The organism is Actinoplanes sp. NPDC051861, from assembly GCF_040681145.1.
Lineage (GTDB): Bacteria > Actinomycetota > Actinomycetes > Mycobacteriales > Micromonosporaceae > Actinoplanes.
This window is the reverse complement of record NZ_JBFAYE010000004.1, coordinates 1-113321: the sequence shown is the minus strand read 5'-3', so window position 1 is coordinate 113321 and position 113321 is coordinate 1. Positions and strand designations below refer to the sequence as shown.

General features: G+C 70.9%; 100 protein-coding genes (1 of these 100 running past the window's edge). 55 read left to right on the top strand and 45 right to left on the bottom strand.

Features of this window, described 5'->3' with window-relative positions:
- On the bottom strand, nt 1–471 hold the start of the coding sequence (locus AB0M02_RS14665) for an SDR family NAD(P)-dependent oxidoreductase (RefSeq protein ID WP_364226359.1). 516 nt of this gene lie to the left of the window's left edge; 471 of the gene's 987 nt are visible here — the first part of the coding sequence; its start codon is at nt 469–471; its stop codon lies off the left edge, out of view.
- Nucleotides 472–589: 118 nt separating this feature from the next.
- On the opposite strand from AB0M02_RS14665, the gene AB0M02_RS14660 reads away from it, so the two are divergent.
- From AB0M02_RS14660 to AB0M02_RS14640, 5 genes are all read left to right on the top strand, one after another.
- Nucleotides 590–2566: an MDR family MFS transporter gene (locus AB0M02_RS14660; RefSeq protein WP_364226356.1), complete on the top strand. Its 1977-nt coding sequence runs from the start codon at nt 590–592 to the stop codon at nt 2564–2566.
- Between the two features lie 30 nt (nt 2567–2596).
- Nucleotides 2597–3805: a hypothetical protein gene (locus AB0M02_RS14655; protein WP_364226353.1), complete on the top strand. Its 1209-nt coding sequence runs from the start codon at nt 2597–2599 to the stop codon at nt 3803–3805.
- A 177-nt stretch (nt 3806–3982) separates the two neighbouring features.
- Nucleotides 3983–6265 (top strand): FdhF/YdeP family oxidoreductase, encoded by a 2283-nt coding sequence (locus AB0M02_RS14650; protein ID WP_364226350.1) that lies wholly within the window; start codon nt 3983–3985, stop codon nt 6263–6265.
- Between the two features lie 75 nt (nt 6266–6340).
- Nucleotides 6341–7144: a hypothetical protein gene (locus AB0M02_RS14645; RefSeq protein WP_364226347.1), complete on the top strand. Its 804-nt coding sequence runs from the start codon at nt 6341–6343 to the stop codon at nt 7142–7144.
- Between the two features lie 42 nt (nt 7145–7186).
- Entirely contained in the window at nt 7187–8173 is a 987-nt protein-coding gene (locus AB0M02_RS14640; RefSeq protein ID WP_364226345.1) for an NAD(P)-dependent alcohol dehydrogenase, read from the top strand.
- On the opposite strand, the gene AB0M02_RS14635 is transcribed toward AB0M02_RS14640, so the two are convergent.
- Nucleotides 8148–8711: a dephospho-CoA kinase gene (locus AB0M02_RS14635; RefSeq protein WP_364226343.1), complete on the bottom strand. Its 564-nt coding sequence runs from the start codon at nt 8709–8711 to the stop codon at nt 8148–8150. The two genes, AB0M02_RS14640 and AB0M02_RS14635, sit on opposite strands and share 26 nt — an antisense overlap.
- Before the next feature lie 142 nt (nt 8712–8853).
- Here AB0M02_RS14635 and AB0M02_RS14630 point away from each other — a divergent pair, with 142 nt between their 5' ends.
- The 3 genes from AB0M02_RS14630 to AB0M02_RS14620 all read left to right on the top strand — a co-directional run bounded on the left by AB0M02_RS14630 (nt 8854) and on the right by AB0M02_RS14620 (nt 12421).
- Complete coding sequence (locus tag AB0M02_RS14630) at nt 8854–9798, top strand: glycosyltransferase family 2 protein (protein ID WP_364226341.1); 945 nt, start codon at nt 8854–8856, stop codon at nt 9796–9798.
- Between the two features lie 375 nt (nt 9799–10173).
- Complete coding sequence (locus AB0M02_RS14625; protein WP_364226339.1) at nt 10174–11511, top strand: PHB depolymerase family esterase; 1338 nt, start codon at nt 10174–10176, stop codon at nt 11509–11511.
- A 310-nt stretch (nt 11512–11821) separates the two neighbouring features.
- Complete coding sequence (locus tag AB0M02_RS14620; protein ID WP_364226337.1) at nt 11822–12421, top strand: dihydrofolate reductase family protein; 600 nt, start codon at nt 11822–11824, stop codon at nt 12419–12421.
- A gap of 17 nt (nt 12422–12438) precedes the next feature.
- Here AB0M02_RS14620 and AB0M02_RS14615 read toward each other — a convergent pair whose 3' ends face one another.
- Nucleotides 12439–12864 (bottom strand): hypothetical protein, encoded by a 426-nt coding sequence (locus tag AB0M02_RS14615; protein WP_364226335.1) that lies wholly within the window; start codon nt 12862–12864, stop codon nt 12439–12441.
- A gap of 75 nt (nt 12865–12939) precedes the next feature.
- On the opposite strand from AB0M02_RS14615, the gene AB0M02_RS14610 reads away from it, so the two are divergent.
- On the top strand, nt 12940–15174 hold the full coding sequence (locus AB0M02_RS14610; RefSeq protein ID WP_364226333.1) for a LuxR C-terminal-related transcriptional regulator: 2235 nt from the start codon (nt 12940–12942) through the stop codon (nt 15172–15174).
- A gap of 6 nt (nt 15175–15180) precedes the next feature.
- Here the strand turns inward: AB0M02_RS14610 and AB0M02_RS14605 are convergent, their stop codons facing one another.
- The 4 genes from AB0M02_RS14605 to AB0M02_RS14590 form a co-directional block, all read right to left on the bottom strand.
- Nucleotides 15181–16104: a PfkB family carbohydrate kinase gene (locus tag AB0M02_RS14605; RefSeq protein WP_364226330.1), complete on the bottom strand. Its 924-nt coding sequence runs from the start codon at nt 16102–16104 to the stop codon at nt 15181–15183.
- 85 nt (nt 16105–16189) lie between these two features.
- Nucleotides 16190–18358 (bottom strand): ATP-binding protein, encoded by a 2169-nt coding sequence (locus AB0M02_RS14600; RefSeq protein WP_364226328.1) that lies wholly within the window; start codon nt 18356–18358, stop codon nt 16190–16192.
- Between the two features lie 42 nt (nt 18359–18400).
- On the bottom strand, nt 18401–18820 hold the full coding sequence (locus AB0M02_RS14595) for a response regulator (protein WP_364226326.1): 420 nt from the start codon (nt 18818–18820) through the stop codon (nt 18401–18403).
- A gap of 140 nt (nt 18821–18960) precedes the next feature.
- On the bottom strand, nt 18961–20127 hold the full coding sequence (locus AB0M02_RS14590; RefSeq protein WP_364226324.1) for a S8 family peptidase: 1167 nt from the start codon (nt 20125–20127) through the stop codon (nt 18961–18963).
- A gap of 162 nt (nt 20128–20289) precedes the next feature.
- On the opposite strand from AB0M02_RS14590, the gene AB0M02_RS14585 reads away from it, so the two are divergent.
- Together AB0M02_RS14585 and AB0M02_RS14580 are read left to right on the top strand one after the other, a co-directional pair.
- Nucleotides 20290–22329, top strand: a complete 2040-nt coding sequence (locus AB0M02_RS14585; RefSeq protein WP_364226321.1) for an ATP-binding protein — start codon at nt 20290–20292, stop codon at nt 22327–22329.
- 38 nt (nt 22330–22367) lie between these two features.
- The gene (locus AB0M02_RS14580) at nt 22368–23585 is read left to right on the top strand and encodes a GAF domain-containing sensor histidine kinase (RefSeq protein ID WP_364226319.1); all 1218 of its coding nucleotides are present in this window, start codon (nt 22368–22370) and stop codon (nt 23583–23585) included.
- Between the two features lie 180 nt (nt 23586–23765).
- Here the strand turns inward: AB0M02_RS14580 and AB0M02_RS14575 are convergent, their stop codons facing one another.
- Genes AB0M02_RS14575 through AB0M02_RS14565 form a run of 3 tightly spaced genes read right to left on the bottom strand, consistent with a single transcriptional unit; the run spans nt 23766 to nt 26893 of the window.
- On the bottom strand, nt 23766–24371 hold the full coding sequence (locus AB0M02_RS14575) for a hypothetical protein (protein WP_364226316.1): 606 nt from the start codon (nt 24369–24371) through the stop codon (nt 23766–23768).
- Between the two features lie 9 nt (nt 24372–24380).
- Nucleotides 24381–25601 (bottom strand): GAF domain-containing sensor histidine kinase, encoded by a 1221-nt coding sequence (locus AB0M02_RS14570; protein ID WP_364226313.1) that lies wholly within the window; start codon nt 25599–25601, stop codon nt 24381–24383.
- A gap of 23 nt (nt 25602–25624) precedes the next feature.
- A complete protein-coding gene (locus AB0M02_RS14565; protein WP_364226310.1) occupies nt 25625–26893 on the bottom strand; it encodes a histidinol-phosphate transaminase in 1269 nt (422 codons plus the stop codon).
- Nucleotides 26894–27083: 190 nt separating this feature from the next.
- On the opposite strand from AB0M02_RS14565, the gene AB0M02_RS14560 reads away from it, so the two are divergent.
- From AB0M02_RS14560 to AB0M02_RS14540, 5 genes are all read left to right on the top strand, one after another.
- Complete coding sequence (locus AB0M02_RS14560; protein WP_364226308.1) at nt 27084–27545, top strand: DUF6069 family protein; 462 nt, start codon at nt 27084–27086, stop codon at nt 27543–27545.
- 10 nt (nt 27546–27555) lie between these two features.
- Entirely contained in the window at nt 27556–30237 is a 2682-nt protein-coding gene (locus AB0M02_RS14555) for a cation-transporting P-type ATPase (protein WP_364226305.1), read from the top strand.
- Nucleotides 30234–30680 (top strand): hypothetical protein, encoded by a 447-nt coding sequence (locus tag AB0M02_RS14550; protein ID WP_364226303.1) that lies wholly within the window; start codon nt 30234–30236, stop codon nt 30678–30680. The genes AB0M02_RS14555 and AB0M02_RS14550 overlap by 4 nt, the downstream gene beginning before the upstream one ends.
- On the top strand, nt 30677–31135 hold the full coding sequence (locus tag AB0M02_RS14545; protein WP_364226300.1) for an RDD family protein: 459 nt from the start codon (nt 30677–30679) through the stop codon (nt 31133–31135). The genes AB0M02_RS14550 and AB0M02_RS14545 overlap by 4 nt, the downstream gene beginning before the upstream one ends.
- Nucleotides 31136–31341: 206 nt before the next feature.
- Nucleotides 31342–32379 (top strand): YbdK family carboxylate-amine ligase, encoded by a 1038-nt coding sequence (locus AB0M02_RS14540; RefSeq protein ID WP_364226298.1) that lies wholly within the window; start codon nt 31342–31344, stop codon nt 32377–32379.
- Between the two features lie 71 nt (nt 32380–32450).
- Here AB0M02_RS14540 and AB0M02_RS14535 read toward each other — a convergent pair whose 3' ends face one another.
- From AB0M02_RS14535 to AB0M02_RS14525, 3 genes are read right to left on the bottom strand one after another with little or no spacing between them, the layout of a single operon-like run.
- Nucleotides 32451–32750, bottom strand: coding sequence for an SHOCT domain-containing protein (locus AB0M02_RS14535; RefSeq protein WP_364226295.1), 300 nt, complete (start codon nt 32748–32750; stop codon nt 32451–32453).
- A 6-nt stretch (nt 32751–32756) separates the two neighbouring features.
- Nucleotides 32757–33215, bottom strand: coding sequence for a DUF6325 family protein (locus AB0M02_RS14530; RefSeq protein ID WP_364226293.1), 459 nt, complete (start codon nt 33213–33215; stop codon nt 32757–32759).
- A 53-nt stretch (nt 33216–33268) separates the two neighbouring features.
- Complete coding sequence (locus AB0M02_RS14525; RefSeq protein WP_364226290.1) at nt 33269–33688, bottom strand: DUF6325 family protein; 420 nt, start codon at nt 33686–33688, stop codon at nt 33269–33271.
- 376 nt (nt 33689–34064) lie between these two features.
- On the opposite strand from AB0M02_RS14525, the gene AB0M02_RS14520 reads away from it, so the two are divergent.
- Complete coding sequence (locus tag AB0M02_RS14520; RefSeq protein WP_364226288.1) at nt 34065–35381, top strand: hypothetical protein; 1317 nt, start codon at nt 34065–34067, stop codon at nt 35379–35381.
- 241 nt (nt 35382–35622) lie between these two features.
- Here AB0M02_RS14520 and AB0M02_RS14515 read toward each other — a convergent pair whose 3' ends face one another.
- Genes AB0M02_RS14515 through AB0M02_RS14495 form a run of 5 tightly spaced genes read right to left on the bottom strand, consistent with a single transcriptional unit; the run spans nt 35623 to nt 39499 of the window.
- Nucleotides 35623–37074 carry a DUF2252 domain-containing protein gene (locus AB0M02_RS14515; protein ID WP_364226286.1) on the bottom strand — a complete coding sequence of 484 codons (1452 nt, stop codon included), beginning with the start codon at nt 37072–37074 and terminating at the stop codon, nt 35623–35625.
- The gene (locus AB0M02_RS14510) at nt 37071–37568 is read right to left on the bottom strand and encodes a DUF1269 domain-containing protein (protein ID WP_364226283.1); all 498 of its coding nucleotides are present in this window, start codon (nt 37566–37568) and stop codon (nt 37071–37073) included. Before AB0M02_RS14510 ends, AB0M02_RS14515 begins: the two co-directional genes overlap by 4 nt.
- Nucleotides 37565–38698 (bottom strand): AI-2E family transporter, encoded by a 1134-nt coding sequence (locus AB0M02_RS14505; protein ID WP_364226280.1) that lies wholly within the window; start codon nt 38696–38698, stop codon nt 37565–37567. Before AB0M02_RS14505 ends, AB0M02_RS14510 begins: the two co-directional genes overlap by 4 nt.
- Before the next feature lie 57 nt (nt 38699–38755).
- Nucleotides 38756–39202, bottom strand: a complete 447-nt coding sequence (locus tag AB0M02_RS14500; protein WP_364226278.1) for a hypothetical protein — start codon at nt 39200–39202, stop codon at nt 38756–38758.
- Between the two features lie 12 nt (nt 39203–39214).
- Complete coding sequence (locus AB0M02_RS14495) at nt 39215–39499, bottom strand: hypothetical protein (protein WP_364226275.1); 285 nt, start codon at nt 39497–39499, stop codon at nt 39215–39217.
- A gap of 179 nt (nt 39500–39678) precedes the next feature.
- Between AB0M02_RS14495 and AB0M02_RS14490 the strand changes: the two genes are divergently transcribed.
- From AB0M02_RS14490 to AB0M02_RS14470, 5 genes are all read left to right on the top strand, one after another.
- Nucleotides 39679–40170, top strand: coding sequence for a DUF1269 domain-containing protein (locus tag AB0M02_RS14490; protein WP_364226272.1), 492 nt, complete (start codon nt 39679–39681; stop codon nt 40168–40170).
- 66 nt (nt 40171–40236) lie between these two features.
- The gene (gene sulP, locus AB0M02_RS14485; RefSeq protein WP_364226269.1) at nt 40237–41922 is read left to right on the top strand and encodes a sulfate permease; all 1686 of its coding nucleotides are present in this window, start codon (nt 40237–40239) and stop codon (nt 41920–41922) included.
- Nucleotides 41923–41975: 53 nt separating this feature from the next.
- Complete coding sequence (locus tag AB0M02_RS14480; RefSeq protein WP_364226266.1) at nt 41976–44639, top strand: glucosidase; 2664 nt, start codon at nt 41976–41978, stop codon at nt 44637–44639.
- Nucleotides 44636–46105: an alpha-amylase gene (locus AB0M02_RS14475; RefSeq protein ID WP_364226264.1), complete on the top strand. Its 1470-nt coding sequence runs from the start codon at nt 44636–44638 to the stop codon at nt 46103–46105. Before AB0M02_RS14480 ends, AB0M02_RS14475 begins: the two co-directional genes overlap by 4 nt.
- Nucleotides 46106–46218: 113 nt before the next feature.
- Nucleotides 46219–48864, top strand: coding sequence for a LuxR C-terminal-related transcriptional regulator (locus tag AB0M02_RS14470; RefSeq protein WP_364226261.1), 2646 nt, complete (start codon nt 46219–46221; stop codon nt 48862–48864).
- 3 nt (nt 48865–48867) lie between these two features.
- Here AB0M02_RS14470 and AB0M02_RS14465 read toward each other — a convergent pair whose 3' ends face one another.
- Nucleotides 48868–49305: a hypothetical protein gene (locus AB0M02_RS14465; RefSeq protein ID WP_364226259.1), complete on the bottom strand. Its 438-nt coding sequence runs from the start codon at nt 49303–49305 to the stop codon at nt 48868–48870.
- A gap of 456 nt (nt 49306–49761) precedes the next feature.
- On the opposite strand from AB0M02_RS14465, the gene AB0M02_RS14460 reads away from it, so the two are divergent.
- A complete protein-coding gene (locus AB0M02_RS14460) occupies nt 49762–52383 on the top strand; it encodes a LuxR C-terminal-related transcriptional regulator (RefSeq protein WP_364226256.1) in 2622 nt (873 codons plus the stop codon).
- On the opposite strand, the gene AB0M02_RS14455 is transcribed toward AB0M02_RS14460, so the two are convergent.
- Nucleotides 52369–53220: a YhjD/YihY/BrkB family envelope integrity protein gene (locus AB0M02_RS14455; protein ID WP_364226254.1), complete on the bottom strand. Its 852-nt coding sequence runs from the start codon at nt 53218–53220 to the stop codon at nt 52369–52371. The genes AB0M02_RS14460 and AB0M02_RS14455 overlap by 15 nt on opposite strands.
- 85 nt (nt 53221–53305) lie before the next feature.
- On the opposite strand from AB0M02_RS14455, the gene AB0M02_RS14450 reads away from it, so the two are divergent.
- The 7 genes from AB0M02_RS14450 to AB0M02_RS14420 all read left to right on the top strand — a co-directional run bounded on the left by AB0M02_RS14450 (nt 53306) and on the right by AB0M02_RS14420 (nt 61533).
- Nucleotides 53306–55306 carry a phage holin family protein gene (locus AB0M02_RS14450; protein ID WP_364226251.1) on the top strand — a complete coding sequence of 667 codons (2001 nt, stop codon included), beginning with the start codon at nt 53306–53308 and terminating at the stop codon, nt 55304–55306.
- 64 nt (nt 55307–55370) lie between these two features.
- A complete protein-coding gene (locus AB0M02_RS14445) occupies nt 55371–56207 on the top strand; it encodes a class II glutamine amidotransferase (RefSeq protein ID WP_364226249.1) in 837 nt (278 codons plus the stop codon).
- Entirely contained in the window at nt 56207–57592 is a 1386-nt protein-coding gene (locus AB0M02_RS14440; protein WP_364226246.1) for an amino acid permease, read from the top strand. Before AB0M02_RS14445 ends, AB0M02_RS14440 begins: the two co-directional genes overlap by 1 nt.
- 17 nt (nt 57593–57609) lie before the next feature.
- Nucleotides 57610–58830, top strand: coding sequence for an arginine deiminase (locus tag AB0M02_RS14435; protein WP_364226243.1), 1221 nt, complete (start codon nt 57610–57612; stop codon nt 58828–58830).
- An 11-nt stretch (nt 58831–58841) separates the two neighbouring features.
- Complete coding sequence (argF, locus tag AB0M02_RS14430; RefSeq protein ID WP_364226240.1) at nt 58842–59843, top strand: ornithine carbamoyltransferase; 1002 nt, start codon at nt 58842–58844, stop codon at nt 59841–59843.
- Nucleotides 59840–60793 carry a carbamate kinase gene (gene arcC / locus AB0M02_RS14425; RefSeq protein ID WP_364226237.1) on the top strand — a complete coding sequence of 318 codons (954 nt, stop codon included), beginning with the start codon at nt 59840–59842 and terminating at the stop codon, nt 60791–60793. Before argF ends, arcC begins: the two co-directional genes overlap by 4 nt.
- Nucleotides 60794–60804: 11 nt before the next feature.
- Nucleotides 60805–61533, top strand: coding sequence for a metallophosphoesterase (locus AB0M02_RS14420; protein ID WP_364226234.1), 729 nt, complete (start codon nt 60805–60807; stop codon nt 61531–61533).
- On the opposite strand, the gene AB0M02_RS14415 is transcribed toward AB0M02_RS14420, so the two are convergent.
- Nucleotides 61514–62008: a hypothetical protein gene (locus tag AB0M02_RS14415; RefSeq protein ID WP_364226231.1), complete on the bottom strand. Its 495-nt coding sequence runs from the start codon at nt 62006–62008 to the stop codon at nt 61514–61516. The two genes, AB0M02_RS14420 and AB0M02_RS14415, sit on opposite strands and share 20 nt — an antisense overlap.
- A 109-nt stretch (nt 62009–62117) precedes the next feature.
- On the opposite strand from AB0M02_RS14415, the gene AB0M02_RS14410 reads away from it, so the two are divergent.
- A complete protein-coding gene (locus AB0M02_RS14410) occupies nt 62118–62666 on the top strand; it encodes a hypothetical protein (RefSeq protein WP_364226228.1) in 549 nt (182 codons plus the stop codon).
- Here the strand turns inward: AB0M02_RS14410 and AB0M02_RS14405 are convergent.
- Nucleotides 62663–63913, bottom strand: a complete 1251-nt coding sequence (locus tag AB0M02_RS14405) for an APC family permease (RefSeq protein WP_364226225.1) — start codon at nt 63911–63913, stop codon at nt 62663–62665. The two genes, AB0M02_RS14410 and AB0M02_RS14405, sit on opposite strands and share 4 nt — an antisense overlap.
- A 127-nt stretch (nt 63914–64040) precedes the next feature.
- Here AB0M02_RS14405 and AB0M02_RS14400 point away from each other — a divergent pair, with 127 nt between their 5' ends.
- Nucleotides 64041–65456 carry an MFS transporter gene (locus tag AB0M02_RS14400; RefSeq protein WP_364226222.1) on the top strand — a complete coding sequence of 472 codons (1416 nt, stop codon included), beginning with the start codon at nt 64041–64043 and terminating at the stop codon, nt 65454–65456.
- Here the strand turns inward: AB0M02_RS14400 and AB0M02_RS14395 are convergent.
- From AB0M02_RS14395 to AB0M02_RS14385, 3 genes are read right to left on the bottom strand one after another with little or no spacing between them, the layout of a single operon-like run.
- Nucleotides 65429–66364, bottom strand: coding sequence for a YihY/virulence factor BrkB family protein (locus AB0M02_RS14395; RefSeq protein ID WP_364226219.1), 936 nt, complete (start codon nt 66362–66364; stop codon nt 65429–65431). The genes AB0M02_RS14400 and AB0M02_RS14395 overlap by 28 nt on opposite strands.
- Nucleotides 66361–66774, bottom strand: a complete 414-nt coding sequence (locus AB0M02_RS14390) for a hypothetical protein (RefSeq protein WP_364226217.1) — start codon at nt 66772–66774, stop codon at nt 66361–66363. Before AB0M02_RS14390 ends, AB0M02_RS14395 begins: the two co-directional genes overlap by 4 nt.
- Nucleotides 66771–67178: a hypothetical protein gene (locus AB0M02_RS14385; RefSeq protein WP_364226214.1), complete on the bottom strand. Its 408-nt coding sequence runs from the start codon at nt 67176–67178 to the stop codon at nt 66771–66773. Before AB0M02_RS14385 ends, AB0M02_RS14390 begins: the two co-directional genes overlap by 4 nt.
- Nucleotides 67179–67289: 111 nt before the next feature.
- Here AB0M02_RS14385 and AB0M02_RS14380 point away from each other — a divergent pair, with 111 nt between their 5' ends.
- The gene (locus AB0M02_RS14380; RefSeq protein ID WP_364226212.1) at nt 67290–67820 is read left to right on the top strand and encodes a hypothetical protein; all 531 of its coding nucleotides are present in this window, start codon (nt 67290–67292) and stop codon (nt 67818–67820) included.
- On the opposite strand, the gene AB0M02_RS14375 is transcribed toward AB0M02_RS14380, so the two are convergent.
- A complete protein-coding gene (locus tag AB0M02_RS14375; protein ID WP_364226209.1) occupies nt 67780–69093 on the bottom strand; it encodes a diacylglycerol kinase family protein in 1314 nt (437 codons plus the stop codon). The two genes, AB0M02_RS14380 and AB0M02_RS14375, sit on opposite strands and share 41 nt — an antisense overlap.
- A gap of 111 nt (nt 69094–69204) precedes the next feature.
- On the opposite strand from AB0M02_RS14375, the gene AB0M02_RS14370 reads away from it, so the two are divergent.
- From AB0M02_RS14370 to AB0M02_RS14340, 7 genes are read left to right on the top strand one after another with little or no spacing between them, the layout of a single operon-like run.
- On the top strand, nt 69205–70050 hold the full coding sequence (locus AB0M02_RS14370) for a M48 family metallopeptidase (protein WP_364226206.1): 846 nt from the start codon (nt 69205–69207) through the stop codon (nt 70048–70050).
- A 56-nt stretch (nt 70051–70106) separates the two neighbouring features.
- The gene (gene ppk2 / locus AB0M02_RS14365) at nt 70107–70898 is read left to right on the top strand and encodes a polyphosphate kinase 2 (protein ID WP_364226203.1); all 792 of its coding nucleotides are present in this window, start codon (nt 70107–70109) and stop codon (nt 70896–70898) included.
- A gap of 13 nt (nt 70899–70911) precedes the next feature.
- Nucleotides 70912–71142, top strand: coding sequence for a hypothetical protein (locus tag AB0M02_RS14360; protein ID WP_364226200.1), 231 nt, complete (start codon nt 70912–70914; stop codon nt 71140–71142).
- Nucleotides 71139–71801, top strand: a complete 663-nt coding sequence (locus AB0M02_RS14355; RefSeq protein WP_364226197.1) for an ion channel — start codon at nt 71139–71141, stop codon at nt 71799–71801. Before AB0M02_RS14360 ends, AB0M02_RS14355 begins: the two co-directional genes overlap by 4 nt.
- Complete coding sequence (locus AB0M02_RS14350) at nt 71798–72259, top strand: hypothetical protein (RefSeq protein WP_364226194.1); 462 nt, start codon at nt 71798–71800, stop codon at nt 72257–72259. Before AB0M02_RS14355 ends, AB0M02_RS14350 begins: the two co-directional genes overlap by 4 nt.
- Nucleotides 72260–72272: 13 nt before the next feature.
- Nucleotides 72273–72674 (top strand): hypothetical protein, encoded by a 402-nt coding sequence (locus tag AB0M02_RS14345; protein WP_364226191.1) that lies wholly within the window; start codon nt 72273–72275, stop codon nt 72672–72674.
- Nucleotides 72675–72680: 6 nt separating this feature from the next.
- Nucleotides 72681–73211, top strand: coding sequence for a DUF308 domain-containing protein (locus tag AB0M02_RS14340; RefSeq protein WP_364226187.1), 531 nt, complete (start codon nt 72681–72683; stop codon nt 73209–73211).
- Between the two features lie 2 nt (nt 73212–73213).
- On the opposite strand, the gene ugpC is transcribed toward AB0M02_RS14340, so the two are convergent.
- The 10 genes from ugpC to AB0M02_RS14290 all read right to left on the bottom strand — a co-directional run bounded on the left by ugpC (nt 73214) and on the right by AB0M02_RS14290 (nt 83970).
- Nucleotides 73214–74398, bottom strand: coding sequence for a sn-glycerol-3-phosphate ABC transporter ATP-binding protein UgpC (gene ugpC / locus AB0M02_RS14335; RefSeq protein WP_364226184.1), 1185 nt, complete (start codon nt 74396–74398; stop codon nt 73214–73216).
- Nucleotides 74399–74417: 19 nt separating this feature from the next.
- Nucleotides 74418–75251 (bottom strand): carbohydrate ABC transporter permease, encoded by an 834-nt coding sequence (locus AB0M02_RS14330; protein WP_364226181.1) that lies wholly within the window; start codon nt 75249–75251, stop codon nt 74418–74420.
- Nucleotides 75251–76171, bottom strand: coding sequence for a sugar ABC transporter permease (locus AB0M02_RS14325; RefSeq protein ID WP_364227432.1), 921 nt, complete (start codon nt 76169–76171; stop codon nt 75251–75253). The genes AB0M02_RS14330 and AB0M02_RS14325 overlap by 1 nt, the downstream gene beginning before the upstream one ends.
- A gap of 22 nt (nt 76172–76193) precedes the next feature.
- Nucleotides 76194–77492: an extracellular solute-binding protein gene (locus AB0M02_RS14320; RefSeq protein ID WP_364226179.1), complete on the bottom strand. Its 1299-nt coding sequence runs from the start codon at nt 77490–77492 to the stop codon at nt 76194–76196.
- Nucleotides 77493–77746: 254 nt separating this feature from the next.
- Nucleotides 77747–79084, bottom strand: coding sequence for a dipeptidase (locus AB0M02_RS14315; RefSeq protein ID WP_364226176.1), 1338 nt, complete (start codon nt 79082–79084; stop codon nt 77747–77749).
- Nucleotides 79084–79494 carry a hypothetical protein gene (locus AB0M02_RS14310; protein WP_364226173.1) on the bottom strand — a complete coding sequence of 137 codons (411 nt, stop codon included), beginning with the start codon at nt 79492–79494 and terminating at the stop codon, nt 79084–79086. Before AB0M02_RS14310 ends, AB0M02_RS14315 begins: the two co-directional genes overlap by 1 nt.
- Nucleotides 79491–80930, bottom strand: coding sequence for an APC family permease (locus tag AB0M02_RS14305; RefSeq protein WP_364226170.1), 1440 nt, complete (start codon nt 80928–80930; stop codon nt 79491–79493). Before AB0M02_RS14305 ends, AB0M02_RS14310 begins: the two co-directional genes overlap by 4 nt.
- Before the next feature lie 71 nt (nt 80931–81001).
- The gene (locus AB0M02_RS14300) at nt 81002–81463 is read right to left on the bottom strand and encodes a DUF2231 domain-containing protein (RefSeq protein ID WP_364226168.1); all 462 of its coding nucleotides are present in this window, start codon (nt 81461–81463) and stop codon (nt 81002–81004) included.
- A gap of 52 nt (nt 81464–81515) precedes the next feature.
- Nucleotides 81516–82727 carry a threonine/serine exporter family protein gene (locus AB0M02_RS14295; RefSeq protein WP_364226165.1) on the bottom strand — a complete coding sequence of 404 codons (1212 nt, stop codon included), beginning with the start codon at nt 82725–82727 and terminating at the stop codon, nt 81516–81518.
- Nucleotides 82717–83970: a threonine/serine exporter family protein gene (locus AB0M02_RS14290; RefSeq protein ID WP_364226163.1), complete on the bottom strand. Its 1254-nt coding sequence runs from the start codon at nt 83968–83970 to the stop codon at nt 82717–82719. The genes AB0M02_RS14295 and AB0M02_RS14290 overlap by 11 nt, the downstream gene beginning before the upstream one ends.
- Before the next feature lie 120 nt (nt 83971–84090).
- On the opposite strand from AB0M02_RS14290, the gene AB0M02_RS14285 reads away from it, so the two are divergent.
- From AB0M02_RS14285 to AB0M02_RS14270, 4 genes are all read left to right on the top strand, one after another.
- Nucleotides 84091–85593, top strand: a complete 1503-nt coding sequence (locus AB0M02_RS14285; protein WP_364226161.1) for an MFS transporter — start codon at nt 84091–84093, stop codon at nt 85591–85593.
- On the top strand, nt 85590–86699 hold the full coding sequence (locus AB0M02_RS14280) for an aminopeptidase P family protein (RefSeq protein WP_364226159.1): 1110 nt from the start codon (nt 85590–85592) through the stop codon (nt 86697–86699). Before AB0M02_RS14285 ends, AB0M02_RS14280 begins: the two co-directional genes overlap by 4 nt.
- On the top strand, nt 86696–87661 hold the full coding sequence (locus AB0M02_RS14275) for a hypothetical protein (protein WP_364226156.1): 966 nt from the start codon (nt 86696–86698) through the stop codon (nt 87659–87661). Before AB0M02_RS14280 ends, AB0M02_RS14275 begins: the two co-directional genes overlap by 4 nt.
- Before the next feature lie 231 nt (nt 87662–87892).
- Complete coding sequence (locus AB0M02_RS14270) at nt 87893–89989, top strand: LuxR C-terminal-related transcriptional regulator (RefSeq protein ID WP_364226154.1); 2097 nt, start codon at nt 87893–87895, stop codon at nt 89987–89989.
- A gap of 6 nt (nt 89990–89995) precedes the next feature.
- Here the strand turns inward: AB0M02_RS14270 and AB0M02_RS14265 are convergent, their stop codons facing one another.
- Nucleotides 89996–91762 (bottom strand): ABC transporter ATP-binding protein, encoded by a 1767-nt coding sequence (locus AB0M02_RS14265; protein WP_364226151.1) that lies wholly within the window; start codon nt 91760–91762, stop codon nt 89996–89998.
- On the bottom strand, nt 91759–93438 hold the full coding sequence (locus AB0M02_RS14260) for an ABC transporter ATP-binding protein (protein ID WP_364226148.1): 1680 nt from the start codon (nt 93436–93438) through the stop codon (nt 91759–91761). Before AB0M02_RS14260 ends, AB0M02_RS14265 begins: the two co-directional genes overlap by 4 nt.
- Before the next feature lie 129 nt (nt 93439–93567).
- Between AB0M02_RS14260 and AB0M02_RS14255 the strand changes: the two genes are divergently transcribed.
- Entirely contained in the window at nt 93568–94176 is a 609-nt protein-coding gene (locus AB0M02_RS14255; protein WP_364226145.1) for an HAD-IA family hydrolase, read from the top strand.
- A gap of 3 nt (nt 94177–94179) precedes the next feature.
- On the opposite strand, the gene AB0M02_RS14250 is transcribed toward AB0M02_RS14255, so the two are convergent.
- Nucleotides 94180–94995, bottom strand: coding sequence for an alpha/beta fold hydrolase (locus AB0M02_RS14250; protein ID WP_364226142.1), 816 nt, complete (start codon nt 94993–94995; stop codon nt 94180–94182).
- Nucleotides 94996–95067: 72 nt separating this feature from the next.
- Between AB0M02_RS14250 and AB0M02_RS14245 the strand changes: the two genes are divergently transcribed.
- Nucleotides 95068–95529, top strand: coding sequence for a hypothetical protein (locus AB0M02_RS14245; RefSeq protein WP_364226140.1), 462 nt, complete (start codon nt 95068–95070; stop codon nt 95527–95529).
- Here the strand turns inward: AB0M02_RS14245 and AB0M02_RS14240 are convergent.
- Nucleotides 95526–97280 carry a siderophore-interacting protein gene (locus AB0M02_RS14240; RefSeq protein ID WP_364226137.1) on the bottom strand — a complete coding sequence of 585 codons (1755 nt, stop codon included), beginning with the start codon at nt 97278–97280 and terminating at the stop codon, nt 95526–95528. The two genes, AB0M02_RS14245 and AB0M02_RS14240, sit on opposite strands and share 4 nt — an antisense overlap.
- A 122-nt stretch (nt 97281–97402) precedes the next feature.
- Between AB0M02_RS14240 and AB0M02_RS14235 the strand changes: the two genes are divergently transcribed.
- Entirely contained in the window at nt 97403–98119 is a 717-nt protein-coding gene (locus AB0M02_RS14235; protein WP_364226134.1) for an AraC family transcriptional regulator, read from the top strand.
- Nucleotides 98097–98912 (top strand): siderophore-interacting protein, encoded by an 816-nt coding sequence (locus tag AB0M02_RS14230; RefSeq protein ID WP_364226131.1) that lies wholly within the window; start codon nt 98097–98099, stop codon nt 98910–98912. Before AB0M02_RS14235 ends, AB0M02_RS14230 begins: the two co-directional genes overlap by 23 nt.
- A gap of 124 nt (nt 98913–99036) precedes the next feature.
- Here the strand turns inward: AB0M02_RS14230 and AB0M02_RS14225 are convergent, their stop codons facing one another.
- Nucleotides 99037–99543 carry a GAF domain-containing protein gene (locus tag AB0M02_RS14225; RefSeq protein ID WP_364226128.1) on the bottom strand — a complete coding sequence of 169 codons (507 nt, stop codon included), beginning with the start codon at nt 99541–99543 and terminating at the stop codon, nt 99037–99039.
- A gap of 127 nt (nt 99544–99670) precedes the next feature.
- On the opposite strand from AB0M02_RS14225, the gene AB0M02_RS14220 reads away from it, so the two are divergent.
- Nucleotides 99671–100219, top strand: a complete 549-nt coding sequence (locus AB0M02_RS14220) for a GNAT family N-acetyltransferase (protein WP_364226125.1) — start codon at nt 99671–99673, stop codon at nt 100217–100219.
- Here the strand turns inward: AB0M02_RS14220 and AB0M02_RS14215 are convergent.
- Nucleotides 100147–100806, bottom strand: coding sequence for a hypothetical protein (locus tag AB0M02_RS14215; RefSeq protein ID WP_364226122.1), 660 nt, complete (start codon nt 100804–100806; stop codon nt 100147–100149). The two genes, AB0M02_RS14220 and AB0M02_RS14215, sit on opposite strands and share 73 nt — an antisense overlap.
- A 148-nt stretch (nt 100807–100954) precedes the next feature.
- On the opposite strand from AB0M02_RS14215, the gene AB0M02_RS14210 reads away from it, so the two are divergent.
- Genes AB0M02_RS14210 through AB0M02_RS14200 form a run of 3 tightly spaced genes read left to right on the top strand, consistent with a single transcriptional unit; the run spans nt 100955 to nt 103871 of the window.
- Nucleotides 100955–101704, top strand: coding sequence for a polyphosphate polymerase domain-containing protein (locus AB0M02_RS14210; RefSeq protein ID WP_364226120.1), 750 nt, complete (start codon nt 100955–100957; stop codon nt 101702–101704).
- Nucleotides 101705–101706: 2 nt separating this feature from the next.
- On the top strand, nt 101707–102384 hold the full coding sequence (locus AB0M02_RS14205) for a DUF4956 domain-containing protein (protein WP_364226117.1): 678 nt from the start codon (nt 101707–101709) through the stop codon (nt 102382–102384).
- Nucleotides 102384–103871, top strand: a complete 1488-nt coding sequence (locus tag AB0M02_RS14200) for a CotH kinase family protein (RefSeq protein WP_364226114.1) — start codon at nt 102384–102386, stop codon at nt 103869–103871. Before AB0M02_RS14205 ends, AB0M02_RS14200 begins: the two co-directional genes overlap by 1 nt.
- Here AB0M02_RS14200 and AB0M02_RS14195 read toward each other — a convergent pair.
- A complete protein-coding gene (locus AB0M02_RS14195; RefSeq protein WP_364226111.1) occupies nt 103861–104235 on the bottom strand; it encodes an STAS/SEC14 domain-containing protein in 375 nt (124 codons plus the stop codon). The two genes, AB0M02_RS14200 and AB0M02_RS14195, sit on opposite strands and share 11 nt — an antisense overlap.
- A 12-nt stretch (nt 104236–104247) precedes the next feature.
- Entirely contained in the window at nt 104248–104796 is a 549-nt protein-coding gene (locus tag AB0M02_RS14190) for a DUF1269 domain-containing protein (RefSeq protein ID WP_364226108.1), read from the bottom strand.
- 73 nt (nt 104797–104869) lie between these two features.
- On the opposite strand from AB0M02_RS14190, the gene AB0M02_RS14185 reads away from it, so the two are divergent.
- Nucleotides 104870–108403, top strand: coding sequence for a hypothetical protein (locus AB0M02_RS14185; RefSeq protein WP_364226105.1), 3534 nt, complete (start codon nt 104870–104872; stop codon nt 108401–108403).
- Between the two features lie 3 nt (nt 108404–108406).
- On the opposite strand, the gene AB0M02_RS14180 is transcribed toward AB0M02_RS14185, so the two are convergent.
- Nucleotides 108407–110908 carry an HAD-IC family P-type ATPase gene (locus tag AB0M02_RS14180; RefSeq protein WP_364226102.1) on the bottom strand — a complete coding sequence of 834 codons (2502 nt, stop codon included), beginning with the start codon at nt 110906–110908 and terminating at the stop codon, nt 108407–108409.
- Between the two features lie 151 nt (nt 110909–111059).
- Here AB0M02_RS14180 and AB0M02_RS14175 point away from each other — a divergent pair, with 151 nt between their 5' ends.
- Together AB0M02_RS14175 and AB0M02_RS14170 are read left to right on the top strand one after the other, a co-directional pair.
- Nucleotides 111060–112040, top strand: coding sequence for a glycosyltransferase family 2 protein (locus tag AB0M02_RS14175; RefSeq protein ID WP_364226099.1), 981 nt, complete (start codon nt 111060–111062; stop codon nt 112038–112040).
- Nucleotides 112030–113148 (top strand): glycosyltransferase, encoded by a 1119-nt coding sequence (locus tag AB0M02_RS14170; protein WP_364226096.1) that lies wholly within the window; start codon nt 112030–112032, stop codon nt 113146–113148. Before AB0M02_RS14175 ends, AB0M02_RS14170 begins: the two co-directional genes overlap by 11 nt.
- The last annotated feature ends 173 nt before the right edge of the window (nt 113149–113321 follow it).

The following is a 113321-nucleotide window of genomic DNA, read 5'->3' as shown; positions in this document are numbered from 1 at the left end:
GCCGGCGGTGGCGACGATCCGCGCGACGTCCTCGTCGTCGGTGATGTCGGCGGGGACCGCGATGACGCCGGACTCGGCGGCGAACTCCTTGAGCTTCTCCTCGCTGATGTCGACGGCGATCACCCGGCCGCCCTCACGCGCGATCCGGGCCGCGGTGGCCCGGCCGATGCCGGAGGCCGCCCCGGTGACGATCACGGTCCGGCCGGCGAAGCGCTGCGCCGCGACCGGCTCCTCCGCCGTCTCCTCGGGCTCCGGCACGACACCGTCGTTGACCCGCAGGACGAGGCCGTCGACGACCTCCTGCGGGATCCGGCCCTGGCTGAGCGCGACCATCTGCTGCAGCGGCAGCTGGCGTACCGGCGCCAGGACGGACTCGTCGAAGCCGCCACGCCCGAGGAGTTCGCGCAGCGCGGGCCCGCCGTCGGGGTGGTCGAGCCATTCGCCGACGGTGCTGGCGGCGGTCAGAGCCATGTCGTGATCCTTCCATCGTTGCGGCCTTCGTTCCGGCTTTCGCTATCGCCGAAGTGAACTTAGTTTACTTCGGCGATAGCGGCCCGAGCAGGGCCGTTCGGCCGGGAGACTCGGGATCATGGGGACCGCCGCGCTGAGCCGGCGCCAGACCAACGTCGTGTTCACGGCGATCCTGCTCGGCCTGCTGCTCGCCGCACTGGATCAGACGATCGTGTCGACCGCGCTGCCGACGATCGTCGCCGACCTCGGCGGGGCCGGGCACATGTCGTGGGTCGTCACGGCGTACCTGTTGGCCGAGACGGTGGCCACGGTGCTCGCCGGGAAGTTCGGCGACCTGTTCGGCCGCAAGCTGGTCTTCCAGATCAGCGCGCTCGTCTTCGTGGCCGGGTCGGCGCTCTGCGGCGTCGCACAGGACATGCTCATGCTGGTCGCCGCCCGCGCGATTCAGGGCGTGGGCGGCGGCGGTCTCATGGTCACCGCGATGGCGCTGATCGCGGACGTCATCCCGCTGCGGGACCGGGGCCGTTACCAGGGTGCGCTCGGCGCGGTATTCGGCATCACCACGGTGGTCGGGCCGACCCTCGGCGGGCTCTTCACCGACCACCTGACCTGGCGCTGGGCGTTCTACGTCAACCTGCCGGTGGCGGCCGTGGTGATCGCGATGGCGGCCCGTGCCCTCCCGTCGATCCGCAGCGCGAGCCGGCCGATCATCGACTACGCCGGCATCGGGCTCGTCGCGGCCGGCGCGACCAGCATGATCCTGGCCCTCGAGTGGGGCGGCAAGGAGTACGCCTGGAGCTCACCGATCATCATCGGGCTCTTCGCCGGCTCGGTCGCGCTCTTCACCGGCTTCGTGCTGGTCGAGCTGCGCGCGGCCGAGCCGATGCTCCCGATGCGCCTGTTCGGCAACTCGGTCTTCACGGTCTGCTCGACGCTCAGCTTCATCGTCGGCTTCGCCATGCTCGGCGCGATGACGTTCCTGCCCACCTATCTCCAGTACGTCGACGGCGTCTCGGCCACCGCGTCCGGGGTGCGCACGCTGCCGATGGTGGCCGGCCTGTTCGTCACCTCGATCCTCTCCGGCAACCTGGTCAGCCGCACCGGCCGGTACCGGGTGTTCCCGATCGCCGGCGGCGCGGTGATGACCCTCGGGCTCTACCTGATGTCGACCATGAGCGCGACGACCAGCACGTGGCTGGAGTCGCTCTACATGTTCGTGCTCGGCGCCGGGATCGGCCTGTCGATGCAGGTGCTGACGATCGTCGTGCAGAACACCGTGCCGTACGGCGACCTGGGCACCGCGACCTCGGGGGTGACGTTCTTCCGTACGCTCGGCAGCTCCTTCGGCACCGCGGTCTTCGGCAGTCTCTACAGCAGCCGCCTGGAGCCGGAGATGGCCGGTGCGCTCGCCGCCACCGGGGTGCCGCCGCTCACCGCGCAGGAGCCGGGTCTGCTCGGCGCGCTCGACCCGGCGCGGGCCGCACCGATCATCGCCGCGTACGCCGGCGCCATCAACTACGTATTCCGCTGGGTCGTCCCGGTGGCCCTGCTCGGCTTCGTGGTCGCCTGGTTCCTCAAGGAGCTGCCACTGCGGGACAGCTCCCGGGCGCACGCCACCGACGTCGGCGAGGGCTTCTCGCCGCCCGCCTCGGACGACCGGGTCAGCCAGCTGGAGAGGCAGATCAGCGACACCATGCGCCGCGGCGGCCCGGAGCTGGACCAGGTGCTCGCCGGATCCGGCGCCGCGCTGAACCCGGCACAGGCCTGGGCCATGGGCCAGGCGCATCTGCACACGACCGCGCGGGGCCGGGCCGAACTGCCCGAGATCGCCGGACGGCACCGGATGCCGGCCGAGGTGCTGCGGCCCGCCTTCACCGACCTCTGCCAGGCCGGATACGCCCGCCTGGAGGGTGACACGATCGTGCTCACCGCCGCCGGGGAGGAGCAGTTCGAGCGGGTCCGCGACGCCTGGCGCGACTGGCTGGACGCCCATCTGGACGACATCACGATGGCCGATCCGCGGGATCGGGCCCTGCTTGATCAGGCACTCGGCAACATCGCCACCCGGCTGGTCGACGAACAGCGACTCTCTTGATCTTGAGGCCCGCTGGGCTACTGTCCACCAATGGGATTGCTGGACAGGTTCGTCGGCTCACCGCAGCGCCGGTTCGCCCATCTGGCCCTCCGGGTGGCGCGCGGCACCCCGGGGGTGGAACGCGCCGAGTACCAGCCGGACGAGTTCGCCATCGCGATCCATCGCACCGGTGGGGCCGGGCCCGCCCATCTCTACCTCTCCAACGTCTACCGGGAGACCGCGGGTGCCACCCCGGCGGAGCGGCGGGAGCGGCTGGTCAAGCTGGTCCGGCTGATGGCGGCGCCGCCGCCGGACGACACCTGGGAAACCGTACGCGGAAAGCTCCGCCCGGTCGTCCGCCCGGTGACGTTCGGCGTGGCCGGGCCGGTCGGGCTGCGGCCACCCCTGTCCCGCCCGGCGATGCCCTTCCTGCGCGAGCTGGTCGTGATCGACACCCCGGAGGCGATGGCGTACGTTATCCCCGACCGCCTCGACGAGTGGGGCGTGGCGGCCGACGAGGTCTTCGCCGCCGCCCGGGACAACCTCGCCGATATCGCCCGCCACTCGCTGGAGCAGCCGTGGCCCGGCGACCCGAGCGTGATCCGGATGATCGACGACGGCGACGGCTACTTCACGTCGCTGCTGCTGACGCCCGGCTGGCTGGCCGAGGTCGGCGAGCGGATGGGCGCGCCGGTGCTGGCGTTCGCGCCGGACAACAACACCCTGCTGCTCGCGCCGCTGCCGGACGACGAGCCCGGCCCGCTCTACGCGCTGGTCGAGAAGAGCTTCCAGGAGGCGGTGCGCTACCTGTCGCCGGTCGGCTACGTCGCCGGCCCGGCCGGTCCCGCCGTGCCGTATTCGCCGCCGCCCGGCCACCCGCACCACCACGCCGCCCGCCGCGCCGACGCCGTGCTGGCCCTCACCGAGTACTCCAACCAGACCGACTGGCTGGCCGAGCAGTACGCGAAGGCCGGCGTCGACGTGCACGTCGGCCGGCTCATCGCGGTCGAACCGCCGGACGGCGGCCCGGCCGAGACCATCGCCACCTGGGTCGAGGGCGCCAGCACGCTGCTGCCCCGAGCCGACTCGGTCGCCTTCGCCCGCGTCGGTGCCGGCGTCGAGTTCCGAGTGCCCTGGCACATCGTCGAGGAGCACGCCGGGCTGCGGCCGGAACCGATCCTGGCGCCCGCGCGGTACCGGGTCGACGACTGGCCACCCCCGATCGTCCTCGACACGCTCCGCACCTACGAGATCGACTGACCGAGCCGGGCGCGGAGGGTGGCGGCCTTCCGGCTCAGGTCGCGGATGACGCGCGAGAGGATGTTGGGCATGGCCGGCCTCCAGGCATGATCAATGCGATCGCGGAATACTCAGGTCTCGGTCGGTGAGGGGTGGCGGGAGTTGCCCGGAAGGGGCGGGCTCGTCAAGATTGATCACGTGCCGGACGACGCTTTCACGCTTGACGACGAGGACGCCGGACTGCGCGTCGGGCCGCCCGCTGATCACGCGGCGGGGCTCGAGGCGGTGCGGCTGAGCCTGAGCAACGCCGTGCGGCAGATGGGTGTGCGCAAGACCGTGCGCAACCTGCGCACGCTGAACCAGCACGACGGCGTCGACTGCATGAGCTGTGCCTGGCCCGATCCGCAGGGCCGCCGGCACACCGCCGAGTTCTGCGAGAACGGTGCGAAGGCGGTCTCCTGGGAGGGCACCCGGCAGACCGTCGGCCCGGAGTTCTTCGCCGCGCACCCGATCGCCGACCTGGCCGGGCGCACCGGGCACTGGCTGGAGAAGCAGGGCCGCCTCACCCACCCGATGGTTCGCCGTGACGGTGGCACCCGCTACGAGCCGATCTCCTGGGACGAGGCGTTCGCGCTGATCGGCGAGCATCTGAACGCGCTGGACAGCCCGGATCAGGCGGCTTTCTACACCTCCGGGCGGGCCAGCAACGAGGCCGCTTTCGTCTATCAGCTGTTCGCCCGCGCCCTCGGCACCAACAACCTGCCGGACTGCTCGAACCTGTGCCACGAGTCGACCGGCACCGCGCTGACGCGCACAATCGGTGTCGGCAAGGGCTCGGTCACCCTGGACGACCTGCACGAGGCCGATCTGATCGTGGTCTCCGGGCAGAATCCGGGTACCAACCATCCGCGCATGCTCACCGCGTTGGAGATCGCCAAGCGGGACGGGGCCAAGATCTTGGCGATCAACCCACTGCCCGAGGCGGGCCTGCTCAAATTCCAGAACCCCCAAAATGTACGCGGAATCGCCGGCAACGGCACCGCGCTCGCCGACCGCCTGCTGCGCATCCGGTCCAACGGCGACCTCGCGCTCTGGCAGGCAATCGGCCACCTGCTGCTGCGCAGGGGTGTCGCCGACCGCGCGTTCATCGAGTCGTCGACGGTCGGATTCGACGCGTGGGCCGCGCACGTCGCCGAGGTGGACCGGGACGCGGTGCTCGCCGCGACCGGGCTGACCTGGGACGAGATCGAGGCCGCCGCGGAGATGCTCGCGTCGGCGAAGCGGATCGTGCACTGCTGGGCGATGGGCATCACCCAGCACCGCAACGCCGTCGCCACGATCAAGGAGTTCGTCAACGTCGCGCTGCTCCAGGGCATGATCGGCAAGCCCGGCGCGGGCCTGTGCCCGGTACGTGGCCACTCCAACGTGCAGGGCGACCGGAGCATGGGCATCTGGGAGAAGCCGACGGCGCTGTTCCTGGACCGGCTCCGCGACGAGTTCGGCTTCGAGCCGCCGCGTGAGCACGGCCACGACGCGGTGGACACGGTCAAGGCGTTCCGCGACGGCACGGCGAAGGTGTTTGTGGCGCTGGGCGGCAACTTCGTCGCGGCCATGCCGGACACCGAGGTGACCGCCGCGGCGATGCGCGGGGCGGCGCTGACCGTACAGATCTCCACGAAGCTCAACCGCAGCCACGCCGAGGCCGGGCACACCGCGCTGATCCTGCCCACGCTCGGCCGCTCCGAACAGGACCGGACCGGCGGCCAGGTGCAGCGGGTCACGGTCGAGGACTCGATGTCGGCGGTGCACGCCTCCCGGGGCCGGTCCGAGCCGATCGGTGCGCTGCTGCGGTCCGAGGTGGACATCCTCTGCGGGATCGCGCGGGCCACGCTGGGCGAGAGGCACGGCATTCCGTGGGCGGACTTCGCCACCGACTACGAGGCGATCCGGGAGCGGATCGGGCGGGTCGTGCCGGGCTGCGACGGGTACGCGGAGAAGATCGCCGCCGGCGGGTTCACCATGCCGCATCCGCCGCGGGACTCGCGTACCTTCCCGACACCGGAGGGCCGGGCAGTCTTCACGGTCTCCCCGCTGGAGGTGATGACCGTGCCGCCGGGCCGGCTGATCCTGCAGACGCTGCGCAGCCACGACCAGTTCAACACCACGGTCTACGGCCTCGACGACCGCTACCGCGGCATCAGAGCCGGCCGCCGGGTGGTCTTCATCAGCGCCGCCGACCTGGCCGAACTCGGCCACACCGACGGCGACATGGTCGACCTGATCTCCGAGTGGGAGGACGGCGTGACCCGGCGAGCCGACCGCTTCCGCCTCGTCGAGTACGACACCCCGAAGGGCTGCGTGGCCGCCTACTACCCGGAGACCAACCCGCTCGTGCCACTCGACTCCCAGGCCGAGGAGAGCGGCACCCCGACCTCGAAGTGGGTAGTGATCCAACTGATCCCCTCCCCCTCCTCGCCGTAGCTCTTTGCGAGATCTTGGAGGGTTCGGCCCGTATTCGGACCCGAACTCTCCAAGATCTGCGTGAGAAACTGGGGTATGCAGATGCGTCCCATGGAGTTGGCGGCGATTCGTGCTGGTGATGTCGATGTGGCGTTCCGCCGGTGGGAGCGGCCTCGTGTCCGGGTCGGCACCCGGATGCGCACCGCGGTCGGGCTCGTGGAGATCACGTCCGTCGACCGCGTGCCGGTGAGTTCGCTGTCCGCCGCGGACGCTCGCCGGGCCGGCGCGGCGTCGCTGGCCGCGCTCCGGCAGGGACTGGACCGCCTGCACGCCGACCGGCCGGTCTACCGGATCGGGCTACGGTACGCGGGCGCCGACCCGCGGCACGCTCTGCGCGAGGCGGTGCCGGACGCCGCGGAGATCGACACGATCATCGCGTGGCTCGACCGGCTCGACCGGGCCTCCCCGACCGGGCCGTGGACCCGGGAGACCCTCCTGCTGATCGACGAGCTGCCGGCGATCCGGGCTCCCGACCTCGCTCAGCGGCTGGGGCGTGACACCCCGGCGTTCAAACAGAACGTGCGCAAGCTGAAGGAACGCGGCCTGACCGAGTCGCTGGACATCGGCTACCGGCTCTCGGCGCGTGGTGCCGCCGTCCTGGACCACGAGGGACATACCCGGTCGTCGCTGGGCCGGCCGGAGCCCGAGCCGGGTGTCCCGCTGCCGCACCTCGGCGCCGCCGCGACCCGCGCGCTCACCGCGCACGGCGTGGTCCGCCTCGAGCAGGTCGCCGGCCTCACCGAGAGCGAGGTCCGAGCACTGCACGGAGTCGGGCCCTACGCCGTCGACCGCCTGCGGGCAGCGCTGGACGCGGCCGGTCTGGCCTTCCAACCGGGTTGACCCAGGGTTGACAGCCGGCCCGCGACCCGATCCGATGACCGCGTGAAGGCCGTCACCTACACCCGTTACGGAGATCCGGACGTTCTGCGCGTGGCAGACGTGCCCACGCCGGCCCCGGGCGATCAGGAGGTCCTGATCAGGGTGCGGGCGGCCGAGACGACCAAGTCCGACTGCGAGTTCCGGAGCTTCCGGTACTCGGTGAACTGGTTCTGGCTTCCGCTGCGCATCGCGGTCGGAGTCATCCGCCCGAGGCGTCCGATCCTGGGCATGTATTTCGCCGGTGAGGTGGTGTCGGTGGGCGGACGTGTCACCCGCTTCGCCCCGGGCGACCAGGTCTTCGGCTGCACCGGCCTGCGTCTGGGTGCCTACGGCGAGTACATGGTCCTCCCGGAAAGCGCCGCGATCGGGCCCAAGCCGCGCAACATGACGTTCGCCGAGGCAGCCGCCGTCCCGCTGGGCGGACTCAACGCGCTGCACTTCATGCGGCGTGCGGGCGTCAAGCCGGGGGAGCAGGTACTGATCAACGGGGCCGGCGGCAGCATCGGCGCCCATGCCGTTCAGATCGCCCGCTCGATGGGCGCGCGGGTCACCGCGGTCGACCACGGGATCAAGGAGGAGCTCGTCCGGCGCCTCGGGGCCGACGACTTCGTGGACTACACCACCGGCGATGTGACGACCACGAACCGGAAGTTCGACGTCATCTTCGACATGGTCGCCGGGAGTCCCTACCGCCGTCTCATCGGCATGCTCCAACCGGGCGGCCGCTATCTCCACGGCAATCCCCGGCTGTCGGTGCTGCTCCGCTCGGTGCCGACAACCCGGTTCACCGACAAGACCGTCGTCGTGGCCTTCGCCCCGGAAACGAGGGAGGACCTCGCAACGCTTGCCCGGATGGCCGAGGCGGGAGAGATCAGGTCGATTGTCGACCGGGTCTACCCGATGTCCGAGGTGGCCGACGCCCATCGCCGGGTCGAGACCGAACAGCGCCTGGGTGCGGTCGTGATCACGGTGGCGTCCACCCCTGGTTGATGATCAGGCCCGCGCGCTCGCGGATCGCCTCGGCCGCGTAGAACGCGTCCTCGTGCGCCGCCCATCTCTCCCAATGCGGGGCATAAAGGTCACCATCGCGGGCCAGAGCGCGCCGCTTGCGCACCGCGACGGGGCACTCCAGGAGGACAAAACCACAGATGTACGCGGAAAGCACCCGCCCACCGGACCCCACACCCTCCACGACCAGCCACTCGCCGTCCGGCACCCGGTGCTCCTCCGCGTACGCCCCCGCCTCCCAGTCCCACCGCTGCCACACCGCCGGCCGGCCCTCGGCGAGCGGCACCAGCACCCGATCGCGCAGCGCGGCGACCCCCTCGGCCAGGCCGTCCCACCCCGCGTACAGGTCGTCCATCGAGATCAGCGCCGCGCCGAGCCGCTCCGCGACGGCCACCGCGAGCGTCGTCTTGCCGGAGCCGGACCGGCCCTCGATTGCGATCACCCGCCGCCGTCCGGGCGGCACGGGCAGGCCGCGGGCCCACGCGACGACGCGATCGGCCGGCCGGTCTGTCGGTTCCACCAGGACAAACTAGCGATTCGGGCCGCCGCCGCTCCGCCGAGGAGCCGGACGGCGCCCGTCGTTACCGAATACACAGGGTGACCACAGGTCTCCGGGCGAAGGTGCAGGCCCGCACCTGTTTCGTGACCGTCCAGGAGGCCCCGTGGAACCCACCGGCCGAACCGTCAGCATCGTCGTCCCGACGCACAGCGAGCGACGGTGGGCGTCACTGACCCGGACGATCCGGTCCGCGCGGGAGCAGACACTGCCGGCCGCCGAGGTGGTCGTCGTCGTGGACCACAACCCGGCCATGGCCACCCGCGTCCGGCAGGAGTTCCCCGGCGTCACCGTGCTGGAGAACGCGTACGCCCGGGGCGCCTCCGGCAACCGCAACACCGGCGCCTTCCACACCCGTACCCCCTTCATCGCCTTTCTCGACGACGACACGGTGGCCAGCGCCGACTGGCTCGAGCGCCAACTCGCCCCGTTCGCCGACCCGCGGGTCGTGGGCACCGGCGGGGGCATCCTCCCCGCCTGGTCGCGACGCCGGCCGTCCTGGATGCCCGACGAGCTGCTCTGGGCGGTCGGCGTCTCCTACAGCGGGATGCCCACGCGCACCGCGCCGATCCGCAACGTCTGGTCGGCGAACATGATCGTGCGGCGGGACGCGTTCCTCGCGGTCGGCGGCTTCCGGACCGGCTTCGGCAAGCTCGGCGACCAGAACCGGCCCGAGGACACCGAGCTGTGCCTGCGGATGAGCGCGGCCGGCGGCTCCTGGATGTACGTGCCGAGCGCCACCATCGACCACGAGGTGCCGGCCGAGCGGTCGACGTTCGGGTTCCTGATGCGCCGCTGCTACGCCGAGGGCCGGGGCAAGGTGCAGATGGCCGGCCTGCTGCCGAAGGACCAGGAGCTCGGTTCGGAGAAGGACTACCTGCGGCGTACGCTGCCCCGCGCGGTCGCCCGCAACCTGGCCGACGCCGGCACCGGCCGCGGCATGTTCCACGCTCTGCGGGCGGTGACCGTCGTGGCAGCCGTCGCCGCCGCCGCGCTCGGCGGCGGCGTGGAGGCACTGGCCGCCGTCTTCGAATTCGACGACACCGTCTGATCGCCGGCGGGCATTCCCCGAGATCTTGGAGGGTTCGGCCCGTATACGCACCCGAACCCTCCAAGATCTCGGCAAGCTGCCGGGTCTCATCTCCGAAAGTTCCGGGAGTCGGCCGGTCGGGCCTGCGGTCGAAATGCCCAGGTGGGCGGGGTGATCCTTGAAGCGAGTGTCACCAACAGCGAATATCTACCATTGTAAATGTCGCTACCCGCTTGTAATGTTTCGGTCGATCCTTTCCTCGGTCACCCCTGGCCGTCCCCGAACTCCCCGTCCTGCGGAACGGTAAGGCGTATCCCCACGCCCGCTCCCGGCGATGCCCGGTTTCCGGCAGCGACCGCGGTCGTCCCCGCGCCGCATCCCCGAAAGGAACCGACCATGAGAAGACACTGGCGCGCAGTGCTGGCCTCGGTCGCCGCCGTCCTCACCGGCCTGCTGGCCACCACCACGCTCCTCCCGGCGTCACCGGCCTCCGCGGCGGCGTTGACCGAGGTCACCGGGTTCGGCACCAACCCAACCGGCATCCGGATGTACCTCTACGTCCCCGACCGGCTGCCCACCAAGCCGGCGGTACTGGTGGCCGTGCACTACTGCACCGGCTCCGGCCCGGCGTTCTACTCCGGCACCGAGTTCAAGTCGCTGGCCGACCAGTACGGTTTCATCGTCATCTACCCGTCGACCGTGCGTACCGGGAACTGCTGGGACGTCTCCTCGTCGGGTGCGCTGACCCACAACGGCAACAGTGACCCGGTCGGCATCACCTCGATGGTGAAGTACGTGCAGCAGCGGTACAGCACCGACACCGCACGTACCTTCGTCACCGGCGCCTCGTCCGGCGCGATGATGACCAACGTGCTGCTCGCCAATTACCCGGACGTGTTCGCCGGTGGCGCCGCGTTCATGGGCGTGCCGGACACCTGTTTCCAGGCGACCGCGGGCAACCCCGCCGACCCCAGCCAGCAGGCCGGATGGAACAGCGCGTGCGCGAGCGGCCAGGTCAGCAAGACCGCGGCCCAGTGGGGTGACGCGGTGCGCAACTCGTACCCCGGCTACTCCGGGCCCCGTCCGCGCATGCAGTTGTGGCACGGCGTCACGGACACCACCCTGCACTACAACAATTTCGGCGAAGAGATCAAGCAGTGGACCAACGTGCTCGGCGTCAGCCAGACACCGGTCAAGACCGACACGCCGCAGTCCGGCTGGACCCGCACCTGGTACGGCAACACGTCGGCGCAACCGCCGGTCCAGGCCATCAGCATCGCGGGTGTCGGCCACTCGCTCCCCATGTCCGGCCAGGCCAGGATGGCGATCAGCTTCTTCGGCCTGGACGGGGCCACGGTCTCACCGTCGCCGTCCTCGTCCTCGTCGCCGTCCACCTCGCCGTCGCCGTCGCCGTCCTCGCCCCCGTCCTCGTCACCGCCGGTTCCGGGCGGCTGCACCGCCTCGATCTCGCTGAACTCGTGGACCGGCGGATTCGTCGCCACCGTCACGGTCACCGCCGGCGCGTCGGCGATCAACGGCTGGACCGTCGGCACCACCCTGCCGTCCGGCTCGGCCGTCACCAACTCGTGGAGCGCGACCGGTAGCGGCACGACCGGGGCGGTGAACTTCACGAACGTGAGCTACAACGGCTCCGTCGCGGCCGGCCGCACCACCCAGTTCGGCTTCCAGGGCACGGGCACCGGCCCCACCAGCGCCACCTGCACCGCTCGCTGACCGGCAGACCCGGGTAAAGAAGAAGGCAGCCCACCGCGGTGGGCTGCCTTCTGTCTCAGTTGGACCAGGTGTAACCGGCCATCGCCGCGCTCGGGCTGGCGAGGACCGCCGCGACGGCGGCGAGCAGGAATGTCGTGATGGTCAGGACCACAGTTCGCAGACGCACAATGATCTCCCCACGTGAGGTGAACGTGCCTGTTCGTGCCGAGAATACCGACTGTCGTCGACATCGCGAGCGTGTCAAGAACGGCGGGCTGGCTCCGACTGACGGGTGAGAGGGCCAGGGCGGCCCGATTCGAGGAGGCCCGAGATGAGCAAGGTCGTCGTTGACATCGCCGCATCACTGGACGGGTTCGTCGCCGGTCCGAACCAGAGCGCCGACGCCCCGCTGGGTGTGGGTGCGGAAACGGTTCTGCACCGGTGGATGTTCGAGGCGGAGCAGGAGAACGCATCCGAGCTCGCGGCCATCACCGACGCCGGTGCGTTCGTCATGGGGCGCAACATGTTCAGTCCCGGTCGCGGCGAGTGGGATCTCACGTGGCGGGGCTGGTGGGGCGAGGAGCCGCCGTACCACGCCCCGGTCTTCGTGCTGACCCACTACGAGCGTTCCCCGTTGGAGATGGCCGGCGGTACCACGTTCCACTTCGTGACCGGTGGGATCACCGAGGCGCTCCGGCTGGCCCGGGAGGCGGCGGGCGACCGCAATGTCTCCGTCGCCGGCGGCGCCGCGACCGTCAACCAGTTCCTGACCGCGGGGCTGGTCGACGAGCTGCGCCTGCACGTGGCGCCGGTGCTGCTCGGCGAGGGTGAGAGGCTGTTCGACGGCGTCGGCAGGACCCGGCTGACCCAGATCGAGGCCCGGCAGACCTCGCTCGTCACCCACCTCCGCTACACGGTCCACCCCGGCTGACGCCGGCCGGTGAACACTCAGCGCCACCGGTCGCCAGGGGCGAGGACGTAGTGCCGGTAGACGTACGGCCACGGCACCACCGCCAGGAAGATGACGACGAGAAGGCACGAGGCCGTGTAGCCCCACGTCTCGTCGTCCATCTGGCCGGAGAGCCAGATGGGCAGGGCCACCGCGCTCAGCCAGATCACCTTCCAGGCCGACTCGAACACGAGCAGCGGGAGCATCCTGACGGGGTGGCGCAGGCCGACGAACGACAGGAGCGATATCGCCGACAGAATGCAGTAGACGAGGCTTTCCGTCCCTCGCCAGGAGAGGTCGTGCCGCAGGACGACGGGCCAGGTTTCGATCGCGAGGCCGATTGCGAGCACGGCGTATCCGAAGCGGAGCGCGTACAGGCGTGACAATGACAGGCCGGTGTCTTTCACCAGTGTATTCGCGGTCATGATTCAACGTTAGGAAGAACGCGGTCGACGCTCATCAGTGGAAGTACGGAGGCGGCACTGAGTTACCGTCGTGCTGTGGCCACCCGCAGCCGACGACCGGGCAACCTCCCCGCCGAGGCCACCAGCTTCGTCGGCCGCCGCCGTGAGCTGGCCGACGCGAGAAAGAAGCTGGCCGACGGGCGTCTGGTGAGCCTGATCGGGCCCGGTGGCGTGGGCAAGACACGCCTCGCGGTCCGTCTCGCCACCGATCTCGCCCGCGGGTTCCGGGACGGCGCGTGGCTTGTCGAACTCGGCAAGCTGCGCGATCCGGCGCTGGTGCCGCACACCGCGATGGCGGCCCTCGACCTGCGCGACCAGGCCGCCTCCGAACCGCGTGAACTGCTGCTCCGGCACCTCCGCGACGCCGAGCTGCTGCTCGTCGTCGACAACTGCGAACACCTGCTCGACGCCGCGGCCGAGCTGATCGGCGAGGTGCTCCGGACGGCGCCGGCGGTTCGGGTGATCGCCACCAGTCAGGCGCCGCTCCGGGCTGCCGGGGAGCACGTGCTGCGGGTGCCGCCGCTGTCGCTCCCGGCGGACGATCCGCTGGAACGTCTGCGCGAGAACGAAGCGGTGCGGCTCTTCGTCGAGCGCGCGGCGGCGGCGTCGGGCGACTTCGAGCTCACCGACGCGAACCGGGCTGCCGTGGTGGACCTGTGCCGGCGCCTCGACGGGCTGCCGCTGGCGATCGAGCTGGCGGCGGTCCGGACCCGGGCGCTCGCCCCCGCACAGATCCTCGACCGGCTGCACGACCGGTTCGCGCTGCTCGCCCGCGGCACCAGGACGGCTCTGCCGCGCCACGAGACGCTGCGCACCACCCTCGAGTGGAGCTACGACCAGCTGACGCCGGCCGAACAGACGCTGTTGTCCCGGCTCTCGGTGTTCGCCGGCCGGTTCACGCTCGACGACGTCGAGGCGGTGTGCTGCTACGGGGACGTGCCGGCGGCGCAGAGCGTCGAACTGGTGTCCTCGCTGGTCGACAAGTCGCTGCTGCAGCGAGAGCCGGCCACGGGCACGGCCGTATACCGCCTGCACGAGACCATGCGTGCGTACGCCGGCTCGACCCGGTCCCCGGACGGCATCGAACAGCGCTGGGCGGACCACTACCTGCGACGATGCGCACGATTCGGCGCCGAGGGCCGGTATCGGCTGGTGGAGTGGCTGACGTGGATCGAGCCGGAGATCGACAACATCCGGGCTCTGCTGCGGGCGTTGTCCGACGACGTGCGCGGCGCCGGTCTGGCCACCAGCCTGATCTGGTACTGGATCACCCGCGCCACGACCGAGGGCGTCCGATGGCTCGACGACCTGGCTCCCGCGGCGGCGGCGCCGTGGACCTGTTTCGCCCGTGGCTTCCTGGCCGTGCTGCAGAGCGACCCGGTCGTCGCCGTGCCGGTGTTGCAGCGTGGCGTGCTCGCCGCTCGCGGGGCCGGGCAGCCGGACGTCCTGTGCCAGCTGCTCGCGATGGCGGCGATCGCCGCGCACATGGCGGGCGACCGCCCCTCCGCCGAACGGCTGCTCGACGAGGCGGCGGCCCTGTCCGCCGGCCGGGACGACGTCGGTGCCACGCTGATGGTGCACCAGGCGCGGACCCTCATCGCACTCGGCGACGGTGATCTCGAGACCGCTCGTTCCGCGGCTGCCGACGGCGCGCGGCTGAGCCGCCGGTCGGGCGATCTCTACAGCCTCACGATGATGCTGGTGAACCAGGGCTTCGCCGCCCTGCGCTCCGGTGACCCCGGCGAGGCGGAGCGCCGGTTCGCCGAGGCGCTGCCGATCGCCCGCCGGATCGACGACCGGGTCGCGCAGTGTTACCTGCTCGGCGGCCTCGGTGCGTGCGCCGCGTCGGTTCGCGACCCACAGCGCGCGGCCCAGCTGCTCGGGGCCATGGACGGGCTGTGTGCCGAGGTGGGTGTGACCCTCAACAGTGGAATGGCGCCCGCGCTGTCATCGGCGACCGCATCGGTGCGGGCGGCACTCGGCCCGGCGCGCTTCGAGGCGTCGCTGCGCGACGGACGGCGGGTGAGCCGTGCCGAGGCGCTGCGGCTGGCGCTGCGCGAGGTGGCCGCCCCGAGCCCGGACGGTCCGTTGGGACAGCGGGAGAGGGACGTCGCCGGGCTGATCGCCGAAGGCCTGAGCAACCGGGACATCGGGGCGCGGCTGTTCATCTCGGAACGCACCGTCGAGAGCCACGTGCGCAACATCCTGAACAAGCTGGGCTTCCACTCGCGTACCCAGATCGCGAGCTGGGTCGCCGCCCCCGAGACCTGATCCGCCTCACAGCGGGGTGAGGTGGACGCGGCGGGTCAGTTCGTCGATGGCTTCCCAGCGGCCGGTGCCCAGGCCGTGGCGGGTGACGTTCAGGGCGCCGGCGGCCGCGCCGGTGCGCACAGCGTCGCGCAGCGTGCCGTCCCGGGCCAGGACGGTGGCCACGCCGGCGGTCATCGAGTCGCCGGCGCCGCGGTGGTCGACCACCTGGAGGGCGGGTAGTTCGACCAGCAGCGGCTCGTCGTCGAGGAGGGCCACGGCCGGGTCGCCGGCTCGGCTGATCAGCACCGAGGTGGCGCCCTTGCGCAGGTCGCGGGCGGCGTCGACGAGGGCCTCCACGCTGTTGTCGCGGGCGCGACCGGCGTCCAGCAGTTCCTCGTGGCTGACCTTGAGGAACGTGACGCCGCCCTCCAGGACCGCGGTCAGGTGGTCGCCGGAGAGGTCGGCGACCACGGTGCCGCCGAGCGAGCCGATGTCGGTGGCGAGCCTGCGGTAGACGTCGGCGGCCACCACGTCCGGTGCGGCCGGGCCGCTGAGGATGCTGACGCGGGCGCGCAGTCCGGACGCAAGGGCGGTGCTGTAAAGCTCGTCGAGGTCGTGCCGGCCCAGCGGGTCACCGGCGTGCTCCGCGACGGCGGAACGGGATCCGTCGCGGCGGTCGTGGACGTACCAGCCGGTGCCGCTCGATCGGCGCACCGTGCGTACCCCGATGTTCTCGTCACCCAGCAGGCTGGCGACGACCTCGCCGATCTCGCCGCCGACCGCCGCGCAGAGGGTGACCGAACCGCCCAGGCCGGCGCACATCCTGGCCTGCCAGATGCCCTGCCCGCCGGGATGGACGTGCAGTTCGGCAGCGTCGGACTGATGCTCGATGGTCACTGTCAGCTGGGGCACCGGGGCGAAGACCATGACGGTGCCGGGGTCGGCGGGCATGTCTTCGAACGCTACCCCGATGCCCCGCGGTCATCCCTCTATCGCGCCCGCCGTGATGCCCGTCACAAAATGCCGCCGCGGGAACTCAGGCAACCCCTACCAGAGGCGCCTCCGAGGTGTCTTTCGCCGCACTTGGGATCGTGAACGTGAAGACGGTGCCGCCACCGGGGTTCGTGGCGGCCTCGATCCAGCCGCCGTGCCGCTCCACGATCCGGCGGCAGATGGCCAGCCCGAGACCGGTGCCCGGGTGCGCCGCGCCGTTGCTGGCGCGGTGGAAGCTGTCGAAGACCGCGGCGTGCTCGCCGTCCGGGATGCCGATGCCGCGGTCGGCGATCTGTACCCGGACGACATCACCGCCCTCGGCGCGGGCGGTGATGTCGATCCGCGGGGCCTGCCCCGGAGGGGTGTACTTGATGGCGTTGCCGACCAGGTTGTCGATCACCTGCCGCAGCAGCACCGGATCCGCGTGGACCGGCGGCAGCGTGCCGACGAAGACGTCCGGGCGGCAGTCGGCGTCGGCGGGCGCGTCCGTCCGGGTGGTGATCACGTCGTCGACGATGCCGCGCAGGCTCACCTCGCCGACCCGCAGCGTGGCGTCCCGCGCGGCGGTGTAGTCCAGCAGCTCCGTGATCAGCTGTTCCATCCGGGCCGCGCCGCTGATCACCTTGGCGGTGCTGTTGCGGGCGTGGTGCATGGCCTTCGGGCCGCCGCCCGCGGAGATGGCGTCGAGCGACTCGGTGATCAGCTCGGCATACCCGCGGACGGCGGTGAGCGGCGACTTGAGGTCGTGGGCGACCACGCCGGCGAAGCCGCGCAGCTCGGTCTCGACGTGCTTGCGATCGGTGATGTCGTGGAAGACGGCCACCGCGCCGCGCTCACCGGTCGCGGTCTCGATCGGCCGCGCCGACACGCTGATCACGCGGCCCTCGGGGTGCGCCGGGTTGCGGACGGTCATCTCGACCTGCTCGCTGCTCTCCCCGCCGAGCGCCCGGACCAGCGGCAGGTCGCCGGTGGGGAACGGCGTCACGCCGTCGAGCCGGTAGAGGCCGAAGTGCTGCTGCCAGGTGTCGACGTCCGAGCCGGTCTCGTTCGCGCCGAGGATCCGGCGGGCCGCCGGGTTGTGCAGCAGGAACCGGCCGTCCGGCCCGACCACGCCGACACCGTCGCTGATGCCGTCGAGCACCGCCTGCAGCAGCGCGGCCTGGCGCCGGCCCTCGGTGCCGCGCGCGGCCAGCTCGCCGGTTGCCGCACGCACGCGGGCGCGGGCTCGTTCCCGTCCGCTGGCCAGCAGCCACACCAGCGCGGTCAGCAGCGCGGTGAGGCTGAGGCCACCGCCGGCCACAGCGAGGGGGAGGACGCTGTGCGCGCCGGGAAGCCGTTCCCCGGCGGCGGCCAGGTGCAGGGTCCAGGTTCCATCAGCAACGGGTACGGCGACCGTACGCTGAAGATCGCGCTCGCCCACCGTGGCCGGTGACATCGCCGCGACGGTGACCTGGCGCCCCTCCGCGTCGGCGGCCCGCAGCGAGAGATCGAGCAGCCCCTGGCCGGCCTGGGTGAACGCGCTGCCCAGGAACGACTGGCCGCGCACCGCGAGCTGGATCCAGCCCAGGAAGCCCTGCGCGCGGTAGATCGGTGCGGCCAGCACGAACGAGTTCTGCTGCTGGTGCGCCGGGAGCGACCGGTCGGCGAGCAGGTGATAGGTGTCCGAGACGCTCACGTCCCGGCTGCGGCGCGACTCCGCGAGGGCTCCGGCCGGCGCCGGTGCCTGCATCATGTCGAGGCCGAGCGGCACCTTCCCGCCGTCCAGCGACGTGGCAAAGACCGAGAACGCGTGGTCGCCGTCGCCGTGCGGCGCCAGGGTCAGCCCGGTGGCGCCGCGTTCGCGCCAGAGCTGCTGGGTGCCGGGCACACCGGCGTCGGTGGACGGCACGACGAGGGCGATCGACGAGGTGCCGGCCAGCTGCATGCCCCGCAGCGGCTCGGTGATGGCGCCGAACTCGGTGGCGGTCAGCGTCTGCTGTGCCCCGGCCGCGGCGGCGGTGATCCGTAGGGCGTCGAGGTAGCGCCGGGTCTCCGAGCGCACCGCGTCGGCGGCGACCGCCGTCCGGCGGTCCATCTGCACCTCGGCGGAGGCGTCCTCGCGCTGGAGCAGCAGAATGCTGATGCCCAGCGTGATAGTGCAGCCGACCGCGGCCACCATCGCACTCAGCGCGGTGGCACGGCCCGGCCCGCTACCCGCTCGCTTCCGGTTCACCCTTGCCCTATCGGAAGCCGTCCGCGCCCGCCTGAGCGGGAATCATCCCCGGTGTGGCAGCAGCCAGCGCACCCGGCGGACCAGGTCGGCCGGGTTCACCGGCTTCGCGAGGTACTCCTCGGCCCCGGAGACGAAGGCCAGGTCGACGTCGGTCTCGCTGGCGCAGCCGCTCAGCATGATCACCGGGATCTCGGCGGTCGCCGGGTCGGCGTGCATCCGGTAGCAGACGCTCAGGCCGTCCAGGCCTGGCATCGCGATGTCGAGCACCACAAGGTCGGGGCGCTGCCGGGAGATCAGGTCGAGTGCGGTGCACCCGTCGCCCGCGGTCTCGGTGCCGAAACCGGCCATCTGGAGTTTGAAGCTGACCAGGTCGCGCACGTTCTCGTCGTCGTCGACCACGAGAACGGTGGGCTGGCCCGGCACCGCGAGCGCCGGCGGGAGGAGGTCGAGCATGGCGGTCATGTGCTGCTCCGATCGTCGAGGGTCGCCCGGTGCAATCGGCCCTCGGTTCCGGCGCGCCAGTCAAATGCGCGTTGCCGGACGGTTGCGACATGACGAGGGGGCCCGCCGGAAAGCGGGCCCCCTCGTGATGGAGACGGTGCTTACTGGACCACGAAGAGCAGGCGGTTCGGGGAACCGCTGCCCGGGCTGGTCACCACGCCGGTGGTGGCGTTGTTGACCAGGCTGTCGCGGACCTGGGCCGGGGTGTAGGACGGGTTGCGGGACAGCACCAGAGCGGCGGCACCGGCGACGTGCGGCGAGGCCATCGAGGTGCCGCTGATCGTGTTGGTGGCCGACGAGCTGGTGTACCAGGCCGAGGTGATCGACGAGCCGGGCGCGAAGATGTCCAGGATGCTGCCGTAGTTCGAGAAGCTCGACCGGGCGTCGGTGCTGGTGGTCGAGCCGACCGTGATCGCGGCGGCCAGGCGGGCCGGCGAGGAGGAGCTGGCGTTGGTGTTGGAGTTGCCGGCGGCGACCGCGTACGTCACGCCGGACGCGATCGAGTTGGCCACCGCGTTGTCCAGCGCGGTGCTGGCGCCGCCGCCGAGGCTCATGTTGGCGACCGCGGGCTTGACCGCGTTCTGGGTCACCCAGTTGACGCCCGCGATGACACCGGCCGTGGTGCCGCTGCCGCTGCAGCTGAGCACCCGGACACCGACGAGCCTGACGGCCTTGGCCACGCCGTACGTGCTGCCACCGACCGTGCCCGCGACGTGCGTGCCGTGACCGTTGCAGTCGACCGCGCCGCTGCCGACGGCGTCGTAGCCGGCCGTGGCCCGCCCGCCGAACTGGCTGTGGCTGTAGAGGATGCCGGTGTCGATGATGTAGGCGGTGACGTTGGAGGCGGTCACCGGGTACGTGTAGGTCGTGCTGAGCGGCCGGTTGCGCTGGTCGATCCGGTCCAGGCCCCAGGTGGCGTTGGACTGGGTGGCGGCGAGCGTGACCTCCTGGTTCTGCTCGACGTACGCGACCTCCGAGTTCGCCGCGAGCCGCTTGGCCTGCGTCTCGGACATCGTGGCCTCGAAGCCGTTGAGCGCCTTGCCGAAGCTGCGCTTCACCGACGCCCCGTACGCCTTGCTGAGTTTGGTCTGCTGCGCGCCGGACTTGAGGACCACGATGTAGCTGCCCGGGATCGCGTCGGCGGAGCCGGCGAGCCGGATCTCGCCCGTTGCCGGGGCTGCCGCGGCCGGGGTTCCCGTCGCGACCACCGCGGTGGCCAGTGCGAACAGACCGGCGGCCAGGATGCGGCCGTGTCGTCGAATCGCCATCTTCTTCCTCTCTCGCGCCTGGCAACAGATCGAAGATCGTCGCTCAGTCTTGGGGGAAGCGTAGGTGTGAATCCGGCTCGCATGTATATATCGAAATAGCTATATCGCGGCACGCTCGTGACCGATGTTCAGCGAATCGCCCTCCGTGCCGATACGGGTGATATGAGTCTTCGCATCGTCGGCTTCGCGGTGCTCTACCTGCTGGTTCTCCTCCTGGGCCGCCTGAGTGCGATGACCGAGCTCGACGGCGAGGCGGTGATCTCGCCGGCCGCCGGTGTGGCCGCGGTGTGGCTGGTGATGCGACGTGAGTCACCCTGGCGCTGGGTGGACGTCACCGCTCTCGGCGCCCTCACGGCCGGCGGGCTGATCCTCACCGGGATGAGCCCGGACCGGGCCGCCGTGGACGGTGTCGCCGCGGTCGCCGCCGCGACGGTCTTCTCGACCGCCGCCGGCCGCTGGCTGCCGGGGCTCTGGAACAGCCGGGCCGAACAGGGCGGCCGGCCACTCTCGCACCTGGTCGAGCTCTGGCGGATCATCCTGATCGCGGTGATCGCCGCGCTTGCCGGTTCGGTCATCGAGACGGTGGGCGAGCGCCTGCTCGGCGGTGAGCCGTCGGCGATCACGGCCCTCATGCGCCTGGTCCGCGACGTCGTCGGCGTGCTGATCTTCGGGGTGGCCACCCGGCGGGCCGGATTCGTCCTGCGCGGGCACTGGAAGCCGCCGTCCGGGCCACGGGCGCTCGAGTGCGCCGCGATCTTCCTGGTCTCGGCCGGCGCCTACTGGCTCGCCTTCGGTGTGAACACCAGCGTCCCGATCGGTTTCGCGCTGCTCCCGCTCACCGTGTGGGCGGCGCTGCGGATGCCCACGCCGCTGCTGATCGCGCACAGCCTGGTGTTCAGCACCGCCGCGGCGCTCCTCTCACTCGGCGGGTCCGGCCAGTTCGGCGACGTCACCGACGCGCCGCTGCGCGCCCTGCTGATCGAGCTCTACCTCGGCGTGCTCGCCGTGGTCGGCCTGGCGCTGGCGCTCAGCCGCGACGAGCGCGACGCGCTGATCCAGCGGCTGCGCGTCTCCGAGCAGGAGGCCACCGAGAAGGCCGACATGATGACGACGGTCGTCAACTCGATGACCGAAGGGCTGGCCATCCTCGACCAGCAGGGCCGGTTCGTGCTGCGCAACCCGGCCGCCGGCCGGCTGCTCGGCAACACCAGCAGCGTCTCCGGAGGCGTGCTTCTCGGCAGCGACTACGGGTTCTTCCACCCGGACGGCACGCCGGTCGCCGAGGCTGACATGCCCTGGGTACACGCCCTCGCCGGGCAGGACGTGCCGCCGATGGACATCCTGATCCGCAACGCTGCCGTTCCGGAGGGCCGGATCGTACGGTTCAACGTCGCCCGGCTGAGCGTGCAGCCCGGCGGCCCGATCCAGGTGGTGGTCGTCTTCCACGACGTCACGGCCGACCGCCGGCACCGCGACGAGCTGATGTCGTTCGCCGGACTCGTGGCGCACGACCTGCTCAACCCGCTGACCACGATCGAGGGCTGGGCCGAGGTGCTGGAGGCCGAGCTGGCCGGGTACCGCCCGGCGGAGCGGGTCACCCGCATCCAGCGGGCCGCCGCACGGATGCGCACGTTCCTCAACGGGTTGCTCGCGTACACCGCGGCCCGGGACGGCAAGCTGATGCCCACCACGGTCAACCTGCCGCTGCTCATGCAGGACATCGTCAACAGCCGGCTGGACCAGGCGGAATACACCGGCAAGGTCACGCCGCTCTTCGAAACCGGCGGGCTGGACGGTGCCGTCGAGGCCGACCCGGTGCTCGTCCGGCAGCTGCTGGAGAACCTCATCGACAACGCCCTGGACCTGATGCCGGCCGGCGCGACGCCGCAGATCGGCGTCTCCTGCCAGGCCGGCCCGAACGGGATGCTGCGCATCGACATCCTGGACAACGGGATCGGCCTGCCGCCGGGCAAGCTGCACGAGGTCTTCACCAGCTTCCACCGCGGGGACGAGCATCGGCGGGGCAGCGGCCTGGAGCTGGCGGTCTGCAAGCGGATCGTGGAACGGCACGGCGGCACGATCGAGGCCATGGCTAACCCGTACGGCAGTGGCACCCGGATGTCGTTCACGCTGCCATCGGGGCGTTCTGCGTACGCCCGGACGTTGGAGTCGCAATGGGCGCAGCGAGCTCCGAGCCGCTAACGGCTCAATACCGGGTCGGTACGACCGACGATAGCTGTGTGCGGGCAGAGACGCGGGCGGCCGACGACGGGGTGTACGAACGACGACGCCTCTCGGTGCTGCGCGGCTACCACATCCTGGACACCCCGGCCGAGACCGACTTCGACGACATCGTCGCCCTGGCGGCCCAGCTCTGCGGCACGCCGATCTCCTCGATCAGCCTGATCGACGAGCACCGCCAGTGGTTCAAGGCGCGGGTCGGCCTGGACGCCTCTGAGAGCGACCGGGCCTCCTCGTTCTGCGGCCGGGCCATGTACGGCGACGACGTCACGCAGATCCCGGACGCCCGTCTCGACCAGCACTACGCCACCAGCCCGATGGTCACCGGTGAGCCGTACATCCGCTTCTACGCCGGCGCCCCGCTGATCTCGCCGCACGGCGAGCCGCTCGGCACGCTCTGCGTGGCCGACCCGGAGCCCGGCATGCTCAGCCCGGCACAGCAGCACGGCCTGCGCGCCCTGGCCAGGCACGTCGTCTCCCAGCTGGAGCTGCGCCGCTATGCCCGCGACATCCGCGACCTCAACGAGCGGCTGCGCGACGCCGAGAGCGTCAAGGACGAGTTCATCTCCCGGGTCACCCACGAGCTGCGCACCCCGCTCAGCTCGATACACGGATACCTGGAGGTCCTCGGCGACCCGGAACTGCCCGAAGAGACCCGCGCGGGTTTCCTGCACCGGATCCGGCGCAACTCCGACCGCCTGCTCACCCTGGTCGACGACATGCTGATCGCCGCGCAGGTCAGCGCCGAGAGCCGGAGCTTCGAACGGCGTTCCACCGACCTCGCCGTGCTGGTCAGCACCGCCGCTGAGCAGAACCGCCCGCTGATCGAGGCGCGCGGCCTGACCGTCGAGGTGCACACCGAGCCCGGCCTGATCGCCGACGTCGACTCGTGCCGGCTCGGCCAGGCCGTCGACCGCCTGATCCTCAACGCCGTCAAGTTCACCGACCACGGCGGCCTCACCATCAGCACCCGCCGCGAGGGCGAGCACGCGCTGATCCGGATCACTGACACCGGCAGCGGCATCAGCCCGGCGGACCGGGAACGCGTGCTGGCGCCGTTCCGCCGGTCCGCCGCGGCCGAGCGGGCCGAGGTGCAGGGGATCGGCCTCGGGCTGTCGATCGTCAAGGCGATCGTCGACGGGCACCGGGGCCGGATCAGCATCGACGGCGCTCCGGGCGCCGGCACCACGGTGAGCCTGGAACTGCCGATCCACTGACAGTCAACAACCCCGTGTGTGGAGTTGGGGTGCGGAGCGGGGCCGAAGTCCACACACGGTCAGGCAACAACCCCGTGTGTGGAGTTGGGGTGCTGAGCGGGGCCGAACTCCACACGGTCAGGCAACAACCCTGTGTGTGGAGTTGGGGTGCGGAGCGGGGCCGAAATCCACACACAGTCGTCAGGGCACGGCGCCCAGCATCGTGAGGACGCCGGTGAACAACGTGGTCGTGGTGGCCGGGTCCAGGTGCTGTGCCTGCCAGCCGCGGTCCTGCAGACCCTGCAGGACGCCGACCATCACGGTGCGGACCGTACGGAGGGTCGCGGGGGAGAGCAGCACCGCGGAGGTGCCGTCGTCGTGCGCGGCCCGGGACGCCGAGCCGAGGGCCACCAGGGCGGCCGCCGAGCCGTTGAGGATCTGGGCGACGTGCAGGCGGTCGCGGTCCAGGTTGAAGGCGGCCACGTGGACGGCCAGGCCGAGCGCGGTGAGCAGGCGGCCGGTCTCGTCGCCGCTGAGGACGGCCGGCATGGTCGCCGAGTCGTCCTCGGTCTCGGCCGCGCCGGCGCAGAAACCGGAGATCAGCTCGCCGGCGACACCCTCCGGCACGACGAGGGTGGCGAGCGGTTCGGCGGGGAAACGGCGGCGCAGTGCCGCCTCGACGGCGTCCCGCACGATGTACTCCGGGACCACCCGGTGCTGCTCGGTGAGCCGCGCGAGGATCACGGCGACGACGTCGTCGACACGCATCACGCCGGGACGGTCCATCTGCCCACCGTAACGGTGCACGCGCGCTCCTCAGACGGTGCCGGGCAGGGTGATTCGCGCGGTGGTGCCGCCGGGCCCGCTCGTCAGGGTCAGCCTGCCGTGATGGGCGCCGACGATGTTGCGGGCGATGGTGAGCCCCAGGCCGACACCGGGCACCGCCTGCTCCCGGGCGTACCGGCCGCGGTGGAAGCGTTCGAAGACGTTCGGCAACTCGTCGTCGGGTATGCCGATGCCGGCGTCGGTGATCTCGACGGCCGGATGCGGATCACCGGTCACCCGGACCGCCACCGGCCGGTCCCGCGGGGTGAACAGCAGCGCGTTGCGCAGCACCTGCTCGATCGCGTGTGCCAGCCGGGTCAGGTCGGCGCGGACCGGTGTCGGTTCGCCGGCCGCCACGGTGATGGGCTCCGAGCGCAGCGCGATCAGCGGGCGGCAGCCGGTGATCGCGGCCGCGACCACGGTGGCCAGGTCCACGGTGCCGACCGGTGCCGGCAGCGGTGCCTCCGGCGGCCGGGTGCCGGCCAGGATGTGGTCCACCATCTCGACGAGGCGCTGGCCGTTGCGGTGGATCGGCTCGATCAGCTTCCGGTACGGCGACAGGTCGTCCTGGTCGCCGAGCAGCTCCAGATAACCCTGGATGGTCGCGACCGGCGTACGCAACTCATGCGTGATGTTGGCAACCAGGTCGTCCTCGCGCTGTCCGGCCTGGGCGAGTTCGTCGCCGAGGTCGGCCACCCGCAGCCGCGTGCGTATCGCGGCGAGGTGGGTGGCGGCCTGCCCGGCGAAGGTGATCAGGTTGTCGATCTGGCGGTCGCTGATCTCGCGCGGGCGGTCGTCGACGACACACATGGCGCCGAGCGCGTGACCCTGCTCGTCGATGATCGGCGCACCGGCGTAGAACCGGATGTTCGGCGCGCCGGCCACGTTCGGGTACGCCGCGAACCGTGCGTCGCGGGTGGCGTCCGGGACGATCAGCGGCTTGCGGATCGGGATGACGTGGACGCAGAACGACACGTCCAGGGGCGTCTCGTCGTCGGCCAGGCCGAGGCTGCCGGCGAAGAACTGCCGGTCCCGGTCGATCAGCGAGATCGCCGCCATGGGCGTGTCGAACATGCTCGCGGCGAGGCGGGTGAGGTCGTCGAGGACCGGCGTCCGCGGCCGGTCCAGGACATGGTACGAACGCAGCGCGGCGAGCCTCGCCTCCTCAGCTTCCCGCTTCGCCCCCACGCCTGTCTTTCGGCCCGCTGCCATCCAAGCTGAGAAGAAGTCCCAGGTCAGCCCACCGCGGCGCGGCGCGCGGTGTACTCACCACCGCCGTTGCGGTGGCTCGGGTACGGGATCAGGTTGTCCGCCTGCTCCTCGTACGACTCGGCCCAGCGGCGGCCGGCCGACTCCAGCGGGTCGGCGTCGTAGACCGATCGGCCGTGGAAGCGCTGGCCGTAGTCCATCATCCCGTCGACCAGGCGGTCCACATCCCCGGTGGGCCGCACCACGAGCCGCATGAACTGGCTGGTCATGCCGAGCTTGTTGCCGCACTCCCGGGTCATGATCCCGTGGTTGGCGACGAGGAAGTCGCGCAGCGCCACGCCGGACCACTCGGTGGGGAGCTTGACCAGGAAGAAGTTGCCCTGCGAGGGGAAGACGGTCAGGCCCGGGATGCGGCTCAGCTCACGGGCCATCGCACGGCGGTCGCGGCTGAGCAGGCGCAGGCTCTCCTCGTACTCCATCTCGTGCTCCTGGATCATGTGGACCACCTTCTCCGCGAGGGAGTTGAGGTTCCACTTCGGGAGCATCTTGGCGATCTTGCCGGCGATCGCCGGGTTGGCCAGCATGTAGCCGAACCGGATGCCGTGCAGGCCGAAGTTCTTGCCGAGGCTCTTCAGCACCACCGCGTTCGGGCGGATCACCGCGTCCGGGCCGACCGAGGGGTAGCGCTCGGCGTCCGAGAAGTCGATGAACGACTCGTCGACCACGACCAGGTCGATGTCGCTGAGCGCGTCCATGAAGCGGATGACGTCGCGCCGCGGCAGGTAGTTGCCGTCCGGGTTGTTCACGTTGCAGACCACCGCGACCCGCGACTTGCGGTCCCGGATGAACTCGACGTACTCCTCCAGGTCCAGGCGGAAGCCGTCGCGCTCCTGCAGCGGGAACATGTCCACCCGCTTGCCGGTCTCCAGCGGCTGGTCGGTCCACCGGCCGAAGGTCGGGATCGGGATGGCCAGGCTCTCCTTGACCAGCAGGTGGTCGATCCAGGTGATCAACTCGGTGGAGCCGTTCGCCATCGCCACCGTCTGCGGGTGCAGGCCCAGGACGCTGGCCAGCTTCTTGGTGATCGTGGCCGAGTCGCTCGGGTAGTACTTCAGGATCGTCTTGAGGTCCGCGGTGAGTTCGTCGAACATCTCGGGCGTCGGGAAGTACGGGTTGCACGGGATGCAGAAGTCGACGATCTCCGCCCCGTCACCGGCCGCACGCGCCAAGTCGAAGTAGGACGCGCTGTGCGAGCCCTTGTGCAAGATCGACGTGTCGATTCCGGTGCGTGCCACGGTGTCCTCCCGAACCCCTCGGTGACATTGCCGCACCGAGGTACGGAACCGGGCCCCGATTCGTTCAGCTTGACCGTGAACGAAATCGTCGACAATCCATGACCAGGCTTTCATCCACACCGGATGAGGCGAGCCGCCACGCCGTCCGGCGACGCTACGGCCGGTAGCTTTCCGACTCCCGGAGGACGGCATGACCGGTATGGACCCCACCCCGCGCCCGGCTGTCAACGCCGGCAAACTCTGGGCCGGCGGCGCCGCGACAGCGGTGGTCGCGGCGCTCATCGCGATCGCCGGCATCCTGTTCGGGCGCGGCCTCTTCGACATCGACGTGCTGGCACCCAAGGGGCACGGCACCTGGGGTGACGCCTCGACCGGCTGGTACGCCCTCGGCGCCGGCGGTGCCGCGCTGGCCGCCACCGGGCTGGCGCACGTGCTGATCCTCACCACACCGCGCCCGATGCGCTTCTTCGGCTGGGTGGTCGGCCTCAGCACGGTCGTGGCGATGCTGGCGCCGTTCGTCACCGACGCCAGCCTCGGCGCGCGGATGTACACGGCGGGTCTCAACTTCGTGCTCGGCGTCGCCATCGGCTCGCTGGTCGCGGGAGTCGCCCGGACGGCGACGATTCTGATTCCGACGGCGCGTCGGTACTGAGGAGGACACATTGACCACCTTCCATGTCCTGACGGTGCCGGAGGCACTCGAGGCCGAGCACGTCGATCAGCAGCAGGGGCTGAGCGCCGCCGAGGCGGCACGGCGCCGGGAGCAGTACGGGCCGAACCGCTTCGCCGAGGCCAAGAAGGAGCCGTGGTGGCGGGCGTTCGTGCGCCAGTACGCCGATCCGATGCAGATCGTCCTGCTCGTCGCGGGTATCGGCAGTCTCTACCCGCTCAAGCAGTGGGGCACCGGCATCATGCTGATCCTGCTCACCCTGCTGAACGCGGCGCTCGGTCTGCAGCAGGAGGGCAAGGCCGCCGCAGCGATCGACGCGCTGCAAAAGATGATGATCATCAAGGCGAGGGTACGGCGTGACGGCGCCCTCACCGAGTTGCCCGCCGAGGAACTGGTGCCCGGCGACGTCGTGCTGCTCGAGGCCGGTGACGTCGTACCGGCCGACGGGCGGCTGCTGCGGGCCGCCACCCTGGAGATCGACGAGTCGGCGCTGACCGGCGAGAGCCTGCCGGTCTCCAAGGACGTCGACGCGCTGACCGCCGAGGACACCGACCTGGGTGACCGCTCGGACATGGCGTACATGAACACCAACGTCACCCGGGGCTCGGGCGAGCTGCTGGTCACCGCGACCGGCATGACGACCGAGGTGGGCCGGATCTCCGGCATGCTGCAGACCGAGAAGGACGCGGAGACGCCGCTCACCCGGCAGCTCGCCAAGCTGACCAACCAGATCCTGGTGATCGCGGGCATCGCGCTGCTGGCCTCGGTGATCATCAACCTGGCCCGGGGCAACGAGTTCAACGTGGTCTTCACGGCCGCCGTCGCGTTCGCCGTCTCGGCGATCCCGACCGGCCTGCCGGCCGTGGTCACCACGATCCTGTCGCTCGGCACCCAGATGCTCGCCAAGGCGAACGCGATCGTGAAGAGGCTGCGCTCGACCGAGACGCTGGGCTCCACGTCGGCGATCAACTCGGACAAGACCGGGACGCTGACGCTCAACCAGATGACCGCCGTCGAGATGACCATCCCGGGCCGGCGGTACACGGTCTCCGGCAGCGGATACTCCACCGACGGTGTGATCAAGCGGGTGGCCGGGCAGCCGGACGTGCCCCTGGAGGAGTTCCTGCTGCCGATGATCCTGGCGTCGGACGCGGTGGTGAACGACGGGCAGATGATCGGCGATCCGACCGAGGGCGCCCTCGTGGTGCTCGCCGAGAAGGGCGGGCTGGACGCGACGGCGACACGGCAGGCGTACCCGCGGGTGGCGGAGTTGCCGTTCGATGCCGCGTACAAAATGATGGCGACCTTCCACCGGATGACGGTGGACGGCCGTGAGGTGATCCGCTGCTTCGTCAAAGGCGCGCCGGACCAACTGCTCGCCCGTGCCGGGCGACGGCCCGACGCGAACGACCTGAGCCTGCTCCCGGTCGACGACGACTTCCGCGAGCGCTACCTCGCCGAGAACACCCGGCTGGCCGAGCAGGGCCTGCGCGTGATGGCGACCGGGCGCAAGGACTTCGACCCGGACACCTTCGACCCGTCCGCCGACCTGCTGCCGCTGCTCGACGGGATGACCGTGCTGACCCTGGTCGGCATCGTCGACCCGCCCCGCCCGCAGGCACAGAAGGCGATCGCCGAGGCGCACTCGGCCGGCATCGAGGTCCGCATGATCACCGGCGACCACGCGGTGACCGCCGCGGCCATCGCCGGCAAGCTCGGCATCCGCGGCCGCGCGATCACCGGCGCCGAGTTCGGCGCGATGAGCGACGAGGAGGTGGACCGGGAGATCGACGGCATCGGGGTGATCGCCCGGGTCACGCCGGAGCACAAGGTGCGCCTGGTCGAGGTGCTCAAGCGCAAGGGGCACATCGTCGCGATGACCGGCGACGGGGTGAACGACGCCCCGGCGCTGAAGAAGGCCGACATCGGCATCGCGATGGGGATCACCGGCACCGAGGTGAGCAAGGAAGCCGCCGCGATGATCCTCACCGACGACGACTTCGCCACCATCGTGAAGGCCGTCGAGCTGGGCCGGGCGCTCTACGCGAACCTGAAGAAGTACATCTTCTTCCAGATCGGCGTGCTGATCGGCATGATCGTCACGTTCCTCGCGGCGAGCATCGGCAACATCGCCTCCGGCGTGCCGTTCGTGCCGCTGCAGACCCTGTGGCTCAACTTCACCACGCAGGTGTTCCAGGCGGTCGGCCTCGGTTACGGCAAGGCCGAGGCGGACATCATGCAGCACAAGCCGCGCAAGTCCGACGAGCCGCTGCTGAGCCGCGCCTCGCTCGGCTGGCTCGGCTTCATCGGCCTGGTGATGGGCGTGATCACCCTTGCCGTCATCTGGTGGGCGGAGAACGAGTACGACATCGGCACCGCCCGCACCATGGGCCTGACCGCGTTCTCCATCGCGAACCTGGCCTTCTCGCTCACCGTACGCAGCGAGATCCGCTCGGTGTTCAGCCTGGAGACCTTCGACGACCGGCGCTTCGTGATCACGACCGCGATGTCGGCCGCGGCGATCGTGCTGGCCACCGAGTTCGGCCTGTTCCAGAAGATCCTCAACACCGTCAGCCTGGACCTCGGCCAGTGGCTGATCTGCCTGGTTGCCGGCGGCATCATCATCCTGCCCACGGAGATCCGTAAGGCAGTGTTCCGAGGGAGAGCACGATGAGCAGGCCAGGACTGATCGACCTGGGCGACGTCGCGATCGGCGTGGCGATCCGGGCCGGCGAGAGTGCGACCGAGGCGTGGAAGCGGCTCCGCGAGGCGGGTGAGCGCACCACCGGCTCACCCCGGTGGAAGGAGCTCGCCGAGCGGGGCGCCGTCGAACGGAACAGGGGCCGCGCCCGCGCCGCCGAGGCGCTCGACGCCGCGATGACCGCGATCGCCACCTCCCCGCTGGTCAACCGCATCGTGGCGATCCAGGTGGACCGGGTCCTGTCGCTGCTGGAGCAGGAGCCGGAGCGGATCCGGGTGCTGGTGCGCGGCCAGCGCGACTCGATGGTCGGCGAGGTCGTCGGCCGGGTCCGCACCGGAGCAGCGGCCGGTGACGCGGCGGTGGATCGGCTCACCCTGCGGATGTCCCGCCGGGGCGGTGCCGCCGAGCCGACGTGAACGGTTACGCCGGGCTGGTCAGCAGGGCCATGGCGTACTTTCTGGACGCCCTCATCGTGGCCCTGCTGACCGGGGCCTCCGCGACGGCACTGGGCCTGGTGGCCTCGGTGGTCGGCGCGGAGGCCCGGGAGCTGGCCCGCATCGTGCTCTCGTCGTACCTGATCTTCCTTCCGTCGATCATGGCGATCTACTGCGCGGTGTTCTGGATGCTGGCGGGTCGCACCCCGGGCATGGCCGTGCTGGGGCTGCGCGTGGTCGCGGTCACCGGCCGGCCGGTGCGCTGGTTCGCCTCGCTGGTCCGCGCGCTGCTGGTCGCGTACTTCCCGATCGGCGCCCTGTGGCTGCTCGTCGACCGCCGTCACCAGGCCCTGCACGACAAGGTGGCGCGCACCGCCGTCGTCCGCGTCTCATCCGGCGAGGATGAGGTGACCGTGGCGGCCCGAGTCGCACGCTGATGGCAGGGCCTGTCCTGCCGTTCACCCGGGGCTGCGGCGTGGCCCAGGCGGCGCCTGGCGGCGTCCGGTCAAAGGCCACATACAAACCCGGTATGCGACCTTCGCCCGGCCGACGCCAGCCACCACCTGGACCTCGCCTCGCACTCGGGTGAACGGCAGGACAGGCCCTGATACGGGGGCAAAAGGGGGATCACAGCGTGCTCACCATGGGCGTCGAAGAGGAATTTCTGCTGCTGGAGCCGGACGGCGCGGTCGCGCCGAAGGCGTCGGCGGTGGTCCGTAACGTACGCACCGAGGATCAGATCAAGCCCGAGTACATGGCCTACCAGCTGGAGACCGCCACCGCGGTCTGCACGGGCCTGGACGAGCTGCGCCGGGAGCTGACCCGGCTGCGGCTGGTCGCCGCGGAGGCGGCCGAGAAATCCGGGGTTTACCTGGTCGCCAGCGGTGCCGCGCCGCTGGCGGCCGGGCCGCTCGGCGCGCTCACCTCCGACGACCGCTACCAGCGGCTGGCCCGGCGGTTCCCGGAGGCGACCGAGGCCGGCGGCACCTGCGGATGCCACGTCCACATCGGCGTACCGGACCGGGAACTGGCCGCGGCCGTGCTCACCCGGCTGCGCCCGTGGCTGCCCGCACTGCTCTCGCTCACCGTGAACTCGCCGTTCGCCGCCGCGAACGACACCGGGTGGGCGAGCTACCGCTATCAGGCCCAGCTGCGCTGGCCGACGTTCCGGCCGCCGGGAGTCTGGGCCAGCGCCGACAGCTACGACCGGGAGGTGCGCTCGCTCGTCGCGGCCGGCACCGCCGTGGACGAGTCCGGCATCTATTTCCTCGCCCGGCTCTCGGCCCGCTATCCGACCATCGAGGTGCGGGTCGCGGACACCTGCCTGAGCGTCGACGACACTGTTCTGCTGGCCGGCGTGGTGCGCGCGCTGGTGTCCGCCCTCATCGAGGACGTGCGGGAGCGGGCCAAGGTGGTGCCGATCGCCGGCGCGCTCGTCAGCGACCAGTTGCTGGCGGTCGCGCGGGGCCGTGCGCACGAGACCTCGCGGCTGCTGCGCAAGATCACCCCGTACCTGGACGCGGCGGGGGACACCGGTGACATCTACGCGGGCATGGAGCGCCTGCGGCGCGAGGGCACCGGCGCCGATCGTCAGCGCCGGCTCTTCCAGAGGTACGGGCCGACGAGCGGATTCGTCCGCGCTCTCGCCGAGGCGACCGCTCCGGTGTCGCTGGTGTCCTGACGGCGTGGGCGCACCGGTCACCGTGGCGGGCATGCACAACGGTGACCGGCGCGGGTCTCACGGCCTGTCGTTCAGGAGCCCAGGATGCGCGCCTTCTGCGCCTCGAACTCGGCGTCGGTCAGCACGCCCTGCTGCTTGAGCTCACCGAGCTGCTTGAGCTGCTCCAGCTTCGCCGCCATCGGATCCTCCACCGGCGGGGGCGGGGGCTGCTGCGGTGCGTACTGCGGCGGTTGCGCCTGTTCGCTGTACATCGCCTGTTCGTCGGCCTGCCGTTGCCAGCGGCCGGCCTGGCGCCGGGAGACACGGTTGGAGACTGCGGTCGCCGTGCCGGCGACCACGGCGGTGCGGGCCATTCCTCTGAGCAAAGGCATCGCCGATCACCACCCTCCCTGGGAGGCCGCCTGCGCCGCCTCCGGCTCAGACTCGTCCAGGGCCGCGATCAGCGACTGTACGGGGATCCGCCCGCCCGCCACGAGCTGTGCGCCGTTGAGCCTGAGCTGGACGGCGAGGGGCGCGGCCCAGGTGTTCTCGTACACCAGGACCACCGCTGCCGAACCGGCGGTCAGCACCGATCCCGCCTCCCGCAGGTCGTCGCCGCCGAGCACGCCCGACGCCGCCCCGTGGAAGACGCCGAGGCCGGCCAGCTCCAGGTCCTGACCCTGGATGGCCGTCACCGTGCCGTCGTGTCCCTTGCGGATGAACAGGATGTCCAGCACGCGGATGATCCCCCGGTCGACCAGGTCCACCAGGAGCGGGAACGCCTTCCCGTTCAGGCTGCCGTCCGGGAACTCCACACACAGGTAGTCGATCGGGCCCATCTCTTCGAGCTCGCGCATCACGCATCCCTCTTTCCGCCGGCGTGACTCTGTCTCCTGCTCATCGCTCTCCCTTACCTCGTCGTCGTCAGCACTCGGGCGTGCCCGGGAGCACCCGGGATGTGGGTCAGCGCCACGATGCTGCCGCTGGACTCGGCGACCGGGCCGGCGAGGTCGTTCACCCAGCGGTGCTCCAGCAGCACCGCCAGGGCGTCGGTCTCGTCGTCCACCATGGCCGCCACCTCGTCGATGTCCGACTCGGTGATCAGCCCGCTGGCCAGCCGGGCGTAGTCCGCCCGCTCGCCGCGCAGACCGGGCAGTTCGCTCAGCTCGACGCCGAACGCACCACCGGCCGAGTCGGTTCGGACCACCAAGGCGTCCACGACCCTCATCTCCTCCACCTCACCGAGACGGAAGAGGGTCGCCCGGACACCGTCGCTCAGATGTTCTGCGGGGAAGGACAGCACCATCAGTTCCAGCGGCCCGAATGCCATGGGGCTCAGACTGCTCGCTACGCGAGCCTCCGGCCTCACCCGCCGGGGGTGAACCGTGCCCCTCCGGTGCCGCCGCCCGGGTGTTCATCCGCGACGGGTGAGGCGGCGGGCCGGGCGGTCCGGAAGCGTCGGCGAGAGCTGTTCCGCTTCCGCTGCGAGGTGCAGGACCATGACGATTCCATCCGAAACGTCCCCAGCGGCAACACCCGACGGCGCGGCTTCACCGAGCGCACCCCCGGGGACCACGCCTCCCGCTCCGGCTTCCGCCTCTCCGGCTTCCGCGTCTCCTGGGAGTGCCGCTCCTGGGAGCGCGGCGGTTGGTGGCGGCGCGTCTGACGTACCCGATGATGTTGAGCTGGAGCGGCTCCGTGCGGAAGTGGCGGCGTTGCGTGCCCAACTGGAAACCGGTCGCCGCAGGCGGCCCGGCGGTCACGCGATCCGGGGTGCCCTGGCCGCCGTGCTCGTGGTGCTGGCAGCCTTCGCCCTGGTCACCAGTGTGGTGGGCCTGTGGGCGGCGCGGACCACGCTGAACACCGACCGCTGGGTGGCCACCGTAGCGCCGCTGCCCCAGGACCCCCAGGTCAACGCTGCCGTGGCGCAGTACGCGACCACCCAGGTCTTCGAGGTCGTCGACGTGGAGACGCGGCTGCGCGAGGTGCTGCCCCCGCAGGCGGCGTTCGTGGCCGGCCCGATCACCGGACAGCTGCGCGAACAGGTGTACAAGACCGTCGAGAACGTGCTCAGCAGCGAGCGCTTCCAGGTCATCTGGGTCGAGGTGAACCGTCAGCTGCACCAGCGGATCCTGGCCGTCCTGGAGGGGACCAGCACGGTGATCACGGCGCAGGAGGACCGCATCCAGATCGACCTGCTGCCGCTGATCAACCAGGTGCTGCGGGAGCTCAGCGCCCAGCTGCCCACACTGTTCGGCAAGACGATCACGCTGCCGGACCTGAGCAGCGGTGAGATACCGGCGAACCTGCGCCTGCGGGTCGAGGAACAGCTCGGCGTGACGCTGCCGGAGAACTTCGCGCAGTTCACCGTGTACGACTCGGGGCAGCTGTGGGCGGCCCAGCAGGCCGTCGCCACCGCCAAGCGTGACCTGGCCATCTTCGTCGGCGCCACGATCGTGCTGCTGCTCGCGGCGTTCGCGGTGTCACCCGGGCGCCGGCGCACCGCGGTCCAACTGGGCATCTGGCTGGTCGTAGCGGCCGTCACGATTACAGTGATCCTGCGGGCGGTACGGCGCCAGATCGTGGCGGAGGTCCCCGAGGGCGTCTACCGCAACGGCGTGGACGCGGCCATGACCACCGTCTTCAGCCTGCTGCGCGAACGCGGAACCCAACTGATCTGGATCGGCGCGATCCTGGCCGCGGCGGCGTACCTGGTCGGACCCGGCCGCTTCCCGGTCTGGCTACGCGCCCAGATCCGCCGCGGCCTGACCGCCGGCTGGCGCTGGACCCGCACCGGCTGGAGCACCGCGTCCGCACACGGCCCCGGCCTGATCAACGCCAACCTGGACGCGTTCCGGATCGGCGGCCTGGTGGTGGCGGGCGCGCTCGCCCTGATCCTCTCGTCGTGGACGTCCCTGCTGGTGATCGTCGTGCTGCTGGCGGCCTACGAGGTGGCGGTGACGCTGATCGCCCGCAACCACCACGAACCCACCCCACCTCCCGCCGTCCCCACCCCTTCCTGACCACGCACGCCCCACCCACTCGTCGCCCCACCCGCTCGCTGCGCTCCGCTTCCGCTTCCCGCCTCCGCTTCTCGCGCTGCGCCGCGTGGCGCGGCGCCGGGCGGGGCGGCGCGGGCAGCACGGGGCAGGCGGCGTTGCGCGGTGGCGGGGCGGGAGGGTTGGAGCCGTGAGAGTGGGGAGGTTTGGGCGCGAAGCTGGACGGGCCCCGTGGGGGTGGGGCCCGTCCAGGCTGTGGGGTGGGTCAGATGTTGGGTTGGGCGGTCAGGCGGCCGGCGGCTACGGCCTCGGTGAAGGTGGCGTGGTCCCGTTCGGTCTGGGTGGCGTAGGACTCGGCGAACTCGGTGAGGGCCTCCTCGAAGCGGGTGGAGGTGCCGAGGTAGGCGGCGACGGCAATGCGGTCGCCGCCGCGGGCGTGTGCGCGGGCCAGCGTCCAGCCGCAGAGGACGGCGTACGCCTGAAGGCCCGCCGCGTCCATCTCCTCCACGGCGGCGCCGCCCTTCCAGTCGCGCAGCTGGCGCACGTAGAAGTCGCGGGTCTTGCCGTCGAAGCCGGGTACGGCGTGCCAGCCGAGGAAGATGTCGCTGGTGGCCTGCATGACACGTTGGCCGGCGACGACGCGGCGGCCCTGGGAGTCGTGTTCGGACGGGCTGCCGGGCAGGTGGGCGGCGAGCACCGACGGGCCGGCCTCCTTCACCTGGAGAAGCAGCGGGTCCTCGTCGTCGCGGCCGGTCATCAGGAGGATCCAGCAGCGGGTGCCGACGGATCCGACGCCGACCACCTTGCGGGCCAGGTCGACGAACTCGAACGCGTCGAAGAGGCGGCGGCGGTCGTCGGCGAGGCTCTCCCGGTAGCCGGCGAGCAGGTCGCGGATCTGGCTCTCCAGGTGTTTGCGGGCCACGTCGGGCACCAGGTCGGCGACCGGGACCAGCAGCGGCGGGTCGGCGACGATCCGGCGGTGGCCGTCGACGAGTTCGGTGAGCTTGCGGTACGCCTGCAGGCTGGTACGCGTCCGAGCCTTGGCGCCGGCCTTCGCCAGTTTCCGGCTGCGCTCCTTGCCGAGCCGCCCCGCGAGCCGTTCGCGCAGGTCGTCCACGTCGGCGCGGGCGTACCAGACCTCGAGCTCGGGCATCTGAGCGAACTCGGTCATCGCCTCCCGGTAGCGGCGGCCCGCGGCGAGCACCACGGCGGCGCGTTCGCGGCGTTTGAGACCGTTCGCGCGGCCGGCCAGCGCGAGGCTGGCGACGAGGCGTTTCACGTCCCACTCCCAGGGGCCGGGGTGGGTCTCGTCGAAGTCGTTGAGGTCGAAGACCAGGCGGCGCTCGGGTGAGGCGTAGACGCCGAAGTTGAACAGGTGCGCGTCGCCGCAGAGTTGCGCCGTGATGCCGGACGACGGGGTGCCCGCCAGGTCGGCGGCCATCACGGCGGCGGTCGCCCGGAGGAACGCGAGCGGTGAGGCGAGCATCCGGCCGTGGCGGATCGGCAGCAGTTCGGGCAGCCGGTCGGTCTCCTGCGCGAGGATCACGTCGACCGGGTCGGGCCGGTCGGCGGCCGGCGCGAACGCGGCGTGCTCGTCGAGCGGCACCCGCTTCCGGGCGGCGCGCCCCGCCGCAGCTCGCGCTGCGGGGTCGCGCCTGATTTGTCCGGTAAGGGCGGTGCCGGTCGCGCCGGGTGGGTCGGTGGCAGGGGCGGTCATGGTGTGGTCGTGTCGCTGAAGGTCTCCAGCAGGATGCCCTGCTCCTCCTGCGTGAGGTTGGTGGCGATCAGCTTGCTGTGCAGGCCGTGGAAGCGCTCGCCGAGCCGGTCCAGGTCGCCCTTGTCGGTGACCAGGAAGAGCGCCGAGGTGCCCTCGGTGATCTCGGTGCGGATCCGTTCCAGGGTCTCCCGGTCGATGCCGGTGCCCGAGGTGGCCCGGACCAGCGCCCCGATGCCGGCGCCGACCGCGCCGCCCACGACCGGGACCAGGAAGAGGCCGCCGATCACGATGCCCCAGAAGGCGCCCCATCCGGTCGAGTGCCGGGTCGCCTCGTGCTCGTGATGGGTCTCGGGCTTCTCGGCGCCCTGCGGCCAGGTGACGACCGCGTGGTCGACGACGTGGATCAGGCCGTCGTCGGCGGCGTACTTGACGATCTTCGCCATCTGTTCCGCGCGGTTCGGGTCGTCGAACTTCCATACCGTGAAGGTGGTCATTGCCGCCCTCCTTGTCCGTTGCTCGATGGGGTGGCCGCCCCCGGGGCGGGGGACTCACCGGAGATGAGGCTGTTCATCCAGCGCGTTGACGGGTCGATGTCGATCAGCAGGCCCTTGGTGAGCAGCGTCAGCGGGATCGCCAGCAGCGCGCCGAGCGGCCCCAGGATCCAGGCCCAGATGATCAGGGACAGGAAGGAGACGGTGGCCGAGACGCCGACCGCGTCCCCGACGATCTTCGGCTGGATGATCGACTGGATCACGAAGTTGATCGCGCAGTAGAGCACGATCACCGTGAGCATCAGCTCGGGACCGCCCTGGAGCAGGGCCAGCAGAGCCGGTGGCACCAGACCGACGATGAAGCCGATGTTCGGGATGTAGTTGGTGATGAAGGAGAGCAGCCCCCAGAGGAGCGGCAACGGCACGCCCAGCGCCCACAGCGCGACCGTGTCGATGACCGCCACGATCAGGCCGAACACCGTGCTGACCAGCAGATAGCGGCGGGTGCCCTGTGCGAAGGAGCGGAACGCGCCCACGACCTGCGGCCGCTGGGCGGTGACCGAGCGCAGACGGGCCGGGAAGTGCACCGCGTCGACGCACATGAACAGCAGCGTGGCCAACAGGAACAGCGAGTTGGACAGGATGCCGGCGATACCGCCGAACAGCGACTCGACCAGGCCGAGCACCGCACCCGGGTCGACACCGGCGACCGCGTTGCGCAGCGTCTCCTCACTGATACCCATGCCGGTCAGTGAGGCGACGACGTCCGCACGGATGCCGGCGAACTGCTCCTGGTACTGCGGCAGTGTGTCGATGAGCTGCGCCACCGAGTAGGCCAGCGCCGCACCGAGACCGATCAGGATCAGGTTGGCCACCAGGATGGTCGAGAGCATCGCCACCCAGACCGGCGCGCCGTGCCGTCGCAGCCAGCTCGTGATCGGGCTGACCGTGACGGTGAGCATCAGCGCGAGGAAGACGGGCCCGAGGATGTGGGCGACACCGCGCATCCCGGCCACGACCACCACGGCGCTCGCCGTGCCGAGCAGCACGATGACTCCCCGTGGCAGCCCTGGCAGGGGCACGCCGCCCGGCCGGACCGGATGCCGGGCCGGCCGGGCCGTCAGGCGGTTCACGACCGGGACCCGTCCCGGCCGGGACCGCCTCCTCGAACGGTCCCGGCCGGGCGGGCGTCAGTACCGGACCTCACGGCCGTGCGCGGTCAGGGCGTAGATGACGAGAACGTCGATGGCGATGACGATCGTGGACCAGATCGGGTACGCCGGGAGGAACGCGAGGTTCGCCAGCGCGCTGATCACGGCGATCACGATGCCGACCACGCGGGCCCACATCTGCCCGGCCAGGACGCCGAAGCCGGCGAGTGCGGTGATCACGCCGATGATCAGGTGGGTCCAGCCCCACGAACTGAAGTCCATCGGGATGACCAGACCGTTGTTGGTGGTGACGTAGAAGTCGTCGCGGAAGAGGGCGACCAGTCCTTCGATGGCCTGGAACGACCCCAGCATCAGCAGCATGACGCCGGCGAAGACGACCATGCCCACCCATCCGGTCGGTTCGCGCCGGCCCGGCGGCGTGTACGGCGGTTCGTCGTAGGCCCGCCGGGTTTCGGTGTCGCTCATTGTCCAGTCTCCCTAGTCAGAGGGGGTGTGGCTTCCCGATCGTGAGCCGGGCGCGGTGGCGGGCACGCCATCCGTGGCGAATGAATGGGAGCCGGACGCGGCGCCGACCCGGCTGAGACAGACCACTTCCACACCGGAGTCGTCCAGCCGGGTCAGCAATCGCTCCAGGTCGGCGTCGGAGAGCCGGCCGCGGATCGTGCTCTGGTACGGCAACACCCGGCACCGCAGGTCCTTGAGCGCCATCCTCAGCAGTGGCCCGAGGAAGCCCCGGACCCGGAACTCGTAGCGCTCATACATGACCTGACTCCTTCGCTGAGCGGTGTGGAGTTCAGACCTTGCCGTTGATCACCGAAAGTGACCTCCCCCGTACGGGGTGAACACGCTCGGAGTCCCGAGTTCACCCCTGAGGAATGAAGAGCGCCGATGGGCAGTCGTGGCTCACTTGGTCGGACCACAGGTTCGCAAAGGAGAAGAACATGGCAACTCTGGTCGCCATCGGGTACCCCGACGAGACCACGGCTACGGCGGCTTCCCTGGAAGCCGACCGGCTGGCGAAGGACCTGATCATCCAGCCGGACGCCATCGCGGTGATCATCCGGGACCGTGAGGGCAAGTACCACGTCACGACCAACCACCACGCGGTGGCCGGCGGGACCACCTGGGGAATGTTCTGGGGCCTGCTGTTCGGCATGCTGTTCTTCATCCCGATCCTGGGCATGGCGATCGGTGCCGGACTCGGCGCGCTGACCGGCAAGCTGACCAAGGGCGCCATCAACAAGGAGTTCCAGGAGCGGATCCGCGAGGAGCTGCAGCCGGGCACCTCGGCGCTGTTCCTCATCGTCGAGTCGGTCACCCCGGACAAGGCCGTCGAGGCGCTGAGCAAGTTCGGCGGCACGGTGCTCAAGTCCTCCCTGCCGAAGGAGACCGAGGCAGAGCTGCAGGCTGCCCTGCACGGCGAGGACAAGTAAGGTTTCGGAAACACGTCACGGACGCCGCCCGTGGGAACGGGCGGCGTCCGTCGTGAAGGGACGGACATGGCGAGCACGGACTGGATCCCCGGCATCAGGGCGGCCGCGACCTACAAACCGGCCTGGCTGCCGAAGGACGTGACCGCCGGGATCGTGCTGACCACACTGCTGGTCCCGCAGGGCATGGCCTACGCCGAGCTGGCCGGCCTGCCCGCGATCACCGGGCTGTACACGTCGATTCTGTGCTTGCTCGCGTACGCTGTCTTCGGTCCTTCGAAGGTCTTGGTCCTCGGCCCGGACTCTTCGCTCGGGCCCATGATCGCCGCGGTGATCATCCCGATCGCCGCCTCGGACGGCGATCCGGCGAAAGCCGTCGCGCTCGCCTCCGTCCTGGCCCTGCTGGTCGGCGTGTTCATGACCGCCGCCGCGCTGTTCCGGCTCGGCTTCGTCGCCGACCTGCTCTCGCGCCCCACCCAGCTGGGGTACATCAACGGCCTCGCCCTGACCATCCTGATCGGCCAGCTGCCGAAGCTGTTCGGCTTCTCGACCGACGCCGACGGGCTGCTCGGCGAGGCGGCCGCGTTCGTGAGCGGCGTCGCGTCCGGTGAGACGGTCCCGGCCTCGCTCGCCCTCGGTGCCGCCGGGCTGCTGGTGATCCTGGCGCTGCAGCGTTGGTTGCCGAAGGTGCCGGGCATCCTGATCGCGGTGGTCGGCGCGATCCTCGCGGTCACCGCGCTGGGCCTGATCGATCGCGGCGTCGAGGTGGTGGGCCCGCTGCCGCAGGGCTTCCCGCCGTTCACCATCCCGGAGATCTCCTGGGGCGACCTGGGCCTGCTGGCCGCCGGCGCCCTGGGCATCACGCTGGTCTCGGTCACCGACACCATCTCGACCGCGTCGGCCTTCGCCGAGCGGACCGGGTCGGAGGTGCGCGGCAACCAGGAGATGGCGGGCATCGGCGCGGCCAACATCGCCGCCGGGTTCTTCCAGGGCTTCCCGGTCAGCACGAGCGGATCGCGGACGGCAGTGGCCGTCCAGGCCGGAGCCCGCAGCCAGCTGACCGGTGTGGTGGGTGCCGCCGCCATCACCCTGCTGCTCGTGCTCGCGCCCGGCCTGCTGAAGAACCTGCCGCAGCCGATCCTGGCCGCCGTCGTGATCGCCGCCTCGCTGTCGCTGGCCGACCTCGGCAGCATGCGCCGGCTGTGGCGCCAGCGGCGGGTGGAGTTCTCGCTGGCCCTGGCCGCGTTCCTGGGCGTCGCGCTGCTCGGCGTGCTGCCCGGCATCGCGGTCGCCGTGGCACTCTCGGTGCTGAACGTGTTCCGCCGCCTGTGGTGGCCGTACCGGGCGGTGCTGGGCCGGGCGGAGGGTGTCTCCGGCTACCACGACCTGAAGTCCTACCCGGACGCCGAGCAGATCCCCGGACTGGTGCTGTTCCGCTTCGACGCGCCGCTGATCTTCGCGAACGCGCGGACGTTCCGGGAGGAGGTTCTGCATCTCTCGCACGCGGAGCCGCCGCCGAAGTGGATCGTCATCGCGGCGGAGCCGCTCACCGACATCGACACCACGGCCGCGGACATGCTCGAGGACCTCGACGAGGAGCTCAACTCCAAGGGCATCTCACTGGTCTTCGCGGAGATGAAGGACCCGGTCCGGGAGAAGATCGACCGGTACAAGCTGACCAGGACGATCAACCCGGAGCACTTCTTCCCGACCGTGGAGGAGGCCGTCGAGGCGTACCGGATCCGCGCGACCTGATTTCATCCCCGCCGGGCGACGCTGTCGCGGCGGCGCGGGCCGAGCCTGGCCTCATGGCCATCGAGGAAGAAGGCGCCGAGCAGCGGCGCCTGCGTGACGCGGACACCGGCACCGTGAATTGGCGGCGGTGGGGGCCGTACCTCAGCGAGCGGCAGTGGGGTACGGTCCGCGAGGACTACAGCCAGGACGAGAACGCCTGGGACCACTTCAGTCACGATCAGGCGCGGTACCGGGCGTACCGCTGGGGCGAGGACGGCATCGCCGGCTTCTGCGACGACGAGCAGTCGGTCTGCCTCGGCCTGGCGATGTGGAACGGCAACGACCCGATCCTCAAGGAGCGGTACTTCGGGCTGACCAACTCCGAGGGCAACCACGGCGAGGACGCCAAGGAGTACTGGTTCTACGTCGACGCCACGCCGACGCACTCCTACCAGCGGATGGTCTACAAGTATCCGCAGCGGGCGTATCCGTACGACGACCTGGTCGCGACGAACCGGTCCCGGGGGCGAGGCGACTTCGAGTACGAGCTGATCGATACCGGGATCTTCGACGACGACCGGTACTTCGACGTGGTGGTCGAGTACGCCAAGGGCGGCCCGGAGGAGATCCTGACCCGGGTCACCGTGCACAACCGCGGGCCGGAGACCGCGACGCTGAGGCTGCTGCCGACGATCTGGTTCCGCAACACGTGGTCCTGGGGCGGGTCGGAGGCGCGCCCGGTGCTGCGGTCGGTGGCGGGAGCTGTCGAGGTCTCGCATCCGCGGATCGGCAGCCGGCGGTGGTCGTGTCTCAACGAGCACACCCTGCTGTTCACCGAGAACGAGTCACGGGGTTCGGGGCCCTTCGTCAAGGACGCTTTCGACCGATTTGTCGTTCATGGCGAGAAAAATGCGGTAAATCCGGCTGGAGTCGGCACCAAGGCTGCTGCGGACGTCACGCTGGAGATCCCGGCGGGCGGGTCGGCGGTAGCGAGGATCCTATTTACCGACAAATCGGACACAGGAGATTTCGACCAGCGGGTCGACCAACGACGTGCGGAGGCCGACGAGTTCTATCAGGACCTGCTAGCCGACCGGCTCGGCGACGAGGAACGCAAGGTGGTACGGCAGGCTCTCGCCGGGATGCTCTGGAGCAAACAATATTTCGGGTACGACGTGGAGCGCTGGCACTCCGAGCACGGCCGCGACCCCCTGGAGTCCCGTGGCGTCCGCAACGGCGAGTGGTACCACATGATCTGCCACGACGTGATCTCCATGCCGGACAAGTGGGAGTACCCCTGGTTCGCCGCCTGGGACCTGGGTTTCCAGGCGGTCGCGCTGAGCCTGGTCGACCTGCACCTGGCCAAGGGACAGATCGACCTGCTGCTGAGCCGCCGCTACCTGCACCCCAACGGGCAGATCCCGGCGTACGAGTGGAACTTCGGCGACGTGAACCCGCCGGTGCACGCCTGGGCCACCCACCTGGTCTACGAGCTGGACAAGGCGCGCAACGGCCGCGGCGACCACGGCTGGCTGGAGGCGGTCTTCCACAAGCTGGCCAGGAACTTCACCTGGTGGGTCAACCGCAAGGACGCCGACGGCAACAACGTGTTCCAGGGCGGCTTCCTCGGCCTGGACAACATCGGCGTCTTCGACCGCAGCGCGCCGCTGCCCACCGGCGGCTCGCTGGACCAGGCCGACGGCACCGCGTGGATGGCGCTGTACTGCCAGAGCATGCTGCAGATCGCCCTGGAGCTGTCCCTGCACGACCCGGTCTACCTGGAGCAGGCGCAGGCGTACTTCGAGCACTTCGCCTGGATCGCGGTGGCGGTGAACCGGGCGCACGGCAGCGCCGCCATGTGGGACGAGGAGGACGGTTTCTTCTACGACCTGCTGCGGTTCCCGGACGGCAGCGCCACCCGGCTGCGGGTGCGCTCGATGGTCGGGCTGCTGCCGCTGGCCGCGGCGACCGTCTACGAACCGGCGGTGACCGCCCGGTTCCCGCAGCTGATCGAGAACGCGCAGGACTTCGTCAGCCGCCACCCGAGTGTCAGCTCGGTGCTGACCCGCGGCCGGGCGCTGGGCGGTCGCGGCGAGCACCTGCTGGCGCTCTTCGACGAGCAGCGGTTGCGGCGGATCCTCGGGCGGCTGCTGGACGAGGAGGAGTTCCTCAGCGCGTACGGGATCCGGTCGCTGTCGCGCCACCACGCCGAGCACCCGTTCGAGTTCCGGGTCGGCGACCGCGTGTACGGCGTGACGTACCAGCCCGCCGAGTCCGACAGCGGGATGTTCGGCGGCAACTCCAACTGGCGCGGCCCGATCTGGTTCCCGGTCAACGCGCTGATCATCCGTTCGCTGCTCAACCTCTACGTCGGGTACGGCGACGACTTCACCGTCGAGTGCCCGACCGGTTCCGGGGTGAAGATGAACCTGCTCGAGGTGGCGAACGAGATCTCCGAGCGGCTCACCCGGATCTTCCTGCCCGGCGCCGACGGCAATCGTCCCTGTTACGGTGGCCAGCAGAAGTTCGCCTCCGAGCACTGGCGTGACCTGATCCTGTTCCCGGAGTACTTCCACGGCGACAACGGTGCGGGCCTGGGCGCCATGCACCAGACCGGCTGGACCGGTCTGGTCGCGGTCTTCCCCAACCTCTTCGCCGGGCTGTCCGGTCAGGATCTGCTGGATCACGGCATGGCCGGTGTGTTCCACAAGATGCCCGGACAGGAGGACCCGAGATGAGCGGATGGCCGTCCGCACCGGTGATCTATGAGATCGACACCTGGCCGTGGCTGACCGGGGTGAGCCGCCGGCTCGGCCGTCCGGTGACGCTGGGCGAGGTGCCCGGCGAGATCTGGGACGAGGTGGCCGTGCCCGGCCTGGACGCGGTCTGGCTGATGGGCGTCTGGGAGCGCAGCCCGGCCGGGCTGGAGATCGCGCGGCGCAACGAGTCGCTGCAGCGCGCGTTCCGCCACGCCCTGCCGGATCTGGTGGCCGACGACGTGGTCGGCTCGCCGTACTGCGTGCGGCGCTACCGGGCCGACGACCGGCTGGGCGGCCCGGACGGGCTGGCCAAGGCGCGCACCGAACTGGCGAGCCGCGGGCTGCGGCTGGTCCTCGACTACGTGCCGAACCATGTTGCGCCGGACCACCCGGCGACGTTCGAGCACCCGAACTGGTTCATCCAGGGGTCGGCCGAGGACCAGGCGAACGACCCGGCGGGCTGGTTCACCACCGAGGGCCTGGTCATCGCCCACGGCCGCGACCCGTACTTCCCGCCCTGGCCGGACGTCGCCCAGCTCAACGCGTTCGACCCGGGGCTGCGCGAGGCGGCGGTGACCGCGCTGACCGGCATCGGGGAGCAGTGCGACGGGGTGCGCTGCGACATGGCGATGCTGGTCACCAACGAGATCTTCGGGCGTACGTGGGGACGGTGGGCGGGCCCGGCGCCGGCCGAGGAGTTCTGGCCCTGGGTGTTCGAGCGGGTCCGTGCCGCGCACCCGGGACTCGTGATGATCGCCGAGGCGTACTGGGACATGGAGTGGCCGCTGCAGCAGCAGGGCTTCGACTTCTGTTACGACAAGCGCCTCTACGACCGGCTGGCGCACGAGGACTCCGGCGCGGTCCGCAAGCACCTCGGCGCGGGACGGGACTACCAGGACCGGCTGATCCGCTTCCTGGAGAACCACGACGAGCCGCGCGCCGCCACCACCGTTCCGGATGATCGTGGCCGGGCCGCCGCGACCGCGATCGCCACGCTGCCCGGCGCGGCGCTCTGGCACGACGGGCAGTTCGAGGGACGCCGCACGCACCTGCCGGTCTTCCTGGCGCGCTATCCGGACGAGCGGCCGGACCTCAACCTGCGCGACTTCTACCACCGGCTGATCGAGGTGGCCGGGCCGCTGCGCCGGGGTGAGTGGCGGCTGCTCGACTGTCACGGCTGGCCGGACAACCCCTCGCACCACGAGCTGCTCGCCTGGGCCTGGCACGAAGGGGACACGCCGCGCCACGTGGTCGTGGTCAACTTCAGCGCGCGGGCCGCGCAGGGACGTGTCGCGCTGCCCTGGCCGGAGCTGGCACATCGGGCGTGGCGGCTCACCGATCTGCTCGACGGGCGGGTCTTCGAGCGGGACGGCGACGACATGGTCGGAAACGGTCTCTTCGTCGACCTTCCGCCCTGGGGAACTCACGTTCTCGCCGTGGAGTAGTGATCAACCCACCGAGGGTCACGATTATCCGATCCGGACGATGCGCGGATGAGTCGCCGAGGCGAGTCTGAAACACGAGATCGATCGGGGTCGGCTCTCGGAGGTAAAGAGACGTGTCAATCGAACTGATCGCGGAATCGCCCGGTGCATCCGGCTACGACCCGGACAGTTCGTTGCTTGCTTCAAAGTTCGTGGTTCCGGCGGCGCCGCCGTTCATGGTGGCCCGTCCCGCGCTTCTCAACCGGGTGACCGAGGGCATACAGGGCCCGGTCACCCTGGTCACCGGGGTGGCCGGCAGCGGCAAGACGCAGCTGCTGGCCTCCTGGGTGAGCAGCCGGGCGGTGGACTGGCCGGTCGCGTGGATCACTCTGGAGCAGGGCGACGAGCAGACGATGACCTTCTGGACGTACGTGATGGAGGGGCTGCGCCGGGCGGGCGTGGCAGTGCCTCCGGTGCCGGGGGGCAATGTCAGCAGGGCCGTCCTGGCCCGCCTCGCACTCTCCATCGAGGAGCAGCCCGGCCCGCTCGTCCTGGTTCTGGACGGCGCGTCCCAGCTGCCCGGCGACTGGGCGGTGGGACTGGAGTTCCTTCTCAGCCACGTGACCAAGCTGCGGGTGGTGCTCACCGGCCGCTGGGATCCGCCGCTGCCGCTCTACCGCTACCGGCTCGCCGGCCAGCTGCACGAGCTGCGCACCGCCGACCTGGCGTTCACCCACGACGAGGCGGCCCGGCTCATGGAGCTGCACGGGGTCCGGCTGGACGAGGCCGAGCTGGCCACCCTGCTGGAGCACACCGAGGGCTGGGCGGCCGGCATCCGGCTCTGCGCGTGCGCCATGCAGGGGAGTACGGACGCCCGGCGCGTGGTACGGACCATCTCCGGTGACGAGTCGACGATCGCCGAGTACTTCATCGGCGAGGTGCTGCGGCTGCAACCGCCCGAGGTACGCCGGTTCCTGCTGGAGACGAGCGTGCTGGACACGTTCACCCCCGAGCTGGCCGCCGTGGTCACCTCCCGGCCCGACGCGTACCGGCTGCTCACGACTCTCACCCGTGAGAACGCTTTCATCCAGCCGGTCGGCGAGGGCTCGGACATGTACCGCTACCACCGGCTCTTCGCCGAGCTGCTGCGGGCGCAGCTGGCCTGGGCGGAGCCGGAGGAGGTCTCGGTGCTGCACGGCCGGGCGGCGACCTGGCTGGCCGAGCAGGGCCGGCTGCTGGAGGCGGTCGGGCACGCGGTGCAGGCCGGCGACTGGGCTTCGGCTGCCGCCATGGTGGTCGAGGACTACGCGGTCGGGCGGCTGGTCGTCGAGGGCAGCGGCGGCCGGCTGGGCGCGCTCTTCGCGCGGATGCCGGAACAGCTGGAGCTGCCGGAGGCGGTCATGATCCGGGCGGCGCTGGCGTACGGCGACGGGCGCCGGGAGCAGGCCGAAGAACGGTTGACGCACGCCGGGAAGCTGCTCACCCAGCGCGGGAGTACCTGCGGTGACGGCCTCACGCTGACCGGTTTCCTGGTGCAGATCCTGCTGCAGGCCGACGGACCGGAGCCGGAGCGCGCCAGCGAACTGGTGGCCGTCGCCGGCGCGTTCCTCGCCGTGGCGCCGACCGAGAAACTGGCCCGCCACCCCGAGCTGCGCGTCCTGATCCGGGTCGCCGAGGGCGTGGCGCTCTGCAACTCCGGCGCGGTCGACGAGGCCGCCGACGTGCTCGCCGACGCCGCCGCGGCCGCCGCGCTGCCCGGCTGCGAGGCACTTCGTATCGACTGCCTGCGGCGGCTGGCGCTGGTCGAGGCGTACCGGGGACGGCTGGGACGGGCGGAGGCGGCCGCACGGCAGGCCCTCGACCTGGCCACCGAGCTCGAGTACAGCCGGGAACTCCGGCCGGGCGCCGCCGAGGTCACCCTGGCCTGGGTCGCCCTGGAGCGGTACGACATCGAGACCGCGGACCGGCACCTGCGCGCGGCTCAGCCGCTCTGCGGCACGGGCGCCGACGGGCTGTCGGCCGTCGCGTACGCGGTGGTCCGCTCCCGTCGGCTGCAGACCCGTGGCGAGCTACGGGGCGCCATGAACGCCCTGCGGACGGTGGACCCGGCGGGCGCACCGTCGTGGCTGGCCCGCGAGGTCGTCCTGGGCCAGGCCCGGATGCTGATCGCCGCGGGCCATCTGGACCAGGCCGCGGAGCTGCTGGACTCGTGCGCCGAGCCGAGCCCGCCGGACACCGCCGTGGTGCGTGCCGCCCTGGCGATGGCTCGCGGGGAGTCCGGTCAGGCGCACGACGTGGCCCGGACCGTGGCCGACGCCGCCGGTGTGCCGGTGCCGGTGGCCCTGGACGCGTGGCTGCTGCTGGCGATGCTCGCGGCCAACAAGGAGGACACCGCGGGAGCCCGGGAGGCGTTGCGCCGGGCACTGCGGGTGGCCTCGGGCGAGCAGTACCGGCGGCCGGTCCACCAGGTCTGGAGCCAGCTGCGGCGGCTGCTGCGCGACGACGACCGGCTGGCCGTGCAGTACGGCGCGCTGGGCGCCGGCCCGGCCGCACCGGGCGTGGCGGCAGTCGGCGAGCCGGTCGTCGTGGAGGCCCTGAGCAAGCGCGAGCTCGACGTTCTCAAGGGTATGGCGGCGATGCTGCCCACCGAGGAGATCGCCGCCTCGCTCTACGTCTCGGTCAACACGGTGAAGACCCATGTGCGCAGCATCCTCCGGAAACTGTCCGCGTCCCGGCGCAACGAAGCGGTGCGCCGGGCGCGCGCCCTGAATCTCATCTGAGATTCAGGGCTTGGAGCGGACGTCCCGGCCGTGGACGGCGAGGGCATAGATGACCACGACCTCGACACAGATCAGGATGCTGCACCACAGCGGTGCGACAGCGAGGAAGGAGAAGTGGGTCAGCGCGGCACCGGCGGTGATGATCACGCCGACCACCCTGGCCCACGTCTGCCCCAGGAACACGCCGATTCCGGTGGCAACCGTGACCGTGCCGAGGATGACATGAGACCAGCCCCAGGTCTGGTAGTCGAGTTCGACCACGCCGTTCGCCAGGCTCAGGAAGGCCTCCTGGTGGGCGAGGGTCGTGACGCCCTCGAGGATCTGGAAGCCGCCGAGGACCAGCATCATGATCGCGGCGAACGACAGCACCCCGACCCAGGAGGTCATCGGCGGCGCGGTCCCGGCGTCCGCGGGCCGCTCGGCGGCGTAACTGCTCTGCATTGTGGATCCCCTTTCGTCACTGCAATCAGGAGACTGCGGGTGAGGGGTGACCCGCCTCATACCGGCCGGATGAAGTGGCGCCAGTTGCCCGACTTGTACCAGTTATCAGGAAGATTCAGAACGGGCGCTCCAGCGAAACGTGCAACTTGCACATGGAGCACGGAATATTCGGTTCCTGTGAATACGGGGGGTTGCCGCATGCCTACCGATTGTGCTTCGGTGGCGGTGAGACCTCAGTGGAGGGCGCACCCTCTGTAGTCACGCAGCGCTAGATCGCCGCCTTCATGGCGACGAAACGTAGTCGACGGTCACGCAGCGTGCGGTCGTGCATATTGATGTACGGCGTATTACCCGGGTCGAGAAAACGGGCCGGGACGCACCAGGGCACCGCGATGTGCTCCCCGAACCGCGAAATCGGGGGGCGCACGGCGCAGTGCCGGTTGGGGGTAGCGCCGTATGCGGGAAGTCAGGATCGACGGTGCACCGGCGCCGGCAACCGCCGGCCGGGTGGCCCGGCCACGTGTGCCGCAGGGCGTGCTCTGGCGGCCACGGCTGGCCGAGGCGCTCGACGCCGGTGTCCGCCGGGCGGTGACTGTCCTCTGCGCCGGACCGGGCTGGGGCAAGACCGCTCTGGTCTCCTCGTGGGCCGCCGCCCGCTCGGTCAGCGGCCCGATCGCCTGGCTCACCCTGGAGGAGCAGCACAACGACCCGCTGGCTTTCTGGTCCGACGTGATTCTGGCGCTGCGCACGGCCGGCGCCGCACCGCATGACGACTCCCTGCCCGAGCTCGGCCCCTCGTCCGTCCTGGACGAGGCCGGCTTCCGGCGCCGGTTCGCCGCCGCGATGGCCGTGCTCCCGGCCGTGACCGTGGTGGTGCTCGACGACGTGCACCGGGTGACCGACGCCCGGGTGCTGGGCGGGCTCGCCGGCCTGCTGCAGGACCTGCCCGAGCGGCTGCGGTTCGTGCTTCTCTCGCGGACCGAGCCCGCGGTGCCGCTGCACCGGCTCCGCGCGGCCGGGCACCTCGCCGAGATTCGCGCGGGTGACCTGGCGTTCCAGGTCGAGGAGGCCGCCGAACTGCTGACCGCGCAGGGCCGGCGCCCACCGTCGGCCGAGCTCGTCGCGCTGGTCCGGCGGACCGAGGGGTGGGGTGCGGGGCTGCGCCTCGGCGCCACGGACGCGGTGGAGGACTACCTCGTGCGTGAGGTGCTGGCCGAGCAGCCGAAGCACCTGCGCGACTTCCTGCTGCGGACCAGTGTTCCGGACCGGATCTGCGGTGAGCTGGCCGACGCGCTGACCGGCCAGCGCTACGGCGACCGGACCCTGGAACAGCTGGAACGGGCCAACGTCTTCGTCGAGCGGATCGGGCCCGGGCGCTGGTTCCGCTACCACCAGATGTTCCGCTCGGCGCTGCGCCACCAGCTCGCGCTCACCCAGCCGGAGGCGGTGCCGCGGCTGAACCTGCTGGCCGCGCAGTGGTACGCGGGAAAGGGCAACGGCCTGACCGCCGTCACCCACGCGGCGGTCGCCGCGGACTGGGACTTCGTCGCCCGGCTGGTCGTCGACCGGGGACTGCAGCTGTTCTCCTCCGCGGACCGGGTCGAGCTGGTCGAGGTGCTGCGCCGGATCCCGGTCGAGCGGCTCGGTGACACCCCCGAGCTGGCGCTCTGCAACGCGATACTCACGTACGCCCAGGGCGACGTGGCGGCGCTGCCGCAGCGGCTGGCCCGCGCCAGGGCACTGCTCACCGGCCGTGGCCCCGGTTACCGGGCGGTCATCGATCTGGCCCTGACCGTTCTGGAGTCCGGCGCGGTGATCCGCCGGCACGGCGACATGCCGCGCCTGGCCGCGGTCAGCGCCGACGTCCTGGAGAACCTGGCCGCGTTGCGCTGGGACCAGGTGCCCGCCCGCCTGCAGTACCGCTCGATGACCCTCAACAACAAGGGTGCCGCGCTGCTCTGGCGCGGCGGGCTCGACCACGCCGAGCGCTACCTGTGGGCCGCCTCGTCCGGCGCCCGCGCCGCCGGTGTGCCGCTCGTCGAGACCAGCGCGCTCTCCCACCTGGCCCTGCTGATCTTCCTGCAGGGCTCGCCGAACGGCGCCTCCGAGCACGTGACGGCAGCGCTGGACGTCGCGCGCCGGATCGACGCCCGGAACCGGCCGGCGGTCGCGGCCGCCTACCTGACCGAGGCGCTGATCGAGTCGGAGCGCGGCCGCGAGCTGGAGTCCGAGGACGCGCTGCGGCGTGGCCTGCACGCCCTCGGTGAGAACCCGGAGAGCACTCTGGCGGCGCTGGCGCAGCTGGTGCGCGCCCGCCTGCTGCTGGACCGGGGCGAGCCGCTCGCCGCGCGGGCCGCCCTGCAGCGCGCCCGGGACGAGGCCGGTCCGGAGCTGAACGCGCCGCTGCTGGACCGGCTGCTGGCCCTCGGCGACGCGGAGGCCGAGCTGGCGCTGGGCGACGCGGCCGCGGTGGTGGCCCGGTACTCCTGCCGGCCCCCGGTGCCCGCGCTGCTCCCCGCCGAACAGGTGTGCCTGGCACGCGCCTATCTGATGCTGGGCCGCCAGTCGCTGGCCGATCGCCTGATCTCCCGCGTGCGGGAGAGCCCGGACCGGATCGCCGCGGTCTCCGGCTGGATCCTGACCGCGCTGGCCGCCGACGCGCAGGGCCGGGGCGCGCGGGCCGGCGAGGCGCTGAACCGCGCGCTCGCCGAGGCGGAGCCCGAGCTGATCCGCCGGCCGTTCCGCGTCTTCGACGCCAAGCGGGTGATGGCGCTGGCCGAACGCCGCCAGTGGCTCACCGAACTGCGCGGCGGCACGCTCGGCGAGAGCGTGCTCGCGGAGATCACCGGCGAGCTGCCGGTGGTCGGTGCGGCGGCGCACCTCGCCGGACCGCTCAGCGAGCGGGAGCTGGAGGTGCTGCAGTATCTGCCGACCGTGCTGACCGCCGGGGAGATCGCGCAGAACCTCGGCATCTCGGTGAACACCGTGAAGGCGCACATGCGGTCGATCTACCGGAAGCTGGGCGCGGGACGGCGGCGTGAGGCCGTGGTGCTGGCCCGCCAGCTAGGACTCAGTTAGGTGCTCCCGTGACGGTGCGAGCAGGCCGCCGAGCACCGCGGTGATCAGCAGGCAGAACGAGATCACGTAGAACCAGCCGATGTAGGTGAAGGCGAGGCCGATCGTCCCGTACTTCTCGGCGCTGGACTCCAGGGCCCGCGGCAGATAGATGCTGCCGGCGGCCCGGACCGCGACCATGACGACGGCGAAGAGGGCGCCGGTGAACAGCAGCAGGCGCTGCGGCACGCCGGGGCCGAGCAGGATCCGCGGCAGCAGATAGGCGAGCGCGAAGTCGGAGAGCAGCACCATCACGACGCCGGTGACCCGGGGCGCCGGCAGCATCCCGCTGATCCAGCCCAGCGTCCGGGCGGCGACCAGGAACAGGACGAGCAGCAGGACTGTGCCGATCTGCCAGACGGTGGAGGTCGCGCCGCGCCGCCCCGGCACCGACCAGATCGCCCGGTAGGAGCGGTTCAGCGCGCGGGCCAGGCCGGTGGCGGAGAAGATGACGATCAGCGCGCCGAACAGCCCGAACGCGTTGCTCCGGCTGCCGCTGAGTGCCTGGTCGATCAGGCGGACGCTGCTGTCCGGCAGCCGGACCAGGTCGTTCACCCGCTCGCGGGCCTGCGTGCCGAGGAACGCGCCGAACATGATCAGCAGCGGGAAGATCGAGGTGAACGCCTGCGCCGCGAGGGTCATCGAGCGGTCGAAGATCTGTACGCGGACCAGCTCGGTCACCGCGTTCAGCAGCGTCTTCCCGGCGCGGTGCCCGAGGAGCAGCGCGGCACGCGGGCGCAGCCGTTGCGGCACGGCGGCCAGGATCCTGCCGGGGTTGAAGGTCCGCTCGGGCTCGGTCACCCCGTCATCGTCGGGTGCGGGTGCCGGGCCAGCATCATCCGGCGCGGATGGCGTACCGCGGGCCGCGCGTACCGACACTGACGGCATGCCGAAGACCGACATGCGACCCAGGCCGGTGCTGTCCACTCTGGTCACGGTGCTGCTCGGCAGCGCCGCCGTGGCGTTCACGGTGTGGGTGGTGCCGGGCATCACGGCGGAGAACGGCTGGGCGGTCCTGGGTGCGGCGGTGCTGCTCGGCGTGCTGGGCGCGGTGCTGCGCCCGCTGCTGGTCACCGTCCTGACCGCGATCGGCTGGCCGGGTGTGGTGCTCGGCTGGATCGTCACGCAGGCCCTGCTCGTCTACCTCGCGCTCTGGCTCGCCCCCGGCATCCACGTGACCGACTTCTGGACCGCCTTCTGGGCGTCCTGGCTCGGCGCGATCCTGGTCAGCGCGGGTCTCTGGGTGGTCACCGCGGGTCAGCCCGGCGCGGTCACCCATCACCTGCTGCGGGTCAACCGGCACTTCCGGCGCAGCGTGCCACCCTCCGACGTGCCCGGCGTCATCATGATCCAGATCGACGGGCTCTCCGCGCCGCTGGCTCACTGGGCGATCGAGGCCGGCAACCTGCCCACGCTGGGGCGGTGGTTGCGCGGCGGGAGCCACACGCTCACCGAGTGGCACGCGCAACTGCCGGCTACGACGCCGGCCAGCCAGGCGGGGCTCCTGCACGGTGCGAGCGCCGAGGTTCCGGCATTTCGATGGTACGAGAAGACGACCGGCCGCCTCGTCGTGACCAACCACCCGCGTGACAGCGCGCTCGTCGAGTCCCGCTGTTCGGACGGGCACGGGCTGCTCGCCGACGGCGGGGTCAGCGTCAGCAACGTGTTCTCCGGTGACGCCGCGACCTCGCTGCTGACCATGAGCACCATCCCGGAGCGGCAGAACGGCCCGGCCCGGTATCTGAGCGCGTACCTGATCGACCCGTTCGGGCTGACCCGCTCGCTGGTGCTGACCGTCGGCGAGATCGTCAAGGAACTGCACCAGGCCCGCCGGCAGCGGATGCGCCGGGTGGAGCCGCGGATGCACCGGAACTGGTCGTACGTGCTGCTGCGCGGCATCACCAACGTCCTGCTGCGGCACCTGAACCTGGCCGTGATCGCCGAGCAGATGATGCGCGGCGCGCCGTCGGTGTACTGCGACTTCGTCGACTACGACGAGATCGCCCACCACGCGGGCCACTCACGGCCGGAGTCGCTCGCCTCGCTGGAGGGCATCGACTCGGTGCTCGCCACCCTCGAGGAGGTGGCCGCGGCGGCACCCCGGCCCTACGAGTTCGTGGTGCTCTCCGATCACGGGCAGAGCCAGGGCGCGACCTTCGAGCAGCGGTACGGGCTGCGCCTGGAGGACCTGGTCGAGAAGCTCACCGCGGCCGGTGGTGTGGTGGCCACGAAGGAGAACGAGCAGGCCGGCCGGACCGAGATGCTCAAGGCCGGGCTCACCCGTACGAAAGAGGAGAAGAAGGACCCGGCAGAGGCCGCCGCCGCGGCACCCGAGCGCCCGGAGATCGTCATCGCGTCCTCCGGCAACCTGGCCCTGATCTATCTGGCCCGGATGTCCGGCCGGGTGACCCTCGAGGAGATCGAGGAGCGGCACCCGGACCTGCTCACCGGCCTGGCCGAGCACCCCGGCGTCGGCTGGGTGATGGTCCGCTCCCGCAGCGAGGGTCCCGTGGTGCTCGGCCGCTCCGGGCGACGGCGGCTGGACGACGACAAGATCGAGGGCCTCGACCCGCTGGTCGGCTTCGGCCCGCGCGCGGCCGAGGACCTGCGCCGCCACGACCTGCTGGCGAACACCGGCGACCTGGTGGTCAACAGCATCTGGGATCCGGTCACGCAGGAGGTCGCGGCGTTCGAGGACCTGATCGGATGCCACGGCGGCATGGGTGGCTGGCAGAACCGGCCGGTGCTGATCCACCCGCGTGCCTGGAAGCCGCCGCGCGAACTCGTCGGCGCGGACGCGGTGCACCGCCAGCTCTGCGAGTGGATGGAACAGACCGGATGCCGGGCCGTCCGGCTCTCCCGGCCGGACCTCATCCTTCCGGGGTGAGCCCGGCCGGCGGCACCGCGCGACACGATGACGCTCATCATCTTCCGTGGGAGAGGGATCCGCCATGTGCCGCTGGCTGGCGTATTCGGGTACACCCATCCGGCTCGAAGAGCTTCTCTACAAGCCCCGCTTCTCACTGATCGACCAGAGTCTGCACTCCCGGATGGGGGTGGAGACGACCAACGGCGACGGGTTCGGCGTCGGCTGGTACCCGCTCGACGGACCGGCCGAGCCCGCCCTGTTCCGCGGCGTCGGGCCCGCGTGGAGCGACGGGAACCTGCGGGAACTGGCCCGCTCCACGATGTCGCCGCTGTTCCTCGCGCACATCCGGGCCAGCACCGGCACCCCGGTGCAGCAGACCAACTGCCACCCGTTCCGCTACCAGAACTGGCTCTGGCTGCACAACGGCTCGATCCGCGACTTCGCCCGGCTCAAGCGCGACCTGGTGCTGGCCGTCGACCCGGAGCTCTACCCGTTCCTGGCCGGCTCCACCGACTCCGAGGTGATGTTCTACCTGGCGCTCACGTTCGGCCTGCGGGACCGTCCGGTGGCGGCGGTCGAGCGGATGGCGGGGCTGGTCGAGTCGGTCGGCCGCGCGTACGGGGTGGAACAGCCGCTCCAGATGACCGTCGCCACCACCGACGGCGACCGGACCTGGTGCTTCCGGTACTCCAGCGAGGGGCACAGCCGGTCGCTGTACTACAGCACCGAGATCACCGCGCTGCACAAACTCTACCCGGAGAACAAGGCGCTGCACCGGCTCTCCGACGAGACCCGGCTGGTGGTGTCCGAGCCGCTCGGTGAGCTGGAGGGCGCCTGGCAGCCGGTGCCGGAGTCCAGTTACGGCGTGATCCAGAAGGGATCCGACGAGCTCGGCCGGTTCGAGCCGGCGGTGCCGTGATGACCGCTGTCACCGAGAAGGAAGCGTCCAAACTCGGTCTGCCCCAGGCGACCGCGCTGATCCTCGGCACGATCATCGGGGTCGGGATCTTCAACCTGCCCTACTCGCTCGCCTCGATCGGCCCGATCAGCATCATCGCGATGGCGCTGACCACCTTCGGCGCGCTGATGCTCGCGCTGATGTTCGCCGTCCTCTCCCGCCGCCTGCCCGCCGACGGCGGCCCGTACGCCTACGCCCGCGCCGCGTTCGGCAACGGCATCGGCTTCACCAACGCCTGGTCGTACTGGATCACCGCCTGGGCCGGCAACGCGGCCATCGTGACCGGCTGGGTCTTCTACGTCGAGTACTTCATCAACAAGGACGGCAAGACCATCTGGTCGATCGTCATCGCGCTGGTCGGCCTCGTGGTGCCCGCGGCGATCAACCTGTCCGGCGTCAAGAACATGGGCGCCGTCCAGCTCTGGACCACCGTCATCAAGTTCATCCCGCTGGCGATCATGTCGACCGCCGGGCTGTTCTTCATCAGCACGGAGAACTTCAGCCCGGCCAACCTCAGCGGTGACAGCGACTGGGCGGCGATCGGCGCCGCGATGGCGATCTGCCTCTTCAGCTACCTCGGCGTGGAGAGCGCCGCGGTGGCCGCCGCCAAGGTGCGCGACCCGGCCCGCAACATCCCGCGGGCCACCGTCTTCGGCACCCTGGGCGCGGCGGTCGTCTACCTGCTCTCGATGATCGCGGTGTTCGGCACCGTCCCGTCCGCCGTGCTCGCCGAGGACGTGAACAAGGCGTCGTACTCGGTGGCGGCCAACACGATGACCGGCAGCGGTACCTGGGCCGGTGACCTGGTCGCGATCGCCGTGGTCATCTCCGGCCTCGGCGCCCTCAACGGCTGGACCATGATCTGCGCCGAGGTGCCGCTGGCCGCCGCGAAGGACGGCGTCTTCCCGGCGATCTTCGGCAAGCTCTCCCGCCGCGGGGTGCCGGCCGCCGGCATCATCGCCTCCACGAGCCTGGCCGCCGTCGCCATGGTGATCAGCTACGCCGGTGCGAGCGGTGCGACGGTCTTCAACACGCTCGTGCTGATGACCGGGATCACGGCCGCCATCCCGTACGGATTCTCCGCGCTCGCCCAGCTCAAGTGGCGCCGGCAGGACCGCCGCCTGGGCAGCACGCCACGCTTCGCCCGCGACGTCACGGTCGCGGTGCTCGCGCTCGTGTTCTCGATCTTCTTCGTCTGGTACTCGCGCAACACCGGCGCCGACGAGTGGTACGTCGTCTGGGGCCCGTTCCTGATGGCGGGCGGGGCGTTCCTGCTCGGCATCCCCGTTTTCCTCGCAGTCCGCAACCGGATGACCGCGCCACCGCCCGTCCCGCCCTATCAGTGATCACACGGGAGATCAGCATGAGTTTCCACGTCGATTCCGAGACCGGAAAGCTGCGGCAGGTCATCCTGCACCGCCCCGGCGTCGAACTGAGCCGCCTCACCCCGGACAACGTCCGGGACCTGCTCTTCGACGACATCCTCTGGGCCCGCCGGGCGCGCGAGGAGCACGACGCCTTCGCCGAGGTGCTGCGCGAGCGCGGGATCAAGGTGCACTACTTCGCCAAACTGCTCGCCGACGTCCTCGACATCCCGGCCGCCCGCGCCTGGGTCCTGGACCGGATCATCACCGACGACACGGTCGGGCCGACCCTGGTCGGGCCGCTGCGCAAGCTCGCCGAACAGGCCGAGAGCGAGAAACTCGCCGACTACCTGATCGGTGGCGTGCTCAAGAACGAGCTCGCCGGGTTCACCGTGAACAGCCTGCGCTGGGAACTGATGCACGCCGACGACTTCGTGCTCACGCCGCTGCCCAACCACCTGTTCCAGCGGGACAACTCGGCGTGGATCTACGGCGGGGTGAGCATCAACCCGATGGCGATGCCGGCCCGGTTGCGCGAGTCGGTGCACAGCGCCGCGATCTACCGGTTCCACCCGATGTTCACGCTCTCCGACTTCACCGTCTGGTACGGCGGCGACGACAAGCCGCACCAGCCGGCCTGCCTGGAGGGTGGCGACATCCACGTGCTCGGCGGCGGCGCGGTGATGATCGGGCTGGGCGAGCGCTCCACCGCGATGGGCGTGGAGAACCTGGCCAAGAGCCTGTTCACGGCCGGCGTGGCGACCAAGGTCATCGCGATCGAACTGCCGCACTCGCACGCCATGATGCACCTCGACACGGTGATGACCATGATCGATCGGGACACCTTCGTGGTGTACCCGTACCTGCAGCAGACGCTGCGGTCGTGGACGGTGCTGCCCGAGGACGACCCGGACGGGCTGCGGGTGGTCGCCAACGACGACCTGTTCGCGACGATCGCCGAGACGGTCGGCATCGACAAGATCCAGGTGCTGGAGACCAACGAGGACGTCCGCGCGGCACAGCGCGAGCAGTGGGACGACGGCAACAACTTCCTCGCGGTCGAGCCCGGCGTGATCGTCGGGTACGAGCGCAACGTCACCACCAACACCTTCCTGCGCCGGCACGGGATCGAAGTGATCACCATCGCCGGGAGCGAACTGGGCCGGGGCCGCGGAGGTCCCCGCTGCATGACCTGTCCGATCGAGCGCGACGCTGTCTGAGGAGTCTCGTCATGTCCCTCAACCTTCGTAACCGCAGCTTCCTCAAGGAGCTGGACTTCACACCAGCCGAGTGGAAGTTCATGCTCAAGATCGCCGCCGACCTGAAGGCCGCCAAGTACGCCGGCACCGAGGTGCCCCGGCTGCGCGGCAAGAACATCGCACTGATCTTCGAGAAGACGTCGACGCGTACGCGCTGCGCGTTCGAGGTGGCCGCGTACGACCAGGGCGCGCACGTCACGTTCCTGGACCCGGGCAGCACGCAGCTGGGGCACAAGGAGTCGGTGGCGGACACCGCGCGGGTGCTCGGCCGCTTCTACGACGCGCTCGAGTACCGCGGGTTCGGCCAGGAGAACGTGGAGACCCTGGCGCGGTACTCCGGCATTCCGGTGTGGAACGGGCTCAGCGACGAGTGGCACCCCACCCAGACGCTGTGCGACCTGCTCACCATGCGCGAGCACTCGCTCAAGCACGACAACGAGATCACGTTCGCGTACCTCGGCGACGCGCACAACAACATGGGCAACTCGCTGCTGGTGGCCGGCGCCATGATGGGCATGGACGTCCGGATGGTGGCGCCGCAGTCGCGGTGGAACCCGGAAGAAGTGATCAAGGCGGCGCAGAGCATCGCGGAGACCACCGGCGCGCGGATCACGCACACCGAGAGCGTCGAGGAGGGCGTTCGCGGCGCGGACTTCCTCTACACCGATGTGTGGCTGTCCATGGGCGAGCCGAAAGAGGCGTGGGACGAGCGGATCCGGCTGCTCCGGCCGTACCAGATCAACATGGACGTGGTGCGCGCCGCGGGGAATCCGGCGGTCAAGGTGATGCACTGCCTGCCGGCGTTCCACGACCGGCGCACCAAGGTCGGCGAGGAGATCTACGAGCACACCGGCCTGGACGCTCTGGAGATCACCGACGAGGTGTTCGAGGGCCCGTACTCGATCGTCTTCGACCAGGCGGAGAACCGGATGCACACCATCAAGGCGGTCATGGTCGCCACGCTGGGGGCATGACGATGCGGATCGTCATCGCGATCGGCGGCAACGCGCTGCTCGAACGCGGGCAGCGCCCGGACGCCGCGACCCAGCGCGACAACGCCCTGCGCGCGGTGACCGCGCTGGCGCCGCTGGCGGCCGAGCACGAGGTCGTCATCACCCACGGGAACGGGCCGCAGGTCGGCATGCTCGCCCTGCAGAGCGCGGCGGACGAGTCCCTCGAGGTGCCGTACCCGTTCGACGTCCTGGGCGCGCAGACCCAGGGCATGATCGGGTACTGGCTGTTGCAGGCCCTGCAGAACGCCCTGCCCGGGCGGCAGGTGGCCGCGATCCTCGACCAGACGCTCGTGTCGGCGGCGGACCCGGCGTTCTCCGCGCCGACCAAGTTCGTCGGCGCGGTCTACGACGAGGAAACCGCACATCGGTACGCCTCCGAGCGCGGCTGGGACATCGCCCAGGACGGCGCGAAGTGGCGGCGGGTGGTGCCCTCGCCGCAGCCGCAGCGGATCGTGGAGACCCGGATCATCCGGTCGCTGCTGTTCGGCGGCACGATCGTGGTCTGCGCCGGCGGCGGCGGGATCCCGGTCATCCGGGACTCGGACGGGAAACTGCGCGGCGTCGAGGCGGTCGTGGACAAGGACCTGGCCACCGCGGTGCTGGCCGAGTCACTGGACGCGGACGCGCTGCTGCTGCTGACCGACGTGCCCGCGGTGATCCGCGGGTTCGGCGGGCCGGATCCGCGGCCGATCAGCCGGGCCACCCCGGCCGAGCTGCGGAGCGAGGAGTTCGCCGCCGGGTCGATGGGACCGAAGGTCGACGCGGTCTGCCGGTTCGTGGAGATGACCGGTGACCTGGCGGCCATCGGCGCGCTGGAGGACGCGGCGGCGATTCTCGCCGGCAAGGCGGGGACAGTGGTGACGCCGGGCGGTGACTACGGCGGGCCGCACGACCTGCGCCCGCCCAGGTGATCATCGCCCACGTGTCGGACCTCCATCTGGGCGCACACCGCCAGGAGGCGGTGGACAGCCTGGCGGCGGACGTGGCGGCGTCCGCCCCGGCCCTGACGGTGGCCACCGGCGACATCACGATGCGGGCCCGGGAGCGGGAGTTCCGGCAGGTACGTGACCTGCTGGACCAGCTGCCGGGCCCGGTGCTGACCGTCACCGGGAACCACGACGTGCCGCTGCTCAGCCTTCGCCGTGCGTTCGCGCCCTACGCCCGCTACCAGCGGTGGATCGACGAGGAGCTGGACCCGGTGCTGCGGATACCCGGCCTGACCGCCCTGGGCCTGCAGTCGATGCCGCCGTGGCGCTGGAAGGACGGGCGGGTCTCGCCGCAGCAGGCGGCCAAGGTGGTGCGGGTGCTGGGCGCGGCGCCGCCGGGTGACGTACGCCTGCTGGCACTGCACCATCCGCCGCTGAGCTCGCCGCTGCTGGGACGGCGGCGGCTGCTGAGCGCGGTCCGCGCGGCCCGGGTGGACCTCGTCCTGGCCGGGCACACCCACGTGCCCGACGTCCGGGTCAACGGGCGTGCCCGGCCGGTGTTCGTGGTCGCGGGAACAGCCACCAGCCGCCGGGTGCGTGGCGTGGGCTGCTCGTGGAGCCTGATCGCCGTGGACCCCGGTGGCGTCGTGGTCCGCGAGCGGGTCCTCGGCAACGAGGGCTGGCACACCGCCCGCGTCGTGACCCTCAGTGCAGCAGGGTCTTGAGGAGCACCAGCGCCGCACCGAACGCGCCGGCCACCAATGTCGACACGACGCGCTCCCCACGGGTCAGCCGGCCGTTGACGCCCATCTGCCAGCCCGCCGCGCACAGCAGCAGCGTGGTGCAGATCAGGGACGCGATCTCCGCGCCGATCAGCCCCAGCCCGGTGACGCGGAAGATCACCATGACCAGCAGCGGCAGGAACGTGGCGGTCACCAGCTCCCACCCGCTGGTCAGATGGTGGCGCACGGTGTGCCAGGTGGGCCGGTGCCCGGAGTGGATCCGCTCCGCGACGATCCGCGAGTACCGTTCCGCCACCCAGTACACGGACAGCGTCACGAGGACGGCCGCGACCACGGCCACCACGGTCTTCGCGTGCGAGGCCACCACCACGGCCGCGCCGACGATGAGGCCGTATATCCCGGCGGCGGTCTCCTCCTCGGTCTCGCGAGTCAGGCGTACGCGGATCGAGCCGGCCATGCGGTCCTCCAGAGAACGGCGACGGATCCAGGCTCGCCGACCGGGGGCCGTGCCCTCATCACCCGGCCGGGATGAACCGGCGGCACCGCCCGCGTCCGATGCTGGCGGCATGGGTAATCCACTGCGCCGGCCATCGGACCGGATCGAGAGCCGTATGACGCTGACCCTCGTTCTGCTGTTCGTCCTCGCCGGGCCGCTGCTCGGCTGGTGGGCGGCCCGGTCCAGCTACCTCGCCGACCGGCAGGCCGAGCAGTGGGAGCGGCTGCATGTGCACCAGGTCGAGGCGGTGCTGACGGCCGAACCGGAGACGCTCGGGATGGGCGAGTCGCGTACCGAGACCCCGCGCGCCGCCCGCGCCACCTGGACCGCGCCGGACGGCACCCCGCGCACCGGCATCGTGCAGGTCTCCACGCTCGCCCGGCAGGGCGACAAGACGTCCGTCTGGGTGGACGACCGCGGCGCCCTGCGCGGGCCGCCGCTGGAGCGCGACCCGCTCGCGCAGGCCCTCATGGTGGCCCTCGCGGTCATGCTCGTCGCGGCGGCTGCCCTCGCCGGGCTCCGCGCGATCGGGCGGGCCCTGCTCGACCGCCGCCGCGACCAGGACTGGCAGCGTGAGTGGGCCGAGGTGGGCCCGGAGTGGAGCAGGGATCGCCACTAGACCCTCGAGCGGGACCGCTTGACGACGACGTCGAGGACCACGCTGAGCAGGATGATGCCGATCAGAGTCAGCATCGCCGCCGGTGAGTGGATCAGGTCGGTGACCACGAAGACCACCAGCACCACCCCGGCCGAACCGATCGCGAGGAGCAGCATCGCGAGGTTCGCGCCGGTGTCCTGTCGGACCCGCAGGTGCGCCACGGACACCAGCATGAAGATCAGCAGAGCGACCGCGCTGCCGATCGAGGCGATTGCGGTCAGGTCGAAGACCAGCGCCAGGACGAGACAGGCGACCGCCTGCACGAGCAGCCCGTTCGGCACGCGGCCGGTCCTGCGCCCCATCATCGGCGGGAACTGGCCGGTCTCGGCGAGCCGCTCGCTGAGCCCGGCCGCCGGGTAGAGACCCGCGTTCGTGGCGCCGGCGGTGGCGAACAGTGCGGTCACCGCCATCATCCAGTAGCCGGCGTCGCCGAGCGCCGGTTCCGCGGCCACCGCCAGAGCCGTGCCACCGGACGCGATCACCTCGTCGACGCTGAGCGTCCCGAACACGCCGAGCGCGATCGCCACGTAGATCACCGTGGCGATGCCCAGGGCCAGGAACATCGCGCGGGGCAGCTGGCGGGACGGCTGGGCGAGATCCTTGGCGGTGAACGTGATGATGCCGAAGCCGAGGAACGCGAAGAAGGTCAGCGCGACGCTGGAGACGATGTCCTGCGCCGGGGGATAGCTCGCCGGGGCGAGCAGATCAGGGTTCAGGTCGGCGAGCGTGACCACGGCGAAGATCACGAGGATGCTGAGGACCACGTAGACGATGACGGTCTGCGCGCGGGCCACCAGTGTCGAGCCGATCACGTTCACCACTGTCATCAACACGATGATCAGCGCCGCGAAGATCTTGGGGTGCACGCCGGGGAACATGTCGGTGGCGTAACTGCCGAACGACACCGCGACCATGGCGGTGACGATCGCGTTCGCCGAATAGGTCAGCCAGGCGGTCACCCCGGTGAAATGGCCGTCGCCGAAGCCCTTGGCGACGTATTCGAGGAGCCCGCCGGCGGACGGGTAACGGGCACCCAGCTTGGCGAACGAGTAGCCCTGCAGGGCGGCGACCGCCCCGGCGATCAGGAACGACAGCCAGACGGCGGCACCGGCGACCTCACCGGCCGCGCCGAGCAGAGCGAAGATGCCGGCGCCCACCATGGACCCGACGCCGATGAATGCGGCCTGCCGTACGGAGAGCGAGGACATGCACCTCTTCTTAGTCCGAACCGCCCGCGGATCGTTCATCCGGTGCGAATGACGCCCGGGAACCGGCACTGACCGAGGCTGCCCGCAGGGGCCCGCGCGGAGCGGTCCCGCGACGGACGGGTGGGCGATGACCGAGCGGACCGGCACCGGACGTTTCCCGGAGACCCTGCGGCGGGCGCTGATCGCGTTCGCGCTGGCGCAGTTCATCTGCAGCTTCGCCGGGTCCAACATGAACGTGATGATCAGCGACATCAGCCGTGATCTGGACACCACGGTTCAGGGCGTGCAGCTGGCGATCACGCTGTTCCTGCTGGTGATGGCGGCGCTGATGATTCCCGGCGGCAAGCTGACCGACCTGTTCGGCCGCAAGTGGTGCCTGATCCTCGGCCTGCTGCTGTTCGGCTCGGGCGCGATGCTCAGCGCGTTCGCGCCGGGGCTGGGCGTCCTGATCCTGGGCTACTCGGTGCTGGAGGGCGTCGGCACGGCGCTGCTGATCCCGCCCGTCTACATCCTCACCACGCTGCTGTTCAGCGACATCGGCTCGCGGGCCCGCGCCTTCGGCGCGATCAGCGCCATGGGTGGCATCGGCGCGGTCGCGGGCCCGCTCATCGGTGGGTTCATCGCGTACGCGGTGAGCTGGCGAGCCGCCTTCATCCTCCAGGCCGCAATCGTCCTGGCGATCGTGCTGCTGAGCCGGCGTGCCGTCACCGATCCGCTGCCGGCCGACCGCTCGGTGCCGTTCGACGTGCTCGGCGCGGTGCTCTCGGCGACCGGACTGATCCTGATCGTGATGGGTATCCTCGCCGCCGCCGACGAGCCACTCGCCACGCTCGGCCTGGTGACGGCGGGCGCGCTGGTCCTGGTCTGGTTCTTCGCCAGCGTGCGCGCGAAGGAGCGGGCCGGCCGGGAACCGCTGCTCTCCACCGCGCTGTTCCGCAACCGTGCCTCCAACCTGGGCCTGATCACCCAGAACATGCAGTGGCTCATGGTGATGGGCTGCTCGTTCGTGGTGTCCACCTACCTGCAGGTGGTCCGTGGCTACAACGCCATCGAGACCGGCGGCGTGTTCACGGCCACCACGGTCGGCGTGCTGATCTCGTCGCTGTTCGCCGGGCGGCTGGCGAAGCGGCGGCCGCAGCGGACCCTGATCATCGCGGGGTTCCTGGTCACCGTCGCCGGGATCGTGCTGCTGCTCGCGCTGGGCGGTACGTCGGCACGGATCTGGGCCATGGTCCCCGGCCTGTTCGTGATCGGCCTGGGGCTGGGCGGGATGCTGACACCGTCGGTGAACGTGGTGCAGGGAAGCTTCCCGGAGCACCTGCAGGGTGAGATCTCCGGGCTGTCGCGCAGCGTCTCCAACCTGGGGTCGTCGCTGGGTGCCGCGCTGACCGGCACGATCCTGGTGGCCGGTGTGGACGGATCGGCGCCGGGTCGCGCGTACCTTCTGGCGATGACCGCCGTGGCCGGCGCCGGACTGATCGGCGTGACCGCCGCCTGGTTCCTCCCGGTGGACCGTCACCCGGGCGGATCGCGCAGTTCGTAGCGGATGGTCTCGGCCGGCATGCGCTCCTGCTCGCGGGCCAGCAGGTCCATGGCACGGGCGTCGGCGGGTACCGGGCGCGCGAAATCCAGGGTCCGCGGCCACAGCCGCGCGTACCGGACCGCGGCGATCTCCGCGGCCAGCACGAGCGCGTTGCTCAGGATGTAGAGCAGGGTGAAGACACCCGCCACGGTCGCGAAGCCACCGTAGACGCGGCCGGCGCGGCGGACCAGCTCCGGCAGGACGATCGCGCCGACGTTGAGGATCACCGTGACGGCCAGGGCACCGGCCAGCGCCCCGGGCCACAGCGCGCGGAACGGCGCGTGGCGGCACAGCAGGATCCGGGATCCGGCCAGCAGTACCGCGAACGCCACCGCGCACGACCCCAGCAGGGAGCCGGCGAGCGAGAACGCCGGCAGCAGGGTGGCCGCCACGGTCAGCCCGCCCACGGCGATGGTCCCGGCCAGGATGACCGCCAGGCCGGCGATCGCCCGCAGGTAACGGGCGATCACCCCGGCACGCAGGCGGAAGGGAACGGCCGCGACGTGGTTGAGGGTGTCGGAGGCGGACACCACAACGCCCAGTCCGGAGTAGACGAGCCCGATCACCCCGGCGATGAACGCCACCGAGGACGACGACAGATCGGCCATCGCGCTGTTGATGCCGTCCTGGAGCACCGGCGGGACGATCGCCTCCACCACCGACGTCCGCAGCTCCGGCCGGCGGGACAGGACCTCGGAGACGATCGCCACCCCGAGCAGCAGCAGCGGGAACATGCTGAGGAAACCGTAGTACGTGATCAGGGCGGCCTCACGCATCCCGGCGTCGTCCAGGAACTTGCGGATCACCGCGTACCCGAAACCGGGCACGGCGTGGCGCTGCTGGAACGCGTCGACGCGGCGGAGGATCACGGCCCGTAGGCGTCGGCGACCTCGCCGCCGTGCGCGGTGACCGAGAAGATGACCGCCCCGGCCAGCGGGAGCGCGATGATCGACCAGGCCGGATGCGCGGCCGCGAACGCGAAGTTCACCAGCGCGGCGCACGCCGCCAGCACGACCGCGAGGATCCGCGCCCAGACCAGCCCTCGCACCAGGCCGACACCGGTGACCACGGCCGCCGCGCCGAGCACCACGTGCACCCAGGCCAGCCCGGTCATCGAGATCCCCAGAAGCAGGTCGGAGCGGGTGCCCGCGAGGACCTCGGGCCGCCACAGCGCGAGCAGCCCGACGCAGAGGTGCACGGTGCCGAGCAGGACCAGGAGCAGGCCACCGAAGAGCACCCAGGCGGTCCAGCCCGTGGCGGTGCTCTCCTGCACTCTCATGGACATGTCCCGGCGATCACGTCACGCAGCGAGACGGCGCTCTCCCGGACCGCGCCCACCGAGGTCCGCACGGCGGCCAGGTTGGTGACGTTCGGGTCCTCCCGGGCCGTCCCCACGCTCGTCTGCAGCTGGTCCACTGTGGCCCGCAGCTGGTCGGCCTGCGCGCCGAACTGCGCCTTCGCGTCGAGCACCAGCTGGTTGAGCTCGTTCAGCAGCTGAGCGACGTACGGCCGGATCGCCACCAGGCCGTTCTCCGAGACGTTCACCTCGCGGATGTGGTTCACGGTGTTCTGCACGGCGGCGAAGCTGTCGCACACCGCGGGGGCGGCCGGCTCGTCGTCGGCCGCGCAGCCTCCCGCCGCGAGGACGCCGACGGCCGCCAGAACTGTCAGAAGCTTCCTCATGCCGCCGAGGATGACGCCGGGGCACGTGAGCCGTCCTCACCCGCGCCGGATGAGGACGGTCACGCGGTGCCGCCGCACGATCGGTGGAGGTCGACGGGAGGAGCGAAATCCATGGCCATCGGTCCCGTCCAGCTTCTGGTGCTGGGCTTCAGACATCCCAACTTCCACGGCGAGATCATCGACGAGCTCGAACGGCTGCGGGAGAGCGACACGGTACGCGTGATCGACGCACTCGCGGTCTACAAGGACGCCGACGGAGAACTGGAGGCCGAGCACCTGAGCAACCTCACGAAGGAGGAGGCGATCGAGCTCGGCAGCAAGATCGGCGCGCTGATCGGTCTCGGCTACGGCGGCGAGGAGGGTGCCGCCCTCGGTGCCGCTCTCGGCGCGGCCGGCGCCGACGCCGAGGGCGGTGTGACGTTCTTCGATCAGCAGCGGGCACGGGACGTGCTCGCCGACCTCCCGCCGGACAGCGCCGCGGCCCTGCTGCTGGTCGAACACCACTGGGCGGTGCCGCTGCGTGACGCGATCGCAAGGGCCGGCGGGCTGCGCGTGGCCGACGGCTTCATCAGCCCGTTCGATCTGGTGGGTATCGGGCTGATCAGTTCGGCAGAGGCGAAGGAACTCGACGGCGGCTGGTGAGAGCCAGTCGCCTCAGCCGGGTCCAGTCCATCTCGGGACGGGCGGGGCGCACTCCGGGGCGGTGCCGTGGCACCCGTACCCGCAATGCCCCCGCCCGGATCGAGCACCGCACCGGGGTGGGCAGGCTGACCGCCTCGCCGTCGATGCCCACCGGCACCGACGGCGAGTCGGCGTCGACGACGGCCTCGGCCGTCGTCCGCACGGTGAGCGACCTCGCCCGGCCCCGTCCGCTGATCAGACCGGCGGCGTCGGCCGCGCCACGCACGCTGACCGCCAGCACGCCCAGCACCCCGCCGTCCAGCCGCGGCCGCTCGCCGAGGCCCGCCACGTCGTCCGCGGTGTACGGGTTGTTGCTGATCAGCACGGCCTGCGGGCCGGCCACCATGACGTCGCCCACCTCCAGCCGCAGGTGCGGCCCGTCCTGCCCGGCGAGCACCGCGGGCAGCAGGTTGAGCGTGGTGCCGACCTTGTCGTCGCGGTAGGCGGGACTCTGCACGATCGCCGCGTAGGCGCCGAACGAGGCGTTGTTGACGAACGTCCGGTCGCCGATCAGTCCCAGGTCGACCCGGATCTCCACGCCGTCGCTGAGCGCGTCCAGGCAGGTCGACGGGTCCTCACGGTCCAGGCCGAGATCGAGCGCGAAATGGTTGCGCGTGCCCGCCGAGATCACCAGGAACGGGATGCCGTGCTCGGCCGCGATGCCCGCCACCAGGGCCTGCGTGCCGTCGCCGCCGGCCACCCCGAGCAGGTCGGCGCCGTCGCGGATGGCCTGGCGGGCGAGACCGGCGACGTCCACCGCCGGGCCGTCCATCAGGATCACCTCCGCGCCGAGGGCGCGGGCACGCTCGGCCAGGCGGAAGCGTTCGACCTTTCCGCCACCCGAGCGGGGATTCATGATGAGGTACGGGTGACGCGGCGCCGCCGTTTCGTACTCGGTGGGTGTCTCCTCCCGCTCCGGCGCGAGCGCGCGCCGCCCGGTCGTCACGGCGGCCGACCACAGGAGTCCGAAGAGGACGACCACCCAGATCAGGTTCGCACGCGCGAAGAGCACCATGACCACCAGTGGCGCGAGAACCACCAGTACACCGGCCAGCCATCGCAGTACTCCGCGGTGGGTGAGGAACCACCACGCGGCGGCCAGTCCGACCGCGGCGCCGATCGCGCCGACGAGCAGGAGCCCGAGGCTTCCGCGTACGCCGGCGACGGCGAGCAGCAGCACCACGGCCGCCGCCGCGGTGACGAAGGACAGGCGGGCCAGCCAGTGTGGGTTCATCTCGTCAGCGTCACCCCGCCGCGGCGGGCGGTCCTCATGCCTGCGGGATGATGTGCCGCTCGTCGTCGCGGGTGGATCGTCGTGGCCAATTCGCTGGACAGGAGAGCCGTCGTGACGACATCCCATGCATCCGGCAGCCGGTTGCGCCACCGCGCCGAGCTGCCCTTCTACGTGTTCATGGTGGTCCTCAACCTGATCATCATCTGGCTGATCGTCCAGGCGGCGATCACGTTGCCCTTCCTGCCGGAGCGGCTGCAGGAGTCGGGCTGGGCCGCCGCCGTGCGGTCCGCGTTCATCGGCCTGTTGCTGTTCATCCCGGCGCTGATCGTCATCCGTGAGACCCAGCGGGCGTCGGTACGCGGCACCGCGGTCCAGCTGTCCCCGCGCCAGTACGCCGACCTGTACGACACCGCCGACGACTTCGCGCACAAGCTCGGCCTGCGCCGCCGGCCGAACCTGTTCCTGGCCAACGGCAACGGCACCCTGAACGCGTTCGCCGCGCAGGCCACCGGCCACGACTACGTGGTGCTCGCCAACGAGCTGTTCGTGAACCTGTACCAGAACAACCGGGACGGGCTGCGGTTCATCCTCGGCCACGAACTGGGCCACATCAAGCTGCACCACGTCGGGCTCTGGTACCAGCTCTCGGTCGCGTACTCGGAGCGGATCCCGATCCTGGGACCGACGCTGTCGCGGCTGCGGGAGTACTCGTGCGACCGGCACGGGGCGTACCTCTGCCCGTCCGGCGCCAGCGGGCTGGTCCTGCTCGCCTCCGGCCGGCACACCGAGCACACCACCGACATCGAGGAACTGGTGCGCCAGGGCCAGCAGCTGCGCGGGTTCTGGGTCGAGCTGGCCCAGCTGCCGCAGTCGCACCCGTTCACGGTCCGGCGGCTCGAGCGCCTGTTCAAGCTGGGTCTGCTCAGGTCACGGGCACGTTCCGAGACCACGGCCTGATCGGCTCATCCGCGCGGGATGACGTGCCACAGCGGGCCCGGAACGAACCTTGAACCATGGAACCCGCGGCCAAGCTGAACGCCGAACGAGCCCTCCGGCCCTGGCAGGTCGAGCTGCTGAAACTGCAGCGTCATCTGGAACTGGAGAGACTCCGGATGATCGTCCTGTTCGAGGGACGCGACGCGGCCGGCAAGGGCGGGGCCATCCGCCGGGTGACCCGGTTCATGAACGAGAAGCACTACCGGGTGGTCGCGCTCGGCCGCCCGACCGAGGAACAGCGGACACAGTGGTACTTCCAGCGTTATGTGGCCCAGTTCCCGGCCGGCGGCGAGATGGTCCTGTTCGACCGCAGCTGGTACAACCGCGCGATGGTCGAGCGGGTCTTCGGATTCTGCAGCGCCAAGGAGTACCGCGACTTCCTGGTCGGGGTGACCGGCTTCGAGAAGGACCTGGTCCGCCAGGGCACGGTCCTCGTGAAGATGTACTTCAGCGTCACCAAGGAGGAACAGGCCCGGCGGTTCGAGCGCCGCCGGACCGACCCGCTGCGGCAGTGGAAGCTCAGCGAGATCGACCTGCAGGCGCAGGACCGCTGGGACGACTTCACCTATCGCAAGTACGAGATGCTCAAACGCACCGAGACCCGGGCCGCCCCGTGGCTGATCGTTCGTTCCAACGACAAACAGAGCGCCCGGCTCAACACCATGAAGGTCATCCTCAACGCGGTCGACTACAAGGGACGTGATCCCGAACTCGACTTCACCCCGGATCCCGGCATCGTCGTGCCCGGGGTCGAGGAGATCGCCGCGATGGAGGCCGAGCGCAGGAAGAGCGGCCGGTTCACCGGGTGAGGAGGTCAAGATCGTGCCCGAGGCGTCATACCAGGTCAGAGTCTCCGGGGTGATTCCCGACGAGGTGCTGGCGGAGCTACGCGACCTGACGATCAGCGTGGAGCCGCCGGAGACCGTGCTGCACGGGTCACTGCCCGACCAGTCGGCGGTGGTGGGCCTCATCTCCCGGATCCACGGCCTCGGGTTGCGGCTCATCGAGGTGCGCCGCCTGCCCGCGGAAGAAGGGCCGGAGGAGAACCCTTGAGAACCCGGCCGGTGCGTGGTGGCTACGGGGTGGTGCTGCTGCTGATCGTGGTCACCTACGTGCTGGCGCTCTCCGCCGACGAACGCTGGATCGTGGCGGTGCTGCTGTTCGTGCAGACCCTGACCGTGTGGCAGGCGCTGCGCGTCTCCGGCGCACACCTCGGCGCCCGGCTGATCGCCGCCCTGGTCTTCGCCCTCGCGCTGTTCGCGGCGATCCTCAACCTCTTCTTCCACGAGTCGCCGCTGATCGGCTGGACGTTCCTGGCGGCCAGCTCGCTGTACCTGCTCGCGCCGTTCTCGATCGTCCGGAACCTGGCCGGACGCCGGGGCGTCGACCAGCAGACCCTGCTCGGCGCCCTCGCCGCGTACCTGCTGATCGGGATGGCCTTCGGATTCGCGTACGAGTGCGTCGCCGCCCTGCAGCCCGGGCCGCTGTTCGGCGAGAACGGCGATCCCCCGCTCTCGGACGCCCTCTTCTTCAGCTTCGTCACCATGACCACCACCGGGTACGGCGACCTCGTGCCGGCCACCAACCCGGCGCAGAGCATCGCGATCCTCGAGGCCCTCCTGGGCCAGCTGTTTCTGGTCACCGCGGTCGCGAAGGTGGTCGAGAACTGGCGGCCGCGCAACTGGCAAGCGACCTCGGAGGACCCCACATGATGCCGCTGCTGTTCCTGACCCTCGTGGTGCTGCTCGCCGCCCTGGCCCGGGAACGGCGCACCCGGCGCGAATTCACCGACGACGGCGGTGCCTTCCGGTGCCGGATCCGTACGGCCGGCGGCCCGCCGCCGGGGGAGTGGCGGCTGCTGCGCCTGCGGTGGTCGCGCCGGATGTGGGCGCGCTGGTGCGGCGACGTGCTGGTGATCCGCCGGGGCCCGGTGCTCGACCGCCCGGTCCGGCTGGCCGCGCGGGTCTGCCGGGCCGGTGTCTACGCCCTTCCGGCCCGCGACGCCCGGCACTGCGGCCGGGACGCGATCGGGATGCGGCTCCAGGTGCACGACGGCGCGCTGATCGAGGTCACCGCCGCCGAGCCCGACCGCAGCGCGCTGGTCGGCCCGTTCCTGGCCGCCGCCTTCAACGACCTGCCCAAGGCGCCGGCCCGCCGGCGCGAGACCTAGAGAGGACCGTCCGATGTCGAACGACACTGCCGCCAAGCCGACCGGCTGGGTCGGCATGGTGATCTTCAGTGGCGTGATGCTGATGCTGCTCGGCGGATTCCAGGCCGTCGAGGGCATCGTCGCCATCGTCAAAGACGACTACTTCCTGACCACGAGCTCCGGACTGGTGATCACCGTCGACTACGACGTCTGGGGCTGGACGCACCTGGGCATCGGCATCCTGGGTGCGATCGCCGGCATCGGCGTCTTCCTCGGCCAGACCTGGGCGCGCGTGGTCGGTATCGGTCTCGCCTCCGTCAGCGCCTTCGGCAATCTGATGTTCCTGCCCGCGTTCCCGATCTGGGCCACGATCATCATCGCCGTCGACGTTCTGATCATCTACGCGCTGGCCGTGCACGGCCGCGAAGTCCGGTAGCCGGCCATGTCCCGGGCGTTCCTCTGGCTGCAACTCGTGGCCGGCCTCGTGACCCTCGTGATCGGGATCCTCGCCTTCGCGTGGCCCGAGGCCACCCTCAAGGTGGTCGGCTTCCTCTTCGGCCTGAACCTGCTGATCGCCGGTGTCGCGCGGCTGCTCCTGCTGCTGTTCTCGAGCGGCTATCCGGTGTTCAACCGGACCCTGGGCATCCTCTTCAGCGCGCTGGTCGCCATCGTCGGCATCCTCTGCCTGCGCAACATCGCGGGCTCGCTGAAGCTGCTGCTGGTCATCGTGGCCGTCGGCTGGCTGCTCGACGGCCTCGCCGAGATCTTCGTGGGCTTCAACTCCGGGGGCTCCGGGGGTGGCTGGCGCATCGCCTTCGGCGTCGTCGCCATGGTGGCCGCCGTGGCCATCCTCGTCTGGCCGAGCATCGGCCTGGCCACCTTCCTGTTCATCGGCGCGACGACGCTCTGCTTCCTCGGCATTCTGCTGTTGCTCATAGCCGTGGTCGGCCTGCGGGCCCGGCCCGCGGCCTGAGTTCAGTCCTCGTCGAACGTGCGGTCCGGGTCGCGGGTCAGGTTCTCGCCGGAGGCCGCGTCGAACACGTGCATCCGCTCCGGGTCGAACCAGAGCTGGGCCTTCGTCCCGGAGCGGATCCGGCTGGCCGCGTCCAGCGCGACCACCAGCTGGGTGCGCATCTGCTCGCTGTCCAGCTCTCGCTCCAGTTCCTCGAGGCGCTCCGTCACCTCCGTGGGCGCCTCGTAGGGCACGTAGGCGTACTGGCCGTTGCCGAGCCACTCGGTGACGTCCACCTCGGCGCTGAACGTCTGGCCGTCCGCACGCCGCGCGGCCGGGACCATCGCGATGTCCTCGAAGTGCTCGGGACGCAGGCCGAGGATGACCAGATCGCGGTCGCCGACCTTGCGCAGGCGCGGCCCGGTGGCGGACACCGCGCCGAACGGTGTCTCGATCCGGCCGTCCTTGAAGGAGCCGGGGACGAAGTTCATCGGGGGCGAGCCGATGAAGCCGGCGACGAACAGGTTCGCCGGCTCCTCGTACAGCTGGCGCGCGGTGCCGACCTGCTGCAGCACGCCCTTGCGGAGCACCGCGATCCGGTCGCCGAGCGTCATCGCCTCGGTCTGGTCGTGCGTCACGTACACCGTGGTGGTGCCCAGCCGCTTCTGCATGCGGGAGATCTCGGTGCGCATCTGGCCGCGCAGCTTCGCGTCCAGGTTGGACAGCGGCTCGTCGAACAGGAACGCGTCGGCCTTGCGTACGATCGCGCGGCCCATCGCCACGCGCTGCCGCTGGCCACCGGAGAGGTTCGCGGGCCGGCGGTCGAGGTGCTCGGTGAGCTGCAGCAGCGCCGCGGCCTCGTTGACCCGCTCGCGGACCTCGGCGTCCGGCATCTTCTTCAGGCGCATCGGGAAGGCGATGTTCTCGAAGACCGTCAGGTGCGGGTAGAGGGCGTAGTTCTGGAACACCATGGCGAGGTTGCGGTCGCGCGGCGCCTTCTTGTTCACCCGGTCCTCGCCGATGATCATGTCGCCCGAGGTGATGTCCTCGAGGCCGACGATCATGCGGAGCAGGGTGGACTTTCCGCAGCCGGACGGGCCCACGAGGATCACGAACTCGCCGTCCGCGATGTCCAGGCTGACGTTGTCGACGGCCTGGTAACCGTCGCTGTAGCGCTTGACGATGTTGCGCATGCTGATCGCGGCCATGGCCGGTCTCCCCTCCTGCTCAACCCTTGACGGCGCCGGCGGTGAGGCCGGCCATGATGCGGCGTTGGAAGATCAGCACCAGGATCACCACGGGGATCGTGACCACCACGGACGCGGCCATGATGTAGGTGATCGGTGACTGGAACTGCGAGGCACCGGTGAAGAACGACAGGGCGGCCGGCACCGTACGAGCCCGGTCGGTCGAGGTCAGCGAGATCGCCAGCAGGAACTCGTTCCAGCAGAAGAAGAACGTCAGGATGGCCGTGGTGAACACGCCGGGCGCGGCCAGCGGCACGATCACCTTGCGGAACGCCTGCCACGCGGTCGCGCCGTCGACCTGGGCGGCCTGCTCCATCTCCCACGGGATCTGCCGGAAGAACGCCGACATGGTCCAGATCGACAGCGGCAGGGCGAACGTCAGATACGGAATGATCAGGCCGATCCAGGTGTCGTAGATGCCGAGGTTGCGCCACATGTTGAACAGCGGGCCGACGAGCGCGGCCTGCGGGAACATGGCGATCGCCAGGGCCATCGAGAGCAGGAACTTCTTACCGGGGTAGTCCATCCGGGCGATGGCGTACGCGGCGAACATCGCGATCACCACCGCGAGCAGGGTGGCGATCAGCGCGATGAAGACCGAGTTGCGCAGCGCGCTGGTGAACAGCGAGTCGCTGAAGACCGTGCGGTAGTTGTCCCACACCCACGTCTCCGGGAAGAACGTCGGCGCCGAGCTGCGGAACGTGGCCGGGTCCTTGAACGACAGCGACACCATCCACAGCAGCGGGAACAGCGCCCAGACCAGGATCACCAGTCCTGACACGGTCCACCAGGGACTGACCCTGCGGTCGCCCATCACCGATCACCTCGCACCTGGGAGAGATCCGTACGGAAGCCTTTGACGAAGATGAACGCGATCACCACGACGGTGAGGAAGAGCAGTACCGAGATCGCCGAACCGGCACCGAGGTTGACCAGCGTGACGTTCTGCCGGTACGCGAGGAACGACAGCGTCTCGGTCTGGTTCGCGCCGGCCGTCATGATGAACGGGTTGTCGAAGATCCGCCACGCGTCGAGCGTGCGGAACAGCAGCGCGACCATGATCGCGGCCTTCATGTTCGGCAGCGTCACCTTCCACAGCCGCTGCCAGGCGGTCGCGCCGTCGACCCGGGCCGCCTCCTGGAACTCCTCCGGCACCTGGACCAGGCCGGCCAGCAGGAGCAGGGAGATGAACGGTGTGGTCTTCCAGATCTCCGAGAGGATGATCACGAACAGCGCCGACCAGCGCTCGCCGAAGAAGTTGAACTCGCCGAGGCCGAACCACTGGTTGACGAACCCGGAGTCGAGCTGGAACGCGAAGCGCCAGATGTAGGCGGAGACCACCGTGATGATCCCGTACGGGATGAGGATGCCGGTGCGTACCAGTGACCGGCCCCGGATGATCCGGTACATCACGAAGGCGAACGCGAAGCCGAGGACCAGTTCGACGACCACGCTGATCACCGTGATGATCAGGGTGGTGGAGAAGTCGGTCCACCACACCGGGTCCGTCAGCACCGTGACGTAGTTGCCCAGCCCGACGAACTCCCGGCCCTCCGGGTCGGTCAGCCGGTAGTTGTACAGAGACAGCACCACCGCGTAGATCAGCGGATAGGCGGTCACGAACACCATCACCAGGAACGCGGGTGCGGAGAGCATCAGCCCCAGCCGGCGCTCGCGGATCGCCCGGTCGGTGACCTCGGGTTCCGGGGCCGGCGGTGCGACCCGGTCCTCCATCAGAGTCACGGCGCTGCCCCTCTCACAGAAGTCGCTTGCCCTGGAGCACGTCGGACATGAACGTCGACGACTCCTCGGGGGTCTCGGGAGCCCGGACGTCCGTCGCCGGATGCCAGGTGATCTGGACCGACGTCGAGACGTCGTTGTAGTACGGGGTGATCGGCCGCGGCCCGGCGTCGTTGATCGACTGACGGATCACGTCCGCCATCGGGAACGCCTCGCGCACCTTCGGGTCGTCGTACGCCGCGGCCCGCGCGGCCGGGTTGCCGGAGTCCAGCATGTACGCGACGTTGTTCTCCAGCGACGTCGCGCACCTGACCAGGTCGAGCGCGTGTTCCGGCTGCTGGGTGAAGGCGCCGATCGCCAGGTTGATCCCGCCGAGCGGTGGCCGGCTCGGGTTGCCGGCGGTGACCCCCGGGTACCGCGCCCAGCCGATGTCGTCGACGACCGACTGGTCGATGCCGCCGGCCGCGACGTCCTCCTTGGCGGCGCTGTACACGTACGGCCAGTTGACCATGAAGCCGCCGTTCGCGCCCTGGAACGCCGAGCGCGCCTCCTCCTCGCCGGCGGTGGACATCGCGGGCGGCGCGGCCGGCGAGCGGGCCAGGTCGCCGATGATCCGGGCCGCCTCGTCGCCGGCCGGTGAGTCGATCATCGGTTTGGCGTCCCGCCCGGCCTCCACGTCCGTGATGATCTCGCCGCCGGCGGAGACGACCATGGCGTTGATCCAGACCATGTAGCCCTCGTAGCGGTTGGCCTGTACCCCGATCACCTTGTTCTGCCCCGTCGCCGCCTCGATCATCCGGTCCCAGGTGAACCCCGGCGCCTCCGGATCGACACCGGCCGCCTGGGCGACCGACTTGCGGTACCACAGCAGCTGGGTGTTCGCCCAGAACGGCGCCGCCACCAGCTCGTCCTTCCACGTGGTGGTGGCCAGCGGCCCGCGCAGCACGTCCTCGGTGAGCGCGGACGCCTCGGCGGACTCGAACGGCCGCAGGAAACCGGCGTTGGCGAACTCCGCCACGAACGGCGGGTCCAGGCTCATCACGTCGATCGAGCTGTCCTTGGCGGCGAGCCGGCGTACGAGCTGTTCCCGCTGCTGCGAGGCGTCGTTCGGCAGTACCTGGACGTCGACCGTGTAGGCGCCGGACTCGGCTGCGCACTGCTCCGCGAGACGGCCCTGCCCACCGTTGTCCGGGTTGATGTACCAGGTGATGACCGGGACGCCCGAGTCGTCCCCGCACGCCGCCAGCAGGCCGGCCGACAGAGTCAGCGCCATCGCCGCGGCAAGGCGGCGCCTCCCGGTTCCCGAGCTGGTCACGAGCGCCTCCCAGGACGAACCGTCGCCGGACGCCCGCACGGGACGACAGCGTCCCGGCGGTGGTCACACACTTTCGGTCACCCTGGGGGAGGGCATCATCCCTCGTGAATGAAACGCGGTGATGCCGGTCTCACCTACCCGATTCGGTCACCGAGAGCGACCAGAAGACCACTCTGGAGGGATGAGGCGCGATGCGGCCGAGCCGCACCCACGGCGACGGCCCCGGAACGGAGGGAACCGGGACCGTCGCCTGATCACCGCCGATAGCTCTGCAGGAACAGGGCCTCGGCGTGAGCGAGACGGGCGATCTCGCCCGGGTCGACGCTCTCGTTGGGTGCGTGGATGAGCGCCAGGGGTTCCTCGACGCCCATCAGGATGATCTCCGCGTCCGGGTACGTGTCGGCGAAGACGTTGCAGAGCGGGATCGAGCCGCCCTGGCCCAGCGTGGTCATCGGGCGGCCGTACGCCGCCTGCATCGCCGTGGCCAGAGCCTGATAGGCCGGTCCGCCGGTACGCGCCTCGAACGGCTGGCCGATGGCCTCCTTCTCCACCGTGACCCGCACGCCCCAGGGCGCGGCGGCGTGCAGATGGGCGATCAGGGCGTCCTGCGCCTTGACCGCGTCGGTACCGGGCGGGACGCGCAGGTTGAGCCGGGCCCGGGCGTGCGGCTGGATGGCCGCGGCGGAACCGACCACGCGCGGGCCGTCGATGCCCAGCACGGTGACCGCGGGACGCGCCCAGATCATGTCGGAGACGGCGCCGTCCCCGAGCAGGCCCACCCCACCGAGCAGGCCCGCGTCGCTGCGGAACTGCTCGGTGGGGTAGGGGGCTCCGGTCCACGTCTGGCCGTGCTCCAGCCCGGCGATCGTGGTGTTGCCCGCGTCGTCGCGCAGTGTGGCGAGGATGTGGATGAGTGCCGCGAGCGCGTCCGGCGCGGCACCGCCGAACATGCCCGAGTGCAGCTCGCCGTTGAGCGTCTCGACCGTGACCACCACGTTGACCAGCCCGCGGAGGGTGACCGTGGCGGCCGGTACGCCCACCGCCGCGTTACCCGTGTCGCAGACCAGGATGGCGTCCGCCCGCAGCAGGTCCGGGTTGTTCTCGACGAAGTTCTCCAGCCCGCCGGTGCCCTGCTCCTCGGAGCCCTCGACGATCAGCTTGAGGTTGACCGGCACGTCGTCGCCGAGCGCCCGCAGCGCGGTGAGGTGCATGACGATGTTGCCCTTGCAGTCGGCTGCTCCCCGGCCGTACCAGCGGCCATCAGACTCGGTGAGCTGGAACGGCGGGGTCCGCCAGGCGTCCTCGTCGAGCGGCGGTTGCACGTCGTAGTGCGCGTACAGCAGAACCGTCGGGGCGTCCGATTTGTCCGACGGGCGTGACCCGTATACGGCGTTGCTGCCGTCGCTGGTCGGCCGCAGGCTCAGCTCGGTGAAGCCGACGCCTGCGAAGTTGTCGACGACCCAGTTCGCGGCACGCAGGCACTCCTCGGCCGGGTACTGACGAGGATCCGCGACGGATTTGATGGCTACCAGGTCGGCGAGGTCGGCGCGGGCACGGCCCATCAGGCCGGCGATCCGGTCGGCCAGCCCCATCAGGCCACCTCCTCGAGCTTCAGGTCGTCCACCAGGTTCTGGAACGCCTCCACGTACTCCGGGCAGTAGACCTTCATGATCAGCAGCTGGCCCTGAACGACCTTGTTGTCGGCGACGACGGGCCGGATGCCCGGCCCGGCCGCACCGTTGGTGAGCTGGCCGAACAGGATGCCCCGGCGCAGCGCGTCGTCCGGGTCGGCGCAGACCGCGCCGCCGTCGTCGCCGAGCACCCGGGCGATCTGGTCCTTCTGGGGTGCGCGCAGGCCGGCGGCCTGCAGCTCGCTGATGAGCTGGTCGGCCTTCTCGTTGGCCTCCGCGGTCTGCTTCGCTCCGGCGAACGACAGCAGCGCGACGCCGGCGAGCACGACCAGCACGACGATCGAGGTGATGTAGAGCGCGCGGTGGCTCATGCCGGGACCTCCTCGGTGGTCTCGGTCCTCCAGGACGGCTTGCGGAACTTGAGGAAGAGGTACGGGACGAGCAGGCCCAGCCCGAGCGCGCCGCCGGCGACGACCGCCAGGTAGACGCCGGTGCTGCCGGAGCCGAACTGGGACGGCGGGACGAAGCCGATCAGCAGGGCCGCCAGCGATGCCGCGAAGCCGACGCCGCACAGGCCGGTCAGCATCGGGGCGCGGTAGCCACGCGGGTGGTCGGGGTGGCTGCGGCGCAGCCGTACGGCGGCCACGAACATCAGCAGGTACATGATCAGATAGACCTGCGTGGTGATCACCGAGAAGATCCAGTAAGCACTGGAGACGTCCGGGATGAACGCGTACGCCAGCGCGATCACCGTCGTGATGAGGCCCTGGGTGACCAGGATGTTCTGCTGCACGCCGTGCTTGTTCAGCTTCTGCAGGAACGGCGGCAGGTAGCCCTCCTGGCGGGAGATCAGCAGCAGGCCCTTGGACGGGCCGGCCAGCCAGGTCAGCATGCCGCCGAGCGACGCGGCGACCAGCATGACGCCGAGGATCGGGGTCAGCCACTGCGAGTTGAACTCCGCGAACACCGCGTCGAACGCCTGCATGACACCCGCGGTCAGGGAGAGCTGCTCGGCCGGGACGATCCAGCTGATCGCCAGCGCGGGCAGGATGAAGATCAGCAGGACCAGGCCCATCGCCATGAACATCGCCCGCGGGAACTCGCGGCCGGGGTTCTTCAGCGAGCCGACGTGCACCGCGTTCATCTCCATGCCGGAGTACGACAGGAAGTTGTTGACGATCAGCACGAGGCTGGACAGCCCGGCCCACGCGGGCAGCAGGTTGCTAGCGGTCATCGGGGCGGCCGACTCGTTGCCCTGCCCGAGGAACGCGATGCCGAGGATGACCAGCAGCGCGCCGGGGATCAGCGTGCCGATGATCAGGCCGCCGCTGGCCAGTCCGGCGACGCCGCTGGTGCCGCGTGACGAGACCCAGACGCCGGTCCAGTAACAGACCATGATCACGATCGCGGTCCAGACGCCGCTCGAGGCGAGATCGGGGTTGATGACGTACGCCAGCGTGCTCGCCACGAACCCGAGCAGGCTCGGGTAGTAGAAGATCGTCATGGCGAACTGGCACCACACCGCGAGGAAGCCCATGGGTTTGGACAGGCCCTCGCTGACCCAGTTGTAGACGCCGCCCTTCCATCCGGAGGCGAGCTCCGCCGAGACGAGCGCGGTCGGCAGCAGGAACACCAGTGCCGGCACGATGTAGAGGAAGATGCTGGCCAGTCCGTAGACCGCCATCGTGGGCGCCGGGCGAAGGCTGGCCACCGAACTGGTGGTCATCAGCGCCAGCGCCACCCAGGAGATGTATGCGACCGCCCGGGCAGGCCGGGGTTGTGCCGCGGTTTTGTCGGGCACGTCCATCGCGCTCACGGTGCCTCCGATCTCGGTTGTTGATCCGGCGGCATCATCGGACGCGCGACAACGCTCTCACCTCATCCCTGGGGAACGGTTCGGCGCCTCTCGATGCGGCTCATCGGGGCGTGCGGATCGCCGAACCGCCCGCCGTACCAGGCACCGAACGCGGCCAGCGCCAGGCCGATCAGCTCGACCACCAGCAGGCCGCCGTCGACCACCCGCTCCGGGCTGCGCACCCGCATGAGCGTGAGCACCGCGAACAGGATCAGCACGCCGACGTCGATCAGCAGGCTCAGGACTGAGATGCGCGCGGCCGTCGGATCCTGGGCGGTGACCGCGTCGTATCCGCAGGCCAGAGCGGCGAGCACGCCGCCTGCCAACCCCGCCACGATGTTCCAGAAGGCGACCGTTCCGATCAGGTGGGGCGCGCCGAGCAGGCTGGCCAGGTCGAAGAGGAACGCCATGGTCACCAGGCCGAGCGGGAACATCAGCAGCATCGGCCGTACCGCCTGACCTGCGAGTCGTAGTCGGCTCTGCACTCTCCCAGCCTGGGACGATTCGTCCGGATCGGGATCACCCCGCGCGGGTGAATCAGCCTTCTGCCGGGTGAAGCCGTGGTCGCGGGCCCACCACGGCCGCCGCGACCAGCATCCCGACGGCGGTGGCGACCAGCAGGCCGAACATGTCGGCGACGCCGGACACACCCTGGATCGGATGGCCGCCGATCCAGCTCTCCAGCCCGCGCAGGCCGTGCGAGCCCGGCGTCAGCACGTAGAACGCGCCGAGATAGAGCACGTAGGACGGTGGCAGGCCGGTGCGGCGGCCGAGCAGCAGCGCCGTCGTCATCATCACGACGGCGCCGGCGAACGTGCCGAACGGGTCGCCGAACGCCCGGGTGGCCACCTCGATGGCGGCCGCGGTCAGCAGGATCAGCCCGAGCGCCCAGCCGAAGTCGCGCGGCGCCATCGAGAACGTCAGCATCACACCGATCGCGAAGAGCACCCAACCGCCCCAGACACCGGCGGGGCCCAGGTTGCCGGGCACCTCGACGTCGAACAGCGCGCTCTGCGGAACCCGCAGCAGCACCGTGGCGACCAGCGCGCCGAACGCCAGCACCAGCAGCACGACCATGCTGTAGACCAGCCGCGCGGCCCCGGCGGTCATCCGGTTGTTCGCCAGCTCCAGGGCGGCCGCGGTGATCGCGTCACCGGGTATGAAGTAGAACAGCGCCGGGATGATCAGCTGGATCGGGCCGCCGTCGATGAGGTTCCGCTCGTCGAGCAGGAGCACTACGGCGGTGACGAGCAGCGAGGCCAGGAACGGCGAGACCAGCTGCAGCCGGCGGCGCCCGATGCCGGCCACCACGAGCAGGCCGACCACCAGGCCGGTCAGCGCCGAGACGCCGACCTGCTGCCAGGTGGCCTGCACCGAGATGCCGAAGCCGACCGTGAACGCGATCAGCCCGACCACCTGCCAGGGCTTGCTCCACCGGGGCGGCTGTCGCCGGATCGCCGCCATTCTCCGGGCGGCCTCCGTGGCATCCAGCCGGTGCTGGTGGATCTCCGCGAGCAGCGCTTTCATCTGCGAGACCTGGTGAAGGGGCGGGACGCCCGGCTCGCGGGAATACGTCCGCGTCTGCCCGTTGAGAGTGATCAATGCGCTGTCGGCCAGGAACGTCACCTCGACCTCGTCGCCGTAGCAGGCGGCGACATCGCGAACGATGGCCTCACATCGGACGGTGCCCTCGAAGCTGGACATCAGCAGCCACTCGGTGAGCGGCCCCAGAAGATCCTCATCGGCCACGACGGCTCCATCCGATCGAACGTTCCAGTCCCCGGTAGAGCGGATGGCCGCAGAGCACGCCGAGGGCAACCGCGACCATCGAGCTGGCGGCGCCGATCAGGTCCTCGGCACCGATGGCCGTGGCGTTGCCGAGATACTCGGTGAGCCCGATGAGGCTCAGCGCGCCGGGCACCAGCAGCCAGAACCCGGGCAGGAACGAGACCAGCGCCGGAGGGCCGGACGGCATCCGCTCGACCAGGTACGCCACCAGCGTCAGCGTCAGCGCGCCGGTGAACCCGCTGAGATAGCCGCCGAGCACCGAGTTGCCCAGGTACTGGCCGATCCAGCCGGCGTAGAGCACCAGGCACAGCCAGCCGAGCGAGCGGCTCGGGCCGGCCAGCATCAGATAGTTGCCGAGGCCGACGATCAGCGGGCCGATCCACGGCGCCCACCAGCCGAGCGTGTTCGTGGCGACGTCGGCGGGCGCGCCGGGCGTCGGCACTCCGAACACCTGCGCGGCGCCGACGATGCCGAACGCGAGCAGTCCGAGTTGAAGTATCCCGGCCACCAGCCGGCTCGACCCGGTCACCATCTCGTATGCCGAGAGCTCGACAACCGCCATGGTCAGCATCGCCCCGGGCAGGAACGTCGCGAGTGGCGCCACCATGGCTCGCAGATCGGCCTCGCCCCACCCGGTCCCGGTGAGCAGGAAGGTCATCGCCGCGACGGTGAAGGAGGCCACCACCGGCATGATCATCTGAACGCTGACCCAGCGGGCGCCGGTCAACTTGAAGATGCCGACGAGCAGACCGAACACCCCCGCCAGAAGCACGTCTCCCCAGGTGGGCTTCAGGATCATGCAGATGCCGACGGTGAGGACGGCGTGACCGAGCACCCTGACCACGGACCCGAATCGAGGCGGCATGGCGACGAGCCGGCGCACCTCCCGGATCCCGTCCGCCGGGTCGATCCTCCCGTGCTCCGCCTTGTAGAGCAGCCGGTAGAGCTCGGCCGTCTGGTCCAGGCGCAACCCGCCGCCGAGCTGGCGGGTCGGTTCCTGCGTGGTCGGGCGGGCCGCGTCCAGCGACACCACCAGGAAGGTCGGGAAGACGCTGACCCGGGCGTCGGGGGCGCCGTACGCGGACGCCACCCGGAGCAGGCGCTCCTGAATCTGGTTCACCGCCTCGCCGGCGATGGTGAGCGCGCTGCCCAGGTACAGCAGGAACTCCTGCAGCGCCTTCTCCGAAACGGTGGTCTCCGACATACGCCCGAAAGGTAGATGTTCATGACCGCGGCGGAATCATCCGGCGCGAAGGATCCCGTGACCGGCACCGGACGGGAGTCTGAGCAGCGTTCCGATCGGTCTGTCGGTAAGGAGCGGTCCATGTCCACGACTGGTACGCAGGAACGCGCGGCCGGCCTCGGCGTGTTGCTCGCGGCCTGCGTCTCGGCGCTGGTGGTCAACGCCAACACGTCCGCCGTCACCATCCTGCTCCCGGCCATCAGCGAGGATCTGGGCACGCCGGTGGCGACGCTGCAGTGGGCGGTGACCGGCTACATGCTGGTCGGCGCTGCGGTGATCGTCACCTCCGGCGCCCTCGGTGATGTCTTCGGCCGCCGCCGGATCTTCCTGGGCGGCCTCGTCCTGTTCGTCGCGTCCTGCGTGCTGATCGCCCTGTCGACCGGCGCCGCCGGCGTGATCGGCGGCCGGATGATCCAGGGCGCCGCCGGTTCCACCATCCTGGCCTGCGGGATGAGCCTGCTCTCGGTGGACTCGTCGGGTGCCGGGCAGATGCGCGCGATCACCCTGTGGGGTGCGGCGTCGGCGATCGGCGCGGCGGCCGGCCCGCTGATCGGCGGTGTGCTGGTGGGCGCCACCGGCTGGCAGGGCCTGTTCTGGATCGACGCGGCGATCGCCGCGGCCTGCATCCCGCTGACCCTGTTCATGGTCAAGGAGTCCCGCGACCCGGACCGGCCGCGCTCGATCGACTGGCTGGGCACGGTGCTGGTCGCGGTCGCGCTGGTCCCGCTCGTGCTCGCGCTCACCGAGAGCGGCGACTGGGGCTGGATCTCGGTGCCGACCATCTCCTGCCTGCTGCTGTCGGTGGCCGGTGCCGCCGCCTTCGTCGCGGCCGAGAAGCGAGCCGCCGCGCCGCTGGTCAACCTGGCTCTGCTGCGCAACCGGGTGCTGGTCGGCGCCACGCTCGCGATCCTGCTGGTGGCCGGCGCCATCAACGCGCTCATGTACCTGTTCAGCCTCTACTTCCAGGACCCCGCGACGTTCGGGATGACGCCCCTGGAGGCCGGCCTGGCGACGTTGCCCGCGGCGGCCGCGATGATCGCGATCACCCCGCTGATCACTCCGCTCGCGATGAGGATCGGCCCGAGGTGGGCGGTCGTGCTCGGCTTCGGTCTGGCCGCGGTCGGCTCGGTCGCCCTGGTCTTCGTGACGTCGTCCTGGGCCTACGCCGCCTTCGTCCTCCCGCTGATCGCGATCGCGGTCGGTCTCGGGTTCGCCAACGGCCCCGCCTCCTCGGCGTCCACCTCGGCCGTGCCGGCGGAGGAGGTCGGTCAGGCGTCCGGCATCTCCAACATGGCCCGGTACGTGGGCGGGTCGCTGGCGGTCGCGGGGGCGGCCACCGTCTCGACGGCGGTGACCGATGCCCGTACCGCGGCCGGCGAGGGCACCGCCGACGCGCTCGCGGCCGGTCTGGCCGGCGCCTCGGTGCTGCTGGCGATCATGTCGGCCGCCGGTGTCGCGCTGGTCGTGCTGATGGGCCGCCACCGCGCCGGGCACACCCACGCGGTCCACCTGGCCGCCGCGGCAGCCGCCACCAGCCACACCATCCCCACCCAGCCTGTGCCTTCTGGAGGAACACCACGATGACGTTCACCACCAAGGACTTCACCCGTCGCATGGAACGAGCGCTGTCCCATGCGGCCGAGGCCGGGCTCACCGGGGTGCTCGTCACACCCGGGCCCGACCTGGTCTACTTCACCGGGTACCAGCCCACGGCGATCACCGAGCGGATCACGATGCTAGTCCTCGACGCCGACCACGACCCGCATCTGATCGTCCCGGTGCTGGAACGGCCGGACGCCGCTGCCGCACCGGGTGCGGCAGCCGTGACGATCACCGACTGGGCGGACGGCTCCGACCCGTACGCCGCGACCAGCCGCCTGCTCGACCCGCACGGCCGTTACGCGCTGTCCGACTCGGCCTGGGCGATGCACCTGCTCGGGTTGCAGGAGGCGCTGCCGGACTCCCGGTACACATCGATGACCGCCACGTTGCCGATGCTGCGCGCGGTCAAGGACGCCGACGAGGTGCAGCGGCTGGCCTCGGCGGGGGCGGCCGCGGACGCGGCCTACGAGCAGATTCTCACCGTACGCTTCGCCGGCCGCACCGAGACCGAGGTGGGCAACGACCTGGCCCGCCTCCTGCGCGAGCACGGCCACTCCCAGGTCGACTTCACGGTGGTGGGCTCCGGGCCGAACGGCGCCAACCCGCACCACGAGATGGGTGACCGGGTGATCGAGTTCGGGGACACCGTGGTGCTCGACTTCGGCGGGCTCAAGGACGGGTACGGGTCGGACACCACCCGTACCGTCCACGTCGGCCCGCCGACCGCCGAGGAGCTCGAGGTGTACGAGGTCGTGCGGCGCGCACAGCAGGCCGGGTTCGAGGCGGTGCAGCCCGGTGTCGCGTGCGAGGAGATCGACCGGGCCGCGCGGGCGGTGATCGAGGACGCGGGTTACGGGGAGTACTTCATCCACCGGACCGGCCACGGTATCGGCCTGACCACGCACGAGCCGCCGTACATGGTGGCGGGGGAGCGCCGGCCGCTGGTGCCGGGGATGTGTTTCTCGATCGAGCCGGGTATCTACCTGCCGGGGCGGTTCGGTGTGCGGATCGAGGACATCGTGACGGTGACCGAGAACGCCGGGCGGCGGCTCAACAACACCAGCCACGAGATGCGGATCGTCGCGTGAGCCGCCGGTATCGTCTCGTGTCCCTGGCGGCGGCCTGCGGGCTGCTGCTGTCGGTGGCGGCGTGCAACGAGGACGGGAGCATCGGCTCCCTGCCGTCGACACGGCCGTCGATCGACGTCTCCGTGGACCGGACGGCGGACAACGCGCCCACCGAGGAACCGACCCGCACGCAGGAGCCCGAACCGGAGCCGACGCGCACGCAGGAGCCCGAGCCGACCCGCACGCAGGAGCCGGAGCCGACCCGCACTCAGGAGCCGGAGCCCACTCGCACTCAGGAGCCGGAACCCGAGCCGACGCGCACGCAGGAGCCGGAACCCGAGCCGACCGAGACCGAGACCGAGACACCCACTCCGGCGGCGACGTCCAGCTCGGCGGCGGCCGTGCCCGTCGCCGAGGAGGACGACGCCGGCTTCCTTCCCTGGTTGCTCGTGTTCCTGCTGATCGGCGCCGTGATCGCGATTGTCGTGATCAGCCGGTCCCGGCGGGTGGCGGTCTGGGACGCCGAGGCGAGCACGCTGACCAGTGAGACGCGCAACGTGATCGGCGTCCGGTTGCCGCCCGTGCTCACCGCGCCGACCGCCGGCGATCGCGGCCTGGCGTGGCCGCCGGTGCGTGACGACCTGCTCGACCTCTCCGGACGCTGGGGCTCGCTGGCCGCACGATCGGTCGACGACGCTCAGCAGGCGACCGCGACCGGCGCCGCGATCATGCTGCGTGATCTCGTGACGGCCTTCGACGCGGAGAACGAGGCACTGGCCGCCGGGCGGGACTGGCGGATGCTGCGCCCCAAGGTCAATTCCATTCTGGACGCGCTGAACGCGCACCTCAACCCGCAGCCGCTGCCGCCGACGTACCCGGGCCAGGCACCCGGCGGCCCGCCGTCATACCCGAGTCAGGGCCCCGATGGACCGCCGCCGTATCCGGGCCAGGCACCCGGCGGCCCGCCGCCGTACTCCGCGTGACCGAACCCGGCGACCGGACCTGATCACTCGCTGATCGGCCCGTTCGCCGGGTTCTTCACCTGATCACTCACGTATTTCCGTTAATGCCAGAGATCACATTCGAAGACTTCAATGCGCCCCGTGTGATCGTTTACGATCACTTTTCGCGTATCCGCCCGTCCGGGGGTCATACTGCGCCCTGTGCGCAGTTTCGGCCCCGGGTACAGACAGGACGAACGGGGTGATTGATCAATGGATACGCCGCAGCCCCGAACATCGGAGGACTACCTGGTGGCCGGCGCCGGCCGTCCCGGCGTCCCCCAGCCGCACCTGCGGCGTGCCCGGTTGCACGCCCGGCTGAACGAGGGCGCCGGTCAACCGGTGACCGTCGTCCGGGCCGGCGCAGGCTGGGGCAAGACCACGCTCGCCGCCGCGTGGGCCACGGACCGCTCGGACGTCGCCTGGCTGACGCTGCGCCCCCGGCACACCGACGCCGATGCCCTGCGCGCCGGAGTCGCCGCCGCGGTGCGTGCTCTCGGCACCACTCCGCCCGGCGGTGCGGTGCTGGTCCTGGACGACCTCCATCTGCTCGACGGGTTCCCGGCGCAGAAGGATCTCATCGAGCTGATCGCCCGGCCGCCGGCGGGCCTGCGGCTGGTGCTGCTGAGCCGCACCGAACCGGTGCTGCCGCCGGGTGCCCGCCCGGTCGTCGTCAGCGTCGCCGAACTGGCCTTCGACCCCATCGAGTCCGCCGACCTGGCAAACCTGCACCTCGGCGTCGCCGACGACGCCGAGGAGAGCGAGGGCTGGCCGATCGGCCTGTGCCAGGGCGCCCGCGGCGCGACCGACGACTACCTCTGGCGCGAGGTGATCGCCCCGCTGCCCGCCCGGACCCGGCGGTTCATGCTGCGCACCAGCGTCACCGCCGAGACCTGCCCGGCCCTGGCCGAGCCGCTCACCGGACACGCCGACGCCCACGCGGTCCTGCTCGAACTGGAACGCGTCACCGGGTTCCTCACCAGCAGCGAGCTGGAGCACCCATGGTTCCGCTACCACGGTCAGCTCCGCGCCGCGCTGCGCCGCCGCCTCGCCATCGAGACGCCCGACGAGGTGGGACGCCTGCACGCGCTGGCCGCCCGCTGGTACGCCCGCGAGCTCTCCGTCCCCGAGGCGCTGCACCACGCCGCGGAAGCCGCCGACTGGGTCTACCTCGGAAAGCTGGTCGCCGAGCTCGCGGTGACCCGGATCGTCTCCACCGACCGCCGGCAGCTGGCGCTGACAGTGCAGCGGATACCGCCCGAGTTCCTGCCCACCACCCCGGAACTGTCCCTCTGCGCCGCGCTGCTGATGTTCGCCACCGGCGACTTCGAGTCGATCCCGATCTGGATCGAACGCGCCCGCGCCATGCTGGTCGGGCGCCGCCCCGCCGACCGGCTCGCGATCGAGGCCGCGCTGGACGTGATCGAGATCGGTGCGGTGGTCCGGGTACGCGGCCGGATGCCCGCGCTCGTCGCGCTCACCACCGGTGTCCTAGGGCGACTGCGGACCGCGTCCACCGACGAGGTCCCGCTGCTGCACCAGCTCCGCTCCGTGGCCGTCAACAACAAGGGTGTCGGCCTGCTCTGGACCGGCGACCTCGACAAGGCCGAGCGTTACCTGTGGTCGGCGCTGCGCTCGGCTCGCACCACGGGCATCGAGCTGGTCGAGCTCAACGCCGAGGGGCACCTGGCCCTGCTGGCGTACCTCCGGGGCGACCTCGCCACGGCAACCGGCCACGCCGTGTCCGCCCGGGCCCTCGCCGAGCGCCTCGGGCTGGCGGCCACCGTGCAGGCGGCGGCCGGATATCTCACCCTCGCCCTCCTGGAGATCGAGCACGATCGAGCCGCCGGTGCGCAGGAGATGCTCCGGGCCATCCTGCACCAGGAGGCGAGCCCGCCCGAGGCCGCGCTGGCCGTGGTCTCGTCGCTGGTCCGCGTCCTGTTGCTGCGCGCCGGCGGCGACCCGGTCGCGGCGGCGTCGCTGCTGGAGCAGGTACGCCAGGAGGCGCCGCCCGCTCTGGACGCACCACTGATCGAGGAGTGGATGGACCGCCTGGAACGCGAGATCGCCGACGTGCCCCCGCCGGCCGACGCGCCGCCGGAGAAGTTCGCCCTGGCCGAGCCGCTGAGCGAGCGCGAGATCGAAGTGCTCCGCTATCTGCCGAGCGTGCTGACCGCCCAGGAGATAGCCGACGACCTCAGCGTCTCGGTCAACACCGCCAAGGCGCACATGCGTGCCATCTACCGCAAGCTGGGCGCGTCCCGACGCCGGGAGGCAGTGGAGATCGCCCAGGAGCTCGGCTATCTCTGAGGTCGCTCACCCGCTCCAGGCGGCCCAGAGCGTCGCGTAGCGGCCGCCGGCCCGCAGAAGATCCTCGGGACTGCCCTCCTCGACCACCCGGCCCTGGTCGAGGACCAGGACACGGTCGGCGGTCGCGGCCTGGGTGAGACGGTGCGCCACGATCAGCGTCGTGCGCCCCGCCGTGGCGGCCGCCGCCGCGCGCTCCAGATCGCGGGCACCGGAGCTTCCCGCCTCGGCGGTGGCCTCGTCGAGCACCGCCACCTCCGGGTCGGCGAGCACCAGCCGGGCGAGCGCCAGCTGCTGGGCCTGCGCCGCGGTCAGCCGGTGGCCACCCTCGCCGACGTGGGTGTCGAGTCCGCCGGGCAGCCCGCCGTACCAGCCGGTGGCACCGACCACCTCCAGCGCCGCGAGCAGCTCGTCGTCGCCGGTTCCGGGACGGGCCAGCAGCAGGTCGTCGCGGAGCGGTCCGGCGAAGACGTGCACCTCCTGCGAGATCAGGGCGATCCGCTGCCGGGTGCGCGCTTCGCCCAGCGAGGCGAGGGAGACTCCGCCGAGCCGCACGTCCCCGTCCGCGGGCCGGAGGATTCCGGCCGCAAGCGCCGCCAGCGTGCTCTTGCCGGCACCGCTCGCGCCGACGAGTGCGACCCGGGAGCCCGCCGTGAGCCGCAGCGTCACATCCGCGAGCACGACCGGCCCGTCGTCGTACCGATGCTCGGCCACGACCACGTCGAGGCCACCGGAAGCGTCGGGGTCACCGGAAGCGTCGGGGTCACCGGAAGTGGGGTGCGCGCCGGCCGGATTCCCGGTGGACGGCAGCATGGCGACGCCGACCAGGCGGGACAGGCTCGCCCCGGCCTGCAGCACGGTGTCCGACTCCAGGAGCAGGAGCCCGATGGGGTTGAAGAGCCGATGGAAGTAGAGCGCCGCCGCCGTGGCCGCGCCCACCGTCGTCATACCGTCGCGGACCAGCAGGAATCCCGCGATCAGCACCGCCGAGAGGCCGATCAGCTCGGCCCGGTTCATCCGCGACGCGAACCGGGTGTAGATCCGGAAGACGTCCAGCGCCAGGTCCCGGGTGGTCGCCGAGCGTGCGGCGACATGCGCCACGTGGGTTTTTTCGATGCGGTACGCGCGGACGGTCGCCGCACCGCGAAGCGCCCCCGCCAGCGCCTGCGCCCGTTCGCCCGACGCCACCCGTTCGCGCGCGTAGTACGGCGCCGACCGTGGCAGGTACCACCGCAGCGCCAGCGCGTACCCCGGTGCCGCCGCCAGCCCCGCCAGGCCCAGCCGCCAGTCCAGCGCGAACAGCCCACCGGCGGTCAGCACGACCGACAGCATCGCGCCGACGAGGAGCGGCCCGCCGCCGGTGATCGCGGACGCCACCACTGTCGCGTCGTCGCCGGTGCGGGCGATCAGGTCCCCGGTGCCGGTCCGCTCCAGCGTCGCGGACGGCAGGTGCAGTGCCCGGTCCATGACGCGTTCCCGCAGCCGCGCGAGGACCGTCTCGCCCAACCGGGCCGAGACCGCCGCGCCGGCCGCCGTGAGGATCCCGCCGGCGACCGCGGCCACCGCGATCACCCCGGCCCAGTAGCCGACGGTGTCCTCACCCGCGATCACGTCGTCCACAAGTCGCCCGAGCGCCCACGGCGCCACCAGCCCGCTCACCGCCGCCGCCACGAGCAGCGCCGCGGCACCCGCGCTGAGCCCCGGCAGCCGGGCGAACTCCGCCCGGATCGCCACCCACGTCTCCCGCGCCGTGGCGGTGGGCAACAGCGTCCTCATCGCAGCACCGCCTCCCGATAGCGCGGGGAGGTCGCGACCAGTTCCTCGTGCGTGCCCGACGCGGCGATCCGGCCGCCGTCCAGCACCACCACCCGGTCCGCGGCCCTCAGCAGCGCCGGGCTGCTGGTCACCACGAGGGTGGCTCGCGAGCCGCCACCGCGCGCGGCGACGAGCCGTTCCGCGATCAGGGTCTCGGTCACCGCGTCGACGGCCGTGGTCGGGTCGTGCAGGACCAGCACCGGCGGTGCCGCCACGACCGCGCGGGCCAGCGCGACCCGCTGCCGCTGGCCGCCCGAGAGGTTGGCGCCGCGTTCGACGAGCACGTGATCGAGGCCCTCCGGCTCGACGACCTCCTCGGCGGCCGCCACCCGTACCGCGGCCAGCAACGTCGCGTCGTCGGCGCTCGTGAAGGACAGGTTCTCCCGCAGCGTCCCCTCGAACAGCGCGACGTCGTGCTGCTCCACGAGCACGGTCGCGCGCGACGCGTCGAGCCGCAGGGACTCCGCGGGGACGCCGTCGATGAGCAGCGAGCCCTTGTACTCCTCGCGCGGCACGGTTCCGGCCAGCACGGCCAGGAGCGCCTCGGCGTCGCGCGGATCGTGGGCGAGGACCCCGACGGTCTCACCCGCTTCGATCCGCAGGTCGAGGGCGGTCAGCGTCCCGTACCCCAAATCTTGAAGAACGACCCGCTCCGAAGCCGGCGCCGGCGCATTTTGATCACCCGGCTGCAAAGCCGGCGCCGCACGCAGGACCCCGGCCACCCGCCGCGCCGACGCCCGCGCGGTCGCCAGCGCCTGCACGCACCAGCCGAGCGTCTGCACCGGCTCGGCGATGAACTGCGCCAGCCCGACCACCGCGACCAGCTCACCCACCGTGATGTCGCCCTGGAGCGCGAGCCAGCCCGCCGCACCGGTCACCGCAGCCAGGAGCAGGCCGTTCACCGCCGTGGTCAGACCGAGGTGAAGACCCTTCGTGTTGGCCGCACGCAGCGTGTCCGCGAGGGCGTTACGGCTGGCCACCGCGAAGCGACCGGCGGCGTGATGCTGCGCACCGATGCCACGCAGCACGCGCAGGCCGGCGACGAGATCGACAGCGAGGGCGGTGGTCTCGGCCAGGGCCGCCTGCTGCGCGTCACTGCGGCGGGTGAGAAGCGGCGCGAGGCGCTGCAGACCGAAAAGCACCAGGGGTACGCCGACCAGCACGCCCGCGCCGAGCCACGGATCGACCAGGATCAGCGCTGTGGCGGACACGAGCAGCGCGGTGCACGCCGCCGCGGCGAGCCCCACCGTCGGGATCGCCTCGGCGCTGTGGTCGGCGTCCGAGGCGGCGATGCTGAGCAACTCGCCGTCACGCAGCCCGGCGCGACTCCCGCGCGGGTCGAGCGCCCGTTCCGCGATGCCGGTCCGCGCCAGGTGCGCCTCGTGCTCGCCGGCGCCGTACGACAGCCGTGACCCGAACCGCCAGGCCAGCGCCAGCACGGTGAAGAGCAGCGTGAGCGCGGCCAGCGAGAGCAGCAGCGCGCGGGTGTCCGAGGTGGCCACCGCCCGGTCGATGACCACGCCGATGGTGACCGGTACCAGCGCCTCGGTGGCCTGGTGCAGGCAGAGCAGCGCCACCCCGCCGGTAAGCCGGCCCCGCTGGCGGCGCAGGGCCGGGCGCAACAGTCGATCACTCACGCGCCCCGTCCCCGTTCTCGTCTCCTTGCTGCCAGGGAAGGCTAACCTAAGTTGGCGGCCCACCGGCGCCCGGGCGTTCGGCCCAGCGATTATGCTCGGTTGACGACTTTATTTCTGGAGGTGGGAGTCGTGCCGCTGCCCGGTATCGACGCTGTGCTGCTGGACATGGACGGGACGCTGGTCGAGTCGCACGCCGCGGTGGAGCGGGCGTGGAAGGTCTGGGCCGCCGAGTACGGCGCCGACCCCGACGCGGTCCTGGCCGTCGCGCACGGCGCTCCAGCACCCACCACCGCCCGCCGCTTCCTGCCCGACCTGGACGACGACGCCCTCCTGGCCGCCGCGGCCCGTCAGCTGGACCTCCAGTACGACGACCTCTCCGACGTGACGGCCGCCCCCGGCGCCCACGAACTGCTGGCCGTCCTCGCCTCCAGGTCGCTGCCCTGGGCCGTGGTGACCAGCGCCGACGTGCGCCTGGCCAAGGCACGCCTCGGCGCCGCCGGCATCGTCCCGCCGCTGCTCGTCACGGTCGAGGACATCGCCGAGGGCAAACCTGCCCCCGACGGCTACCTGCACGCGGCCGCCGCGCTCGGCGTACCGCCCACCCGCTGCCTGGTGGTCGAGGACGCCGAGGTCGGCGTCGCCGCCGGCCGCGCGGCCGGCGCGCTGACAGCCGGACTCCGAGGCGTTCCCGCCGACCTCCAGATAGCCGACCTCACCGAACTCGCCCGCCTCCTGTAACCGTCACCGCTCCCCGGCCCGGATGTGGTCGGCGAGGGCTGTCACGGCGTCGATGAGCTGGGGGCCGTCGAGCAGGACGCGATCGTTGTGGCCGGCGCCCTCCACCACGACGGTGCCGAGCAGGTTCCCGGCGGCTGACGCCACGGCCGCGCTCTGCCCGGCGGGCACCACCTCGTCCGCCGTTCCGTGGACGACCACGACCGGCGCCTCCACCCGCGAGATCAGCCCCCTCACCGGGAAGCGGTCCCGGAGCAGCCACCCCACCGGCAGCACCGGATAGTGCTCCCGCCCGGCTGCCGCCAGGTCCTCGAACGGCGACCGCAGCACCAGGCCCACCGGCGGGTGCCGCACCGCCAGCGCGGTGGCGACCGCCGCACCCAGGCTCTCCCCGAAGTAGATGATCGGCAGCCCCACCTCCCGGACCAGGTAGTCCCGGGCGGCGTCGGCGTCCCGCGCCAGACCGTCCTCGCTCGGGCTGCCCGGATTCCCGCCGTACCCCCGGTAGTCCACCAGCAGCACCGTCATCCCTCGCCCCGCCAGCGCCCCGGCCAGCGGAAGGCGGCCCGCTCTGCTCCCCGCGTTCCCCGGTGTGACCAGCACCGAAAGCCGCCGATCCGGCACACCCTCGGCCGGCCTCACCAGCCAGGCACCCAGCCGCAGCCCGTCCGCCGTCCGCAGCTCGACCTCTTCCACCCCGGCCACGCCCGCCGGAGCCGCCCGCTCCGGGAAGTAGATCAACCGCCGCTGCGCCGCCCAGGCGACCGCCACGACCAGTACCAGCACGACAAGAAGGATCAACGCACCCCGCACCAGCACCATCCTCCCCACCCCACCATCCTGCCCGCCGCGCGGCCGGACGGGAGTGATGCGGCTGGATGTCACCATGGGCCGGTGATCGAGGACCGGGTGCGGATGCTGGGTTGGCTGCTCGCTGTGGTGGTCGCGCCGTTGTTGTTCCTGCGCGCGGGATACATCGTTCTCGACGACGCCGGGCTCGGATGGTGGCGCGGCGACCGGGTCACGGCGACGGTGATGCGCGGGTCCGGCGATCTGTGGCAGGTCTCCTACAACCTCGACGGCGATCTGCGTGAGGTGTGGACGACGGATCTGACCGGTCCGGTGGCGGTGGGGCGTCAGATCGAGGTGGAGCTGCACCCGGAGTATCCGGACTATGCCGGATCGCCGGAGCCGAGGGATCCGAATGAGCTGCCCGGCACGTTGACGTGGGCCGGAGTCTCGGTGGCGGTGGCGGCAGCGATCCGCTGGTACTTCCGGGGACGCGAGCGGCCGGTCGAGCGCCGGCCCCTGCCTCGGCCCAGCACCAGGGCCCGGCGGTCCCGAAGGCGTCGTTAGGCGGGGGCGCGGGTGGGCATCAGCTGCCAGAGGTGGTGGGACCAGCCGATGTCGGCGGTTCGCAGGGTGTCGAGCCCGGCCGAGGCCAGCAGCGCGGTCATGGCGGCCACCGTGCGCCGGCCGCTGCCGAAGGCGCAGCGCAGTTTGAGGTCGTGGCCCAGCTCGTCCGGGTCGGTGTCGACGGGTGGGCGGCACTCCTCGACCACCAGGACCTCGGCGCCGGCTGGGAGCGCCGCGGCGAACTCGGACAGCAGGTGGCGGGCGTCGTCGTCGTGGAGCCAGTCGAGGGCGCGGACCAGCAGATGCAGCGCGCCCTCGCGGACCGGGATCGCGCCGGAGGTGGGTATCAGCTCGGTGCGGGCGGCCACCGGCGCGTCCAGGATGCTGTCGCGCAGCAGGGGCAGGGCGGACGGCGGTGCGGCCAGACTCAGCTCGATGCCGGGGTGGGCCGCGGCCAGGGCGTTCAGGACGACGCCGGCGCCGTGACCGGTGGCCGCGACAGCGCGTACATCTTCGAAGTGATGCCCCGACAACAGCGACGGCACCGCCCAGATCGTCGCCTCCTCGATCGCGTTGCGCGCCGCGCCGCCCAGCCCGGTGTCCTTCTCGAAGGTCGCGCGCAGCGCGGCCGACGCACGCCCGGTGCGCACCGTCTCGAGAAGGCCCAGCAGGGAGAGGTCGAGTTCCGCGTCCGCGCCGGTGAGGTGATATTCGTCGGCGTCCTCGAGAAGTTCGTCGCCGAGCTCGCCCAGGCGGAAGCGACCGTCCTCGACGGCCAGCACGTCGAGCGCGGCGAGGTAGGACAGGAGCAGGTCCAGCGTGGACGGGTCCGCACCGGTCTCGCGGGCGAGCAGGTCGCGGTTGTCGGCGCCGAGGTGGATCAGCTCGATGAGCCCGAGCGTGACGGCGGCCCGGACGGCGAGGCCGGGCGTGAGATCAGTCAGCTCGTGCAGGCGCTCGTGCGGCTCCTCCAGGGCGGCGCTCCGCCGCCAGTATCCGGTGACGTCGATCTGGTTGACCGGCAGCCGGGACCGCAGGTAGTGCCGCAACGGCTTGATCGCACCGGCCTCACCCGCCACCCAGGCGTAGACCGTGCCGTCCGGCCACGGCAGGGCGGCGACCTCGTCGGCGAGCGAACCGGCCGGCACCCAGGTCACCGACACGTCGGCGGAGGTCGGCAGCTCCTGGCGGCGGTCCTCGGCGGAGATCTCGACGAACACCGCGGCCCGGGTCCCGGCCGGCATCTCCCGCAGCCAGCGCCGGATCGCCGGCAGGGCGGTCTCGTCGCCCGCGGCGAGGATGAAGTCGGCGCCCGCCGGGTGGCTGCGGGACATCTTCGGCCCGGCCATCCACAGGGTGTCGCCGGGCTTGGCGCGCGCCGCCCAGGTCGCCGCGGGACCGTGGCCGTGCAGGACGAAGTCGAGGTCCACCTCGTCCGGTGTGACCCGGTGCGGGGTGTAGTCCTTCGCGATGGGGCGGGCGCCGACCGGCCAGTCCAGGCTGGCTACCGCCTGGAGGGGCAGAACTGGCCGGTCGGCGCCCCGCGCGGCGAAGAAGAGCTTGACGTGGTCGTCGAAGCCCTCCGATCGCAGCGCAGGCAGATCCAGCCCGTCCCGGTGGAACACTCCGAGCTGCGGGCCCCCGACAGTGATCCGGCGAGTCCCCGGGTTGACCCCGGCGACCCGTAACACGGTCAATTCCCGCAGCACGACCGGGAACGTCACAGTCGATCGAAGCTTTCGGCTGGACACCCGAGCGAGGGTAACGGCGTTTGTCCGGTTCTGATCCAACTGAGGAACCGACCGGTCATTTCGACAGCGCGGGCTCATAGGTTAGGGTCACCTAACTTCAAGGAACGGAGGGGCGCGCGGCGATGGACGACTGGGGCCACCCACCGCACGTCCACGACGAGCACCTCTTCGTGTACGCGCCGCTCGGCCACATCACGGTGACCGCGGAGGACCGCGAGTTCGTCGTCAACGCGGCCACCGGTCTCTGGATCCCGGCCGGGGTGGTGCACAGTGCGCTGTTCAGCCGGGACGCGCTGGTCCTCGCCGAGGACTTCGACGAGGGGTATCGACTGCCGTTCCGGGAGGCCACGGCCGTCGAGGTGACGCCGGAGGTCAAGGCCACGCTGCTCGCCCGCTCGCGGATCGGCAGCGGTGAGGACGCGGGCCCCGACCTGTTCGCGGCCCTGGCCGCGCTGCGGCCCAGCCGCCTCGCGCTGCCCGAGCCGCACAGCCCGATCGCGCGTACGGTCGCCCGGGAACTGGCCGGCAACCCCGGTGACCAGCGCACCGCCGCCGAGTGGGCGGCTGTGTACTTCACGAGTTCGACCAGTCTGCGCCGGGCGTTCCGCACCGAGACCGGGCTGGCGTTCACCGAGTGGCGCACCCGCCTGCGGCTCAACCACTCCCTCGACCTGCTGGCGAAGGGGCTACTGGTCGGCGCGGTCGCCGCCCGGGTGGGCTTCGCCAGCGCCAACGGTTACATCCTCGCGTTCCGGCGGCACTTCGGTGAGACGCCGGGCGCATTCACCGCCCGTCGCAGTCCCGGAGGTTCGAACGATGGCCAACCACAAGATTCGTAAAGCGGTCGACCCGCACGTGCTCCTGCTCGATGTGGTCGGCAGCGAGCGGATCTCACCCAACGTGGTCCGGGTGACGCTCGGCGGCGACGGGCTGGAGAGGTTCACGCCGTCCGGGTTCGACCAGTGGTTCCGGCTGTTCCTGCCCCGGCCCGGCCAGGACTCCCTGAAGCTGCCGACCGCGACGTCCGGCCTCTGGTACGCGCAGTACCTCGCCACCGCCAAGCAGAAGCGGCCGTACGTGCGCAACTACACGGTCCGCGCGTACCGGGCCGAGCAGCGCGAACTCGACGTCGACTTCGTCGTGCACCTGGAGGCGGACGGGACCTGCGGGCCGGCCGCCACCTTCGCGCTGAACGCCAAGCCCGGCGACCAGGTCGGGCTGCTGGACCAGGGCATCGGGTACAACCCGCGGCACGAGCACGCCTGGACGCTGCTGGTCGCCGACGAGACCGGCCTGCCGGCGGTGGCCGGGATCTGCGAGTCGCTCGGCGACGACGTCAAGGGTGTGGCGATCGTGGAGCTGCCGTCGATCGAGGACCGGCAGGAGTTCCGGGTGCCGTCCGGCGTACGCGTCGACTGGGTTCCGCGCAACGGGGCCGGCGGCGTGCCCGGTGAGCTGGCCCTCGCCCGGCTGCGGGAGGCGCAGCCGCTGGACGGCGACGTGTACGCGTACCTCGTGGGTGAGTCCGCCCTGGTCACCGGGGGCCGCCGCCACCTCGTCGAGCAGCAGCGGGTCCCGAAGAACCACGTGGACTTCATCGGATACTGGCGGCACGGCCGCGCCGCCATGTGACCGTCAGAGGGTGCCGGACATCAGGGCCTGCACGTTCTCGGGCAGCGTATTGACCACGGCGATGACGCCGGCGACGATCAGCGCCGCGAGCAGGGAGTACTCGACTCGCTTCACGGACTGCCGCTCATCGGGTCAGCAGCTTCACGGCACGGGCACGTCGCTCCTCGAGCAGGGCGACCGTCCCGTTGTCGAACGCGGACGGCGCCGGAGCCATCGCGCAGAGCGTCCCCACCACCGAGCCGTCGACGCGCAGCGGCACACCCGCGTACGCCCGGACCGACCCGAAGATACTGCTCCCCGGGAACACGCCCCACTCCTCGGAGTGCAGGTCGTCGACGAGCAGCGGCCGGTCCGGGTTGGTGACGCGCGGGCAGACCGACCAGCTCGACGGCACGCCGCCGCTGTCGGCGACCCACCCGCTGATGCCGGTGGCGGCGGCGACCAGCACCGCGTCGTCGCGGACCAGCGTGAGCGCGGCGATCGGCACGTCGAGGCGGGTGGCGACGTCACGTACGACGGCCTCGAGTTCGCCGCGGACGGGCGTGGTCGCCTGGAGCAGGTTCTCGACCGTCTTGGCGCGGGTGTCGACGAGCACGTCGAGGGTCGTGGCCTCGTAACCAGATACGGACATGGGTGATCACCCTCCGGCCTTCCCGGTGCGGTCCGGGCCCCGCCGCGTTGCATCCCGGTTGCCGTTAGGTCCGCCCGCGGATAACTAGGTTCCTAGGAAGCTCCAACGGCACGTAGAGTCCGGCACTGTGAACATCTCCGTGGCCACCACCAGCGACCGTGACGAGATCGTCGGCTCGCTGGTCGCGGCGTTCTCCGCCGATCCCGTCCTGCGCCATCTCTTCCCGGACGACGAGACCTATCCGGCCCATGCCTCGGCCTTCTTCGGTCACCTGTTCGACAAGCGGGTGCATCGCCGCTCGATCTGGACCGTCGAGCGGGCCGCGGTGGCGATCTGGGAGCCGCCGCGAGCGGCGACGGGCAGCGAGGCGGTGGTCGAGCCCGATCTCCCGGCCGACGCTTTGTTGCGGATGAAGAGGTACGACGAAGCGGTGCACGACGCCTTCCCGGAGGGGCCGTTCTGGTACCTCGGGGTCCTCGGCACCGCCCCGGCACACGCCAGCCGTGGCTGGGGCCGCGCGGTGATGCAGGCCGGTCTGAGCCAGGCCGCCGCCGAGGGGCTGCCGTCGGTGCTGGAGACCAGCAACCCGCGCAACGTCGAGTTCTACCGTCGCTTGGGCTGGACGGTCGTCGCGGAGGTGGCCGCGCCGGTGCGGGTCTGGGTGATGACCCAGTAGGCGGTCAGCACCACGCTGCCGATCAGGACGAGCTCGCCGATGTTGCCGATCCAGAACGCGACGGCACCGGCGGCGGCCGCGGCGAACATGGTGGCCGAGCCGGCGAGCAGCCACGGCCACCGGACTCGGAACAGCAGGACGGCGCCGAGGCCGATCAGCACGAGGATCGTGACGACGGCCGGGATCGGCGGGCCGTTCGCCGCCGCGTTGGTGTAGCGCAGGGTGTCGGCGTACCGGGTGGGTTCGAGGTCCAGCGTCACGATGTCGGCCCAGAGCCCGAGCGCGATCAGGGCCGCGGTGAGCACCCCGAACGGCCATGCCGGAAGGCGCAGTCCCCGGGCGCGGACCAGGCTCACGGCGATCAGGATCAGCAGTGGTACGAGCAGGGCGTGCGTGGCGTACCGGGGGTAGGACAGGGCCCGCAGCGCCTGGCCCTCGCCGAGGGTGCCGCCGATCGCGATCACGACGTTGTCGTAGACGAGGGCGAGCAGCACCAGGACCAGCAGGTGGAGGCGCCGCAGCCGCAGGGCCAGGCCGAGCAGGGCGATCTCGGTGAGAGCGATCAGGCCGAAGAGCGCACTCAGCATCCCGACTCCTGTTCCGTCCCCTGTTTCGTTGAGGGAAACATCGTTCCACAAAGTAGCAGGACAATGGCTGCTGTTCACCTGTTGTTCTCATGGGATTCACAGCGAGCGTCGAGGTTCCCTTGTCGTCGGCCCGCATAGATATCTAGCCATGCACCTCTTCAACCGGTACGAGATCAAGTACCTGCTGCGCGCCGAGCGTGTCCCCGAGCTGCGCGCCGAGCTGGCGGCCCGGATGGACGCCGACAGCCACAGCGCCGAGGGTGGGTACGGGGTGTGGAGCACCTACTACGACACCCGTGATCTGCGGTTCTACTGGGAGAAGATCGAGGGGCTGCGGTTCCGGCGCAAGCTGCGGGTGCGCCACTACGGAGACCGGTTCGGTGTCGGCGACGACACGAGCGTGCACGTCGAGATCAAGCAGCGGGTCAACCGGGTGACGCAGAAGCGGCGGGTCGCGCTGCCGTACAAAATGGCCTCGGTTCTCTGCGACAGCAGGCAGATGATCGATCATGATCGCTCGCAGCGGGCCTTCCTTGAGGAGGTCCTCGAGCTGATCTGCTCGCTGGACCTTCGGCCGGTGGCGATGACCGGGTATCAGCGGGAGGCCTATGTCGGCCGCGACGCCGACACCGGTCTGCGGGTGACCCTCGACCACCGGGTCCGCGGCCGGGACCGGGACTTCGACTTCGCCGCCGACGCGGAGAACCGGCTGATCGTGCCGGCCCGCCTGTCGGTGGTCGAGTTCAAGGCGAACGAGCGGGTGCCGTACTGGCTCACCGATCTGGCCGCCCGGATGAACCTGTCGGTCGTCCGGATCTCCAAGTACTGCCAGAGCGTCGAGGCGTTCGGTCGCGCCCCGCGCTCGGTCTTCCACGTTCCCGAGACAGTTGAGGTCTGAGCATGCCCTTCGACGTACAGGACCTGTCCGGCACGTTCAGCGTCGGTGACATCGCCATCGCGTTGTCGCTGTCGTTCGTGCTCAGCGCGATGATCGCGTGGGTCTACCGGTTCACCCACCGCAACATCTCCTACAGCCAGTCCTATGTGCAGACGCTGGTCATCCTCGGCATGCTGATCGCGTTGATCATGCTGGTCGTCGGCTCCAACATCGCCCGCGCGTTCGCACTGGTCGGCGCGCTGTCGGTGGTCCGGTTCCGCAACGCCATCAAGGAGACCCGCGACGTCGGGTTCATCTTCCTGGTGATGGGCGTCGGGATGGCCGCCGGCACCCGGTTCTACACCCTCGCTATCGTCGCCGCCGTCACGATCAGCCTGATCATCGTGGTGATGTACCGGTTCAACTGGTTCGCCTCCAACGTGCAGCGCCAGGTGGTCAAGGTGCAGGTGCCGCCGGACGGCAACTACCCGCAACTGGTGCAGGACGTGCTGATCGCGCACACCAGCGAGTTCGAACTGGTCAGCATCGAATCGATTCGCGGCGGGGCGCTCACCGAGCTGATGTACACGGTCCGGCTGAAGAAGGGCACCGAACCCGGCCGGCTGATCGCGGCGCTCGGCGAGCGGACCGGCGGGCAGCGGGTGACGGTGCTGACCGGATACGACCAGACGGACCTGTGATGCGGCGCCTCCCGGTACGTGTCCGGCACTACTGGAAGCTCCTCGTCGTCTGCGCGGCCGTTCCGACGGTGCTCGTGGTGCTGTTCAGCACGGTCCGGGTCGCGCCGCTGGTGACCAGCACGAGCTCGGCCTCCGGCGACCGGATCACGCAGGACGTCGCCGGCACCGAGGACCTGTTCGACGCGGGTGTGGCGCACAGCATCAAGCTCACCTTCCGCGACGACGGCTACCAGCGGCTGCTCGACTCCTTCTTCTCCGACGGCAAGAAGGACTTCCTGGAGGCGGACCTGACCCTGGACGGGACCACCGTGCCGAGCGTCGGCATCCGGCTCAAGGGCAACTCGACGCTTTCGGGCCTGACCCGCAACGGCGAGTCCCGTCAGAGCGGGTTCGGCGGCGGCCGGCGCGGCGGCGGTGGTGGGTTCGGTGCCGCTTTGAAGGCCGAGGAGCCGGAGAACCTGCCGTGGCTGATCCGCTTCGACGAGTACGTCGAGGGCCGTCGCTATCAGGGCCACAGGGAGATCGCGGTCCGGGTGGGCGGCGAGGCCGTTCTCAACGAGGCGGTCAGCCTGAGCGTGCTGGCCGCGGCGGGCGAGGTCTCGCAGAGGTACGCGTACAGCAGCTTCGTCGTCAACGACCGCCCGGCGGCCGCCCGGCTGATCGTCGAGCATCCCGACGAGAACTTCGCGGACACGATCGGCGACGACGGCGTGCTCTACAAGAGCCTGGCGAGCAGCCAGTTCACCGACCAGGGCGACGACCCGACCGATTACGCCGACGACTTCAAACAGATCAACAAGAAGGGCAGCCAGGACCTGCAGCCGGTCATCGACCTGATCAGGTGGGTGAACAGCGCGAGCGACGCCGACTTCGACGCCGACCTGGCCGATCACGTCGACGTGGAGTCGTTCGCGCGCTACGTCGCCGTGCAGAACCTGCTGGTCAACTTCGACGACATGGCCGGGCCGGGACGCAACTACTACCTCTGGTACGACCTGACGAGCCGTACGTTCCAGGTGATCGGCTGGGACTACAACCTGACGTTCTCCGGCGACGCCACTCAGGATCCGGCGGAGTCGTCGAGCATGGGCCGTGGTGGTTTCCGGGGTTTCCAGCCCGGTGCCCAGCCGGGCGTCGAGCCCGGTGCTCAGCCCGGCTTTGAGCCCCCGGAGGGTTTCCAGCCGCCCGAGGGTATGGAGCCGCCCGGTGGTGGCCGGGGCTTCGGCGGCATGGGCGGCCACAAGCTCAAGGAGCGTTTCCTGGCGAGCGAGGCCCTCAAGCCGGTCTACCGCAAGGCCTACAAGGAGCTGTTCAACAAGATCTACGGCAACGCCGCGGCCCTGAACACGATCGACGCCGTCACCGGGGTGATCGCCGAGGTCGACGGCGCGGATCAGGCAGCGCTCACCGCCGAGGCGGACAGCCTGCGCACCCTGATCCGCGAGCGTACCCAGTTCCTGGCCACCCACGAGTACATCACCGGGTGACCCAGGCCCTCGCCCCGTCCAGGTCCTGCTTTCCGAAGACCCGTGCTTCCCCGGGCACCATCCATCCGAACAGCCCCATGGCGTGCCCGACCCAGCCGGCGTCGGACACGATCGCCATCCGCTCCCACGCGGAGTGGTGCGGAACACCGGACCCCACGCCCAGCTTGAGGTCCTCCCACATGGCGCCCGGCTGGAACCATCCGGCGTCGTCCTCCATGACGAGGACGAGCCGGACCGGGGCACCGCTCGCCAGCGCCGCCGTGACCGGCGGCCGGAACACGTCCCGGTAGTCCTCGCGGGTCACCGACCCGGCGAACCGGAACCCGAGCACCCCGTCCGGCAGATCCTTCAACTCCTCGATCATCGCCGGCTCCGGTCAGGTCGCCGGCTCGGCCGCACCGACCGCCTTCGCGTCCGCCGCGATGTCGTCCGGGTCCGCCTTGAGCTCGCGCGTGGCGACCTTCTCCGCGGTCTGCTTCATGGCCCGCTCGACCTTGGCGCCCATGTCGGACACCGCCACCACCACAAGCCCGGCCTGCCCCGCGTCGAGGTACTCACCGAGCTCCTTGAGGTCGTGCCGGCTCATCCCGGCGGCCGCGTGCCCGGCGAGCGCCCCGATCAGCGCCCCACCACCGGTCGTAGCCGCCAGCAGCCCACCACCGACCGCCGCGAACGGGAAGATCGCCACCGCCAGCCCGGTGGCCAGCCCGATCCCGCCACCCACCACGCCCCCGGCGCGCGTGGGCGTCTCATGCTTCTTCACAATCTTCGTCTTGCCGTCCGCCTTGCGCTCCAGCACCGCCGCGTCATAGGCGTCGATCAGCCCCGCGTCCCGGTGCAGGGACTTCACCAGCTCGTAGTCCTCCTCAGCGAGGGCCACGCTGGAGTACACGCCGACATAAACCAGAAAGGTGTCGATAGCCATCCTCCGACCCTGCCCACCTGTCGACCCGTCCGCCTCGTCCCCGGCGGATGACTCAGATCGATACGCTGACCCGGTGGCCAAGGGGCTGACGTACGCGGAGGCACTCAAGGTTCTGGGCGCGCAGAAATCGGGGCTGCTGAGCGCCTTCGAGAAGATCTACGGAGTCGCGGCCCTCGGCGGTGCCGTGGCCACCGGCTCAATCGGCCCGATCGGTCTCTTCGACGCCCGCGCGGACGTGCTGCGCGCCGGCCGGGCCCTGATGAACCATTTCAACAGCCACGTCCGGGGCGTGCGCGGTCACAGCCGGACGCAGCTGCTGGTGGCCGCCCACGCCGTCATCGTCGTGGACGCCTTCTTCTCGGGACTCGACGAACTGCGCCTTCCCGAGGGGATCCGGCGGCTGCGGCTGAGCAAACAGGACCAGGCGGTGATCGCGGACGGCCCGGCCGGTCAGGACGTGGGCCTGGTCGACATGCTGCTCGGCCTGACGGTCCCGGTGCCCGGCCCGGATTTCTCCCGTGAGGCGGTGGTCGCCGAGCTCGAGACCGTCTATCAGCAGATGTGCCGCCGGTTCTACCGGTTCGTCGAGGGACTGGCGGAGTGGGACGCGCTCTCCGAGACCGAACGCGGCCACCTGGTCCAAGACCTGCTGGACAAGGTTCCGAAGGCGGCGGTCGAACGCTACCGGGAGAGCTATCGCGCACTCTGCGCCGACCATCCCGAGTTCATGTTCTGGGTCTTCCTGGACGACCAGGAGGCCACCCGCGCGGAGATCGTGCGGGCGGCGGCCGCGGCGCGCGACCGGCTGGCGTCGGTTGATCATTCGTTGTCCGGGCTGCACGCGCTGCTGTCGCGGATCAACGTGGACGGCGGGACGTCGCGGCTGCCCGATCGGCTCGCCCGGCACTGCCGCGAGGCACTGAACCGCCCGATCGCCGAGGCCGACCCCACCGCGACGACGGTCCGGCTCACCGTGCCGAAGCTGCGGGACGCGTACGTGAATCCCGCGTGCCGTGTCGCGCACGTGACGCTCGGCGACCGCCCGGCGGAAGACTCGTGGTGGGCCGGCCGGGTCCGCTGCGAGGACATCCAGGGTTTTCTCATCTCGTTCCTGACCGCTCCGTCCGCGACCGAGTCGCCCCTGCTGATCCTCGGTCAGCCCGGCTCCGGCAAGTCGGTGCTGACCAGAGTCCTCGCCGCCCGGCTCGTGGACTCCGGGTTCCTGCCCGTCCCGGTCGAGCTGCGCCGGGCGCCCGCAGACGACGGCATCCAGGACCAGATCGAGTGGGCGCTGCGCGACGTGACCGGCTCGCCGATTGCCTGGCCCGACCTGGTCGAGCAGCGTCCCGACCTGGTGCCGGTGGTGTTGCTCGACGGCTTCGACGAGCTGTTGCAGAGCAGCCAGGTGAGCCGCTCCAACTACCTGAACCAGGTGCACAAGTTCCAGGAGCGGGAGGCCGCGCAGGGCCGCCACGTCGCGGTCCTCGTCACCAGCCGCACGGTCGTGACCTCGCGGATGTCCTTCCCGGAGGGCACCGTCGCGATCCGGCTGGAGGAGTTCAGCGACACCCAGATTGAGCTGTGGGCCCGCCGCTGGAACGCCGCCAACCCGGACAACGCCCGGCTGTCCGCGCCGAAGGTCCTGGAGTACGGCGACCTCGCCCGTCAGCCATTGTTGCTGCTCATGCTCGCCCTCTTCGAGGCTGACAGCGGCGCGGCGGACAGTGGCGCGGCCGGGCCGGGCCGGCGCATCGGTCACGCCGAGCTCTACGAGCGGCTGCTGCGCCTGTTCGTCCGCCGGGAGGTGGGCAAGACGCGCCCGGAGATCGCGGTGGAGGAGCTGGATCCCGAGATCGACGAGGAACTCTTCCGGCTCTCCGTGGTGGCTTTCGCGATGTTCAACCGTGGCAGTCAGCTGGCCGGCGAGGAGGAGATCAACGCGGACCTGGGCGCCCTGCTGGCTGACCCGCGCGACGAGCGCCGGGTCGAGCGGTTCCAGCGGCACCTCACCCCGGCGGAGCTGATCGTCGGGCGGTTCTTCTTCATCCACGAGTCCCAGGCCGTCCTGGACACCACGCGGGTACGGACCTACGAGTTCCTGCACGCGACGTTCGGCGAATACCTGATCGCGCGCCTCATCATGCGGGTCGTCATGGACATCCACAGAGCCTGGACCCAGGAGGCGGACTCGCTGCTCGTCAGGGCCGTGCGGCAGCAACCTCGCGGCGACGACCTGCTGTTCGCGTTGCTCAGCTGGGCGCCGCTGACCGATCGGCACCAGATCCTGGTGTTCCTGTCCGAGCTGATGCCGGGCCACGCGTCGCTCGGCAAGGTTCTCGTGGATCTCTTCCAGCACGCACACGGCCGCCGAGATCAGGCCGGCTACGGCGGATACCGGCCGGGGACAGCCGGTGAGCTGGCGCGATCGGCGGTCTACAGCGCCAACTTGCTCCTGCTCGCCCTGACCGCGGAGACCGCCATCGGACTGGACGATCTGTTCGGCGCCGGGCCGCGACACGGCCTGTGGTCGTGGAATCGCGAGGCGCTCTTCTGGAAGTCGCAACTGTCGTCCGACGCCTGGGGTGCGTTCACCTCCCAGCTGAGGCTCCTTCCCGAGATTCCTGGCTTTGCTGTCCGCCTGTCCGGCTCGACGGTGATCGACTTCGACGCGCTCGCCGGCGGGATCCTGCGGGCGGGGGATCCGGGTTTCGCCCCGCAGGACAACCGGGCGCTGGTCTTGCACGAGGACGTCACCGCGGGTCTGGCGCTGCTGGGCGACCATGACATCAGCATGCTCCTGCATGCTCTCGCCCCGTTCGCCCGGACGCCTCGGTCCCTGACGACGTTTGCTGTGAGCGGGCAAGGCGCTCACTCGGCGGCACGCCGATTGGCCGATCTGACACTGCACGGCCTCGAGGCGGGAGATCGCGCCGACATCGAGGAGATCCTCCTCGATGTCGCGGCCGTCGCCGCGCAGATCGAGGGGCAGCGGGACGAGGAGTCGGCGCCCGGCCTCTCCGAGGCTCTGCTCGAACGGTTGAACGCCGCCGTGCCCTACATTAGGCCGCAGGTCGTGCACGAGATCGTCGCCAGCCTCCGGGTACGCAGCTACCTGGGCAAGCTCAGGGTGGTCGACTGCATGATCAGCGTGCTGGAGCGCACGGGAACGCCAGAGAAGATCCCGGCCGGGCTCTGGGACCACCTGAGAGACCTTCGTGGATACCCGCAGTATCGGCTTTCGATCTTCGCGCTGCGGCACTGGGTGCGCTTGGCCGAGGCGGGTGTGCGTAATGGTGTCCCCTACGGTCCCAACCCCGAGGGGACACTCAGCACGGTGGACTTTCTCGCGTTCAGCGAGGCAGATCCGGATCTTGTGGCTCGCACGTTCGCGGTCATGATCCAGCCGAACTTGGGTGTGCGGTTCGGCGCTGAGCTGAGGAGGCACCTCCGCGCGACACTGCACGCCCTTCCGATCACGGCGTTGCGGCGGGTCTCCGGGACGACGCTGCACAACCTGCTGCTCAAGATCTCCGGTGGCTCCGATCCGAAGATCCTTGGTGATCAGGTGAAGAGCCGGTGGGAGGCCGGCCGTAGCGCCATGCAATGAACCTCAGCGGGGCGGCTCCAGGCCGAGCAGGCGGTCGAAGAGCTGGAGTTTCAGGACGATGGTCATGGTGGCGTACCAGAGGAGCAGGGCGGGCAGGACCACGAAGAAGACCGGGCGGGAGGGGCCGATCAGGCCGAAGTAGTCCCAGAGGACGGGGACGTTGAGGATCGCGCTGAAGAGTACGCACAGGACCATGACCAGGAGGGCGGGGCGCAGGTCGCCGGTGGGGCTGGTCCAGGCGGCGAAGGCTCGGGAGCGGGGGAGCAGGAACAGGATCAGGATGAAGGAGGCGAAGCAGAAGAACGTCGACAGGCCGGTCTGGGCGAGGATCGTGGCGGAGGCGGTGGTGAAGTCGGTGTTGCCGCCGTACTGCAGGCCGGTGTACTTCTCGAACTCGTCGATGACCCGGTCGGGGGTTCGGCCGGACGTGAAGCCGTGGTAGATCATCTCGTACAGGAACGTGTAGACGGCGGTGCCGAACGTCGCGGTGACCACGGCGGCCGGGACCACGAAGCGGGCCAGGTTGCGCAGCAGGTGGGGGTCGGGGCGCACCGGGCGGGCCCAGAACGTCAGGAAGACCGTGGGGATGCCCACGGTGAACATGGTCAGGCCCACCTGGGTCGGTGAGTACGGGAAACCGAGCCCGAGCATCGTCACACCGAGGATGACCAGCCCCTGGGCGGCGACGCGGGCCAGGAAGACGTAGAGGGAGATCCCGATCCCGTTGATGATCCGGCGGCCCTCCAGCTGGGCCGGGGGCAGCGCCGCGAACGAGTCGTCGACCAGCACGATGTCGGCCACGTCGCGGGTCACCGCCGAGCCGCTGCGCATCGCGACGCCGACCTGGGCCTGCTTGAGCGCGCGGGCGTCGTTCACCCCGTCGCCGATCATCGCGACGTAGTGACCCTGGCGCCGCAGCGACCGGACTATGCGTTCCTTGTGTTCCGGCGCCACCCGCCCGAACACCGCGGTGCGCGCCACGAGTGCGTCCAGCGCGGCGTCGTCGAGGCCGTCCAGGTCGGCGCCCGGCACCGCGTCGCCGGGGGCGGAGGCGATGCCGGCGCGGCGGGCGATCGCGGCGACGGTACGCGGGTCGTCGCCGGAGAGCACCTTGAGCGCGACCCCCTCGTCGCGGAACCGCTCGACGGTCGCGACGACGTCCGGCCGCAGCTCGTCGGCGAGCGCCACGAGGCCGACCGGTTCCAGCATCGGCAGGTCCGGGCGCCCGGCCTCGTCGCGCAGCGGGCTGGACGCGCGGGCCAGCAGCAGCACCCGCAGGCCCTGTTCGGCGCGGGCGGTGACCTCACCGGCGCGGATCGGGCGGTGCAGCCTCGCGGCGAGGGCGTCCGGTGCGCCGAGCACCCACGTGCCCTCCGCGGCGACCAGCCCGGACCAGCGCAGCGACGACGCGAACGGCACCTCGTCACGCACGTCCCACACGTCGCCGGGCAGGGCCGCGGCCAGTGCCATGGCGGTGAGGTTCGGGGTGGTGGCGTTGTGTGCCAGGCTGCCCAGGGTGGCGCTCACCTCGGCGTACTCGAACGAACCGAACGGGATGATCTCCTCGACGCTCAGCTGCCCGGTGGTCAGGGTCCCGGTCTTGTCGGTGCAGATCACGTCGACGTTGCTCACCGACTCGACGGCGTTGACCTGCTGGACCAGGGCGCCGTGCCGGGCGATGCGGACCGCGCCGGCGGTGTAGGCGAGGGCGATCAAAAAGAACAGACCATAGGGTACGAGTCCGGACAGCACCGCGGTGATCTGCACGACCCGCAGCAGGCTGAACCCCTCGATCGCGGCCTGTGCCAGGATCGCGCCGCTCATCAGCACGGTCAGCGCCATGACGAGCCGCACGATGAACTCGATGCGCCGCTGCAGCGGGGTCTTGTCGGTGGTGGCGCGCCGGGCCTCGGCGGTCAGCCGGCCGGCGTAGCTGTGCGCGCCGACGTCGCGGGCCTGCTGGTGCCCCTCACCCGCGACGCAGAGGCTGCCCGAGCGCAGCTCGTCGCCGGGGTGTTTGACGACCGGGTCGGACTCGCCGGTGAGCAGCGACTCGTCGGCCTCCACGCGGCCGCCGTCGAGCAGCGGGCCGTCCACCACGATCTGGTCGCCGGGCCGGACCCGGATCACGTCGCCGCGGACCACCTGCTCCGGGGCGATCTCCGTGTCGCGGCCGTCGCGGACGACCAGCACCGGCACCCGGTCCAGCAGTTGCAGCCGGTCGAGCTTGCTCTTGGCGCGGATCTCCTGCGCCGCGCTGATCACCGCGTTGATCAGGCCGAGCCCGACGCTGATCAGGGCGTCCTGATAGCGGGTGAGCACCAGCAGGGCGGCGCCGATGGCGAACAGGATCAGATTGAAGAACGAGAAGACATTGGTACGCAGGATCTCGGCATAGCCGCGTGACCCGCCCTGCACCGCGGTGTTCGCCTCGCCGGCCCGGCGCCGCGACTCGGCCTCCGCGCTGGTCAGCCCTTCGGCCGGCGCGAGCATCACCTGTTCCATGTCGATCGTGGCCCCCGCTGCCCACCGTACAAAAAAGGTTTGGTGCTTTTGATCCTTTTGCGGTGACTCCCGAGCGGTGACTCCTGACCGGCATCTGCGCGCCGCCCGGTATTCACCGCGTGGCCGCCCGGTGTGCCTACCGTCCCGACACATGCCCTCAGCGCTGGATGTCAGCGTCGTCATCCCGACCTGCAACCGCCCCCACCTGGCCACCCGAGCCGTCCGCAGCGCCCTCGCGCAGACCCACCCCGTGCACGAGGTGATCGTCGTGGTGGACGGCCCGGACGACGCCACGGTCGAGGCCCTCGCCGCGATCGGCGACGCCCGGGTGCGGCCGATCGTGCTGCCGGAACGCCGCCGGGCCCCGCACGCCCGCAACGTCGGCGCCGGTGCGGCCCGTGGCCGGTGGACCGCGCTGCTCGACGACGACGACGAATGGCTGCCCGAGAAGATCGCGGTTCAGCTGGAGCTGGCCACGGCCGCCCGCTCGCCGCTGCCGGTCGTGGCCAGCCGCCTGATCAACCGGACGCCGCGCGCCGACTCGGTCATGCCGCGCCGGCTGCCGGCCGCCGGTGAGCCGATCAGTGAGTACTTCACCGTCCGGCGCGGACTGTTCTACGGCGACGGTTTCATCCAGACCTCCACGATCCTGGCGCCGACCGAGCTGCTGCGCCGCGTGCCGTTCACCGTCGGGCTGCGCCGCCAGCAGGAGCTGGACTGGACACTGCGGGCCCTGCAGGAGGACGGTGCCGAGCTGCTCTACGCCGCCGAGCCGCTCGTGCTGTGGCACCAGGACGAGGACCGGGAGCGGATCAGCCTGGAGAACCCGTACGAGGATCAGCTCGCCTGGCTGCGCGCCAACCGTGAGCTGTTCACGCGGCGGGCGTACGCCGCCTTCACGCTCAGCGTGCTCAGCTCGATGGCCGCACCCGGCCGCCAGGGCCGGCACTTCCGGGAGCTGCTCACCGAGGCGCGCCGCCACGGCCGTCCCGGCGCCCTGGACTACCTGACCCACGCCCAGATCTGGGCACTGCCGCCCGCGCTGCGCCACCGCCTGCGGGACCTGATCGTCGGCAGCCGGTCGCGCTCCGCCCGGACCGCCGACACCCCCGAGCCGGTCGATGCCCGCTGACCGCCGCGTCGCGATCTGGCGCAGCGCGATGCTGCCGGGCTCGGAGACGTTCGTCCGGGCCCAGGGTGACGCGCTGACCCGCTGGCAGCCCGCCTACATCGGTGCGACCCGGGTCACGTCGGCGCTGTACCGCGAGGACGACACCGTCGTGTTCCCCGGCGGCGGCTCCGCGTTCCTGCGCCTGCGGCTCACCGGCGAGTCACCGCGGCTGCGCGCCGCCCTGGCCGGACTGAGCCCCGACCTCGTGCACGCCCACTTCGGCGGCGACGGCTTCCTGGTCAGCGGCTCGGCCCGGCGGCTCGGCGTCCCGCTGGTCGTCACCGTCCACGGCCACGACGTGACCCGGCAGCCGCAGAGCGCCGGGATCAAGGGCCTGCGCTACCGCCGCAACCTGCGCACCGTCTTCGACCGGGCGGCCCTGGTCGTCGCCGTCTCCGAGGTGATCCGCTCCCGGGCCGTGGCCTGCGGCGCGGATCCGGCCAGGGTGCGCGTCCACTACACCGGGGTGCCCGTGCCGGAGACGCTGCCGATGCTCCCGAAACGCTGGGACGTGGTGTTCGTCGGGCGCTTCGTGGCGAAGAAGGGCGTGGACGACCTGCTCACGGCACTGAGCGGCATGCACTCGCCGCGACCCCGGGCCCTGTTCATCGGGGACGGGCCGCTGGAGGCGCAGACGCGCGCGCGGGCCGAGGACCTGCGGCTGGACGCGACCTTCATGGGCGGCCAGCCGCCCGCCACGGTCCAGCGGCACCTCGCCGAGTCGCGGATGCTGGTGGCGCCGTCGAAGACCGCGCCGGACGGGGACACCGAAGGACTGCCCACGACGATCCTGGAGGCCGCGGCGCTGGGCCTGCCGGTGATCGGCACCCGGCACAGCGGCATCCCGGAGGCGGTCGTCCACGAGGAGACCGGGCTGCTGGTGGGGGAGGCGCGGCCGGCGGAGCTCGGGGCGGCGATGAGCCGCCTTCTCGGGGACGCCGAACTCCGGCGGCGGCTGGGCGGCCAGGCGCGGCGCCGGGTCACCACGTCGTTCAACCTCCGCGAACAGACGCGAGGCCTGGAACTCCTCTACGACGAGGCCACCGCCGCAACCTTCCAAACCGCCTGACAGGCGCCCAAGATCCGCGGGGGCGGGGGCGGCCCTGGGCGCCTGAGCCGCCCAAGGTCGCGAGTCGGCGGTGGGGGCGGGGTCAGACACCCCAGGAGCTGAGGTGTCAAGCCGCGACGGTTGTTGTGCGGTGTGACCAGGCGGTTGTCTGGTCATAGGTACTGGTTGTCTTT

What these genes read in the sequence shown, in the direction of transcription:
- AB0M02_RS14660 (WP_364226356.1), top strand. Translation starts at nt 590, where the DNA reads ATGGGGACCGCCGCGCTGAGCCGGCGCCAGACCAACGTCGTGTTCACG.
- AB0M02_RS14655 (WP_364226353.1), top strand. Translation starts at nt 2,597, where the DNA reads ATGGGATTGCTGGACAGGTTCGTCGGCTCACCGCAGCGCCGGTTCGCC.
- AB0M02_RS14645 (WP_364226347.1), top strand. Translation starts at nt 6,341, where the DNA reads ATGCAGATGCGTCCCATGGAGTTGGCGGCGATTCGTGCTGGTGATGTC.
- AB0M02_RS14625 (WP_364226339.1), top strand. Translation starts at nt 10,174, where the DNA reads ATGAGAAGACACTGGCGCGCAGTGCTGGCCTCGGTCGCCGCCGTCCTC.
- AB0M02_RS14620 (WP_364226337.1), top strand. Translation starts at nt 11,822, where the DNA reads ATGAGCAAGGTCGTCGTTGACATCGCCGCATCACTGGACGGGTTCGTC.
- AB0M02_RS14615 (WP_364226335.1), bottom strand. Translation starts at nt 12,864, where the DNA reads ATGACCGCGAATACACTGGTGAAAGACACCGGCCTGTCATTGTCACGC.
- AB0M02_RS14605 (WP_364226330.1), bottom strand. Translation starts at nt 16,104, where the DNA reads ATGCCCGCCGACCCCGGCACCGTCATGGTCTTCGCCCCGGTGCCCCAG.
- AB0M02_RS14595 (WP_364226326.1), bottom strand. Translation starts at nt 18,820, where the DNA reads ATGACCGCCATGCTCGACCTCCTCCCGCCGGCGCTCGCGGTGCCGGGC.
- AB0M02_RS14590 (WP_364226324.1), bottom strand. Translation starts at nt 20,127, where the DNA reads ATGGCGATTCGACGACACGGCCGCATCCTGGCCGCCGGTCTGTTCGCA.
- AB0M02_RS14585 (WP_364226321.1), top strand. Translation starts at nt 20,290, where the DNA reads ATGAGTCTTCGCATCGTCGGCTTCGCGGTGCTCTACCTGCTGGTTCTC.
- AB0M02_RS14570 (WP_364226313.1), bottom strand. Translation starts at nt 25,601, where the DNA reads ATGGCAGCGGGCCGAAAGACAGGCGTGGGGGCGAAGCGGGAAGCTGAG.
- AB0M02_RS14560 (WP_364226308.1), top strand. Translation starts at nt 27,084, where the DNA reads ATGACCGGTATGGACCCCACCCCGCGCCCGGCTGTCAACGCCGGCAAA.
- AB0M02_RS14550 (WP_364226303.1), top strand. Translation starts at nt 30,234, where the DNA reads ATGAGCAGGCCAGGACTGATCGACCTGGGCGACGTCGCGATCGGCGTG.
- AB0M02_RS14540 (WP_364226298.1), top strand. Translation starts at nt 31,342, where the DNA reads ATGGGCGTCGAAGAGGAATTTCTGCTGCTGGAGCCGGACGGCGCGGTC.
- AB0M02_RS14535 (WP_364226295.1), bottom strand. Translation starts at nt 32,750, where the DNA reads ATGCCTTTGCTCAGAGGAATGGCCCGCACCGCCGTGGTCGCCGGCACG.
- AB0M02_RS14530 (WP_364226293.1), bottom strand. Translation starts at nt 33,215, where the DNA reads ATGCGCGAGCTCGAAGAGATGGGCCCGATCGACTACCTGTGTGTGGAG.
- AB0M02_RS14525 (WP_364226290.1), bottom strand. Translation starts at nt 33,688, where the DNA reads ATGGCATTCGGGCCGCTGGAACTGATGGTGCTGTCCTTCCCCGCAGAA.
- AB0M02_RS14515 (WP_364226286.1), bottom strand. Translation starts at nt 37,074, where the DNA reads ATGACCGCCCCTGCCACCGACCCACCCGGCGCGACCGGCACCGCCCTT.
- AB0M02_RS14510 (WP_364226283.1), bottom strand. Translation starts at nt 37,568, where the DNA reads ATGACCACCTTCACGGTATGGAAGTTCGACGACCCGAACCGCGCGGAA.
- AB0M02_RS14500 (WP_364226278.1), bottom strand. Translation starts at nt 39,202, where the DNA reads ATGAGCGACACCGAAACCCGGCGGGCCTACGACGAACCGCCGTACACG.
- AB0M02_RS14495 (WP_364226275.1), bottom strand. Translation starts at nt 39,499, where the DNA reads ATGTATGAGCGCTACGAGTTCCGGGTCCGGGGCTTCCTCGGGCCACTG.
- AB0M02_RS14490 (WP_364226272.1), top strand. Translation starts at nt 39,679, where the DNA reads ATGGCAACTCTGGTCGCCATCGGGTACCCCGACGAGACCACGGCTACG.
- sulP (WP_364226269.1), top strand. Translation starts at nt 40,237, where the DNA reads ATGGCGAGCACGGACTGGATCCCCGGCATCAGGGCGGCCGCGACCTAC.
- AB0M02_RS14480 (WP_364226266.1), top strand. Translation starts at nt 41,976, where the DNA reads ATGGCCATCGAGGAAGAAGGCGCCGAGCAGCGGCGCCTGCGTGACGCG.
- AB0M02_RS14475 (WP_364226264.1), top strand. Translation starts at nt 44,636, where the DNA reads ATGAGCGGATGGCCGTCCGCACCGGTGATCTATGAGATCGACACCTGG.
- AB0M02_RS14465 (WP_364226259.1), bottom strand. Translation starts at nt 49,305, where the DNA reads ATGCAGAGCAGTTACGCCGCCGAGCGGCCCGCGGACGCCGGGACCGCG.
- AB0M02_RS14460 (WP_364226256.1), top strand. Translation starts at nt 49,762, where the DNA reads ATGCGGGAAGTCAGGATCGACGGTGCACCGGCGCCGGCAACCGCCGGC.
- AB0M02_RS14450 (WP_364226251.1), top strand. Translation starts at nt 53,306, where the DNA reads ATGCCGAAGACCGACATGCGACCCAGGCCGGTGCTGTCCACTCTGGTC.
- AB0M02_RS14445 (WP_364226249.1), top strand. Translation starts at nt 55,371, where the DNA reads ATGTGCCGCTGGCTGGCGTATTCGGGTACACCCATCCGGCTCGAAGAG.
- AB0M02_RS14440 (WP_364226246.1), top strand. Translation starts at nt 56,207, where the DNA reads ATGACCGCTGTCACCGAGAAGGAAGCGTCCAAACTCGGTCTGCCCCAG.
- AB0M02_RS14435 (WP_364226243.1), top strand. Translation starts at nt 57,610, where the DNA reads ATGAGTTTCCACGTCGATTCCGAGACCGGAAAGCTGCGGCAGGTCATC.
- argF (WP_364226240.1), top strand. Translation starts at nt 58,842, where the DNA reads ATGTCCCTCAACCTTCGTAACCGCAGCTTCCTCAAGGAGCTGGACTTC.
- arcC (WP_364226237.1), top strand. Translation starts at nt 59,840, where the DNA reads ATGACGATGCGGATCGTCATCGCGATCGGCGGCAACGCGCTGCTCGAA.
- AB0M02_RS14415 (WP_364226231.1), bottom strand. Translation starts at nt 62,008, where the DNA reads ATGGCCGGCTCGATCCGCGTACGCCTGACTCGCGAGACCGAGGAGGAG.
- AB0M02_RS14410 (WP_364226228.1), top strand. Translation starts at nt 62,118, where the DNA reads ATGGGTAATCCACTGCGCCGGCCATCGGACCGGATCGAGAGCCGTATG.
- AB0M02_RS14405 (WP_364226225.1), bottom strand. Translation starts at nt 63,913, where the DNA reads ATGTCCTCGCTCTCCGTACGGCAGGCCGCATTCATCGGCGTCGGGTCC.
- AB0M02_RS14400 (WP_364226222.1), top strand. Translation starts at nt 64,041, where the DNA reads ATGACCGAGCGGACCGGCACCGGACGTTTCCCGGAGACCCTGCGGCGG.
- AB0M02_RS14390 (WP_364226217.1), bottom strand. Translation starts at nt 66,774, where the DNA reads ATGAGAGTGCAGGAGAGCACCGCCACGGGCTGGACCGCCTGGGTGCTC.
- AB0M02_RS14385 (WP_364226214.1), bottom strand. Translation starts at nt 67,178, where the DNA reads ATGAGGAAGCTTCTGACAGTTCTGGCGGCCGTCGGCGTCCTCGCGGCG.
- AB0M02_RS14380 (WP_364226212.1), top strand. Translation starts at nt 67,290, where the DNA reads ATGGCCATCGGTCCCGTCCAGCTTCTGGTGCTGGGCTTCAGACATCCC.
- AB0M02_RS14375 (WP_364226209.1), bottom strand. Translation starts at nt 69,093, where the DNA reads ATGAACCCACACTGGCTGGCCCGCCTGTCCTTCGTCACCGCGGCGGCG.
- ppk2 (WP_364226203.1), top strand. Translation starts at nt 70,107, where the DNA reads ATGGAACCCGCGGCCAAGCTGAACGCCGAACGAGCCCTCCGGCCCTGG.
- AB0M02_RS14350 (WP_364226194.1), top strand. Translation starts at nt 71,798, where the DNA reads ATGATGCCGCTGCTGTTCCTGACCCTCGTGGTGCTGCTCGCCGCCCTG.
- AB0M02_RS14345 (WP_364226191.1), top strand. Translation starts at nt 72,273, where the DNA reads ATGTCGAACGACACTGCCGCCAAGCCGACCGGCTGGGTCGGCATGGTG.
- AB0M02_RS14340 (WP_364226187.1), top strand. Translation starts at nt 72,681, where the DNA reads ATGTCCCGGGCGTTCCTCTGGCTGCAACTCGTGGCCGGCCTCGTGACC.
- ugpC (WP_364226184.1), bottom strand. Translation starts at nt 74,398, where the DNA reads ATGGCCGCGATCAGCATGCGCAACATCGTCAAGCGCTACAGCGACGGT.
- AB0M02_RS14330 (WP_364226181.1), bottom strand. Translation starts at nt 75,251, where the DNA reads ATGGGCGACCGCAGGGTCAGTCCCTGGTGGACCGTGTCAGGACTGGTG.
- AB0M02_RS14325 (WP_364227432.1), bottom strand. Translation starts at nt 76,171, where the DNA reads ATGGAGGACCGGGTCGCACCGCCGGCCCCGGAACCCGAGGTCACCGAC.
- AB0M02_RS14315 (WP_364226176.1), bottom strand. Translation starts at nt 79,084, where the DNA reads ATGGGGCTGGCCGACCGGATCGCCGGCCTGATGGGCCGTGCCCGCGCC.
- AB0M02_RS14310 (WP_364226173.1), bottom strand. Translation starts at nt 79,494, where the DNA reads ATGAGCCACCGCGCGCTCTACATCACCTCGATCGTCGTGCTGGTCGTG.
- AB0M02_RS14305 (WP_364226170.1), bottom strand. Translation starts at nt 80,930, where the DNA reads ATGGACGTGCCCGACAAAACCGCGGCACAACCCCGGCCTGCCCGGGCG.
- AB0M02_RS14290 (WP_364226163.1), bottom strand. Translation starts at nt 83,970, where the DNA reads ATGTCGGAGACCACCGTTTCGGAGAAGGCGCTGCAGGAGTTCCTGCTG.
- AB0M02_RS14285 (WP_364226161.1), top strand. Translation starts at nt 84,091, where the DNA reads ATGTCCACGACTGGTACGCAGGAACGCGCGGCCGGCCTCGGCGTGTTG.
- AB0M02_RS14280 (WP_364226159.1), top strand. Translation starts at nt 85,590, where the DNA reads ATGACGTTCACCACCAAGGACTTCACCCGTCGCATGGAACGAGCGCTG.
- AB0M02_RS14270 (WP_364226154.1), top strand. Translation starts at nt 87,893, where the DNA reads ATGGATACGCCGCAGCCCCGAACATCGGAGGACTACCTGGTGGCCGGC.
- AB0M02_RS14265 (WP_364226151.1), bottom strand. Translation starts at nt 91,762, where the DNA reads ATGAGGACGCTGTTGCCCACCGCCACGGCGCGGGAGACGTGGGTGGCG.
- AB0M02_RS14250 (WP_364226142.1), bottom strand. Translation starts at nt 94,995, where the DNA reads ATGGTGCTGGTGCGGGGTGCGTTGATCCTTCTTGTCGTGCTGGTACTG.
- AB0M02_RS14235 (WP_364226134.1), top strand. Translation starts at nt 97,403, where the DNA reads ATGGACGACTGGGGCCACCCACCGCACGTCCACGACGAGCACCTCTTC.
- AB0M02_RS14230 (WP_364226131.1), top strand. Translation starts at nt 98,097, where the DNA reads ATGGCCAACCACAAGATTCGTAAAGCGGTCGACCCGCACGTGCTCCTG.
- AB0M02_RS14225 (WP_364226128.1), bottom strand. Translation starts at nt 99,543, where the DNA reads ATGTCCGTATCTGGTTACGAGGCCACGACCCTCGACGTGCTCGTCGAC.
- AB0M02_RS14215 (WP_364226122.1), bottom strand. Translation starts at nt 100,806, where the DNA reads ATGCTGAGTGCGCTCTTCGGCCTGATCGCTCTCACCGAGATCGCCCTG.
- AB0M02_RS14210 (WP_364226120.1), top strand. Translation starts at nt 100,955, where the DNA reads ATGCACCTCTTCAACCGGTACGAGATCAAGTACCTGCTGCGCGCCGAG.
- AB0M02_RS14205 (WP_364226117.1), top strand. Translation starts at nt 101,707, where the DNA reads ATGCCCTTCGACGTACAGGACCTGTCCGGCACGTTCAGCGTCGGTGAC.
- AB0M02_RS14200 (WP_364226114.1), top strand. Translation starts at nt 102,384, where the DNA reads ATGCGGCGCCTCCCGGTACGTGTCCGGCACTACTGGAAGCTCCTCGTC.
- AB0M02_RS14195 (WP_364226111.1), bottom strand. Translation starts at nt 104,235, where the DNA reads ATGATCGAGGAGTTGAAGGATCTGCCGGACGGGGTGCTCGGGTTCCGG.
- AB0M02_RS14190 (WP_364226108.1), bottom strand. Translation starts at nt 104,796, where the DNA reads ATGGCTATCGACACCTTTCTGGTTTATGTCGGCGTGTACTCCAGCGTG.
- AB0M02_RS14180 (WP_364226102.1), bottom strand. Translation starts at nt 110,908, where the DNA reads ATGGAACAGGTGATGCTCGCGCCGGCCGAAGGGCTGACCAGCGCGGAG.
- AB0M02_RS14175 (WP_364226099.1), top strand. Translation starts at nt 111,060, where the DNA reads ATGCCCTCAGCGCTGGATGTCAGCGTCGTCATCCCGACCTGCAACCGC.
- AB0M02_RS14170 (WP_364226096.1), top strand. Translation starts at nt 112,030, where the DNA reads ATGCCCGCTGACCGCCGCGTCGCGATCTGGCGCAGCGCGATGCTGCCG.